This is a genomic window from Flavobacterium terrisoli, assembly GCF_030167905.1.
Taxonomy (GTDB): Bacteria; Bacteroidota; Bacteroidia; order Flavobacteriales; family Flavobacteriaceae; genus Flavobacterium; species Flavobacterium terrisoli.
Genome location: NZ_JARGNA010000007.1, coordinates 20,859 through 136,201, shown reverse-complemented (window position 1 = coordinate 136,201; position 115,343 = coordinate 20,859). Strand labels below are relative to the sequence as shown.

Annotated in this window: 110 protein-coding genes, 5 tRNA genes and 1 other RNA gene (1 of these 116 only partly in view); 39 read left to right on the top strand and 77 right to left on the bottom strand. The window is 38.2% G+C overall.

Annotated features, from left to right (window positions below):
- Positions 1 to 868, bottom strand: the 5' portion of a protein-coding gene (locus tag P1K33_RS11085; RefSeq protein ID WP_284653036.1) for a hypothetical protein. 431 nt of this gene lie to the left of the window's left edge; the window shows 868 of its 1,299 coding nt (coding positions 1–868); it begins with the start codon at positions 866 to 868; its stop codon lies off the left edge, out of view.
- 324 nt (positions 869 to 1,192) lie between these two features.
- Here P1K33_RS11085 and P1K33_RS11080 point away from each other — a divergent pair, with 324 nt between their 5' ends.
- Positions 1,193 to 3,754: a RemA C-terminal-like gliding motility protein gene (locus P1K33_RS11080; protein WP_284653035.1), complete on the top strand. Its 2,562-nt coding sequence runs from the start codon at positions 1,193 to 1,195 to the stop codon at positions 3,752 to 3,754.
- Here P1K33_RS11080 and P1K33_RS11075 read toward each other — a convergent pair.
- The 6 genes from P1K33_RS11075 to P1K33_RS11050 form a co-directional block, all read right to left on the bottom strand.
- Positions 3,751 to 4,110, bottom strand: a complete 360-nt coding sequence (locus P1K33_RS11075; RefSeq protein ID WP_284653034.1) for a DUF1304 domain-containing protein — start codon at positions 4,108 to 4,110, stop codon at positions 3,751 to 3,753. The two genes, P1K33_RS11080 and P1K33_RS11075, sit on opposite strands and share 4 nt — an antisense overlap.
- A gap of 2 nt (positions 4,111 to 4,112) precedes the next feature.
- Positions 4,113 to 4,694, bottom strand: coding sequence for a TMEM175 family protein (locus P1K33_RS11070; RefSeq protein WP_284653033.1), 582 nt, complete (start codon positions 4,692 to 4,694; stop codon positions 4,113 to 4,115).
- Positions 4,695 to 4,697: 3 nt separating this feature from the next.
- Entirely contained in the window at positions 4,698 to 5,213 is a 516-nt protein-coding gene (locus P1K33_RS11065) for a DUF421 domain-containing protein (RefSeq protein WP_284653032.1), read from the bottom strand.
- Between the two features lie 2 nt (positions 5,214 to 5,215).
- Complete coding sequence (locus P1K33_RS11060; protein ID WP_284653031.1) at positions 5,216 to 5,398, bottom strand: GldL-related protein; 183 nt, start codon at positions 5,396 to 5,398, stop codon at positions 5,216 to 5,218.
- Positions 5,399 to 5,410: 12 nt separating this feature from the next.
- A complete protein-coding gene (gene rimK, locus P1K33_RS11055) occupies positions 5,411 to 6,787 on the bottom strand; it encodes a 30S ribosomal protein S6--L-glutamate ligase (RefSeq protein WP_284653030.1) in 1,377 nt (458 codons plus the stop codon).
- 85 nt (positions 6,788 to 6,872) lie between these two features.
- Positions 6,873 to 9,416, bottom strand: coding sequence for an ATP-dependent Clp protease ATP-binding subunit (locus P1K33_RS11050; RefSeq protein ID WP_284653029.1), 2,544 nt, complete (start codon positions 9,414 to 9,416; stop codon positions 6,873 to 6,875).
- Between the two features lie 265 nt (positions 9,417 to 9,681).
- On the opposite strand from P1K33_RS11050, the gene gyrA reads away from it, so the two are divergent.
- Positions 9,682 to 12,249: a DNA gyrase subunit A gene (gene gyrA / locus P1K33_RS11045; RefSeq protein WP_284653028.1), complete on the top strand. Its 2,568-nt coding sequence runs from the start codon at positions 9,682 to 9,684 to the stop codon at positions 12,247 to 12,249.
- Between the two features lie 15 nt (positions 12,250 to 12,264).
- Positions 12,265 to 13,575 carry a tetratricopeptide repeat protein gene (locus P1K33_RS11040; RefSeq protein WP_284653027.1) on the top strand — a complete coding sequence of 437 codons (1,311 nt, stop codon included), beginning with the start codon at positions 12,265 to 12,267 and terminating at the stop codon, positions 13,573 to 13,575.
- Positions 13,576 to 13,646: 71 nt separating this feature from the next.
- Here P1K33_RS11040 and lpdA read toward each other — a convergent pair whose 3' ends face one another.
- From lpdA to truA, 9 genes are all read right to left on the bottom strand, one after another.
- Positions 13,647 to 15,035, bottom strand: a complete 1,389-nt coding sequence (gene lpdA, locus P1K33_RS11035) for a dihydrolipoyl dehydrogenase (protein WP_284653026.1) — start codon at positions 15,033 to 15,035, stop codon at positions 13,647 to 13,649.
- Positions 15,036 to 15,185: 150 nt separating this feature from the next.
- Positions 15,186 to 16,127, bottom strand: a complete 942-nt coding sequence (locus P1K33_RS11030) for an SGNH/GDSL hydrolase family protein (protein WP_284653025.1) — start codon at positions 16,125 to 16,127, stop codon at positions 15,186 to 15,188.
- Positions 16,127 to 17,578 carry an MBOAT family O-acyltransferase gene (locus tag P1K33_RS11025; RefSeq protein ID WP_284653024.1) on the bottom strand — a complete coding sequence of 484 codons (1,452 nt, stop codon included), beginning with the start codon at positions 17,576 to 17,578 and terminating at the stop codon, positions 16,127 to 16,129. Before P1K33_RS11025 ends, P1K33_RS11030 begins: the two co-directional genes overlap by 1 nt.
- Before the next feature lie 11 nt (positions 17,579 to 17,589).
- Positions 17,590 to 18,306, bottom strand: coding sequence for an SDR family NAD(P)-dependent oxidoreductase (locus P1K33_RS11020; RefSeq protein WP_284653023.1), 717 nt, complete (start codon positions 18,304 to 18,306; stop codon positions 17,590 to 17,592).
- The gene (locus P1K33_RS11015) at positions 18,303 to 18,695 is read right to left on the bottom strand and encodes a MaoC/PaaZ C-terminal domain-containing protein (protein ID WP_284653022.1); all 393 of its coding nucleotides are present in this window, start codon (positions 18,693 to 18,695) and stop codon (positions 18,303 to 18,305) included. Before P1K33_RS11015 ends, P1K33_RS11020 begins: the two co-directional genes overlap by 4 nt.
- Positions 18,695 to 18,937, bottom strand: a complete 243-nt coding sequence (locus tag P1K33_RS11010; RefSeq protein WP_284653021.1) for an acyl carrier protein — start codon at positions 18,935 to 18,937, stop codon at positions 18,695 to 18,697. The genes P1K33_RS11015 and P1K33_RS11010 overlap by 1 nt, the downstream gene beginning before the upstream one ends.
- A 4-nt stretch (positions 18,938 to 18,941) precedes the next feature.
- Positions 18,942 to 20,663: an HAD-IIIC family phosphatase gene (locus tag P1K33_RS11005; RefSeq protein WP_284653020.1), complete on the bottom strand. Its 1,722-nt coding sequence runs from the start codon at positions 20,661 to 20,663 to the stop codon at positions 18,942 to 18,944.
- 14 nt (positions 20,664 to 20,677) lie between these two features.
- Positions 20,678 to 22,435, bottom strand: a complete 1,758-nt coding sequence (locus tag P1K33_RS11000) for an ABC transporter ATP-binding protein (protein ID WP_284653019.1) — start codon at positions 22,433 to 22,435, stop codon at positions 20,678 to 20,680.
- 3 nt (positions 22,436 to 22,438) lie between these two features.
- Entirely contained in the window at positions 22,439 to 23,176 is a 738-nt protein-coding gene (gene truA / locus P1K33_RS10995; RefSeq protein WP_284653193.1) for a tRNA pseudouridine(38-40) synthase TruA, read from the bottom strand.
- A 133-nt stretch (positions 23,177 to 23,309) separates the two neighbouring features.
- Between truA and P1K33_RS10990 the strand changes: the two genes are divergently transcribed.
- Positions 23,310 to 23,804 (top strand): metallophosphoesterase family protein, encoded by a 495-nt coding sequence (locus P1K33_RS10990; RefSeq protein WP_284653018.1) that lies wholly within the window; start codon positions 23,310 to 23,312, stop codon positions 23,802 to 23,804.
- 158 nt (positions 23,805 to 23,962) lie between these two features.
- Here the strand turns inward: P1K33_RS10990 and P1K33_RS10985 are convergent, their stop codons facing one another.
- A complete protein-coding gene (locus tag P1K33_RS10985; RefSeq protein WP_284653017.1) occupies positions 23,963 to 24,373 on the bottom strand; it encodes a DUF4293 family protein in 411 nt (136 codons plus the stop codon).
- Between the two features lie 187 nt (positions 24,374 to 24,560).
- Here P1K33_RS10985 and rho point away from each other — a divergent pair, with 187 nt between their 5' ends.
- The 3 genes from rho to P1K33_RS10970 all read left to right on the top strand — a co-directional run bounded on the left by rho (position 24,561) and on the right by P1K33_RS10970 (position 29,021).
- Positions 24,561 to 26,231, top strand: a complete 1,671-nt coding sequence (rho, locus tag P1K33_RS10980) for a transcription termination factor Rho (protein WP_284653016.1) — start codon at positions 24,561 to 24,563, stop codon at positions 26,229 to 26,231.
- Between the two features lie 199 nt (positions 26,232 to 26,430).
- Positions 26,431 to 28,317, top strand: coding sequence for a molecular chaperone DnaK (gene dnaK, locus P1K33_RS10975; RefSeq protein ID WP_284653015.1), 1,887 nt, complete (start codon positions 26,431 to 26,433; stop codon positions 28,315 to 28,317).
- 119 nt (positions 28,318 to 28,436) lie between these two features.
- On the top strand, positions 28,437 to 29,021 hold the full coding sequence (locus P1K33_RS10970; RefSeq protein ID WP_284653014.1) for a hypothetical protein: 585 nt from the start codon (positions 28,437 to 28,439) through the stop codon (positions 29,019 to 29,021).
- 35 nt (positions 29,022 to 29,056) lie between these two features.
- Here the strand turns inward: P1K33_RS10970 and P1K33_RS10965 are convergent, their stop codons facing one another.
- Entirely contained in the window at positions 29,057 to 29,749 is a 693-nt protein-coding gene (locus P1K33_RS10965) for a carboxypeptidase-like regulatory domain-containing protein (RefSeq protein WP_284653013.1), read from the bottom strand.
- A gap of 61 nt (positions 29,750 to 29,810) precedes the next feature.
- Positions 29,811 to 30,872, bottom strand: coding sequence for a glutaminyl-peptide cyclotransferase (locus tag P1K33_RS10960; RefSeq protein ID WP_284653012.1), 1,062 nt, complete (start codon positions 30,870 to 30,872; stop codon positions 29,811 to 29,813).
- Between the two features lie 85 nt (positions 30,873 to 30,957).
- On the opposite strand from P1K33_RS10960, the gene ffs reads away from it, so the two are divergent.
- The 4 genes from ffs to fsa all read left to right on the top strand — a co-directional run bounded on the left by ffs (position 30,958) and on the right by fsa (position 33,752).
- Positions 30,958 to 31,055, top strand: an RNA gene (ffs, locus tag P1K33_RS10955) — signal recognition particle sRNA small type.
- A gap of 50 nt (positions 31,056 to 31,105) precedes the next feature.
- A complete protein-coding gene (locus tag P1K33_RS10950; RefSeq protein WP_284653011.1) occupies positions 31,106 to 32,104 on the top strand; it encodes an enolase C-terminal domain-like protein in 999 nt (332 codons plus the stop codon).
- A gap of 108 nt (positions 32,105 to 32,212) precedes the next feature.
- On the top strand, positions 32,213 to 33,016 hold the full coding sequence (locus P1K33_RS10945) for an SDR family oxidoreductase (protein ID WP_284653010.1): 804 nt from the start codon (positions 32,213 to 32,215) through the stop codon (positions 33,014 to 33,016).
- Positions 33,017 to 33,095: 79 nt separating this feature from the next.
- Complete coding sequence (gene fsa, locus P1K33_RS10940; protein WP_284653009.1) at positions 33,096 to 33,752, top strand: fructose-6-phosphate aldolase; 657 nt, start codon at positions 33,096 to 33,098, stop codon at positions 33,750 to 33,752.
- 135 nt (positions 33,753 to 33,887) lie between these two features.
- Here fsa and P1K33_RS10935 read toward each other — a convergent pair whose 3' ends face one another.
- Both P1K33_RS10935 and P1K33_RS10930 read right to left on the bottom strand, forming a co-directional pair.
- On the bottom strand, positions 33,888 to 35,297 hold the full coding sequence (locus tag P1K33_RS10935) for a TlpA family protein disulfide reductase (protein WP_284653008.1): 1,410 nt from the start codon (positions 35,295 to 35,297) through the stop codon (positions 33,888 to 33,890).
- A 205-nt stretch (positions 35,298 to 35,502) separates the two neighbouring features.
- Positions 35,503 to 38,703, bottom strand: coding sequence for a reprolysin-like metallopeptidase (locus P1K33_RS10930; protein ID WP_284653007.1), 3,201 nt, complete (start codon positions 38,701 to 38,703; stop codon positions 35,503 to 35,505).
- Between the two features lie 626 nt (positions 38,704 to 39,329).
- On the opposite strand from P1K33_RS10930, the gene P1K33_RS10925 reads away from it, so the two are divergent.
- Positions 39,330 to 40,949, top strand: coding sequence for an ABC-F family ATP-binding cassette domain-containing protein (locus P1K33_RS10925; protein ID WP_284653006.1), 1,620 nt, complete (start codon positions 39,330 to 39,332; stop codon positions 40,947 to 40,949).
- 35 nt (positions 40,950 to 40,984) lie between these two features.
- Here P1K33_RS10925 and P1K33_RS10920 read toward each other — a convergent pair whose 3' ends face one another.
- Positions 40,985 to 43,030 (bottom strand): M48 family metallopeptidase, encoded by a 2,046-nt coding sequence (locus tag P1K33_RS10920; RefSeq protein WP_284653005.1) that lies wholly within the window; start codon positions 43,028 to 43,030, stop codon positions 40,985 to 40,987.
- A 74-nt stretch (positions 43,031 to 43,104) separates the two neighbouring features.
- Here P1K33_RS10920 and P1K33_RS15360 point away from each other — a divergent pair, with 74 nt between their 5' ends.
- A complete protein-coding gene (locus P1K33_RS15360) occupies positions 43,105 to 43,389 on the top strand; it encodes a hypothetical protein (RefSeq protein WP_350028975.1) in 285 nt (94 codons plus the stop codon).
- Positions 43,390 to 43,395: 6 nt separating this feature from the next.
- On the opposite strand, the gene P1K33_RS10915 is transcribed toward P1K33_RS15360, so the two are convergent.
- A complete protein-coding gene (locus P1K33_RS10915) occupies positions 43,396 to 43,800 on the bottom strand; it encodes a hypothetical protein (protein WP_284653004.1) in 405 nt (134 codons plus the stop codon).
- Positions 43,801 to 43,961: 161 nt separating this feature from the next.
- Positions 43,962 to 44,498, bottom strand: a complete 537-nt coding sequence (locus tag P1K33_RS10910; RefSeq protein WP_284653003.1) for a hypothetical protein — start codon at positions 44,496 to 44,498, stop codon at positions 43,962 to 43,964.
- A gap of 594 nt (positions 44,499 to 45,092) precedes the next feature.
- On the opposite strand from P1K33_RS10910, the gene pyrR reads away from it, so the two are divergent.
- Together pyrR and P1K33_RS10900 are read left to right on the top strand one after the other, a co-directional pair.
- Positions 45,093 to 45,626: a bifunctional pyr operon transcriptional regulator/uracil phosphoribosyltransferase PyrR gene (gene pyrR / locus P1K33_RS10905; protein WP_284653002.1), complete on the top strand. Its 534-nt coding sequence runs from the start codon at positions 45,093 to 45,095 to the stop codon at positions 45,624 to 45,626.
- A 30-nt stretch (positions 45,627 to 45,656) separates the two neighbouring features.
- Positions 45,657 to 46,586 (top strand): aspartate carbamoyltransferase catalytic subunit, encoded by a 930-nt coding sequence (locus tag P1K33_RS10900; RefSeq protein ID WP_284653001.1) that lies wholly within the window; start codon positions 45,657 to 45,659, stop codon positions 46,584 to 46,586.
- Between the two features lie 30 nt (positions 46,587 to 46,616).
- On the opposite strand, the gene P1K33_RS10895 is transcribed toward P1K33_RS10900, so the two are convergent.
- The 5 genes from P1K33_RS10895 to P1K33_RS10875 all read right to left on the bottom strand — a co-directional run bounded on the left by P1K33_RS10895 (position 46,617) and on the right by P1K33_RS10875 (position 54,917).
- Positions 46,617 to 48,836: a DUF349 domain-containing protein gene (locus P1K33_RS10895; protein ID WP_284653000.1), complete on the bottom strand. Its 2,220-nt coding sequence runs from the start codon at positions 48,834 to 48,836 to the stop codon at positions 46,617 to 46,619.
- 183 nt (positions 48,837 to 49,019) lie between these two features.
- Positions 49,020 to 50,120 (bottom strand): endonuclease, encoded by a 1,101-nt coding sequence (locus P1K33_RS10890; RefSeq protein ID WP_284652999.1) that lies wholly within the window; start codon positions 50,118 to 50,120, stop codon positions 49,020 to 49,022.
- A 7-nt stretch (positions 50,121 to 50,127) separates the two neighbouring features.
- Positions 50,128 to 51,348: an RsmB/NOP family class I SAM-dependent RNA methyltransferase gene (locus P1K33_RS10885; RefSeq protein WP_284652998.1), complete on the bottom strand. Its 1,221-nt coding sequence runs from the start codon at positions 51,346 to 51,348 to the stop codon at positions 50,128 to 50,130.
- A gap of 134 nt (positions 51,349 to 51,482) precedes the next feature.
- On the bottom strand, positions 51,483 to 53,468 hold the full coding sequence (locus P1K33_RS10880) for a KUP/HAK/KT family potassium transporter (RefSeq protein ID WP_284652997.1): 1,986 nt from the start codon (positions 53,466 to 53,468) through the stop codon (positions 51,483 to 51,485).
- Between the two features lie 132 nt (positions 53,469 to 53,600).
- Positions 53,601 to 54,917: a hypothetical protein gene (locus P1K33_RS10875; RefSeq protein WP_284652996.1), complete on the bottom strand. Its 1,317-nt coding sequence runs from the start codon at positions 54,915 to 54,917 to the stop codon at positions 53,601 to 53,603.
- A 135-nt stretch (positions 54,918 to 55,052) separates the two neighbouring features.
- On the opposite strand from P1K33_RS10875, the gene P1K33_RS10870 reads away from it, so the two are divergent.
- Entirely contained in the window at positions 55,053 to 56,087 is a 1,035-nt protein-coding gene (locus P1K33_RS10870; protein WP_284652995.1) for a WD40/YVTN/BNR-like repeat-containing protein, read from the top strand.
- A 24-nt stretch (positions 56,088 to 56,111) separates the two neighbouring features.
- Here P1K33_RS10870 and P1K33_RS10865 read toward each other — a convergent pair whose 3' ends face one another.
- From P1K33_RS10865 to P1K33_RS10850, 4 genes are read right to left on the bottom strand one after another with little or no spacing between them, the layout of a single operon-like run.
- The gene (locus tag P1K33_RS10865; protein WP_284652994.1) at positions 56,112 to 56,573 is read right to left on the bottom strand and encodes a sensor of ECF-type sigma factor; all 462 of its coding nucleotides are present in this window, start codon (positions 56,571 to 56,573) and stop codon (positions 56,112 to 56,114) included.
- A 4-nt stretch (positions 56,574 to 56,577) separates the two neighbouring features.
- The gene (locus tag P1K33_RS10860) at positions 56,578 to 56,991 is read right to left on the bottom strand and encodes a hypothetical protein (RefSeq protein WP_284652993.1); all 414 of its coding nucleotides are present in this window, start codon (positions 56,989 to 56,991) and stop codon (positions 56,578 to 56,580) included.
- Positions 56,992 to 57,021: 30 nt separating this feature from the next.
- Entirely contained in the window at positions 57,022 to 57,564 is a 543-nt protein-coding gene (locus P1K33_RS10855) for an RNA polymerase sigma factor (RefSeq protein WP_284652992.1), read from the bottom strand.
- Between the two features lie 58 nt (positions 57,565 to 57,622).
- Positions 57,623 to 58,729, bottom strand: coding sequence for a GyrI-like domain-containing protein (locus P1K33_RS10850; RefSeq protein WP_284652991.1), 1,107 nt, complete (start codon positions 58,727 to 58,729; stop codon positions 57,623 to 57,625).
- A 94-nt stretch (positions 58,730 to 58,823) separates the two neighbouring features.
- Between P1K33_RS10850 and P1K33_RS10845 the strand changes: the two genes are divergently transcribed.
- Positions 58,824 to 60,434 carry a class I SAM-dependent methyltransferase gene (locus P1K33_RS10845; RefSeq protein WP_284652990.1) on the top strand — a complete coding sequence of 537 codons (1,611 nt, stop codon included), beginning with the start codon at positions 58,824 to 58,826 and terminating at the stop codon, positions 60,432 to 60,434.
- A 57-nt stretch (positions 60,435 to 60,491) separates the two neighbouring features.
- Entirely contained in the window at positions 60,492 to 60,803 is a 312-nt protein-coding gene (locus tag P1K33_RS10840; protein WP_284652989.1) for a GIY-YIG nuclease family protein, read from the top strand.
- A 57-nt stretch (positions 60,804 to 60,860) separates the two neighbouring features.
- On the opposite strand, the gene P1K33_RS10835 is transcribed toward P1K33_RS10840, so the two are convergent.
- Complete coding sequence (locus P1K33_RS10835) at positions 60,861 to 61,049, bottom strand: hypothetical protein (protein WP_284652988.1); 189 nt, start codon at positions 61,047 to 61,049, stop codon at positions 60,861 to 60,863.
- Between the two features lie 77 nt (positions 61,050 to 61,126).
- Between P1K33_RS10835 and P1K33_RS10830 the strand changes: the two genes are divergently transcribed.
- Positions 61,127 to 61,510, top strand: a complete 384-nt coding sequence (locus P1K33_RS10830) for a pyrophosphohydrolase domain-containing protein (protein ID WP_284652987.1) — start codon at positions 61,127 to 61,129, stop codon at positions 61,508 to 61,510.
- A 5-nt stretch (positions 61,511 to 61,515) separates the two neighbouring features.
- On the opposite strand, the gene P1K33_RS10825 is transcribed toward P1K33_RS10830, so the two are convergent.
- On the bottom strand, positions 61,516 to 61,890 hold the full coding sequence (locus P1K33_RS10825) for a hypothetical protein (protein ID WP_284652986.1): 375 nt from the start codon (positions 61,888 to 61,890) through the stop codon (positions 61,516 to 61,518).
- Positions 61,891 to 62,043: 153 nt separating this feature from the next.
- Positions 62,044 to 63,111 carry a branched-chain amino acid aminotransferase gene (locus tag P1K33_RS10820; protein WP_284652985.1) on the bottom strand — a complete coding sequence of 356 codons (1,068 nt, stop codon included), beginning with the start codon at positions 63,109 to 63,111 and terminating at the stop codon, positions 62,044 to 62,046.
- Between the two features lie 281 nt (positions 63,112 to 63,392).
- Here P1K33_RS10820 and P1K33_RS10815 point away from each other — a divergent pair, with 281 nt between their 5' ends.
- The 6 genes from P1K33_RS10815 to P1K33_RS10790 all read left to right on the top strand — a co-directional run bounded on the left by P1K33_RS10815 (position 63,393) and on the right by P1K33_RS10790 (position 66,025).
- Positions 63,393 to 63,887 carry a DUF4920 domain-containing protein gene (locus tag P1K33_RS10815; protein ID WP_284652984.1) on the top strand — a complete coding sequence of 165 codons (495 nt, stop codon included), beginning with the start codon at positions 63,393 to 63,395 and terminating at the stop codon, positions 63,885 to 63,887.
- Positions 63,888 to 63,891: 4 nt separating this feature from the next.
- Positions 63,892 to 64,350, top strand: coding sequence for a hypothetical protein (locus P1K33_RS10810; protein WP_284652983.1), 459 nt, complete (start codon positions 63,892 to 63,894; stop codon positions 64,348 to 64,350).
- A gap of 2 nt (positions 64,351 to 64,352) precedes the next feature.
- Positions 64,353 to 65,045: a tRNA (5-methylaminomethyl-2-thiouridine)(34)-methyltransferase MnmC2 gene (gene mnmC2 / locus P1K33_RS10805; protein WP_284652982.1), complete on the top strand. Its 693-nt coding sequence runs from the start codon at positions 64,353 to 64,355 to the stop codon at positions 65,043 to 65,045.
- A 118-nt stretch (positions 65,046 to 65,163) separates the two neighbouring features.
- On the top strand, positions 65,164 to 65,358 hold the full coding sequence (locus P1K33_RS10800) for a hypothetical protein (RefSeq protein ID WP_284652981.1): 195 nt from the start codon (positions 65,164 to 65,166) through the stop codon (positions 65,356 to 65,358).
- 108 nt (positions 65,359 to 65,466) lie between these two features.
- A complete protein-coding gene (locus P1K33_RS10795) occupies positions 65,467 to 65,682 on the top strand; it encodes a hypothetical protein (RefSeq protein WP_284652980.1) in 216 nt (71 codons plus the stop codon).
- Positions 65,683 to 65,830: 148 nt separating this feature from the next.
- Positions 65,831 to 66,025: a hypothetical protein gene (locus tag P1K33_RS10790; RefSeq protein WP_284652979.1), complete on the top strand. Its 195-nt coding sequence runs from the start codon at positions 65,831 to 65,833 to the stop codon at positions 66,023 to 66,025.
- 33 nt (positions 66,026 to 66,058) lie between these two features.
- Here the strand turns inward: P1K33_RS10790 and P1K33_RS10785 are convergent, their stop codons facing one another.
- Complete coding sequence (locus tag P1K33_RS10785) at positions 66,059 to 67,000, bottom strand: LysR substrate-binding domain-containing protein (RefSeq protein WP_284652978.1); 942 nt, start codon at positions 66,998 to 67,000, stop codon at positions 66,059 to 66,061.
- 146 nt (positions 67,001 to 67,146) lie between these two features.
- On the opposite strand from P1K33_RS10785, the gene P1K33_RS10780 reads away from it, so the two are divergent.
- The 4 genes from P1K33_RS10780 to can all read left to right on the top strand — a co-directional run bounded on the left by P1K33_RS10780 (position 67,147) and on the right by can (position 70,527).
- Positions 67,147 to 67,431, top strand: a complete 285-nt coding sequence (locus P1K33_RS10780) for a hypothetical protein (RefSeq protein ID WP_284652977.1) — start codon at positions 67,147 to 67,149, stop codon at positions 67,429 to 67,431.
- A gap of 59 nt (positions 67,432 to 67,490) precedes the next feature.
- Complete coding sequence (locus P1K33_RS10775) at positions 67,491 to 69,128, top strand: SulP family inorganic anion transporter (RefSeq protein WP_284652976.1); 1,638 nt, start codon at positions 67,491 to 67,493, stop codon at positions 69,126 to 69,128.
- A gap of 11 nt (positions 69,129 to 69,139) precedes the next feature.
- Positions 69,140 to 69,823: a carbonic anhydrase family protein gene (locus tag P1K33_RS10770; RefSeq protein WP_284652975.1), complete on the top strand. Its 684-nt coding sequence runs from the start codon at positions 69,140 to 69,142 to the stop codon at positions 69,821 to 69,823.
- 62 nt (positions 69,824 to 69,885) lie between these two features.
- On the top strand, positions 69,886 to 70,527 hold the full coding sequence (gene can, locus P1K33_RS10765; protein ID WP_284652974.1) for a carbonate dehydratase: 642 nt from the start codon (positions 69,886 to 69,888) through the stop codon (positions 70,525 to 70,527).
- Between the two features lie 53 nt (positions 70,528 to 70,580).
- Here the strand turns inward: can and P1K33_RS10760 are convergent, their stop codons facing one another.
- From P1K33_RS10760 to P1K33_RS10680, 17 genes are all read right to left on the bottom strand, one after another.
- Positions 70,581 to 71,777 (bottom strand): LETM1-related biofilm-associated protein, encoded by a 1,197-nt coding sequence (locus tag P1K33_RS10760; protein ID WP_284652973.1) that lies wholly within the window; start codon positions 71,775 to 71,777, stop codon positions 70,581 to 70,583.
- Positions 71,778 to 71,850: 73 nt separating this feature from the next.
- The gene (locus P1K33_RS10755) at positions 71,851 to 72,426 is read right to left on the bottom strand and encodes a YdeI/OmpD-associated family protein (RefSeq protein WP_284652972.1); all 576 of its coding nucleotides are present in this window, start codon (positions 72,424 to 72,426) and stop codon (positions 71,851 to 71,853) included.
- A gap of 6 nt (positions 72,427 to 72,432) precedes the next feature.
- Positions 72,433 to 72,960 (bottom strand): superoxide dismutase family protein, encoded by a 528-nt coding sequence (locus P1K33_RS10750; protein ID WP_284652971.1) that lies wholly within the window; start codon positions 72,958 to 72,960, stop codon positions 72,433 to 72,435.
- A 70-nt stretch (positions 72,961 to 73,030) separates the two neighbouring features.
- Complete coding sequence (locus P1K33_RS10745; protein WP_284652970.1) at positions 73,031 to 73,555, bottom strand: DUF8685 domain-containing protein; 525 nt, start codon at positions 73,553 to 73,555, stop codon at positions 73,031 to 73,033.
- Positions 73,556 to 73,649: 94 nt separating this feature from the next.
- Entirely contained in the window at positions 73,650 to 75,440 is a 1,791-nt protein-coding gene (locus P1K33_RS10740; protein WP_284652969.1) for an acyl-CoA dehydrogenase FadE, read from the bottom strand.
- A gap of 38 nt (positions 75,441 to 75,478) precedes the next feature.
- Positions 75,479 to 75,826 carry a four helix bundle protein gene (locus tag P1K33_RS10735; protein WP_284652968.1) on the bottom strand — a complete coding sequence of 116 codons (348 nt, stop codon included), beginning with the start codon at positions 75,824 to 75,826 and terminating at the stop codon, positions 75,479 to 75,481.
- Positions 75,827 to 75,859: 33 nt separating this feature from the next.
- The gene (locus P1K33_RS10730; RefSeq protein ID WP_284652967.1) at positions 75,860 to 77,041 is read right to left on the bottom strand and encodes an acetyl-CoA C-acyltransferase; all 1,182 of its coding nucleotides are present in this window, start codon (positions 77,039 to 77,041) and stop codon (positions 75,860 to 75,862) included.
- A 92-nt stretch (positions 77,042 to 77,133) separates the two neighbouring features.
- Complete coding sequence (locus tag P1K33_RS10725) at positions 77,134 to 79,524, bottom strand: 3-hydroxyacyl-CoA dehydrogenase/enoyl-CoA hydratase family protein (RefSeq protein ID WP_284652966.1); 2,391 nt, start codon at positions 79,522 to 79,524, stop codon at positions 77,134 to 77,136.
- 45 nt (positions 79,525 to 79,569) lie between these two features.
- Complete coding sequence (locus P1K33_RS10720; RefSeq protein ID WP_284652965.1) at positions 79,570 to 79,920, bottom strand: four helix bundle protein; 351 nt, start codon at positions 79,918 to 79,920, stop codon at positions 79,570 to 79,572.
- A gap of 54 nt (positions 79,921 to 79,974) precedes the next feature.
- The gene (locus tag P1K33_RS10715) at positions 79,975 to 80,406 is read right to left on the bottom strand and encodes a MarR family winged helix-turn-helix transcriptional regulator (protein WP_284652964.1); all 432 of its coding nucleotides are present in this window, start codon (positions 80,404 to 80,406) and stop codon (positions 79,975 to 79,977) included.
- Positions 80,407 to 80,532: 126 nt separating this feature from the next.
- The gene (locus tag P1K33_RS10710) at positions 80,533 to 81,858 is read right to left on the bottom strand and encodes an SWIM zinc finger family protein (RefSeq protein ID WP_284652963.1); all 1,326 of its coding nucleotides are present in this window, start codon (positions 81,856 to 81,858) and stop codon (positions 80,533 to 80,535) included.
- A 2-nt stretch (positions 81,859 to 81,860) separates the two neighbouring features.
- Positions 81,861 to 84,956, bottom strand: coding sequence for a DUF6493 family protein (locus P1K33_RS10705; RefSeq protein WP_284652962.1), 3,096 nt, complete (start codon positions 84,954 to 84,956; stop codon positions 81,861 to 81,863).
- 249 nt (positions 84,957 to 85,205) lie between these two features.
- The gene (locus tag P1K33_RS10700; protein ID WP_284652961.1) at positions 85,206 to 85,556 is read right to left on the bottom strand and encodes a heavy-metal-associated domain-containing protein; all 351 of its coding nucleotides are present in this window, start codon (positions 85,554 to 85,556) and stop codon (positions 85,206 to 85,208) included.
- Between the two features lie 72 nt (positions 85,557 to 85,628).
- Positions 85,629 to 86,426 (bottom strand): NYN domain-containing protein, encoded by a 798-nt coding sequence (locus P1K33_RS10695; RefSeq protein ID WP_284652960.1) that lies wholly within the window; start codon positions 86,424 to 86,426, stop codon positions 85,629 to 85,631.
- Positions 86,427 to 86,550: 124 nt separating this feature from the next.
- Positions 86,551 to 87,045, bottom strand: a complete 495-nt coding sequence (locus P1K33_RS10690) for an SRPBCC family protein (protein ID WP_284652959.1) — start codon at positions 87,043 to 87,045, stop codon at positions 86,551 to 86,553.
- 11 nt (positions 87,046 to 87,056) lie between these two features.
- On the bottom strand, positions 87,057 to 87,518 hold the full coding sequence (locus P1K33_RS10685; protein ID WP_284652958.1) for an SRPBCC family protein: 462 nt from the start codon (positions 87,516 to 87,518) through the stop codon (positions 87,057 to 87,059).
- Positions 87,519 to 87,525: 7 nt separating this feature from the next.
- Complete coding sequence (locus tag P1K33_RS10680; RefSeq protein ID WP_284652957.1) at positions 87,526 to 88,005, bottom strand: DinB family protein; 480 nt, start codon at positions 88,003 to 88,005, stop codon at positions 87,526 to 87,528.
- A gap of 223 nt (positions 88,006 to 88,228) precedes the next feature.
- Here P1K33_RS10680 and P1K33_RS10675 point away from each other — a divergent pair, with 223 nt between their 5' ends.
- Positions 88,229 to 89,212, top strand: coding sequence for a GlxA family transcriptional regulator (locus P1K33_RS10675; protein ID WP_284652956.1), 984 nt, complete (start codon positions 88,229 to 88,231; stop codon positions 89,210 to 89,212).
- 76 nt (positions 89,213 to 89,288) lie between these two features.
- On the opposite strand, the gene P1K33_RS10670 is transcribed toward P1K33_RS10675, so the two are convergent.
- On the bottom strand, positions 89,289 to 89,912 hold the full coding sequence (locus P1K33_RS10670) for a peptidylprolyl isomerase (RefSeq protein ID WP_284652955.1): 624 nt from the start codon (positions 89,910 to 89,912) through the stop codon (positions 89,289 to 89,291).
- A gap of 102 nt (positions 89,913 to 90,014) precedes the next feature.
- On the opposite strand from P1K33_RS10670, the gene P1K33_RS10665 reads away from it, so the two are divergent.
- The 8 genes from P1K33_RS10665 to P1K33_RS10630 all read left to right on the top strand — a co-directional run bounded on the left by P1K33_RS10665 (position 90,015) and on the right by P1K33_RS10630 (position 94,534).
- On the top strand, positions 90,015 to 90,827 hold the full coding sequence (locus P1K33_RS10665; protein WP_284652954.1) for a hypothetical protein: 813 nt from the start codon (positions 90,015 to 90,017) through the stop codon (positions 90,825 to 90,827).
- A gap of 801 nt (positions 90,828 to 91,628) precedes the next feature.
- Positions 91,629 to 91,701, top strand: a tRNA-Arg gene (locus P1K33_RS10660).
- 5 nt (positions 91,702 to 91,706) lie between these two features.
- Positions 91,707 to 91,778, top strand: a tRNA-Asn gene (locus tag P1K33_RS10655).
- Positions 91,779 to 91,786: 8 nt separating this feature from the next.
- Positions 91,787 to 91,860, top strand: a tRNA-Lys gene (locus P1K33_RS10650).
- Between the two features lie 207 nt (positions 91,861 to 92,067).
- A tRNA-Asp gene (locus P1K33_RS10645) sits at positions 92,068 to 92,140 on the top strand.
- A gap of 98 nt (positions 92,141 to 92,238) precedes the next feature.
- Positions 92,239 to 92,311: transfer RNA gene (locus tag P1K33_RS10640), tRNA-Phe, on the top strand.
- A gap of 113 nt (positions 92,312 to 92,424) precedes the next feature.
- Positions 92,425 to 92,745 carry a hypothetical protein gene (locus P1K33_RS10635; RefSeq protein WP_284652953.1) on the top strand — a complete coding sequence of 107 codons (321 nt, stop codon included), beginning with the start codon at positions 92,425 to 92,427 and terminating at the stop codon, positions 92,743 to 92,745.
- A gap of 691 nt (positions 92,746 to 93,436) precedes the next feature.
- Positions 93,437 to 94,534, top strand: a complete 1,098-nt coding sequence (locus tag P1K33_RS10630; protein WP_284652952.1) for a slipin family protein — start codon at positions 93,437 to 93,439, stop codon at positions 94,532 to 94,534.
- Between the two features lie 49 nt (positions 94,535 to 94,583).
- Here the strand turns inward: P1K33_RS10630 and P1K33_RS10625 are convergent, their stop codons facing one another.
- The 22 genes from P1K33_RS10625 to P1K33_RS10520 all read right to left on the bottom strand — a co-directional run bounded on the left by P1K33_RS10625 (position 94,584) and on the right by P1K33_RS10520 (position 111,580).
- Positions 94,584 to 94,736, bottom strand: a complete 153-nt coding sequence (locus tag P1K33_RS10625; protein ID WP_284652951.1) for a lmo0937 family membrane protein — start codon at positions 94,734 to 94,736, stop codon at positions 94,584 to 94,586.
- A gap of 71 nt (positions 94,737 to 94,807) precedes the next feature.
- Positions 94,808 to 95,257: a low affinity iron permease family protein gene (locus P1K33_RS10620; RefSeq protein WP_284652950.1), complete on the bottom strand. Its 450-nt coding sequence runs from the start codon at positions 95,255 to 95,257 to the stop codon at positions 94,808 to 94,810.
- Complete coding sequence (locus tag P1K33_RS10615) at positions 95,254 to 95,622, bottom strand: hypothetical protein (protein ID WP_284652948.1); 369 nt, start codon at positions 95,620 to 95,622, stop codon at positions 95,254 to 95,256. Before P1K33_RS10615 ends, P1K33_RS10620 begins: the two co-directional genes overlap by 4 nt.
- A 15-nt stretch (positions 95,623 to 95,637) precedes the next feature.
- Entirely contained in the window at positions 95,638 to 95,844 is a 207-nt protein-coding gene (locus tag P1K33_RS10610; protein WP_284652946.1) for a hypothetical protein, read from the bottom strand.
- Positions 95,845 to 96,117: 273 nt separating this feature from the next.
- The gene (locus tag P1K33_RS10605; protein WP_284652945.1) at positions 96,118 to 96,888 is read right to left on the bottom strand and encodes a DUF4382 domain-containing protein; all 771 of its coding nucleotides are present in this window, start codon (positions 96,886 to 96,888) and stop codon (positions 96,118 to 96,120) included.
- Positions 96,889 to 96,999: 111 nt separating this feature from the next.
- Positions 97,000 to 97,779 carry an MlaD family protein gene (locus P1K33_RS10600; RefSeq protein ID WP_284652944.1) on the bottom strand — a complete coding sequence of 260 codons (780 nt, stop codon included), beginning with the start codon at positions 97,777 to 97,779 and terminating at the stop codon, positions 97,000 to 97,002.
- A 16-nt stretch (positions 97,780 to 97,795) separates the two neighbouring features.
- On the bottom strand, positions 97,796 to 98,533 hold the full coding sequence (locus P1K33_RS10595; RefSeq protein WP_284652943.1) for an ABC transporter ATP-binding protein: 738 nt from the start codon (positions 98,531 to 98,533) through the stop codon (positions 97,796 to 97,798).
- Between the two features lie 2 nt (positions 98,534 to 98,535).
- Positions 98,536 to 99,294: an MlaE family ABC transporter permease gene (locus tag P1K33_RS10590; RefSeq protein ID WP_284652942.1), complete on the bottom strand. Its 759-nt coding sequence runs from the start codon at positions 99,292 to 99,294 to the stop codon at positions 98,536 to 98,538.
- Positions 99,295 to 99,307: 13 nt separating this feature from the next.
- Positions 99,308 to 99,787: a Dps family protein gene (locus P1K33_RS10585; RefSeq protein ID WP_284652941.1), complete on the bottom strand. Its 480-nt coding sequence runs from the start codon at positions 99,785 to 99,787 to the stop codon at positions 99,308 to 99,310.
- Positions 99,788 to 99,805: 18 nt separating this feature from the next.
- Positions 99,806 to 99,955: a hypothetical protein gene (locus P1K33_RS10580; protein WP_284652940.1), complete on the bottom strand. Its 150-nt coding sequence runs from the start codon at positions 99,953 to 99,955 to the stop codon at positions 99,806 to 99,808.
- Between the two features lie 10 nt (positions 99,956 to 99,965).
- On the bottom strand, positions 99,966 to 102,287 hold the full coding sequence (locus tag P1K33_RS10575; protein WP_284652939.1) for a glycosyltransferase: 2,322 nt from the start codon (positions 102,285 to 102,287) through the stop codon (positions 99,966 to 99,968).
- The gene (locus P1K33_RS10570) at positions 102,277 to 103,320 is read right to left on the bottom strand and encodes a glycoside hydrolase family 130 protein (RefSeq protein ID WP_284652938.1); all 1,044 of its coding nucleotides are present in this window, start codon (positions 103,318 to 103,320) and stop codon (positions 102,277 to 102,279) included. Before P1K33_RS10570 ends, P1K33_RS10575 begins: the two co-directional genes overlap by 11 nt.
- 15 nt (positions 103,321 to 103,335) lie before the next feature.
- Complete coding sequence (locus tag P1K33_RS10565) at positions 103,336 to 103,659, bottom strand: hypothetical protein (RefSeq protein ID WP_284652937.1); 324 nt, start codon at positions 103,657 to 103,659, stop codon at positions 103,336 to 103,338.
- A 226-nt stretch (positions 103,660 to 103,885) separates the two neighbouring features.
- Positions 103,886 to 105,340 (bottom strand): OmpA family protein, encoded by a 1,455-nt coding sequence (locus tag P1K33_RS10560; RefSeq protein ID WP_284652936.1) that lies wholly within the window; start codon positions 105,338 to 105,340, stop codon positions 103,886 to 103,888.
- A 257-nt stretch (positions 105,341 to 105,597) separates the two neighbouring features.
- Positions 105,598 to 105,897 carry a ferritin family protein gene (locus P1K33_RS10555; protein ID WP_284652935.1) on the bottom strand — a complete coding sequence of 100 codons (300 nt, stop codon included), beginning with the start codon at positions 105,895 to 105,897 and terminating at the stop codon, positions 105,598 to 105,600.
- Between the two features lie 18 nt (positions 105,898 to 105,915).
- Positions 105,916 to 106,302 carry a hypothetical protein gene (locus tag P1K33_RS10550; protein ID WP_284652933.1) on the bottom strand — a complete coding sequence of 129 codons (387 nt, stop codon included), beginning with the start codon at positions 106,300 to 106,302 and terminating at the stop codon, positions 105,916 to 105,918.
- A gap of 139 nt (positions 106,303 to 106,441) precedes the next feature.
- Complete coding sequence (locus tag P1K33_RS10545) at positions 106,442 to 106,876, bottom strand: response regulator (RefSeq protein ID WP_284652932.1); 435 nt, start codon at positions 106,874 to 106,876, stop codon at positions 106,442 to 106,444.
- A gap of 3 nt (positions 106,877 to 106,879) precedes the next feature.
- Positions 106,880 to 109,540 (bottom strand): PAS domain-containing hybrid sensor histidine kinase/response regulator, encoded by a 2,661-nt coding sequence (locus tag P1K33_RS10540; RefSeq protein WP_284652931.1) that lies wholly within the window; start codon positions 109,538 to 109,540, stop codon positions 106,880 to 106,882.
- Between the two features lie 16 nt (positions 109,541 to 109,556).
- A complete protein-coding gene (locus P1K33_RS10535) occupies positions 109,557 to 110,129 on the bottom strand; it encodes a helix-turn-helix domain-containing protein (protein WP_372508226.1) in 573 nt (190 codons plus the stop codon).
- An 82-nt stretch (positions 110,130 to 110,211) separates the two neighbouring features.
- On the bottom strand, positions 110,212 to 110,772 hold the full coding sequence (locus P1K33_RS10530) for a helix-turn-helix domain-containing protein (RefSeq protein WP_284652930.1): 561 nt from the start codon (positions 110,770 to 110,772) through the stop codon (positions 110,212 to 110,214).
- A 102-nt stretch (positions 110,773 to 110,874) separates the two neighbouring features.
- Complete coding sequence (locus tag P1K33_RS10525; RefSeq protein ID WP_284652929.1) at positions 110,875 to 111,216, bottom strand: cupin domain-containing protein; 342 nt, start codon at positions 111,214 to 111,216, stop codon at positions 110,875 to 110,877.
- 169 nt (positions 111,217 to 111,385) lie between these two features.
- On the bottom strand, positions 111,386 to 111,580 hold the full coding sequence (locus P1K33_RS10520; RefSeq protein WP_284652928.1) for a hypothetical protein: 195 nt from the start codon (positions 111,578 to 111,580) through the stop codon (positions 111,386 to 111,388).
- 387 nt (positions 111,581 to 111,967) lie between these two features.
- On the opposite strand from P1K33_RS10520, the gene P1K33_RS10515 reads away from it, so the two are divergent.
- Positions 111,968 to 115,343 (top strand): beta strand repeat-containing protein (locus P1K33_RS10515; RefSeq protein ID WP_284652927.1); only part of this gene is annotated, 3,376 nt, incomplete at its 3' end.

The following is a 115,343-nucleotide window of genomic DNA, read 5'->3' as shown; positions in this document are numbered from 1 at the left end:
CATTTTGATTTAAAGTATATACATTTTTATGCAGCAATCCCCTGAAATATTTGTCGCGGTAGCTTCGAGTCATATTGGTGCCTTTCCATTTGGTTTTCTGTTTGTAATTTGGGAACTTATTGATGGTATCATATAAACTATACGCTATGTGCTTCGGAATATAGTTGGGCTTACCGTCAGTGGTAAAAAACTCAGTAGTGTTTTTTGTATATGGGTTTATGACTTTAGTTTTTAACAACAGCGCATCAATAGAGTAAATGTTTTTATCATTTGATAGTTTGTACAATAAAGGATCATTAAATCGTTTAAAATCTTTTCCATTTTTTTTAGTGACATAGCAAAACCGTCTGAAATTTAAATCATAGTTGTGTTTTTGTTTTAGAATTAGCTCAGGATAGTGTTTGTTGAAATAGGTTTTTAAACTTAGTGTATCTGAACTTGTTTTCCAAAGGATGGAATCCTCAAATTTTTGAGTGAACTGAATCACCTTTTTGTTTTTGTCTTCTTTATAGTGGTTCAAAGTATCACCGGCAATTCTGACACGGTATGGCTTATACATTTTGAATTTAATTTCTTTTGGCAATCCACCTGGGTTTTGATATCCTTTTTCATTGTAGTTTTTATGATAAACCATAATGGTAGTATAATCTTTTGGGATTTCAGTAAAATAATAGTATTTGCCCTGCTCGTTGTATTTGCCTTTGATAGCTTTTATTTCAAAGCCTTCAAGAGTCACTCTAGCTTTGCTGATATTCTGACCGGTTTCGGCATCAGCAAGATGTACTTTAAGACTTGGTACAATGGCATTTTGTCCCAATGCAAATTGGGTTAAAAGCAGGAGGAAAGTATAGAGTATGATTTTTTTCATTTGCACTCTTTAAAGAGTAGGGTACAATTTAAACAAAAAGGTTGGGATGAATCGTTGGATTTATGAGAATTAATGAAATTTTAATGGTTAAAAAGGCAATTATAACAAAGGTGTTCTTCTTTGTAAGAGCATTGATTTCTAGTTGTTTATATGGTTTTAATGGTTCGTATTTTAACTTTTGTTTAATTTCAGAATAAGTTGTGTAGTTAAAAGGCGTTTTTGGTAGTTCACCGACTATTATTTCCAACATTTACCAAAATAGCTTAAATTTATGGTACCGCAATTTCTACTCGGTACTCGGCACCTGCTCAAAAAAGAAATATTATGAAACCAATTTTACTAACCTTAGTAGCGGTTTCCGTATTCTCATTAGACTTAAATGCCCAATGCACTATTACCGGAACAACCGTAAATGCCAGTTCACTCACTTGTAGTTCGTTCACTGGCTGTTCAACGATTTATGTTGGGGACGGAACCTCAGCAACAAGCCTTTATATGGATGCCGATTTAAACCTGAGTTGCTTGGGAGTCATTCAGCTTATCATCAGGAACAACGCATCGATTGACTTTACACCGGGAAATAATAGATTGACTCTTGGTGAAGGATCATCGTTGACCATCAATCCGGGAGGTTCACTCGTTGGAGGTTCCTGTAATGCATCGGAACGCATTTATATCGGCACCAATTTACTGGCAAGCTGTAACGGTGGAGCAGGAGCAGATTTTAGTTTTTATGACCTTATGAACTTTGGCGGAACAGGAAGTTTAACTTCCAATTCACCGGTTTGTACCTCTAATACTTTAAATCTTTTGGCCACACCACCGCCTAACGGAACTTATACTTATTCGTTTTTAGGAGGCGGATTGCCTGGTGGTGGGACAACGTATTCAACCAGTCCCAGCTATAGTTTAACGGCACCGGCAAGTGCGGGTTCGTATTTGTATCAGGTGAAAATGAAATCTTCACTTCCCGGAAATCCGATTATCATTGCTGAAATAACTGTAGTGGTCAATACGGGTTTGGCTACTGCCACACCAGTGACTACACTTACTCAGCCTACCTGTACATTGGCCACGGGAACCATTACCATTACTTCGCCAACAGGCAGCGGCATGACCTACAGTATCAATGGATTGACTTATACCAATACAACAGGTGTTTTCACTGGTGTTGCGACAGGCACTTATAGTGTAACCGCTAAAAATTCTTCAGGTTGTATTTCGCCTGCAGCGAGTGCCACCATTAATGGCCAGCCAACCAATACCTGGAACGGAACGTCATGGTCAACCGGTTTTCCTCCAACAACCAGTGAAATTGCAGTTTTTGCTGGAAATTATTCTTCATCAGGAGACATCACCGCTTGTTCCCTTCAAATTAATACAGGAATTGCAGTTACAATGAATACAGGACATACTATAACAATACAAAATAGTGTTACCGTAAACGGCAGTGGATCTTTAACTTTAGAAGATGGCGCCAGTCTGCTACAGACCAATGATGCGGCAGTAAATACCGGAAATATTACCTATAAAAGAAAAACGACACCATTGACTGAGTTTGACTATACTTATTGGTCGTCTCCTGTCGCAGCAGCTACTCTGAGCCAAGTGGCAACCAACTCATTATTTTACAGCTATGATGCCTCAGGAAAAATCTGGGTAGGTGAAACCGGAGCAACTGTTATGACTCCGGGGATTGGTTACATCGGAAGAGCTCCGGATACTTTAACTTATAGCCCAACCCAAATCGTGGAAACTACTTTTGTAGGTGTGCCCAATAATGGTGTCATTAATGTACCGGTTATTAAAAATGGAATACCAAGTTACAATCTGATAGGGAATCCTTATCCATCAGCGATAGACATTGATGTGTTTATTACGGCAAATATCGCTGTGATGACCGGAACGGTTTATTTTTGGACGCATACAACTCCAATCACAAGTAATCAGTACACCATAAATGATTATGCCAAATACAATCTTACCGGTATGGTAGGAACGGGGACAGCAGCACCTTCCGGAGGGCCAGTTCCCACAGGTAAAGTAGCTGCAGCCCAGGGATTTTTTATTGAGGCAGATACAAGTTTAGCCAACGGAACTTATTCGGCAACATTTACTAACGCAGCCCGTATCGCAGGAAACAATAGCCAGTTTTTTAAAACCGGAAATGCTTCGGCTAATGCAGCCACTATTTCAGAAGGTTTGGAAAAACACCGTATTTGGTTATCATTGCGTCATACTGACGGTGGATACAATCAAATGCTGGTAGGTTATGTGCAGGGAGCTACCAATGATTTTGATCCCGTATTCGACAGTAAAACGGTGCCGGTTGGTAATTCAGTATCTATTTATACTAAAGTTGGTACTCGTGATTTATCGATTCAAGGGAAAAGTTTGCCTTTTTCAGTTACCGATATCATTCCAATTGCATACACTACGGCAGTTAATGGGCAATTGAGTATTAACTTGGATAATTTTGATGGCGCATTTGATCATCAGGATATATACTTATGGGATAAGCTTACAAATACCTTGCATGATTTAAGAAAGGCAGCCTATACTTTTGTAACAACAGCAGGAGCTTTTGAAAATCGTTTTGAATTGCGGTTTACCAATGAGTTGTTTGGCACAACAAATCAAGCGCTTACCGAAAATGATATAAAAATCATAAGCAATTCAGACCATCAATTGCAGATAATCTCTGCAAACACACCAATCGTACAAGTAGAAGTGCTTGATGTTTTGGGGAAACTGTTATTTAGTGAAAAAGGCTTAAAAACCAATCTGTTCCAAACCACTTCATTAAATACCACAACTCAGGTTGTTTTAGTCAAAGTAAGCCTTGAGAATCAGGATAGCATTACGAAAAAAAGTGTCATTCATTAAAGAAGAAAACTCAGCAATCCCAAAATTGCCGGTACTGCCTGTACAAAGAAGATTCTTTTGGAAGCCGTCATTGCGCCGTAAATTCCGGCTACAAGAACACAAGACAGGAAAAACAGGGCCACATTTTTACTCCAGTCAGTATCGCAAATGATGAGCGACCAAATCAATCCTGCAGCGAGAAAGCCGTTGTACAAACCTTGATTGGCCGCCATGACTTTGGTCTTTTCAAACTGGTCTTCCGGTATGGTTTTAAACACTTTGCGTCCGCGGGTGGTCCAGGCAAACATTTCCAGCCACAAAATATAAATATGCAGCAACGCAATAAATCCAACGATAATCTGAGAGAGTAAATTCATGGTTATTGTTTTTCGTTAAAAATACGTTCGATTCTTTTATCGGGAATCAACCACATCAACGCTACAAAAATATAGATGGCGCCGGCGATTACCGGATAGAAATTGGCAAAGGCAATTGAAACAGCGTATAAGAACACTGAGGCTTTTTCCTTGGTACCATTTCCAATGGCTTTGGATAAAGAAGAATCTTTCCCATGAATTTTGATGATTTGTATTTGCAATAAAAAATATGCAAAACCATTCATGAACAAAATGATTCCATAAAACATCATCGGAAAGGGAGCAAAGTGATGCTCACCAATCCAGGCCGTAGCAAACGGAATCATCGACAGCCAGAACAACAAATGCAAATTGGCCCAAAGAATCTTGCCATTAACTTGTTTTACGGTATGCATCATGTGATGGTGATTGTTCCAATAAATCCCGACATAAATAAAACTCAGGATATAACTCAAAAACTTATGAAGCAACGGGCGAAGCGCTTCTTCACTAACATTTTCAGGAACTTTAAATTCCAAAACCATGATGGTGATGATAATGGCTAAGACACCATCGCTAAAGGCTTCAAGTCTGTTTTTATTCATGAGTTAAGTATTTAGGTTTCCTAATGTTTTATGAATCCTTCTTTTGTGTCTGGTTTGTTTCAAATGGGTGTCACCCGTAATGATGCTGATGTTACCGTCAATTTCAAACATCGCCAGTTTGACGGCTGCATAATGTTCGACTCCATGTTCACGCATGGCTTCCTTTAATTCTTCATCGGTAATGCCTAATTTTGTCAGCGCTTTGAAATCGATTTTGCCATCGTGTATCAAAATCTCTGGTTTATCCTGAACCAAATCTTTAATGAAATTGGATTTGGACATGGCTTTCTTGAATATAAAATTAATGATAAACAAGGCAACAGCCGCAATGATTCCGCCCCAAAGCGATGTATTGTCTCCAACCATTGCATTCTGCACTGAATTGCTAATGAGCAAAATCAGAATAACATCGGCAGTGTTGAGTTGGGACAATTCCTTCTTGCCAAAAATGCGCAACGCAATGACCATGAATAAATACACGGAAACACTTCTGATTACGATTTCCAGATAAGGGTTCATTGTTATTTAGTGTTTTTGGTCAGGGTTATGATTAAAATGGCAATGGCAATTACTTCTGATAGCATGCCAATAGTCAGCATCACGTTGGCACCGGTCCAATGCATTATTTTGAACAACGCACCGATTATAGTGATAATCATTCCAATCAGAAAAATAATAGCAGAAGGCAGATAGATTTTATTCATAGTTGGTGTTTGTTAATTTTGTCCAATTTTAAAATTTTTCTCAATCGCCTTAATCATTTCTCCGGCAATGTCTTTGTTGGTGGCACCTTCAATGCCTTCCAATCCGGGAGACGAATTAACTTCTAATAATAACGGGCCTTTTGAGGAACGGATGATATCAACACCCGCGACTTTCAAGTCCATCGCTTTGGCTGCTTTAATCGCAATTTTCTTTTCGTCAGCCGTTGGTTTGATAACCGAAGCTGTGCCACCCATATGGATATTGGCTCTGAATTCACCCGCTGCGGCTTCGCGTTGAATGGCCGCGACTACTTTGCCGTCAACGACAAACAAACGCAAATCTTTACCATTAGCTTCCTTGATGAATTCCTGTACTAAAATATTCGCATTCAAACTCTTGAACGCATTGATTACCGATTCGGCTGCTTTTTTGGTTTCGGCCAAAACAACGCCTTTTCCCTGTGTGCCTTCGAGCAGTTTTACAATCAGCGGTGAACCGCCAACCATTTTAATCAAATCGTCGGTGTCCAAAGGTGAATTGGCAAATCCGGTGGTTGGAATATCCACGCCGTGATGCAACAATAATTGTAGTGAAAACAGTTTGTCTCTTGATTGGGTTATCGCTGCCGCCGAATTTAGGCAAAAGACTTTCATCGCTTCAAACTGACGCGTTAAAGCACAACCATAAAAGGTAATGCTTGGGCGGATTCTCGGTATCACCGCGTCGAAATTATCCAACACTTTACCGCCGCGATAATGGATCTCCGGATTGTGTGCATCAAGTTTCATATAACATTCCTTGATGTTCAGGAAGTGCATTTCGTGTCCGCGCATTTCGCCGGCTTCCATGATGCGTTTGTTGCTGTACAATTCGGGGTTACTGGCTAAAACACCAATGCGCAAACCGGTTTTTGTGGCAATGGCATTTTGGTATAAATCTTTGAGGCTTTCGGTGGAAGTTTGTCCCAATAAATATTTTTGTTCAGGATCAACCAATATTCTGCCGCTCATGGCTTCGCGTCCAAGAAGCATTCGGAAACCCATGGAATCCCGATTGGTCAACGTCATTTCAATTTCCCAGGTATCGCTGCCGATGCACAAATTGGTTTTAATCACATAGCGCTGTTCGCGAAAACCACTCGAACTTTTGACAATTCTTTTGTCGACTAATTTGGCCTCACAATGGATAACGGTTTTGAGGTTATTCTGAATCGGGTTGATGTCAAATTTGACCCAGTTCTCGGTATCTTTTAAAAAAGGGGCAATGTTAATGGCGTGTAAAGCCGAAGTTTTGGCACCTGAATCTACACGTGCTTTAATGGCAGGAATTCCGAGTTCGGGAAACGAACACCATTCTTCGGAACCTAAAATGATTTTGTTTGCTGGCATTGATATAAAATTAAAAAGCCACGAAACACGAACAATTTAAACTAAATTTCATTCGGGATTCGCGGCTTTTAGAAGTTAAACTATCTTACTTTGTCGGCTTTTCAGCTTTTTGAATGGTAACGGTCAACTCTTGGGTTGTTTCATCTAAATCCATAAATATTTCGTCACCGGAAGCAATTTTCGAAGTAATGATTTCTTCGGCTAAAGCATCTTCAACATATTTCTGAATCGCTCTTTTTAACGGTCGGGCACCAAATTGCTTGTCAAAACCTTTCTCGGCGATAAAGGCTTTGGCCTTATCAGAAAGATTTAATTTATAACCCAATTCAGATACTCTCGCGTATAATTTTTTCAATTCGATTTCGATAATCAAATCGATATGCTCTTTTTCCAATGGATTGAAGACAATTACGTCGTCAATTCTGTTCAAGAATTCCGGTGCAAAGGTTTTCTTCAATGCATTTTCGATAACGCTTTTCGAGTTGTCATCGGCTTGTGCAATTTTGGCAGCTGTACCAAAACCAACACCCTGACCGAAGTCTTTCAATTGACGTGCTCCAACATTCGAAGTCATGATGATAATCGTATTTTTGAAATCGATTTTTCGACCCAAACTATCGGTCAGATAACCGTCATCCAAAACCTGTAACATCATATTAAACACATCAGGATGCGCTTTTTCAATCTCATCCAAAAGTACCACGCAATACGGTTTTCTACGTACTTTTTCGGTTAATTGTCCGCCTTCTTCGTAACCAACGTAGCCCGGAGGCGCACCGATTAATCTGGAGATGGCGAATTTTTCCATGTATTCACTCATATCGATACGGATTAACGCATCTTCTGAGTCGAATAATTCTTTGGCTAACACTTTTGCCAATTGGGTTTTACCAACACCGGTTTGACCTAAGAAAATGAACGAACCAATCGGACGATTAGGATCTTTCAATCCGGCTCGGTTACGTTGGATAGAACGGGCAATTTTCAAAACTGCTTCGTCCTGACCGATTACTTTTCCTTTGATTAAATCGGGTAAGTGAGCCAATTTGTTGCTTTCTGTTTGGGCAATACGATTCACCGGAATTCCTGTCATCATCGAAACCACATCGGCTACATTGTCTTCAGTCACACGGATTCGATTGCTTTTGGAATCTTCTTCCCATTGTTCCTGAGCGATGCCTAAGTCTTTTTCCAAGCGTTTTTCATCATCACGCAACTTGGCTGCTTCTTCGTATTTTTGTTTCTTAACGACAGAGTTTTTCAATTCGCGTACTTCTTCCAATTGGCGTTCCAAATCCAAGATTTGTTTTGGTACATCAATATTGGTAATGTGAACACGCGAACCTGCTTCGTCTAAAGCGTCAATCGCTTTGTCCGGAAGGAAACGCTCCGACATGTATCTGTTGGTTAATTTCACACACGCTTCAATTGCTTCATCAGTGTAAATAACATTGTGGTGGTCTTCGTATTTGTTTTTGATGTTGTTCAAAATCGTGATTGTTTCTTCAACTGAAGTTGGTTCCACAATTACTTTTTGGAAACGTCTTTCTAACGCGCCATCTTTCTCAATATATTGTCTGTATTCGTCAAGCGTTGTGGCACCAATACATTGTATTTCGCCACGCGCTAACGCTGGTTTAAACATATTTGACGCATCCAAAGAACCTGTAGCGCCACCGGCACCAACAATGGTATGGATTTCGTCAATGAATAAAATGATGTCGTCATTTTTCTCCAATTCGTTCATAACGGCTTTCATTCTTTCTTCAAATTGTCCGCGGTATTTTGTACCGGCAACTAGCGAAGCCAAATCAAGGGTTACGACTCTTTTGTTGAAAAGAATACGCGACACTTTCTTTTGAATGATGCGCAAGGCCAAGCCTTCGGCGATGGCAGATTTACCAACACCAGGTTCACCGATTAACAACGGATTGTTTTTCTTTCTGCGGCTCAGAATTTGAGACACACGCTCAATTTCTTTTTCACGACCCACAACAGGGTCGAGTTTACCTTCTTCGGCTAATTCGGTTAAGTCGCGACCAAAATTATCCAAAACCGGAGTTTTCGATTTCTTATTAGTCTTGTTTGCCGGATTATTAAAGCTGCCTTCTTTCAAACTGTCATCTTGACCTGAATCATCATTGTATGACTCATTTCTAGGCAGGTTATCTGTAAAATCTTCTTCGTTTGGTGTCATATTCAAATACTGTTCTTTAACTACATTATAGTCTATTTTCAGACGATGCAATAGTTTGGTTGTAGGATCATTTTCATTTCTTAGGATACACAAAAGCAAATGGGCGGTACTTATAGAAGTTGCCTGAAATACTTTGGCTTCTAAGAATGTTGTCTTTAAGGCACGTTCTGCTTGACGAGTCAAGTGCAGGTTTTTCTTTTCGTTACTTATTTCAACGTTCGGGTTTGCCGGACTTAAGATTTCGACCTTCTTGCGTAAATGTTCTAAATCTATAGACAGGTTATTTAAAATGGCAATTGCTTTACCATTTCCATCTCTGAGGATACCAAGCATCAAATGTTCAGTGCCAATAAAATCATGGCCCAAACGCAATGCTTCTTCCTTACTGTAGGTTATAACATCTTTGACTCTTGGTGAAAAATTATCATCCATAAAATAATATTGTTGGTAATGTAAATTTAGTTATTATGAATGGTTCTAACAAAAATCATTCCGCCTAAATGTACTGTCAGCTAATTGACAAAAAAAAAGCCAATAATAAAAGCGGTAACCTCACTATTTTATTAACCAAAAAAAGAGCCTATTTTGTTAATAAATCATTGAAATTTGTGGACTAAAAATAGCTCCAAAAGCTATAATTATCCTATATTAGCACGTTTTGAATTTAAACTAATTTTTTATTAATAATTTATAAAATATGTCTGACGGAGAAAAGTTAATTCCTATTAACATCGAAGATGAAATGAAATCAGCTTACATCGATTATTCGATGTCTGTAATTGTCTCAAGAGCGCTACCTGACGTGCGTGACGGTTTGAAACCGGTACACCGAAGAGTGTTATATGGAATGTATGATTTAGGCGTTTTTTCAAATAGAGCTCACAAAAAATCCGCGAGAATTGTTGGAGAAGTACTGGGTAAATATCACCCACACGGCGATACTTCAGTTTATGATGCCATGGTTCGTATGGCCCAGGAATGGAGTTTACGTTATTTATTAATTGATGGCCAGGGTAACTTTGGTTCGGTTGATGGCGATAGTCCGGCAGCGATGCGTTATACTGAGGCCAGAATGAAGAAGATGTCAGAAGACATTATGGCAGATATCGACAAAGAGACAGTGGATTTCCAATTGAACTTTGACGATACCTTGTATGAGCCAAAAGTAATGCCAACGAGAGTTCCGAATCTATTGATCAACGGAGCGTCAGGGATTGCCGTTGGTATGGCAACCAATATGCCGCCACACAACTTGACAGAAGTGGTTGATGGTACGTTAGCGTACATCGACAATAATGATATAGAAATTGACGAATTAATCACACACATCAAAGCACCCGATTTTCCAACCGGTGGTGTGATTTATGGTTACGAAGGTGTTCGTGAAGCATTCAAAACTGGACGTGGCCGTATTGTGATTCGTGCCAAAGTGGCTTTTGAAGAATCCAACGGAAGAGAAGCGATTATCGTTTCCGAAATTCCATACCAGGTGAACAAGGCAGAAATGATCAAAAAAACTGCCGATTTGATTAATGAGAAAAAAATCGAAGGCATTTCGAATATCCGTGACGAATCGGATAGAACCGGTATGCGTATCGTGTATGAATTGAAACGCGACGCGGTGCCGAATGTGGTTTTGAATACACTTTATAAATATACACAGTTGCAGTCTTCTTTTAGTGTAAACAACATTGCGTTGGTAAACGGAAGACCGCAAATGTTGAACGTTAAAGATTTGATTCACTATTTCGTAGAACACCGTCATGATGTTGTCGTAAGAAGAACCCAATTCGAATTGCGCAAAGCGGAAGAAAGAGCACACATCTTAGAAGGTTTGATCATTGCTTCGGATAACATTGACGAAGTAATTGCATTGATCCGTGCATCGAAAGATGGTGATGAAGCAAGAGCCAAATTGATTGAAAGATTCAGTTTGTCAGACATTCAGGCGCGTGCGATTGTTGAAATGCGTTTGCGTCAGTTAACCGGTCTGGAACAAGACAAGTTAAGAGCGGAATACGAAGAGATCATGAAATTAATTCAACACTTGAAAGATTTATTGGCAAGCAAAGAATTAAGAATGCAATTGATTAAAGATGAGTTAATCGAAATCAGAGACAGATATGGTGATGCACGTCGTTCAACTATTGAATACTCTGGCGGAGATGTAAGCATCGAAGATTTGATTGCCGATGAAAATGTGGTGATTACCATTTCTCACGCCGGTTATATCAAGCGTACCAACTTATCAGAATACAAAACACAAAACCGCGGTGGCGTTGGACAAAAAAGTGCCGGAACCAGAGATCAGGATTTCTTAGAGCATTTATTTGTGGCAACCAATCACCAATATTTATTGTTCTTTACCCAAAAAGGAAAATGTTTCTGGATGCGCGTTTACGAAATTCCTGAAGGAAGCAAAACGAGCAAAGGCCGTGCGATTCAAAACTTAATCAACATTGAAAGTGATGATAAGGTAAAAGCATTTATTTGTACGCAAGACTTAAAAGACGAAGAATACATCAACAGCCATTATGTAATCATGGCGACCAAACAAGGTCAGGTGAAGAAAACACCGTTGGAGCAATATTCCCGTCCACGTCAAAATGGTATCAACGCGATTACCATCAGAGAAGACGACGAATTATTAGAAGCAAAATTAACCAATGGCGACAGCCAGGTTTTGGTTGCGGTGAAATCAGGAAAATTGGTTCGTTTCGAAGAAGAAAAAACCCGTCCGATGGGAAGAACAGCTTCAGGAGTACGCGGAATTACCTTGGCCGATGACAAAGATGAAGTAATTGGTATGGTTTCTGTTAATAAGGATGATGTCAATGAAACACAATTGTTGGTCGTTACCGAAAACGGTTATGGAAAAAGAACCAAATTGGTAGATGAAGATGGAGAGGATGTTTACCGTATCACCAACAGAGGTGGAAAAGGAGTAAAGACCTTAAACATTACAGAAAAAACCGGAGCGTTGATTTCGATTAATGCCGTAACGGATGAAGACGATTTGATGATTATCAACAAATCGGGATTAACCATTCGTATGGAAGTGTCTGATTTGAGAGTGATGGGAAGAGCCACACAAGGCGTTCGTTTGATTAACATCAAAGGAAATGACTCGATTGCAGCGGTAACCAAAGTAATGAAAGAAGACGAAGTGGAAGAAGTTGAAGGTGAATTCGCAGAAGGTATTGATACCGACGAAGTAAATGATACCAAAACTTCAGAAGATGCCACTGAAGAAACACAAGAATAATTAAAATAAAATACCATGAAAATTAAACACATTGTATTGGCTTCAACAATACTAGTTTCTGTTTCAGCTTTTGCTCAAAAAGACGAGTTAAAAGCTTTGAAGAAAATCTATGCCAAAGAGATTCCTTCGGCAAACGATATTGTAGAGTATAAAGCTAATTTGGCAAAATTAGAACCACTTGCGACTGAAGAAGGTGATAAGATTTATGCTAATTTTTATAAATGTATGTTGCCAATATTACAAGTCACTTCTTATGGGCCAACAGTAACACCGGTTCAGATTGCATCGGCATATTCTCCAAAAGCAGTAACTGATTTGGCTTCAGGATTGAATGCTACTTTGGATTATGAGAAAAAGACAGGCAAAAAAGTATATACTGATGATATCAATGAAACGATAACGTCATTCAAACCGGACATTCTTACCATGGCAATTGCTTTAGGTCAAAAAGAAAGATTTAAGGAAGCTTCTGAAGTATTGTATGCGCTTTATCTTTTGGACAAAAAGAATCTGGACAACCTTTATTATGCGGCCAGTTATGCGGTTAATGCTAAAGACTATGATAAAGCTTTAGAGTATTATAATACTTTAAAAACAGCCAATTATACCGGCGATGCCGTGGTTTATTGGGCTATGAACAAAGCGGAAAAAAGAGAAGAAACCTTTCCTTCTAAGGACAACAGGGATTTGTTTCTGAAAGCCGGTACACACGAAAAGCCAAGAGATGAAAAACCTGAATCTAAGCGTGGTGAGATTTATAAAAACATTGCTTTGATTTTAGTTGAAAAAGGAAAAATAGATGAGGCAAAGGCTGCTGTAGCAGATGCCCGTAAAGCCAATCCTGAAGATACTTCATTGATTTTGACAGAAGCCGATTTGTATCTGAAAATGAATGATTTTCCGACTTATACCAGATTGGTAAATGAAGCCTTAGAGAAAAACCCGAACAATGCAGATTTGGTTTATAATTTAGGTGTAATCAGTGCCAATGGTGACAAATTAGCGGAAGCTGAAAAATATTATAAAAGAGCTTTGGAAATCGACAAGAATTATTTCAATGCCTATTTAAACCTGGCAGAATTAAAACTTAGGGAAGATCAAAAATTGGTTGACCAAATGAGTAAATTGGGAACTTCAGAAAAGGACAACAAGAAATATGACCAATTGAAAGCTGCCCAGAATAAAATTTACCAGGAAGTTTTACCATATCTTGAAAAAGCAGTTGAGTTGCAACCAACCAACGAACCGGCGAAAAAGACATTGTTAAGTGTTTATGGTGCTTTGGAAATGACAGATAAAGCTAAAGCGTTGAAAGCAAAAATGTAATTATCTATTTACTTCAAATAAAAAACCATCCTGAAAAGGATGGTTTTTTTATGACTTTATTTTTCCGAATATTATAAGTGAATCACTTCTCCGTAAGCATCAGCCACAGCTTCCATTACCGCTTCACTCATTGTTGGATGCGGGTGTACAGCTTTGAGGATTTCGTGTCCTGTTGTTTCCAGTTTACGGGCTACAACTGCTTCCGCAATCATATCGGTTACACCGGCACCAATCATATGGCAGCCTAACCATTCACCGTATTTGGCATCAAAAATTACTTTTACAAAACCATCCGGAGTTCCGGCTGCTTTTGCTTTTCCGGAAGCCGTGAACGGGAATTTCCCGATTTTTAATTCGTATCCTTTTTCTTTGGCTTGTTTTTCGGTCATACCCACAGAAGCGATTTCCGGAGTTGCATAAGTACAGCCCGGAATGTTTCCATAGTCTAAGGCTTCAACGTGCAAACCTTTGATTTTTTCCACACAAAGAATTCCTTCAGCCGAAGCCACGTGAGCCAAAGCCTGACCCGGAGTTACATCACCAATGGCGTAATAACCCGGAACATTGGTTTGGTAAAAATTGTTTACCAAAATTTTATCTTTATCCGTTTTGATTCCGGTTTCTTCCAATCCGATGTTTTCAATGTTGGTTTTAATACCAACCGCAGAAAGCAAAATATCGGCTTCTAGAACTTCTTCGCCTTTGGCTGTTTTTACAAAAGCTTTTACGCCTTTTCCGCTGGTGTCTATTTTCTCTACAGAAGAATTCAACATTACGGTGATGCCTGATTTTTTTAACGAACGCTCAAATTGTTTTGAGATATCTTCATCTTCCACCGGAACAACGTTTGGCATGAATTCTACGATAGTTACTTCGGTTCCCATTGAATTATAGAAATGAGCAAACTCAACGCCAATTGCACCAGAACCAACCACAATCATTTTCTTTGGTTGTGTTGGCAAAGTCATTGCCTGACGGTAACCAATTACTTTTACGCCATCTTGCGGTAAGTTTGGCAATTCCCTTGAACGGGCACCGGTTGCAATGATGATATGGTCAGCACTGTATTCTGTTACTTTTCCGTCAGCTGCCGTTACATCTACTTTTTTACCCGGTTTTACTTTACCAAAACCATCAATAACGTCTATTTTATTTTTCTTCATCAGGAATTGAACACCTTTGCTCATACCATCAGCAACGCCACGGGAACGGGCGATAACAGCATTGAAATCCTTGTCAAATTCCTTTACGGTCAAACCATAATCAGATGCATGTTTTAGGTAATCAAAAACCTGAGCCGATTTTAAAAGTGCTTTTGTTGGAATGCAACCCCAATTTAAACAAATTCCACCAAGGTTTTCTTTTTCGATTACGGCTACTTTAAAGCCTAATTGTGACGCGCGGATTGCCGTAACATAACCGCCCGGACCACTTCCTAAAACAATAATATCGTATTTCATTTTCTTGTAATTATTTTGTTATTGGTGAAAATGCAGTCGCCTTAAGGCTCGTGTCATTTTGTGTGTTTTTTATTTTTTTGATACAAAAATGCAGTCGCTAGCGCTCGTGCCATAAGTGTAAATTTTCTTTGATTATTTGTGACTGCGAATTTATGGATTTATTTTGAAAATTGTATCCAATTCTTTTTCATTCTTGAGCAGTTTATTCATTTCATAAACTCCCTCTTTATTGAGGTGAATCGCGTTATAAAAATAGTCGGTTTTATTTCTGATATATTCTTCATTGACATCAATATAAGGAATGCCCAAATTGGTGCAAATGGCTTTCGGCATTTCAAATGCGGTTGCCTCATAAGTCGATTTATAAACAGGAGTTTCAATACAAATCAGCTTAATGTTGTTAGCACTGCATAAATCATTTAAGTCCTTTAAAGCCTTGGTTATACTTGGAATGTCTTTTGACTTGAAGAAATACTTTTTATTGACATCAGAGATAGGATACTTAATAGTGTCCCATTTTTCATCATTCAATTCAAAACCTTTCGGAAACAAATTTGATTTTTTTAACGAAACACAATCCATAATGAGTTGGTACTTAAACAAAGCATACAACGGAACATAGCGTTCAGCAGTATCAAACCCAAAATAATCCATAAACGGTTCGTCTTCCTTTTTTAGAAAAAAGGCAAATCTTGAATAATCATTTTTGTTGACCAATTTGGTATTGTGTTCTAAAGTCCCGGCGCTAATAAACGGATCAATGTTGAGCAAAACAAACTTTGGCGCTTTGTTTTTGGCCAAATAATTTTCAAGCCTTAAGGTAGAAGCCATCAAATCGGAATGCCCGTTCATCCCGATGTTAACGGATTTCAATTTATAATTGTCTTCAAAGAATTTAGGGTCAAAATGCGCCCAGCATCTCGAACTTCCCATGAAAACCAAATCGGCGTTGAGGTCTGAAGTTTGTTCCAAAGTATCATAACCCGTTACGGTTTTGCCTTTGATTCTATAAGAAACGGCTATTTGGATAAGAAAAATGATTCCTATCAATAGCAATGCAAATAATATGATATTTTTAAAAAACTGTTTCATTAAAATTGCAGATAAATAAAATCCTGATTGGAAACGGCACTCGAAAAATAATAGACAATCAAAAGCAACAAACAATAGAAAAGCCAACGGACTATCTTAGGCAGTTTTAACCCAAAATGTTCCAAAGCGTGTTCATTGGTTTTGGCGCTCCATTCCATAACAAACAGGAATAGGATATAGGCCAAAATCGAAGCAAAATAAATTATGGAAACCCCTTCCAAAACAGGCGTTTGCAACAACGATTTAGCAACCAGATGTTTGTAAAAATCAAACGCTTCAGTAATACTTGTTGCCCTAAAAATCACAAAAGTTAACATGACCAGCGTAAAAGTCTTCAGCATATTGAAGTATTCCTTAACGCCGGTATTGGCCAGTTTCTTCTTTTTGTTCATCGTTCCTTTCAGAATCAACGGAATGTAATATATGCCGTGTAAAAACCCGAAAAGGATATAAGTCCAATTGGCACCATGCCAAATTCCGATGATGGTAAAATTGATGACAATGGCGAGTATCAAACCGTTATTGGCATAATCCCTGAAATAAATGCTCAACGGTGTGAAGACATATTCGGTGAGCCAACCCGTTAAGGAAATATGCCATCTTCGCCAGAAATCTGCGATGTTTTGCGCAAAGAAAGGAAAGTCGAAGTTTTTGGTGATGTTAAACCCAAGTAATCGCGCGATACCAATAGCCATGTCTGAATAACCGGAGAAGTCAGCATAAATTTGGATGGTATACAGAAACATACCAATAACCAGTGAACTCGCGGGCAGGTTCTGATAGTTGGCAAAAACTTCATTGGTAATCACCGCACAATTATTGGCAATCACCACTTTTTTAAACAAACCCCAAAGGATTTGGCGCAAGCCATCAGTCGCATTTTGATAGTTGAAACTTCTTTGGGTTTCCAATTGTGGAATAAAGGTTTTGGCCTTGTCTATCGGTCCGGATAAGATAGAAGGAAAGAAAGCAACATAATTAAAGAAAACTGTCCAATCTTTAGAAGCTTCTGCTTTTCCTTTGTCAATATCTAATAAATAACTAATGGTTCGAAAGGTAAAAAAACTGATGCCCAAAGGAACAATCAATTTCAAAGTGCTCAAACCAAGCGAAATACCAATGGAATGAAAAGCTTCATTAAACGAAGTGACAAAAAAGTTATAGTATTTGAAAAACAATAATCCGCCAACGCCTTGCATTAAACCGATGTAAAGGAACAAGCGTTTTGTTTTTTCATTGGAAGCCAATTCAATTTTGAGTCCCAAAAAGTAATTCAAAGCCGAAACAGCAATTAAAAACGACAACAACCGCCAATCGGTCCAAGCGTAGAAAAAGTAGCTTCCAATCAGCAGTAATAGGTTTTGCGCTTTGAGATTTTTATTGATCACAAGCCAATAAAACAGGAAGAATAAGGTGAAAAATAAAACGAATGGAATAGAATTGAAAACCATAAGCACTTATTTTAAAATAAAAGGTCTCCGGCCTTAAGGACAAAATCCATTCCGCTAAACTCAGTATTTTTCATGGCCAAAAACCGAATGGTTTGAGCAACTTCATCGGTGGTCAGCAATCTTTTTAGCGGACTGTTTTCAATGATTTGTTCTTTGACTCTTTCGTCTATGGAAGCTGTCATGGCCGTATCCATAAATGTTGGGGAAACTGAATTGGAAGTAATATTGAACCTGGCATTTTCATTGGCCCAAACCTGTGTCAGTTTTTGTAGATAGGCTTTGTTTGCAGTATAAACTGCCGAACCAACCGGAGGTTCAAGCAAAGCTGAACTCAAAACTGTAATGATTTTGCCGCTTTTCTTTTTTCGGAAAGTATTGATGGCTGCTTGTGTAAGCGTTACAACCGGCATGACATTGACTTTGAAATCAGTCAGGAAATCAGCCGCTTCTATTTTGTGAAAATGTGTTTTTAAATAATCGCCCGAATATGCATTGTGAATGATGATATCCAAATCGAGTTCGGTAATTTTTGCTGCCAAAGTTTTCACGGCGGTTTCATTGCTGAAATCACAATGGATTGCGGTAGTGTTTTTGAATTCAGATTCCAATTGTCGCGCTTTCGCCGATGACTTGCTGTAGGTAAAGTAAACCGTATTGTCTTCTTTGGCTAAAGTTCGGGTAATGGATTCGCCCAAACCGGAAGCGCCGCCTGTGATGAGTATTTTCATAGCAAACCGATTTGAATTTTACCTTTGGCAACCACTTTGGTTTCCGGATTTTTGAAATCAAATTTGAATTCAACAGCATTTACCGATTCATAAAAACCGATTACTGTCGCTTTAAAATCCAGTGTTTCATTGAGATAAACCGGATTTTTATATTGTATTTCCTGGGAATGGATGATTACATTTTTGGTTGGTAAACCTTCGCCGATAAAATAAGAGAGAAAACCGTTTAGGATATTGCCATGCATGACTTCGGCTTTGAAACCTTTTTCAGTGGCAAATAAAGCATCGGTATGCAATGGGTTTTGGTCTTTGAACAACGTGATGAACCCATGATAAATTTCATTGGAAACGGTAAATTTTTCGGTAAAGGTGTCATCAACTTTAAACATCAGATTCCTTTTTCTTGGATACAAGTAATCATTTCGCCTACATTTTTCCAGCTTTGTATTTCTTTGGAAGTAAACCTGATTTTGAAGTATTTTTCGATACCAACGACCAACTGTATGTGATTCAATGAATCCCAGTCGTCCACATCTGTGGCTTGGGTTTCATCAGTCAACACAATGTCCTCGTTGTCTAAAACATCAATAAATACGTCGGTTACTTCTTTTAAAATGGTCAGTCTGTCCATATTTTTATTTTTTCGAAATATAAGTTTTTTTAGGAATATAATCGGCCACTTTTAATGTCCAAAAATTATCAGTCTTACCAAAGCCTAAATGGTCATAATGATTGGCTACCATTTCGTTCTTTGCCGTTGGAATGTATTCGCCTTTGAGCGCAGTAAATCCGCTTTGGCTGCAAAAATCAACGATTGTGTTCAAAACAAAATTCTCCATACTGCGCTTCAAAACACGGCAGCTCATAAACCAGGTATCAATAAAAGCTGTTTGTTCGTTTTCCTTTTTCAAAATGATGACACAGATTAAACCATTATCACCAAATTTATCTTCCAGCGTAAAGGTAAAAGTAAAATGGTTATCCGAAGCGGCCATTTTTTCAATATCTGCATCGGTATAACGAACCGTTCTCAGGTTGAATTGATTAGAGCGTTGCGACAATTGTGCGACTCTGGGTTGGTTGAATTTATTAAACGGTTCTACCAGCGAAACCATATTTAAGCTACTTAGAAAATCTTCTTCGTTGGTGAATTTTTGCTGAACACTGGCGCGTTGCGCTTCAATTTGATACATCTTCGTACGTTCGGCATCTTCTCCGGAAAAGGAAACGGTTTCGAAGAGATTCAAAGTGTATAAATATTCGAGATATTCCGCAGGATCTTCTGGTAATTCGGGCACAGTGACTTCGGGTAAATTTTCACGAACGATATTGCGTTCAAACGGATTGTCATCCAAAAAAACCATACTGTCAAAACCGATATTCAAGATGCTTTGAATATGGCGAATGTTATCGGCTTTGTTTTCCCAATTGGCTACAAAAACTGAAATGTCATCCAATCTCAACACCATATCGGGATGTTTTTCAAAAGGTTCTTTGGCTACCGATTCGGTATTCTTACTACAAACGGCGACAATGATACCGCGGTTTTTGAGTTTTTTTATCCAATACTGGAATTCAGAAAACGCTTTGCCAATGCCCAGACTTCCGATTTGGATGTTTTCGATGCCGTCATCGCCAATGATTCCGCCCCAAGTGGTATTGTCTAAATCCAAAATCACACATTTCTTAAACTTGCCGTTGAGTGATTCAACGATGTTTAAAGTTCTCGAAGCTATTATTGGCAAGGCGTCCAAGCTCAACACCATTTCAGTATTGACATAAATGGAGCTTTGGAAGAAATTGGCTTTTCCGATTTGATTTTGAATCGAAGACAAATCACACAAGTAAAAGTTCGGATTGCTTGCGGCAAACGTCATTAGTTCAAAGTTCAGTTTTCGCAATTGAAACAGGAATGAAGATTCAGTTTTTAAGGCATAGTTGCCAAAAACAGCATCGTCAATTTCGGTGTAATTGTAATAAATGATTTTGGCATCCAACTGCGAGGTTAGGGTTGCAACCATAAATTCGATTGATGCTAATTCCTGCGAAGCCAATGACGAATATGCTTCGGATTTTAATTTGTTGTATTTGGATAATAATTTATGAGAAGATTGAAAGATCAAAACCAATTCGGGTCTGAATTCATATAATTCCGATTCTGAGTCGCTGATTTGAAGTTCAATCTGATCAAAATCGGCTTCCCAAATTTGGATATCAAAGCCTTTGTCATAACCCAAACCTCTTATGGCTTGTGTTAAAAATTGTGTGGCTGTATCACCTAAAACTGCCAGTTTTAAGGGCTTTAGTGAAGAGAAATCATTCTTCAGGTTTTTTTTCAGTTGGGAAAAACTTTTCATGGCACTAAAATAAGTTATTCCACTTCGGTAGCAAACTGTGAATCGTATAAATTTTTATAATAACCCTGGGCTTTATTGACCAATTCCTGATGCGTTCCTTCTTCCACGATTTGGCCTTTGTCCATCACGATGATTTTATCAGCATTGACGATGGTTGCCAATCGGTGTGCGATGATAATGGAAGTTCTGCCCTTGGTGATTCTTTCTGTCGCTTTTTGGATTAATTCTTCGCTGTAAGTATCAATGGATGAAGTAGCTTCGTCCAAAATCAGAATACTCGGGTTGCTTACATACGCCCTAAGAAAAGCAATCAATTGGCGTTGGCCCGAAGACAGCATCACACCACGTTCTTTGACGTCGTAATCATAACCGCCGGGAAGGCTTTTGATGAATTTGTGTACGCCAATTTTTTTGGCTGCTTCAATCACTTCTTCACGGCTTATCTCAGGATTGTTCAGCGTAATGTTATTATGAATCGTATCGGCAAAAAGAAAAACATCCTGCAATACGATGGCAATTTGTTGGCGCAGGCTTTCCAATTGGAAGTCATTGATGTTTTGATTGTCTATATAAATCGTGCCCGAATTGATTTCGTAAAAGCGATTCAACAGGTTGATAATCGTTGATTTTCCGGCGCCGGTTGCACCTACAATGGCAATGGTTTCGCCTTCTCTTACATGTAGTGTAATGCCTTTCAAAACTTCTTCCTTGTCGTTATAACTAAAGCGAACATCTTCAAAACGGATATTGCCTTTGAAATGATTGGCGACAACAGTTCCGTCTTCCTGAACATCCTTATCGGTATCCAAAATATCAAATACACGATTGGCCGCAATCATTCCCATTTGCATCTCATTGAATTTATCTGCAATCTGACGCAAAGGGTTGAACAACATTCCTATAAACATTGTATAGGAAATCATTTGGCCTGTAGTTGTAAATGGGTTCCCATTAATAATTTGCATTCCGCCATATAAAATCACAGCACCAAGAGTTATCGAAGAAATGATATCGGCAATAGGGAAGAAGATCGAGTTGTATAAAATATTCTTAATCCAGGCTTGATTGTGTTTTTGGTTGATTTCTTTGAACTTTTCAAACTCAATGTTTTCCCGGGTAAACAATTGTACAATTTTCATTCCCGTAACGCGTTCCTGTACAAAAACATTCATATTGTTGACTTGTGTTCTCACTTCTTCAAAAGCCACCTGCATTTTTCTTTGGAAGATTCGTGTGAAATAAACCAAAACCGGCATCGCTACTACCACTATCATAGATAACTGCCAGTTCATCCAAAACATTACTATCAGACAGACCACCATTTTTAATAAATCACTAAAAATCATGAAAAGTCCCTGGCTAAAAATACGGGCAATCTGTTCGATATCAGAAACCGAACGGGTTACCATTTGGCCTACCGGCGCATGGTCAAAGTAGCGCATCCTGAAAGTGAGCAGGTGTTTGAATAATTTGGTTCGAATGTCTTTGATAATATCCTGTCCTAACCAATTGGCCCAATACACAAAATAAAACTGGGATAGCGTTTCCAGTATAAGAGCAACTCCCATGATAACAACATAGGTCAAAAGCCCTGATTTGCTGGCTGTTTTGATGTATTGGTCCACTGTTATTTCCAATAAGAAAGGTCGTGATGAAGCAAATATGGCAAGCAAAACTGCAAACAAAATCACACCATAATACCTAGCTTTATAAGGTTTGGTGTATTTTAAAATACGTTTGAACAAGTTGGTGTCAAATGCTTTTGCTGCCATGAATTATTTTAGGTATTCGTATTCAATTCGGGTTAGGTACAAACCGTGCGCCGGTACTGAAAATCCAGCCTGGCCGCGGTCTTTGCTTTCAATTATCTTTTCAAAATCGACTAAGGTTATTTTGCCCAAACCAACATTAATGATCGTTCCTACGATGGCGCGAACCATATTGCGTAAAAATCGGTCTGCAGAAATGGTAAAAACCAAATTATTTCCACTTCTAGTCCAATGTGCTTCAAAAATAACACAATTAAAGGTTCTCACATCGGAATGGGTTTTTGAAAAACATTCAAAATCCCGGTGTTTGAAAAGTATCTGGCAGGCTTCGTTCATTTTATCCAAATCCAATGGCAATTGGTGCAGCCAACTGCCTTCATTTTCAAAAGCATCCTTAAAAGTATGGATGTGGTATTCATAGGTTCGTTTCGTTGCATCAAAACGGGCATGCGCTTCGTCGTGAACTTTCAGAATATCAAAAATGACAATGTCTTTGGGTAAAAACGAATTGAGTTTATGTACCAGGATTTTGCCGTCAATTTCGGTTTCGCAATCGAAATGGGCATACATTTTTTTGGCATGAACACCGGTATCGGTTCGGCCGGCACCTACAATATCAATTTCTTTTTTTAATAATAAGGATAAAGCTTTATTTAGTGTTTCCTGTACGGAACTAGCGTCGGGTTGGTATTGCCAACCATGATAGTTCGTTCCTTTATAAGCTAATTCGATAAAATATCTCAATGTTGAAGTGCCTAAATTTATGAGCGTAAAGGTACAAAGGTTTTTAAATTTGATGTTTAAAGTTTTCATAATTTCATTGATTATATTTGTAACCTCAGAACCTTAGTATCTCAGAACCTTAGTACCTTTTGTCTTGAAAAAAATCCTTTTGCTTTCCGATACCCACAGTCATATTGATGATACTATTTTAAAATATGTTCATCAGGCAGATGAAGTGTGGCATGCCGGCGATATTGGTGATTTGAAAGTGACAGACACAATTAAAGCAATCAAACCATTGCGTGCTGTTTATGGCAATATCGATGATGACAAAGCCCGAATGGAATTCCCGTTGAACAATCGATTTTTTTGTGAAAGTGTAGATGTTTGGATTACACATATTGGCGGTTACCCCGGAAAATACAATCAGGCGATTCGAGCGGAAATCCAAACACATCCGCCCAAACTTTTTATCTGCGGGCATTCGCATATACTGAAAGTACAGTTTGATAAGAAACTCAATTTATTGCACATGAATCCCGGTGCTTGCGGGATTTACGGATTCCATCAGGTGCGAACGATGTTAAGATTCGAGATTGATGGAGATAGAATCCAAAATTTGGAGATTATAGAATTGGGCAAGAAATAAAAAACCTTTGATATTAAGAGGAGAATGTCCAGTGGACATTCGGTTTAAGTTTTCTAGTTTGTTTAAGCAAACTTCAAATTATAAAAAAAATAAAATAAAAAACCCGTCTGTTTGATGAGACGGGTTTTTCGCAGCACTAAAAAACTAAGTTTATAGGTTTATCGCAAACGATCCACAGATTTTACGAGATCTTCATCCTTTTTGATGGCTTTGTTGGCCAAAACCAAAAGTACGATAGAAAAAATAGGTAGGAACATCCCAATACCCTTCTCTGAAACGGTAGCCGTCTCTCCGGATAGATTTAGTGTTCGATACACAAATAATCCTAATAAAATTAAATTCAATATCATATTCAATCTGCCCATGACAAATTGTTGTTGTCTTTTTGCGTGTGATAAAATGCTCAATAATGTCAGTGTACTGCTCAACCCGAATAGCGCGATATAAACAATATCCATCATAAAATAGAATGATTTACCGGCTGCATCTTTCCATAATGGAAATACAAATGGCAAAACACCTGTTACGATAAGAGAAGCTATCAAATAATAAGTCTGTATTCTAAACATGGTTTTTGAGAAAATGTTGGACAAAAATATAGTTTCTTTTTAAAAAATACTATTGCGTGGTAAAATTTTATTTGTATTATTGCATAACAAATCCGCAAGTACTTCATCTTCGGACTTTTCTATACCAATATTTTCTACCCACATTTGTAGTATTTTCCAAATCAAAAATTAAATCAAAACAATATCCATGTTTGATATTTCTGCCTTAAAAGAAATGAAGCTTTCTGAGCTTCAAGAAATTGCGAAATTAGCAAAAACCATAAAAGTTACCGGTGCCAAAAAAGACGCTCTAATTGAGCAAATTTTGGAACACCAGAATAAAGCCGTTGCCGAAGAGAAACCAAAAGTCACCGAGAAAGCAGCAGACAATAAAACCAAAAGAGCCCGAATTGTTCCTGAAACCAAGAAAGCTCCTGAAACCAATCAAAGTGATTTATTTACCGGCGAACCTCAGGAAACAGCTGTAGTTGAAGATAAGCCGGCTTTTCAGAATAAAAATCCAAAGTTCAAGAAACCTTTCGATAAAAAAAAGAATCCCAATACAGATATAACTTTCGAAGAACCAATCGATACTGAAGTTGAAGTTATAGAAAAACAGCCAACGGTTGAAGAACCGGAAACTCCACCAACACAAAACACCGACGGTAACCGCGAGCCAAGGCACAAGAACCAAAATCAAAACGGTAACAACAATCCAAATTTTAAAGGTAAAAAGAATAATTTCCGCGATTCAGATTATGAATTTGACGGAATCATTGAAAGTGAAGGTGTTTTAGAAATGATGCCCGATGGTTATGGTTTCCTGCGCTCTTCCGATTATAATTATTTGGCTTCTCCTGATGACATTTATTTGTCGACTTCACAAATCAGATTGTTTGGTCTGAAAACCGGAGATACAGTGAAAGGAGTTGTGCGACCGCCAAAAGAAGGAGAGAAATTCTTTCCATTGGTAAAAGTATTGAAAATCAACGGTCATGACCCACAAGTAGTACGTGACAGGGTTTCATTTGAACACTTAACGCCATTATTCCCGGAAGAAAAATTCAACTTGGCCGGAAGACAAGCCACCATTTCAACCCGTATTATCGATTTGTTTTCTCCTATCGGAAAAGGACAACGTGGTATGATTGTGGCCCAACCCAAAACCGGTAAAACGATGTTGTTAAAAGACATTGCCAATACCATTGCGGCCAATCATCCTGAAGTTTATTTAATTGTATTGCTCATTGACGAAAGACCTGAAGAGGTAACCGATATGCAACGCAGCGTTAGGGGAGAAGTGATTGCTTCCACTTTTGACGAACCGGCAGACCGTCACGTAAAAGTGGCCAATATCGTTTTGGAAAAAGCAAAACGTTTGGTAGAATGTGGTCACGATGTCGTAATTCTATTGGATTCGATTACGCGTTTGGCGAGAGCTTACAATACAGTACAACCGGCATCCGGAAAAGTATTATCGGGTGGTGTTGATGCCAATGCTTTGCAAAAACCAAAACGTTTCTTTGGTGCGGCACGTAATATAGAAAACGGAGGATCCTTGAGTATTATTGCAACCGCCTTAACCGAAACCGGTTCTAAAATGGACGAAGTAATCTTCGAAGAATTCAAAGGAACGGGTAACATGGAGTTGCAGTTGGATAGAAAAATTGCCAACAAACGTATTTTCCCGGCTATCGATTTGACATCGTCAAGTACGCGTCGTGATGATTTGTTATTGGACGAAAAAACCATCCAACGCATGTGGATTATGCGCAAATACTTAGCCGATATGAATCCGGTGGAAGCAATGGATTTTATCAACGACCGCTTCAAGAAAACCAGAAACAACGAAGAGTTCCTCATTTCGATGAACGACTAAATAGAGAATCCCAACTTTTAAGGTTGGGATTTTTTTTGGCACAAAATGTCATCTTGTCAGCAAAATTATTTCAAAACTGACAATTTTAAATTATTTGCCGCTTGGCATAATCCTTGTCATTCTCGAAACCGTACAACACAAAGTACTATTCACTCGTAGAGGAATAATCAAAAGAATAAATTAAAAGGAGAAAATAAAAATGGGAAAAATTATTGGTATCGACTTAGGTACAACCAACTCTTGTGTGGCCGTTATGGAAGGTGGAGAACCAGTTGTAATTGCTAACGCAGAGGGTAAGAGAACAACGCCATCTGTTATTGCATTTGTAGATGGTGGAGAAATTAAAGTAGGTGATCCTGCGAAAAGACAAGCGGTGACTAACCCAACAAAAACCATAGCGTCTATCAAACGTTTTATGGGGAACAAGTACACAGAAAGTGCTAAAGAAGCATCGACTGTAGCTTACAAAGTGGTAAAAGGTGACAATGACACACCACGTGTTGACATTGACGGAAGACTGTACACGCCACAGGAATTGTCAGCCATGACACTTCAAAAAATGAAAAAAACAGCCGAAGACTATTTAGGTCACGCGGTTACCGAAGCTGTAATTACAGTACCGGCTTATTTTAACGATGCACAACGTCAGGCTACAAAAGAAGCCGGAGAAATTGCAGGGCTTAAAGTAATGCGTATCATCAACGAACCAACCGCTGCGGCTTTGGCTTACGGATTGGATAAAGCGGCACATGACAAAAAAATTGCAGTGTACGATTTAGGTGGAGGTACTTTTGATATCTCTGTCCTTGAATTGGGTGATGGTGTTTTCGAAGTATTGTCAACAAATGGTGACACTCACTTAGGTGGTGACGATTTTGATCAGGTAATCATTGATTGGATGGCTAACGAATTCAATAGCGAAGAAGGTGTTGATTTGCGTAAAGATCCAATGGCATTACAACGTTTAAAAGAAGCGGCTGAAAAAGCAAAAATCGAGTTGTCTTCTTCGACACAAACCGAAATCAACCTGCCATATGTTACGGCTACCGCTTCAGGACCAAAACACTTAGTGAAAACTTTGACTCGTGCAAAATTCGAGCAATTGGCTGAAACTTTAGTAAAACGTTCAATGGAACCGGTTGCTAAAGCCTTAAAAGATGCAGGTTTATCAACATCAGATATCGACGAAGTAATCTTGGTTGGTGGTTCTACAAGAATCCCGGTAATCCAGGAACAAGTGGAGAAATTCTTTGGTAAAAAACCATCAAAAGGAGTTAATCCGGATGAAGTAGTAGCGATTGGAGCTGCTATCCAAGGTGGTGTTTTAACCGGTGATGTAAAAGATGTATTGTTGTTAGACGTTACGCCTTTATCATTAGGAATTGAAACTATGGGGAATGTAATGACCAAATTGATCGAGTCAAATACAACCATTCCAACCAAAAAATCACAAGTATTCTCAACGGCTGCTGACAATCAGCCAAGTGTTGAAATCCACGTGATTCAAGGGGAAAGAACTATGGCGGCAGATAACAAAACCATCGGTCGTTTCCACTTAGACGGCATTCCGCCAGCGCCAAGAGGCGTTCCTCAGATTGAAGTAACTTTTGATATTGATGCCAATGGTATCATCAAAGTTTCGGCTACTGACAAAGGAACAGGCAAATCTCATGACATTCGTATCGAAGCGTCTTCAGGATTGACTCCGGAAGAAATCGAAAGAATGAAAAAAGATGCCGAAATGAACGCTGAAACGGATAGATTGGCTAAAGAAAAAGTAGACAAGCTAAATGAAGCTGACGGTATGATTTTCCAAACGGAAAAACAATTGAGCGAGTTTGGTGATAAACTTTCAGAAGGTAACAAAGCAGCCATTCAAACGGCTTTAGACGAATTGAAAGTAGCTTACGAGACTAAAGATATCGCGACAATCCAACCGGCTTTAGACAAAATCAATGAAGCCTGGAAAAATGCTTCTGAGGAAATGTACAAAGCACAAGGCGAAGGTCAGGCTCACGAAGCACAACCACAAGCCGACGCGAGTGGAGATCAAACACAAGATGTAGATTTCGAAGAGGTTAAGTAATTCGAAAAGGTTAATAAGAAGATGAACCGGACAAGCAATTGTCCGGTTTTTTTATTTAACACTCATCGAATTGATTATTTTGTATATTCGATTCCTGTTTAAACCAAAAATTGTAACCCATGAAAAGAATTGTTTTACTGGCGTTAATCGCTATGTTGAGTGTCAATGCTTACAGTCAGAAGAAAAAATCTGCCGCAAAGAAATCAACAACCACTGCTGCTTCGGGTTTTGCCAAAGTGGATAACCTGGTAGCTGAAGTTAAAAAAGGAAATTTCCAGGTGACCATCAATGAAAATGGCAAAGAAAAAGATGCCATGATTATCAAAGCAGCCGATGCCAAATTTGCACCAACCAATTGTAAGTTGAGTTCATTTACAGCCGCTGGAACCAAATTGTATTTGCTGACCTGGACGGAAACCAATCAAATCAAAACCAATAAGAAAACCGAAGATATTACCACTGTTTACAGTGTAATCTACGAGATTGCTGCTAAGAAGCAAGTTTTTTCCAATACCCAAATGACCAATCATATCACCGAGATAGTTTCTTTGGGCGGAACCGGTGCTACCGAAACCCAGGAAAAAATGCGCAGAGACGGTTTTGAGTTTATCCTGAATCCGGATGGTTCGGTTACCCAAAAAGGGAAAAACCAACAAAACAAGTTGGTTTATGATGTTGCCAAAATGGAATATGTAAAGAAATAAGAAATAAAAAATCCCGAGTAATCGGGATTTTTTATTTATCTGAACCAATTACCAATAGAGTGGAAGATACGTCCGAAGAAGGTGCGTTTTCTAACAAGTCCGCCAACTACCATTTCTCCCATAATGATGTCATCCATCTTCATTTCCAAATTTAATGGACTATTATTGGTTATTTTAATTTCTTTTGTTTCCATACCAGTAAATTGAAAAACCAAAACATCACCGGCTTTAGCTTTCAGTTTAAAGTTTCCATCAAAATCAGTTGCTGTGTAAACAGTAGTTCCTTTAATAACGATATTGACACCAGGCAATGGTCCTGTAGCATCTTTTACAATTCCTGAAACTTCAATTTCTTGTGATTTTGGAGGTGCCGATTTTCCTAACAAAACTCTTCTGTCCGTTTGCTCGGTTTTAACCGGTTCTCCCTGAGCAATGGCTTCATTGGTTCCAAGGCCAATCATACTCACTATAGTCGCAGTTGTCGCTAACCAAACAGAACTCTTTTCATTAGGTTTCACCAAATCGCGGTCGAGTTGCGTAGTCAAAAAACGTCCGCAAAGATTTTGATTTTGCTGAAAAGCCGTTACGATTTCACGGTCGCTGGCTTTGGTAAAATCGTACACTTTCTTTTGGCAGGAAGCACAAAATTTGCCTTTGTCAACTGCCGTCATTGCTTCCCAGTTTTCATGGCAAGGTTGTGGAATGGATATGTTGATTTTGTTTGTCATAATCGTGGTCTTTTTATCATAGAGACACTTTTTGACAAAAAGGTTGGGAGCGTATAAAAAATTATTCGCTTACCTTAATTTCAAAAGTCTTGTTCCAGTTTTTTCCGGTAACGAAAATCGTGTTGGTTTTTTTATTGAAAGCGATTCCGTTTAAAACTTCGGCTTCTTTGTTGGTTACTTTCGCTCTCAACGCCGATAAATCCAATACGGCTTCCACAGTTCCGGTTTTTGGGTCAATCACGGCAATCGCATCTTTTTGCCAAATGTTACCATAGATTTTACCATTGATCCATTCCAATTCGTTAACGCTTTTGATTTTGCTGTCATTGGTATACACATTTACAAAATCTGTAAGTTTCATGGTTTCCGGATCCATCGTCCAGATTTTTTCTGTTCCGTCAGAATGGTAAATGTTTTTACCGTCATTGGTCATTCCCCAACCTTCAATTGGCTTGTCGTATTGAAAAGTCTTGATTTTCTTTAGCGTATTGGCATCATAAACAAAACCTTCGCGGTTTTCCCAGGTTAACTGATAAATTTTACCATTGAGAACCGTAATGCCTTCTCCAAAATACTGTTGGTCAAGCCCCACTTTCTTATAAGCCTTTCCGGTTTTGTAATCGGTTTTGGCAAAATAGGATTTGCCTTTTAGTCCGGTGCTTTCGATTAGTGTATCCCTGAAAAACTCATAGCCTTCGGTAAAAGCTTCCACATCGTGAGGATACGTATTGACAACGGTATATTTCAATAGTTTTGGTGCAACGGCCGCCGCAACTTCCACACGGGTTTGCGTTGAAATGGTATCGCCTTCAAAATAAACTACGGCTTTGATGTTTTGGTAGCCTAATTTTTTCCCAGTCAGATCCAAAGTGAATTTGCCATTGCCTTTTACAGAGGAAACTCTTTCGTTATTGGCAAAATAGACCACACTGTCGATGGTTTTGTTTTCATTGTTTAATAAAGCGAAATCAACTTTCTCATTGGCTTTATACATCGATTTCAAGGCATTGTCATCAAAGCTGAAATAGTTTTCTTTGTCTTTGTCTCCACAACTTGCAAAGGTCAGTAATAATAAAGTTGTGATGGCTAATGAAATGGTAATTAATGGTTTATAAACTTTCATTTTTTGTATTTAATTTTTCACTCACAAATATATTTATATTGCTCTTAAATTCTTGCAAAAAAATAAAAAGATTGTATATTTGCACCGGCAAGTCCTACACGACCAGCTCCTGCAAAATCCTCCAGGATGGGAACATAGCAAAGGTATGTGGTTGAGCGGTGCGATGTAGGTCGCTTGCCATTTTTTTTAAAAACTGTCCCGAATTGTATCGGGATTTTTTATTTTTACACGATATGGTTTTATCATGGCAAATAGTAAAGTTCAACCTCAAAGAAATCTTTGCCATTGCCTATGGAAATTACATTTTTAGGGAAGCCTTAATCGTAACTCTTCAAAGTCATGGTGAAAAAGGTTATGGCGAATGTACTTCGATAGATTATTACGATATCAATTTGGCCGAATTTGAAATTATTTTAGCCAAAGTAAAAGCCCAAATTGAAAGCCAAAAAATAGTTCACCCAACTGAGTTTTATACTTTTCTATTGTCTCTGAATCTTCCAAGTTTTTTGCGTTCGGCGTTGGATTGTGCCTATTGGGATTTGTTTGGGAAATTAGAGCAAAAAAACTTTTTGGAACTCAGCCAAATCAATTACAACCAACTCCCCGAATCATCGATTACCATTAGTGTGGATTCAGTCGAAAATCAGGTTAAGAAAATTGAACAATCGGCTTGGTCAAAATTCAAAGTCAAGTGCAATCATTTTAGCGAAAGCGATATTATCAAACTACTTCAATTGAATAAAAGCCTGGCGTTGGATTCCAATGGAAGTTTCACCGCTGAAGAATGTCTTTGGTTGGAGCAAAACGAATTGGTTTCCAAATTCACTTATTTGGAACAACCGATGAAAACAGGAGCGGAGCATTATTCCGTTTTGCATGCTGTTCGGTTTGCCAATTGGATGGCCGATGAAGATTGTCAGGATGCAACGGTTTTGAAAAGTTTGGTGCCGCATTACAAAAGTATCAATATCAAACTGGTCAAATGCGGCGGATTGACACCGGCTTTGGAAATGATTGCGGAAGCGACAAAGTTAGGCTTCAACATCATGATTGGCTGTATGACCGAATCTACGATTGGGATTTCAGCCGGAGCCGTTTTAGCGCCCTTATGTGACTATGCCGATTTGGATGGCGCCAATTTAATTGCCAACGATATCGCCAAAGGAAGCCAGATTGTCAATGGTAAAATTCACTTGAGTGAAAATCACGGATTGGGTATCAAATTAATTTAAAAGCATTTATCTTTATCGATTGAAAAGAATGTAGAATATAGAATATAGAATATAGAGCAAAGATTTTAGTCTATTCTCTATAATCTATTCTCTTTTATCTTTTAAAACATGAGTAAAGTAGTTCTAATCACTGGCGGTTCTTCAGGTATAGGTAAAGCGATCGGTGAGTTTTTATTTCATAAAGGTTTTACCGTTTACGGTACGAGCCGAAACCCTGAGAAAATCACCAATTCGGTATTTCCGTTAATCGCTTTGGATGTTCGCAATGCCGAAAGCATTCAACATGCAGTAGAGAAAGTAATTTCGATTTCCAAGCGTATTGATGTGGTCATCAATAATGCCGGCGTTGGGATTACTGGGCCATTAGAAGAAATTCCGACTGCAGAAATCAAGAATAATTTTGAAACCAATTTCTTTGGTCCGCTTGAAGTCATCAAAGCGGTGTTGCCACAAATGCGCGAGCAAAAATCGGGTTTGATTATCAATATCACTTCTATTGCCGGTTATATGGGATTGCCTTATCGCGGCGTATATTCGGCTTCTAAAGGTGCTTTGGAGATTATTACTGAAGCCATTAGCATGGAAGTGAAATCATTCGGGATTAACGTTGTCAATGTCGCTCCTGGTGATTTTGCCACCAATATTGCCTCGGGAAGATACCACGCGCCGGTGATTTCGGGTTCTGCTTATGAAACACCTTATGGTAATACCTTAAAACAGATGGACGAACATGTGGACAGCGGCAGCAATCCCGATGAAATGGCAATGGCAATTTATCAGATCATCAATGATAAAAATCCAAAACTGCATTATAAAGTCGGCGCGTTTATGCAGAAGTTTTCCATTGTTTTGAAACGAATTTTGCCGGATAGAATTTATGAAAGCATGCTGATGAATCATTATAAACTTTAGTTGTTTAAATTGAATTTGAATATGTAACTTTGCACAAAAATTCAGAAACACAACTTTTTACACATATAAACATTACACTATGAAATTTTTTATTGACACTGCCAACTTAAACGAGATTAGAGAAGCACAATCATTAGGTGTTCTTGATGGCGTTACAACCAATCCGTCGTTGATGGCAAAAGAAGGAATTACAGGAAAAAACAACATCTTAAAACACTACGTTGACATTTGCAACATCGTTGACGGTGACGTGAGTGCGGAAGTAATCGCTGTTGATTATGACGGTATGATTAAAGAAGGTGAAGAATTGGCTGAATTGCACGAGCAAATCGTGGTAAAATTGCCAATGACCAAAGATGGTGTGAGAGCTTGTAAATATTTCTCTGATAAAGGCGTTAAAACCAATGTTACTTTAGTATTCTCTGCAGGTCAGGCAATTTTGGCTGCGAAAGCCGGAGCGACTTATGTATCTCCATTCTTAGGAAGATTGGATGATATTTCTACTGACGGTTTGGCGTTGATTCAGGAGATTCGCGATATTTATGACAACTACGCCTTTGAAACCCAAATCTTAGCGGCTTCGATTCGTCACACGATGCACGTGGTGAACTGTGCTAAAATTGGTGCTGACGTCATGACCGGACCATTGTCATCCATCACAGGATTGTTAAAACATCCTTTGACCGATTTAGGTTTGGCTCAGTTCTTAGCCGATTATGCTAAAGGAAATCAATAATTGAAGAGGCAATTAGCCTTCAGCTATTAGCTTTTAGTAAAATAGTTGAAACATATAAATAAGAATCCCGATTCATTTGAATCGGGATTTTTTAATTTCTTGCTGATAGCTAGTGGCTGTATGTTTTCTTTTTAGCTATTTCAGTTCCTCTTCAAAGTTGGATTCAAAGATGTTGGTAAATGCATTTTTAATCAAACCGTTATTGTCCAGGATTATGGTTCTGTGGATTTTGGTGATTACCCATTTGGCCTTAATGTCTTCAAAATCGGCACAACGCAATTCGGTGATGCTGTCAAATTTATATTTCCTCAGCAATGATTTCCATTCTTCCTGTGTATCATTGATGTTGATGCCTACAAATTGATAATCCGGATGTGCTTTTTGGAAGGCCAATATCTTTTTATGTGCTGCTTCCAAATGGGAAACGGCATTGGCGGTCCAAAAGAAAATGACCGTTTTTTTGTTGGTGAACGATGAAGAGTTTATTTTATTTCCACTTCGGTCTAAAAGGGTTACCTCAGGAAGTTTGTTGCCTGCTTTTAGCAATTGTATGGCATTCCCGATTTTGGTGATTTCGTTTTTCTGACTCTTGTCGGTTGAAAATTTATGGTAAGTAGCCAAAAAGGTTTGGTTGTTTACCATATTTTGATCTTCCAGTAAATAGGTGAAGGCAATGTTGTTGAGTATGGTGTTTTTTACCTTTTCATTTTTGATTAAGGTATCGGCAATATTCATTTTGTTGATGTTGGTTTTCAAAGCCAAATCCACTTCTGAAAAATGATTGTGGTAATTGATGGAACCCATGTTGTTCAGCATGTGTGACAGATACATCACAAAAGGCGAATACGTTGAAAGTGCCACATTATTACAGTCTACATTCTTTCTGAAATTGTAATAATCCGTTGGGATTTTTTCATAGACATCATTTCCGGTTCTGATTTTATGAACCATTGGATACAATTCCCTTCTGGAATAATAAGGAAAATCCAAAGCTGCTTTCGCATAATTATCAAATTCATCGCTCCATTTGAGTTCCTCTTTTTTGGCAGTGTAAAACTTAGTGGCTACCTGATAGGAAGAGTCAATGGTTTTGGTAAACTTATCAATATCAGAATCGTAGGCAGAAAATAAATTGTTTTTGTCTTTCTCATTTTTCAGGTATTGTTCCATCAGAAAGTTGTTTTTCTGATCACCACGTCCACAGAAAACAACAGAATTATCAAAATCCCGGGTATTCACACGCACCATCAGGCTGTCATTCTTATCAAAATAAACATATTGGTATTCCGGTTCGTGTTTGAAAGTATATAAACCGGGCGGCAAAGAATCAAACTGCATAAAGAAGCGGTTGTTTTTGTCCAGCTTGATGGAATCTATTACTTCATTGTCTTTGCAGAAAAGCACATACTGGCTGTTTGGATTGACAATCTCTCCGCCAAAATAAGCGACATAATCACTTCCTTTAAATTCGTTTTTACACGAGCTTAAAAGCGTAATAAAAGGGATAAGTAAAGCAAAAACTTTTAAATTTCTGTAATTGTGCATTGAATAGAAACTAGTAAACAAAAATATTCAGATGATTTGGATTTTACTGTTAACCATTAGTTAAATAAACGATTAGTCAATTGGTTGGCAACTCCTGCTTTTACAGTCGCAAAGCCAATATTAATCAGTGTGGATTTCAGAATAAAATTATTCTTAATAGAAAACCTCACAGTGATGTGAGGTTTTTGCAATCAAGCGGTTTCAACTATTGTTTAATAAATTGTTTGGTTGTTCTGCTGTCACCATCCATGATTTCTATTATATAATTACCGGGTTTCAGGGAACTTACATTGACAGCATCATTTTCAATTTTGTTGTTGGCTATTTCTTGTCCTAACAGATTGTAAATTCTGAAGGTCGCCGGATTTTCAAGATTGGATATGTTTAATACTTCTCCTTTAACCGGATTTGGATATATTTTTACAGCCGGTTTGCTGACGATGGTTTCCTCTTCAAATCTTCCGGTGGCTGTTATAATCACGGTATAATCTTCAACTTCTCCATAAGTGAAAATTTCACAGGCTGTTGCCAATGCATTGTTTTTCATCGAAACTCTCATTCGGGTTGCTCCTTGAAGCGCATTTGAAGGAACGCTTATGCTTCCGCTGAAAGGGGTTGTTTTTGTTTTCGACTGATTGATTACCAGTTCGCCGGCATCTGAAAAATCATTATCCTGATTAAAATCAATCCATACACTGTAAGCTTCGGCATAAGATGGACTTGATTTAGTTGCCGTTATGGTAATGTTATTGTTGGAATTCAAAGCTAAATTGGTGGTTAAAGCCGTAAAATTTCCATAGCCGTTATTGTTGCCCGAAAGATTATTGATTGTACCAATTTGCACTCGATTTATATATTCTTTGGCAGTACTATTACCTCTTGAAGCACAATAAGAAATCACATTTGAAAGCGTTGTGATACTAACCAAATTACTCGAAGACGAATTTCCAACAGCATCTTTAGCTCTGACATAATAACTATAGTTAGTGGCCGGATTTAGACCGCTAACAGCATAAGAAGTTGCTGTGCTAGAACCGATAAACTGACTGTTTTTATAAATATCATAACCCGTAACCCCAATATTATCTGTAGCTGTTGTCCAAGAAAGATTGGTCGATGTGGCAGTTGTTCCGTAAGCAGTAAGTGTTGGCGATGTTGGCGAACTAGTGTCGGCTGCTGAAAGTGTCATTATATTGACAGTATTGCTCGCAACAGATCTATTTCCGGCGGCATCTTTAGCGATTACATAAAAGCTGTAATTTGTTGCCGATGATAAACCACTTATGGTATAGGCCGTATTAGTTGTCGAAGCTTTTAATACGCCATTTTGATAGAGGTCATAACCGGTTACACCTACATTATCTGAAGCCGACCAATAAAGATTGGTTGATGAAACCGTAGTTCCGGATGCCGAAAGTGTCGCCATAATCGGTAGTGTAATATCCGCTACCGTAGTTCCGGCAGCAATAATAAAATTAGTATTGGATACATCAAAGAAAATATGGTTGTTTCCTTTAATCATGATTCTGTTGGTATTTCCTGCGATATTCGGAATCACAACATTTTGTGTTCCATCATTTGGCGTTGCTGACAATAGGGTAGCAGCAAAAGTTTGTCCTCCGTCTGTTGATAATAGGATATCGACATTGGCACAATTTACGCCGTTAGTTGTAGTTCCTGCAACATTCCAAGTGATGGTTTGTGTACTTCCTCCGGAATAAGTCACTGCCGAATTAGGAGAGTTCACGGTAAATGGCCCGGCAGTTCCGTTTACCGTAACGATAACATCATCACTGTTGTTGGATGGTCCGCCGGCTCTGTTATCGCGAACCGTCAAACGGAAGTTCAAAGTTCGGGCTACATTGGGCAATACTTCCCATGGAATTTCAGTTCCTGCCGTAGTGTTTAATCCACTTAAAACAGTTGCCATTCTTGGGAAATATCTCGTTGGCGAAGTGGTTGAAACATAAGATCTAAAAATCGGGCCTGAAGTAGCTGTTGTACTAGGTATGGTCGTAATCGAAGTACCTAAATCCATTTCTTCCCAGTTGTAAGTCAGCATATCTCCGTTGGCATCACTAGCATTTCCGTTAAGCATAAATGGCGTTCCTTTTGGAATCGTATAATCCAATCCTGCGTTAACTATCGGCACATTATTTCCGGTGGATGTTAAAATGTAAGCCACTTTATTTTTAACATTATTGGTCACTTGCTGAATGCTTATCGCATGAAAATAAGGATCAGAATGACGCTGAACGTCTTTGGTGGTAATACCGGCATAACTCATAATGGTAGAACCGCTTCCGGGTTCCATTTGAGTTCCGGTTCCCGATTCGGTAACGTGTGAATAGGTATGATTAGCGCCCAATTGATGACCAATTTCATGAGCCACATAATCGATATCAAAATTATCTCCTGCTGGAATACCGCTCGAAGGCGAAGTATACCCTTTTCCTTTGGAACCATTCACACAAATGCAACCGATACAGCCTGCATTTCCACCACCACCGGTTCCGCCCAATAAATGACCAATGTCATAATTGGCTTCGCCAATAACCGAAGTTAAAGTAGATTGCAGTTGAGAATTCCAACTCGACATACCGGTATAATCAGCATAAGGATCAGTAGTAGGCGATGTATAAATTACATTAGCATTGTTGGCAATAAGCACCAAACGCAAACCAAAATCAGTTTCAAAGATGGCGTTAACTCTTGTTAAAGTATTGTTCATTCCGGCTAAAGCTAATGCTTTGGTTCCGCCAAAATAAGCCGCATATTCTCCGGTACAAGACAAAGCCAATCTGAAAGTTCTCAATTTAGCATCATCAGCATTTGGTCTTGCCATTAGTTCTGAATCTCCAATATCACTGACTGCTTCATTGATAATTTTGCATTCTATTCTACTCAATGAATTGGTGTAATCTGATTTTTGGTAAACGGTATAAGTAGATAAATCGGTAGTTAAAGGTTCGATAAAAACAACCGGTTTTCCAGGATGTAAGCTCATCGATTTGAACCCTAAAGGCGAAAAACTGAAATACACTCGAGCAGTCGGATTGTCAACACCAATCGCTACATAGGATTTGATTTCAGGATAATTGGCGGCTAATTCGGCATCCATAACCGGATTTTCATACACCCTGAAGTTTTCAAAAACACCATCTGCATTGGGTAATGAAATTAAAGTGTTTGAGTTACCGGCATTTGCCAATCTCTTTGGCGAGGTAACCAAGAGTTCTTGTAATGCCGTTAAGTCTAAATCGTATAGTTTTTTTTCGGGTAAGTTTGCATTGTTGGACTTTTGTTTTGTTTGCATTCCTGCATTTACTTTCCACATTGTTTTGCTTTTTTGAGCAAGTGCAAAACAACTGAATGTCAACAAGATAATTGAGAGCCATCTTTTCATAATAACAAGTGTTTAGTGTGTTTGATAAAATCGAAAGCGTATGCGATAATGTGCTTGGTAAACCGTCAAAATGCATCTTTTAACATCTATACTAGATAAAAGACTACATAATAATTTTTGCAAATAAAAGGTAATAGGCAGTTTTAGAAAAAAACTACAGTGTTGGATTGGGTAAACAATGCGGTAAAAGGCGTGGAAAAATGATTTGGGTAATCTTACGGTGGCGAAAGTACCATATGCATTCAAACAGACCTTGTTTTCGGGCTTTTATTTTTCAACAAAGGGTGTTAAAGTTTTTTCAAATTTTTAAATGTAACACTTTACGCACCAAATGATTAAATGCTCATCCCAATGGTGACTTGAGTTTCAAAAGTATGGTATAGGAAAAGTAATATTAACTTGTAAATTGTCAATTTCATCGACTAATTGCATTCTTTTTAAAATGATGTAGTGTATTTAGTACGCTTTCTAAATTTGCCGCTATTTTCTATAATTTGTTCAATCCCATTGCGTTTTGGAAACTAACTTGCTAAAAAAAAAAGCGAAAGCTAAAATTGTCATTCCCAACTTGATTGGGAAGTGAACACTATTCACTACTTTTGCACAAAATTTTATAAAACTACAATATGCTTACAGTTTCTAATTTATCGGTTCAATTTGGTAAAAGAATTTTATTCGACGAAGTAAATACCACGTTCACCCAAGGCAATTGCTATGGTGTGATTGGTGCCAATGGTGCCGGAAAATCTACTTTCCTTAAAATTTTAGCCGGTGATATCGACCCAACTTCAGGAAGAGTTTTTCTTGAGCCGGGCAAACGTATGTCGGTTTTGAACCAAAATCACAACATGTTCGATGAGCATACCGTGTTGGAAACCGTGATGATGGGGAACAAAGTATTGTTTGCCGTAAAATCAGAAATGGATGCTTTGTATGCTGATTATGATGATAAAAATGCGGATAGAATAGGCGAGTTGCAAGTGCAGTTTGAAGAAATGAACGGTTGGAATGCAGAATCTGATGCCGGTGCCATGTTGTCGAATTTAGGAATTACTGCCGATCAACATTATACTTTGATGAGTGAAATGGAAGGAAAGATGAAAGTTCGTGTGCTTTTGGCACAGGCGCTTTTCGGAAACCCTGATGTGTTGGTCATGGATGAGCCTACGAATGACCTGGATTTTGAAACAATTTCCTGGTTGGAGAATTTCCTGGCCAATTATGACAATACCGTAATTGTGGTGTCTCACGACCGTCACTTTTTAGACGCAGTTTGTACACATATTTCGGATATCGATTTCTCTAAAATCAACCACTATTCCGGAAACTATACTTTCTGGTATGAGTCAAGTCAGTTAGCGGCACGTCAAAAAGCGCAGCAAAATAAGAAAGCGGAAGAGAAGAAAGCCGAGTTGGAAGAATTCATCCGTCGTTTTAGTGCGAACGTGGCGAAGTCTAAACAAGCGACTTCCCGTAAAAAGATGATTGAAAAATTAAACCTTGACGAAATCAAACCGTCAAGCCGTAGATATCCAGCGATTATATTTGATGTAGAAAGAGAAGCCGGAGACCAAATCCTTCACGTTCAAAACTTAGCCGCTTCAGTAGATGGCGAAGTATTGTTTAAGAACGTCGATTTGAACATGGCCAAAGGCGATAAAGTAGTCGTGTTCTCGAAAGATTCACGTGCGACAACCGCTTTCTATGAAATCCTGAACGGTAACCAAAAAGCCGATGCCGGAACTTTTGACTGGGGAATTACCACGACGCAATCGTATTTGCCTAATGACAACAGTTCGTTCTTTACCGATGGCAGTTTGAATTTAGTAGATTGGTTACGCCAATTTGTAAAAACCGAAGAAGAGCGCGATGAAGTATATGTTCGTGGATTCTTAGGGAAAATGATTTTCTCTGGTGAAGAAGCCTTGAAAAAATGTACGGTATTATCCGGAGGTGAAAAAGTGCGTTGTATGTTATCGCGCATGATGATGATTCGTGCCAATGTATTGATGCTCGACGAACCAACGAATCACTTGGATTTGGAATCGATTACGGCATTCAACAACTCCTTGAAAAACTTTAAAGGTTCTGTATTGTTCACTACGCATGACCACGAGTTTGCACAAACTGTGGCCAACAGAGTGTTAGAAATTACACCAAACGGCGTTATCGACCGTTATATGACATTCGATGAATACCTGGATGACGAAAAGATTCAGGAAATGAGAAAGAAGATGTATTCTTAAATATATAAAAACTCCCGCCTTAAGCGGGAGTTTTTTTATACCAATGTGGCTTGGAAATCCAATATTTCCTTATGGTTTAAAAAGTAACTTCTTTGCAGGATAAAGAGATAGAGATGGATGATGTTATTTTTGATGCCAATGGCTTCATCGTCATATTTCCTGCCATCAAAATAAACCAAATCCTTTTCCAGATATGCATCACATTCTTTCTTCATATCGGGTGTTATCGCTTTCTGATAGCGTTCATCTTCCTGAATCGCTTTCAGCTGTTCTTTGAATCTTGATTCGAGTACAGCATAATTTTTCATTCGGTTATTGATGTCCTCAATCTGATGCTGTTCATAAGCAAAAGAAAATTTCTCAAACATGTCTACATAAAGTTGGGCCTTTGTCTCGTGTTCGCTGTCTACGCTAAAAAAGTCCTTATAGCGTTTCACCAGTTTTTCAGCAACACCTTTCTGCTGCGCTTTGCCATAAAAATATTTGAATATCTCAATGTCATTCAGATGCAGTTTCTCTTTGTTCTCGGCGATGTCTTTATCCAGATTGTCTGCCAATGATTTAGCTGCAGACGATTTGTATTTATTGCCGTCATAGTCAAATGTTTTGATCTTAAATTCTTTTCCGGCAATTTGTTTCAATACTGCTAAATCGTTGTTCTGCGCCGTTTTGCTATGCGCCAATTCAACAATATCATTGTTGTACAACTCGTCAAAAGTCAATGCTGTATTTGGGTTTTCCAAAATTTTATCCAAATCCATCGCGTCCATAGTGTGGTTGTCATAATAGCCATTGTATAAATCGGGATATTTATTTTCCTGGTATTCCTTTTGGATTGACGTTTCAAACTGATTGATTTCTTCGTCTAAAGGCGTTTCCGGATAGACTACGGTTTCAAACATCTTTTTGGTGATTTTCTGTTGAATCTCACTGATGTTTTTGAATAGCGTATTGGCCGGTCGGTTGTCTATGTTACTCAGGTTGATGCTCAGGGTTTTAAACGCATTGACCCTTTCCTCTGTCGACGGATGCGAAGCCCATTGGTTTTTGATGACCAACTTTGATTTGTTGAATCTTTCATAATAGCCGCTTTCAACCCGTGGTAAATTATCAACGATATCGATTTTGCTATTGCCGGCAAAGAAATTAGTCGCCAAAAGATGCTGTGGATATATGTTGGATGTCGTGATGGATTCGTTGATTTTACCATTGTAATAATTAATCACCCGGTCAAAGGAATTGGACGTCAAATCCATTCTGAGCATCGAATTGATCATCGGTTCAGAGCCTACGACATTAGCCGCAATTTCATCGGCATGGAACTCCATTTCACGGGATAATCCCATATAACTCAGGTTCACGACTTTATACATCATTTGCAACAAAGACTGTATCAATCTGTTGAATCCGACAGCGACATACAATAAGATAGCAAAATAACCGCTTTTGCTCGCCCAGGATGAAATGGCGTTGTGGTAATCGTCATTTTCATAAAGCAGGTTGTAAATGACCCTGTTTACGTTATAAACATAGCTGCCGACTTTCATTGTCTTTTGTGAAAAGTGGCCAAACTCATGGGCCAAAATGCCTCTGAGTTCTGTTACGGTAGTTGTGTTGACCAAACCCATACCGATGTGCAGGTTTTTTTTGATTGGGAAAAACATGCTCCAAAAACTGGAATCATAGAATACGGAAGCATTGACATCAGGTGATAAGTATATTTTTTTAGGGAAATCGGTGCCAATTTCATCCACAAGATCCTGAATCATTTTATACAATTCGGGTTCGTCATGAATATTGATTTCGGTCAGATGGGAATAATCGCTTTTGTTTTTGGTAAATAAAAATTTGACCATAAAATAAAAGATAAAGAAGCCAACGCCAACAAGACCAATCCCGAGCATTAAGGTGACAAAAGAAGGCGCAGCCGTGACCATTATAAAAGCCAAATAAGCACAACCCGCGAAAATCCCAATGGCTAAGCCAAACAGCAGCAGATAAACAATGATAAACAGAACAATAGAAAATATGGCCCTATAGGTTTGTGACTTGAATTCGGGAGAGATTTTAACGGCTGACATAAATAGTATTTTGGTCTTCCAAAAATATCAGAATTATGTTAATCTAAAAATTTATTTTGAAATAATTCCTACTTGTGGTTTTGTCATGCTCCAAAACTCTTGGCAGGTGCTCCAAAACTCTTAGCGGGTGCTCCAACGCTCTTAGCGGGTGCTTCAACACTCTTAGCGGGTGCTCCAACACTCTTAGCGGGTCCTCTAACGCTCTTAGCGGGTGCTTCAACACTCTTTGCGGGTGCTTGAACACTCTTGGCGGGTACTCCAACACTCTTGGCGGGTGCTCCAAAACTCTTAGCGGGTCCTCTAACGCTCTTAGCGGGTGCTTCAACACTCTTAGCAGGTGCTCCAAACCGCTGTTGTAAGCAGTTTTAATCTGCTCTAATAATCATTGGTTCAGATTCCGCTATCACGCTCACGCAATCATTGATTCCACTCACTAAATATTCATTATGATTATCTCCATGGTGTTGGGCTAAGAAACCAGCGCGTAATTTTTCCAATTCAAACCAGCCACCACTTTCAACTCTCCAAATCCAACGTGGAACTCTGACATCTTTATCCCAGAACTCCAAAAGATTTCCTTCGTCCAATACTCTAAATCCAATCACATTTTTAAAAATAACATAGATTGGGCTTTCAATATCATCAAAACCTAAAGTTATTTTCAAAGTCCATAAATCATAGGTTATATTATAGATTTCAGGATTAGCACCCGGAATTTCATTTTGTAATTCGACGACTTTTGGCTTTAATAATTTCTGAATGTCTTTCATTTAAGTATATGTTATCAAGATTGCTTATAACGTTCCGCGGCTTGGGCTGTTGTGGTCAAAGCGAGCGGAGTTTATTCCGGTTAAGCTTTGTGCCGCAACGTGATGGAAAGATATGAAATTTATGCAAACTAACAATGGCGCCAAACCGCTGTTAGCGGTAGTTATTTTGAACTATTTTTCTCTTCAAACGAATTGAAAAACTTTTCTATTTCTGAATTGTTATCATTCTGTTTTATAGTATATACTATTAAGCCATAATATTTGTTACTAACAATATAACTTCTCATGTTAGCTATAATTTTATCGTCGTTGATTGACATTTTCACTGCTCGTCCAGAATGTGAACTATAATTTATTGTTTTTTCTGAAATAAGCGTTGCTTTATGATTTCTGACAGAACCATTTATTGCAGCGTCGAGTGCAGTTTTTTGCTCTTCTGTGGTTAAGTTTCCTTTGGAATTAGGTAAATCATTTATCGACATGAAATATCTTAAATTCTTTTCATCAACACTTTGCGCTTTATAAATTAATGTTTTTACTTTAATTTCTCCAGCTAATGTTTGCATTGTTTTATCTTCTTCGGTTGGTTTTTCAGGAAAAGAAATTTTGAAATTCTCTGAATTATAAATATACCAATCAGTTATAGAATTAAAACTTAGTAATGATAGTGTGAGTAATAATAAAAATGTCTTTTTCATTGATTGTTTCTGTATGTTCTGAATAATTATTGCCAACTTAAAAATAGAAGCAAGTCATCCACTCACAACTATTTACTATCATAAAAATAACAAAAATATTTAATCAGAAACACTTTACTTTTCAACATAAAACCGCCCTCATAGAATTGGCGTAGCAAAACAACGAAAAATCGAGCGGCAGTAATCCACGAGATGAGCAAAGCGAACGGCTTGGGTTACGGAGCGAGATTTGAGGTAGTTTTCAAGCTAAGACTATACAGGCTTGATTTTTTTGGTTACTTTTTTCATCAAGGAAAAAAGTAATGAGAATTTAATTGTTCATTTTCTTTAGCTTCGCTCCGTTCGCCCTTCGGACTCGGGTGCTTGTCCAAAGAAAACGAACCAAAAGAAAGGACACTTTTACGAGGTGTTTCCGATAAATCGGAACCGATTTTAAAATCCTAAAATTGCTACAAGGATTCGCAATTTCTTAACGAATTTTAAAATCTACACTGCGTAAAAGGAGCTTTCTAACGATATCATCTAAATATCGACGTAAAATTTTCCTAAATAATCCACTACGATTCTTATCTTTGTATCCCAAACAACACTACCATGAGTCAAAAAGTATTGCTCACTTCCAAAGAAGTCAATATCATACTCCATCGTTTGGCTTGTCAGTTAATCGAAAACCACCTCGATTTTTCCAACACCGTTTTAATAGGTATACAACCACGCGGCAGCTATCTCGCCAGTCGTATCAAGGCTATTTTGGAAAACGATTACCAAATCGCAGCCGTGCAGCTAGGTTTCTTAGACATCACTTTTTTTCGTGATGATTTCCGCCGCGGCGAAAAACAGTTGGAAGCCAACAAAACGCAAATCGATTTTTTGGTAGAAGACAAAAAAGTGGTTTTTATTGACGATGTGCTATTCACCGGAAGAAGTATCAATGCGGCCTTAACCGCCGTTCAATCCTTTGGAAGACCATCAGAAGTGGAACTTTTGGTACTCATCGACCGAAGATTCAGCCGTCATTTGCCGATACAACCCGATTACCGCGGTCGTCAGGTAGATGTGATTAATGATGAAAAAGTAATCGTATCCTGGAAAGAAAAGGATGGAGAAGATGCGGTTTATTTAGTATAACATAACAACACAATACACAACAACATAAAAATGTCCGAACTGTCAGTCAATCATTTACTAGGGATTAAATACCTGCAAAAGCAAGACATCGACTTGATTTTTGAGACGGCAGATCATTTCAAGGAAGTGATTAACCGCCCGATTAAGAAAGTGCCTTCGCTGCGCGACATTACCATTGCCAACATCTTTTTTGAAAACAGTACGCGTACGAAACTCTCTTTTGAGTTGGCCCAAAAAAGACTGTCAGCCGATGTAATCAGTTTTTCGGCAGCACAATCTTCGGTCAAAAAAGGAGAAACGCTGATTGATACCGTAAACAATATCCTGTCGATGAAAGTGGATATGGTGGTGATGCGTCACGCCAATCCGGGTGCGGCTTACTTCCTGTCACAAAATGTAAAAGCCAGCATCATCAACGCCGGTGACGGCGCACACGAGCACCCAACACAAGGTTTGCTCGACAGTTATTCCATCAGGGAAAGACTGGGCGGAGTAGGCGGCAAGAAAGTGGTCATCGTAGGTGATATTCTGCACTCAAGAGTGGCGCTGTCTAACATTTACGCTTTGCAAATGCAGGGCGCCGAAGTCAAAGTGTGCGGACCAAAAACCTTAATTCCAAAATACATCGAAAGTTTGGGTGTAACAGTAGAACCTAATCTGAAAAAAGCACTGGAATGGTGCGATGTAGCCAATATGCTTCGCGTGCAGAATGAAAGAATGGATGTGAATTATTTCCCGTCAACACGGGAATATGCCCAGCAATATGGAGTAGACAAAGCCTTGCTGAATTCGCTCAACAAAGAAATCATCATCATGCATCCCGGGCCAATCAACCGCGGTGTCGAAATCACTTCGGATGTTGCCGACTCACAACAATCAGTCATCTTAGACCAAGTTGAAAACGGAGTAGCCATCAGAATGGCGGTGATTTATCTCTTAGCTTCTAAAATACAGCAATAAAAAAAGCCTCGATATTTCGAGGCTTTTTTGTTATTCCGTTTTGATACTTCTGAGTTGTTTCAGCTTGTCTTTTAAGGTCGCTAATTCTTCTTTTTTGAAGTCGATGTTTTTCTTTACTTCTTTTACCATCGGGTTGTCGGCTTTCGCATTGGCAAAGAACTGGATGTTGTTCTCCAATTGGAAAATTTCGCCCTGTACTTCATCAATCTTACGCATGATGAATATTTTTTCGTTGTCCAATTTACGGGTATCTGAATTCGCCAAATGGTCTAACTTATTGGCATAACGCGCCATTTCGTTGTCTTTTTTGCTCAGGCTTAATTTCTCGAATAAGGCATCCAGGATTTTGTTGAATTTCCCTTCGATATGACGACGCGCAAATGGCACTTTGCCAAAGCTTTTCCACGTTTCGATATGGGCTTTGATGGCATCCAAATCGGTTTTGTGGTCACCAATCAATTCAAAAGCCCTCAAGGTTTCCAAGTATGCTTTTTTCTTTTCAAAAGCTTCTACTTCTTCGCTATTGGCTTCGTTCTTTTGCTCTTTTAATTTCTCAAAATACGCATTACAAGCGGCTCTGAAATCGGCCCAAAGTTTATCTGAGAATTTTCTCGGTACGTGGCCGATGGTTTTCCACTCTTCCTGAATTTGTTTCATCAATGGCGTAGTGGCAGCAAAATCGGTACTTTCCTTAAGTTCATTGGCTTTAGCCACCAAGGCTTGCTTTTTGGAAAGGTTATCGTTTTGGTCTTTTTTAATGTCTTTGTAAAAAGAATTTTTCAGCACATTGAAGCTTCTTACCGCGTTTTTAAACTGTGTCCAGATATCTTCGTTTACTTCTGAAGGCACTTTTCCGGCAGCAAAGAATTGACTTCTCAACGCTTCTACTTTCTCGATTTGGCCTAGCCAGGCAGCATGAGAGTTCACTTTCTCCTGTGCTAAAACTTCAATCTGTGCAATGATTTCTTTTTTCTTCTCTAAATTGGCCGTTTCCACTTCGCGAAGTTGTTCGTATAAACTTTCGCGTTTGTCGTGCATTTGTTTGGTCAATTCACTGAAACGGTTCCAGATTTCCTCACGTTGGTCACGGGAAACCGGGCCGATATCTTCTTTCCAGATGCGGTGTAAATCCTGTAATTCACGGAAAGCCTTGTTGATGTCTTCTTCGTGAACCAATTCTTCTACACGGGCAATGATTTTTTGTTTTTGTTCTAGATTGTGTTTGAAATCCAAATCACGCGCTTCTCTGTCTAAGTGTAAAAAGTCGTAGAAGTTTTCTACGTGGAAATGGTAATTGTTCCAAACGTGGTTGTATTTGTCTTTTGGAATCGGACCTGCATTTTTCCAGCGCTCTCTGATATCGTTGAATTGTTTTAACGAAGTGGAGATGCTTTCCTGAGAATTGATCAACTGTTTTAACTCTTCAACAATGGCCAGGCGATTGTCTAAATTGGCTTTCAGATTGTTCTGTAAGCTTTTGAAGTGTACGTTTTTCTTATCCCGGTATTGGGTGTATAATTGGTCAAATTTTACCTTAAGTGGAAAATGATAATGGAAATCTTCTGTAGTATCCGGATTTTCAGCGTGGAATTCGTCTTTTTTCTCATCGATAAAATGATGGTATTTAGACAGGAAAGCTTTTTTCAGTTCTTCAACATGGTCTTTAACCGACATCACTTTTTCCACCACAACCAAATCACTCAATTCATCAACCAATTGTTCCATGGTCAAGGTATCGTAATCCAACATTGGGATGTCGTGACGCTCTTTTAAGGATTCGTCTTCACCTTCTTCGGCATTGACTTCCTGAATCGCATTCATTACAGAATCGTGTGCAGTTTCTTCCACAATAGGCGTGTCATCGGCTACTTCTTCTGCAGTCAGTTCTACCAAATCGTCAGGAGCTTCTTCTTCAGCAACTTCTTCTACAATTGCATCTTCTACCGTTTCTTCCACCAATGCTTCTCTTTCAGCCGCCAGTTCGATTTCGTCTTCTGTAAGTTCTTCCGTTAAAACGGCAACTTCTACTACAGGTTCATGAGTTGGTTCTTCGGTTTCAGCAACTTCTTCAGTGGCCTCAACTTCTTCATCTTCAGTTACAGGAGCTTCAATTTCAACAACTTCAACTTCCTCCTGAACTTCTTCAGAGGCTTCGATAGTTTCCTGATTTTCAGTAGTAGTTACTTCCGGTGATTCGTTTACTACATTTCCATCTGCATCCTGCAGGTTATCATTCTTTTCTTCTAACATTTTTATAAATGTTTTAAGGGTTACACATTAAGAAGGCGAAAGATAGTAAAGATGCTTTAAAGTTCAAAGAAATTCAGCCTTTTCTATGCTTTTTTATCTTAATTAGATTCATTTGGCTTAGCCAAAAACAAAAAAAACGCCGTTGGATTCCAACAGCGTTTCTTATATTTTTAGAACTAAATTTTAGTTTATCAGAACTTTTTTAGTCACCGAATTGTTATTGCTTGACAATTTTATAAAGTAAAAACCTTTTGGTAAATTACTTAGGGTATAAGTATTGTTTTCCAATGTTGGTCTTTTAATTTGTTGCAAAACCTGACCGTTGATAGTCATGATTTCTATTTCGTCCAAAGCCACTGGCGATTCAATATTAACAACGTCATTGGAAGGGTTTGGATAAATGGAAACCGTGTTTAAGGTTTCAAATCCTTCATTAGCCAACAAACTTCCCCAAATCTGCATCGCATATTCCGGATGGTCAATGTATGGATTTCTATTGTTTTGACGTGCATAAATAGCATTGTTACGATCTATTTCCCTTTGGCTTACAGGGTCATTATTGTTCCAGGTTAAAAGTACATTGATGGCCTGAGAAGTAAACACCTGATTGCTGGTTCCGTTGAACATAGGATAACTCCATCCGGCTACTAAATCTTCATATCGGGTAGCGAAATAAAGTAACATACGGGCAATATCACCTTTGAATTCATTGATGGGTTCGAATACTGTTCCGGTATATCCGGCAGAATAACCCGAATTTAAATTAGAACCTCTTTTGGAACCATTGGAATAAGTATTGTTGGCGACATTAACCCTGCTAAAAGGAAAATCACCGCGTTGTGCATTTACATATTTGTCTGAAGGCACTACAAAATGCGCGTCAGAATACATAGGCGTTGCCGAACCAAAAACCGATTGCGGTACCAAATGTTCTCTGTTGTATCTTTCACATTCCGCATTTCCTAAGGTTCCGTCGTCTTGTAAGCCACCGCCGTAAACATATTCACATTCTGAACTGGTTGGGTTTTCAGTATACATGTCCAACATGGTTCCATTATTTTCATAATAGCTGTCAATATCAGAAGTTTGATAAGTGACATACAAGCCCGAATACGTTCTATCCGTATGGTCATTGATGATGTTGAACAACTGTGTTTTTAAGGTATAACCTGTTCCCGTAGCGGTGTTATAATATCCGGGTGGAATAGTAGTCACCGATTCGGTTTGTTGAGCAAAACCAACAAGCGCAATACTTAAAAATAAAAAGGTAAAGATTTTCTTCATTTTGTTTTTATATTTCTTTTTTTCGTTCTAATAAGGCCATGTAAAATCCGTCAAATCCGCTGTCTTGTGCCAAAATTTTAGAATCTTTTACAAAGGTAAATGATTTCCCGATTTCGGTCGTTAAGAAATGCTTAATTTGTTCCTGATTCTCAGAGGGTAAGACCGAGCAAGTGGCATAAACCAGTTTGCCTCCGGGCTTTACAATTTTGGAATAATTTTCCAAAACTTCGGCTTGTACTTTTCTGATATTGTCTATGAATTCAGGTTGCAGTTTCCATTTTGCATCAGGGTTTCTTTTTAAAACGCCTAATCCGCTGCATGGTGCATCAATCAAAACCCTGTCGGCTTTTTCATGAAGTTTTTTGATCACTTTGGTTGTGTCAATAATGCGGTATTCTATATTGAAAGCGCCGTTTCTTTTGGCTCTTAATTTTAATTGTTTGAGTTTGCTCTCATACAAATCCATGGCAATCAATTGCCCTTTGTTTTGCATCAACGAAGCCATGTGCAATGTTTTGCCACCGGCACCGGCGCAAGTGTCTACGACTCTCATTCCAGGTTGTACATCAAGGAAGGCGGCTACCAACTGAGAAGAAGCATCCTGTACTTCAAACAAACCTTCTTTGAAGGCATCGGTTAAGAATACATTGGCTCTTTCCTTCAAAACCAAAGCATCGGGCTGGTCTTTTAAAAATTCCGTTTCGATGTTTAAGTCCATTAAGATGGCACGTAATTGTTCTTTGGTTGTTTTCAAAGTGTTTACGCGAAGAATCACCTGTGCTTGTTTGTTTTGCGCAGCAATTTCTTTGGTCCAAATGTCTTCTCCCAATTCTTTTACGCCCAGTTCGTCCATCCAATCGGGAATAGACTCACGCATTTTTCTGATTTTGGATAACTCATCAAAACGGCCTTTGATTTTGCGTTCCGGTGTTCCTTCCAATTGTCTCCAATCGGGAATTGGATAACCACGTAATACGGCCCAAACGGCAAACATGCGCCATAACTGGTCACGGTCAAAAGGTTCTTTTACGCCCGCAATTTCCATATATAGTCTTTTCCAACGGACAATTTCGTAGATGGTTTCGGCCACAAATTTACGGTCGGAACTTCCCCAACGTTTGTCTTTTTTTAAGGCACGAGCCACAACTTTATCGGCATATTCACCTTCGTTAAAGATGGCGTTTAAGGAGTCAATGGTGGTATAAACTAAATTTCTGTGTAATCGCATGTTGTAAAAAAATAAGCGTGCAAAGATATTCCTTTTTTGTTATTTAAGCTTAAAATTAACAAGCTAAATACAAAAGGGTTATAAAGTCAAATAAATGATAGGAGTGAAGCCTCAGATTTGATTTGAGGAATCAATTACAACAGCGTTCTGTCGCCTTCAATTCTGCGCATTTCGATTTTTTCCGGTGCGTGTAGAACCAATGGGAATTGCTCAATTTTCACTGAACTGCTATCCAAACCAAACCCTTTTTCTTCAGACAAACTCCATTTTTTCATCATGAAATAGGTGTTCATTACAATTTTCTCAAAGAAGGTCAAATCACTGTCATTGGACAGGAATTTTTCGGAAAGCACAAATTTGAAGTCACCAATAATGTGGTTTTTACTCAATGATTCATATCGGCTGGTAATATCCACTTCGCCGCGTTCCACCATTTCCTTAATAACTTGTTTGAACATCAGGTTAATTTTGGTAGGTTCACGGAAACCAAGATAGAAATCGATACGATAGATGTCATCCTTAATGATTTCGGTTACGCGGTATTCTTTTTTGTATGGTTCACTCAAAACATTTACGTGGATGAACCAATACAAGTCGGCACGTTTCGGACGTTTTTGAAGAATGGAGTACATTACTTTTTCTTCAATTTCGTCGCTGCGGTTGGAGTTGGTCATATATACCAAATGCGTAGCGTATTTTGGAATCGAAAGGTCAACGCTCAATTCGGCCAATACCTTTTTATAATCGTCAATTTTGACAATTTTGGTGTAATTTTTACTAATCTGTTTGGCCAAATACCAGGTCGCCATCACGCCAATTAATGCCGAAGCAATTAACAATGTTACAAATCCGCCGTGAATGAATTTTGGTAAAATGGCTGCCAGGAAGCTAAATTCAATGACTAAGTAAGCTGTAATGATTGCACCGATGATATACCATTTTACTCTTTTCATGATTAAATAAAAATTCAATAAAATGGTGGTCATAATCATGCAAAGTACAATGGCCAAACCATAGGCATGCTCCATCGCGCTTGATTTTTCAAAATACCAAACGATACCGATACAGCCCAAAAGCAAGAGCCAGTTGATTGATGGAATATACAATTGTCCTTTTAATTCCGTTGGATATTTGATTTTTACTTTTGGCCAAAAATTCAGCCTCATGGCTTCGTTAATCAAAGTAAATGATCCACTGATTAAGGCTTGTGATGCAATTACTGCGGCAAGTGTTGCAATTACTACTCCAATAGGCTGGAACCAATCTGACATGATTAAATAGAAAGGATTCCCATCTTTTCCTCCCAATTGTTCCAAAGTCTGGCCTTCATGGCCTATTAAATAAGCACCTTGGCCAAAGTAGTTGAGTAAAAGCATGGATTTTACAAAAATCCAACTGATTCTGATGTTTTTTCGGCCACAGTGTCCCATGTCTGAATACAAAGCTTCTGCTCCGGTAGTACAAAGAAAAACAGCACCTAACACAAAGAAACCTTCCGGATGAATCAGTAATAATTCGTAAGCATAATAAGGATTAATAGCATTGAAAACCGATAGGTCATCCATGATTTGGATGGTTCCTAAAATACCCAACATGGAGAACCAAATCAGCATCATAGGGGCAAAAAATTTCCCAACCAATTTGGAACCAAATTGTTGAATGGTAAAAAGGATTATCAAAATACCAATCACTATCAATTGAATGGTTCGGGTTTCCATCGCATAGAAAGTATTGATACCTTCAACCGCCGCCGAAACGGAAATAGGAGGTGTAATAATTCCATCAGCCAATAAAGCACTACCACCGATAATAGCCGGAACGATGAGCCATTTTATTTTGGTTCGTTTAACCAGGGCAAACAATGCAAAAATTCCACCTTCACCATGATTATCGGCACTTAAGGTTATAAGTACATACTTGAAAGTGGTTTGCATGGTCAACGTCCAGAAAACACAAGAAATTCCGCCGAGCACAATATCTCTCGAAATCTCGTGAGTGCCAAGTATGGCTTTCATTACATAGAGTGGTGAAGTACCGATATCTCCATAAATTATTCCTAATGCTACTAACAATCCGCCTACGGATAATTTGCTATGGAGATTACTGTTATGCGAACTCATAATGAAAAATTAAAGACTGCAAATTTATATCTTTTTGAATTATATGATTATGTAATAGCCAATTATTTTTAAAAACAAAAGACATCGCCATGGCGATGTCTTTTTCCAAACAACAAAACTATATATACAAACTTAACTTCTTCTGTTTCCTGAATTACCTCTTTGGTTTGATCCTTGTCCACCGCCTGAGTTACCTCTTGGGCTCGACATTTCTCTTTGTCCGCCTGAGTTTCCTCTCGGACTTGTCATGGCTCTTTGCCCACCGGAATTGCCTCTTGGGCTTGACATTTCTCTTTGTCCTCCGGCATTTCCTCTTGGTTCAGCCGCACGTGGAGATTGTCCTTGATTGGCGTAACTTCTGCTATTGCCTCTTGGTTCTACCGAACGCGGTGATTCACTTCTTTGATTAGAATTTCCTCTTGGCGCTTCATAACTTCTGGTGTTACCGTTTGAAGTTGCAGCTCTTGGTGATTCATTTCTATTGTTTCCGTTTCCTCTTGGAGACTCATAACTTCTGGTGTTGCCGTTTGAAGTTGCAGCTCTTGGTGATTCATTTCTATTGTTTCCGTTTCCTCTTGGAGACTCATAACTTCTAGTGTTACCGTTTCCTCTTGGAGATTCACTTCTCGTATTAGCATTTGCTCTTGTATTACTTCTAGGGCTGTTGCTGGCCAATTCACGAGTACCAACAGTTCTGATATTTCTGTTTTGGTCTAACTCACGACGGTTGGCATAACCTGTATTTCTAACTTGGAAAGAACGATTCGGGTAACGAACTTCATATGCATTTCCTCTTCTTCCACCTCTGTAATATCCATTATAAGCCACTTCACATCTTCTGTAGTTTACGTAGTTGTAGTGGTGGTTAAAGTTGATGGTGATACCAATATGGTTTCTGTATCGGAATATTGGACATGGTGACCAAGCGTAGTAATAACTTGGGTAGTATCCCCAATACCATGAAGAATAATAAGGTCTGTAACTACCAACCCAAAAAGAAGCATAAATTACAGGTGTATAAGAATAAACCGGCTCGTAAATGTAATTCGGGCCATACATATAAACGTCACCAACTACTTGAACCTGAACTTTGTTATATCGGTCACGTTCTACTTCCACAGTGGCAACGTCCTGAAATGTATCACGACCTAAAACCGATTGGATGACAATCAAGTGCGCATTTCCTTCAACGGTTTCAATCACACGTAAATAATCCACTTGATTGTCTTCATTTAAATCCAAATTGGAAATTTGAGCTTGTGGATCATTTAACCTTCTTTCAAAATCGGCCAAATCTCTGGAATCTCCAAAAATAGAAGCAACGGCTCTTAAATCAAGGTTATCACTGATTTCAGAATTATAGGCTGAAACCGTAGTCCTGTCTTGGGCAAAAAGGGTAGTAATGCTCATTAAGGACAAAACTGATAATGTTATAATTTTAGTTTTCATAATATAATTTTTTAATGTGGAATAGTTTTGATAGTCAATAACCAATTACTGTGCCACAGGATTTTTTTAATTGTTTTTAACTAAATCTTAACTGACTTAAAATTTGTATATTCGCTTAAAATCCCAGTGTTTACAATGAAAAAGCCATTTTTATTTTTTGTCATTTTTTTTCTTGGTTTGGTTGCCCAATCCAATTCACAATCTTTTCAATCGATAAAAATTGATACTGTTTTTAACGATGAAATCAGCATCAGGGCATTGACTATTTTTGGGGACAAAGTTTATTTCGCAGGAAATAAAAAAAAGGTAGGTTATATATCCATTTCCGATAAGCAAAAAACTGAAATAGTCAATAATTCATTATCTGATGAATGCAGAAGTCTGGCTGTGAATGGTGAAAATGTTTTTGTCTTGTCTATCAATAATCCGGCGAGATTATACAAGTTTTCCAAAAGTTTAGAGGATTTAACGTTGGTTTACCAAGAAAGCCACGAAAAAGTATTCTATGACAGCATGCAGTTTTGGAATGAAAAGGAAGGCATCGCCATTGGAGATCCAACAAATGATTGTTTGTCTATTATTATTACCCGTGATGGTGGCAATATCTGGAGAAAAACCGACTGCGATAATTTACCCGAAATAGCAGATGGTGAAGCGGCCTTTGCCGCGAGTAATACCAATATTGTCCTCAAGGGAAATCACGTTTGGATTGTTTCCGGTGGTAAAAGAGCCAGGGTTTTTCATTCACCCAACAAAGGTAAAACCTGGGAAGTTTTTGAAACACCTATCGTTCAGGGCGAAGCGATGACCGGTATTTTTAGTGCCGATTTTTATGATGAAAAGATTGGATTTATTGTAGGCGGTAATTATGAAAAACCAGCGTTAAACTCCCAAAACAAAGCCATCACCACCGATGGAGGCAAAACCTGGAACTTGATAGCAGATAACTCAGGATTCGGGTATGCTTCCTGTGTGCAGTTTGTGCCCAAGTCAAACGGAAAAGGAATTGTTTCAGTAGGCGCGAGCGGTTTGCAGTATTCTGCTGATGGCGGAAATACCTGGAAGCAACTCTCAACCGATGCCACATTATATACGATAAGATTTCTAGACGAAGACACGGCTTTTGCTGCCGGGAGAAATAAGATTGTCAAAATTGAATTCAAAAAATAAGAGAGCCATTCGACTCTATTTATTTTATTTTCTCAGTTTTTTATCACGGTATTGTTGCAACAACTTTCGATTGAATCCTTCTTCGGCTTTTTTGAGTTTCAGGATTTTGAGTGGCGAAATTACCCCTTTTAAACTGGCTACAAACTTTTTCTTGGCCTGATACAATTCATCTTCGCTGCTTTCCATTTGGGCCAATAGGGTTGATGCTTCTTTTTCGGATAGATTGTCAAATGATTCATCATCGATTCGGTCGAGATAGCCTTTGAGTTTTTGCTTTCTGATTTCTTGTTGCTTTTCTTCAAAAGCGTTATACAATGGCCAGAATTTTGCCGCTTCATCTGAAGTCAGGGACAATTCATTGGTGATATAAGCCACTTTCATAGCCTTAATTTGCTCTTTCTTTTCTCTCAATAAACGTCCGCCTTGCGCAAAGGTATTTATGGAAACGAGCATGATGATTGCGATAAGTATTTTATTGTTTCTCATATCATTAGTCTGTAATGTATTGTTCTAAATCGAAGTTGTTGATCAATATGTCTTCCACTTCTTCGTCCTGAAGGTTTAATTCCAACTTCATTTTTTCCAAGTCTTCTGTTTCCAATAAAGAAGCTATTTCTTCGTTGGAAATCGTCGCATTATTATTTATATAATCTTCTAAGGCTATGGCATCAACTTCTTCCGAATTACCATAAAGGTTATTGTAAACCGGAATCGATAACAGCATAACAGCTACAGCAGCTGCGGCGTAATACCAAGTTCTATTTCTACTGAAAATAGAAATCACTTTCGGCGCTGAATTTGGAAGTTGGTTCAGAACCTGGTCTGCAAACGTATCAAAGTAGCCTTCAGGCATTGTAAATCCTGAGGTAACCTTGGGTTCGTTATCTAATTTAAATGGTTTCATAATCTTTTGACAAATTTAAGGCTATAAGGTTTAATTGGCATTCATAAATTCTTCAATTTTTTTTACGGCATGATGGTAAGATGCTTTTAGCGCACCAACCGACGTTCCTAAAATCTCCGACATGTCTTCGTATTTTATTTCTTCAAAATATTTCATTTTAAAAACCAATTGTTGCTTCTCGGGCAGAAGTGTTATCGCCTTTTGAAGCTTTAACTGAATTTCGTCTCCGTCAAAATAAGTATCGGCTTTTAAATTGTCCACGATTTTGGTTTGCAATGCTTCGCTTGTGGTACCGTTTCGTTTGGCTTTCTGGTTGATAAACGTAATGGCTTCATTGGTCGCGATGCGATACATCCAGGAAAACAACTTGCTGTCACCCTTAAAATCCTTTAAATACTGAAAGACTTTGACAAAAGTGTTTTGCAGCACATCATCGGCATCATCGTGATTGAGTACAATGTTGCGAATGTGATTGTATAAAGGCCTTTGGTAATCCCGCAAGAGCTTTTGAAACGCCATATTCTGCGTTTTCGGATCTAATAGTTCCCGAATGAAATCCTTTTCTTCTTGCAAAGCGACAATTTAACTGTTGGAATAAAGATAACCCAAAAGGTTTAATCCAATCAAAAAATTAAGGTGTTTCTGTTGGTGTAGTAGTTGTTCCTGCTGGTTCAGCTGCCGGAGTTGTTGGCAAAGTAAATGTTGGTTGCGCTACCGGAGCTTTCGGGAAAACCGGAATGTGAATTTCGGTTACCCATTTTGATGGTTGCTTGATATGATCGATGGTTTTGATATAGACTTCCGTATATTTTCCGGCTAAATTTTCCTTGTACCCATTATCGGTAATGTACTTTCTGGCTTTTGCCCAGGCTTCTTGCGTATGCGAATAATCACCGGTCAAGGTAGTTTTCAGACAAGTAAAAGGGACAATTTCTCCCGACGTAACATCGCTGCCTGAAGCCACAAAAACCTGTTTGGTTGTTGGCACACAAACCGAGAAAGTCACAATATCATTGGCCGCATCATAACGTTCATATTGTACAAACGGTTTTCCGGCCATGGTCAATTGGTTTTTTTTAAAGAAATGAACCATACGCGGCATAATGATTTTGATGTTTTTGGACAGGCTTTTAATTTTACAGGAAACAGTTTGCTTTAGGCAAAATCCGGAACTGCGCTGTACTATGCCATTGACTTTTATCGAATAGGTCTTCATCTCATAATCCAAGGTCTTATCAAGATTTCTCAAACTTTTTTCAAAAGCATCAGACAAAATTCCGGTAATGCCACCGCTGAAGAAAGTATTTATTTTGGTGAACACATCCATTTTTCCTTTGCTGTGTATGGTCACTTTGGTTCCGCCGGTAGTGTCTTTGAAAGTCAGATGGAAAGTTGCCGTGGTTCCGTTGAAATTTCCTTTTTGGACCAAACTGTCATTTTCTTTGACAAAATAGGTTTTGATATAACCTTCATCATCTGCTGCCTTCCAGGAGAAATTGGCACCCGAGCCCATGGTTTTTCCGGGATAATTAAAGGTAATTCCGTGGTCTTTGGTCATCCACGAACCAAAAGTTTCCCAGTTTCTGTAATCATTAACATAGTCAAAAACGATACTTTTCGGACTATGGATGACCATGCTTTTGGAAACTTCAAAATCGCCTTTCTGAGTGGCAACATAAACCGTTACACCTATAAAAGCCAATAATATTAGTAGGAATATATATTTAAGAATTCTCATTCGTCGATTTTTTGGTGACACAAAGTTAACATAAAACATTTAACTTTTGATATATACAGATTGAGTATATTTGTTAGAATTCAAAGCACAATTTATGAAAACCAAAAGTGAACTACGAGGGATACTGTTTAGGCATTTAGACGGCATAACGACTGCTCCGGCTGCTTATGCGATTTATAAAAAAGGTGTTTTGGATTATATCCAGCAAAAGAGGGAAGTGACGCTTTCAGAATTGCTTACTGAATTCAAGGCTAATGATGGTTATCTCAATGTTGCGCTTCGCGTGTTGGCTTCCCAGGGTTGGCTGAATCAAAAAGTCGACAACCAAAATGATGAAGTAACTTTTAGCATTAATGATAAAAGCGAATTGGCTTTTTCATTGATTCCGCTTTATGAAGATGTCTTTAAGCTGATGCAGTTTACGGAGCATTTCCATCCGCGCAAGTTTGAAGTGGAACCTTTTGAAATGCTCAATGATTTGTTCCGAAAATACAAATCCAACTATGGCATTCAATTTTCAGATGACATCAAAGTGCGTTCCGTTCAGGAACAGGTTTTATATCATATCGAAGGAAATTTGGTCGGGCCAACCATTGTAATGCTCGGAATGACTGGTATGTTTCATAAGTACTTTATGGAAACGTCTTTCCGTCCGGAAGAGTTTCACAAGAAGCCAGAATGTTTCGCAGCAATTTTAGATTTCCTGACGCATTTGGATTGGTTTACCAAAAAAGGCGAGCATTATCAATTTACGGAAACCGGTTTGTTTTATGCCAAAAGAGCTGCGGCTTATGGCGTGACAGTTTCTTATATTCCAACATTGCGCAAACTCGACGAACTCATTTTTGGCGATGCTTCGATACTGAGAAATGTGGGCGAACACGAAACCGAATTGCATGTCGACAGGGAAATGAACGTTTGGGGAAGCGGTGGCGCCCATGCCGAATATTTTAAGATCGTTGATGAAATCATCATCGAATTGTTCAACCGACCAATAGCTGAACAACCCAATGGAATCTTAGATATGGGTTGTGGCAACGGCGCTTTTTTGGAACATATTTTTGATGTGATTGAACGCCAAACCAAACGTGGCAGAATGCTCGATGAACATCCGCTGTTTATGGTAGGCGTAGATTATAACGAAGCCGCATTGAAAGTCACGCGTGCCAACTTGATCAAAGCCGATATTTGGGCGAAAGTGATTTGGGGCGATATTGGCCGACCACAATTGTTGGCCGATACTTTAAAGGAAGATTACAACATCGATTTGAAGGAATTGCTCAATGTGAGAACCTTTCTCGATCACAACCGCATTTGGTCAGAGCCAAAGGCTAAAACGCCCAACCGAATCAGCACTTCAACCGGTGCGTTTGCCCATCGCGGGAAAAAGATTTCGAATAATGAGGTCGAAGACAATCTGTTGGAACACTTGTTGAAATGGTCACCGTTTGTCAATAAATTTGGCTTGCTGATTATAGAACTGCACACAATTGCACCCGAACTCACCGCCAAGAATATCGGAAGAACAGCTGCTACCGCTTATGATGCCACGCATGGCTTTTCAGACCAGTATATTGTTGAGATTGAAGTATTACACAAAATTGCTGCCGAAGCCGGTTTGTTTTCAGATGACAAAGTCTTTACCCGATTCCCAGACTCGGAATTGGCGACGGTAAGTGTGAATCTTTTTACAGGGAAAGCTTAGTGAATAGTATTGTCATGCTGACGAAGGAAGCATCTCAAACTTGTAATTATCCTAAATATGATAGAATTTCAGGAAGGTTATCATACTTATTACATTTATATATTAACTAATAAAACTAAAACAGTTTTATATACCGGAGTGACTAATCATTTAAGAATCAGATTAGAACAGCACAAGGAATCTTTAAATACTAATTCGTTCACGGCAAAATACAACGTACATTTTTTATTGTACTATGAAAAATTCACTTGGATACAATCAGCCATTGCTCGTGAAAGTGAAATCAAAGGTTGGAAAAGAGAAAGGAAAATGGAACTCATCAAAACGATGAATCCGGAGTTAAATTTCTTAAACCATTTGTTTGAATAAGGATAAGATGAGATGCTTCCTGCGTCAGCATGACAAAGTAACGCAATGAAAATTTGCCTAATGCTTCATCGTCACTTTTATCACAAATAACAGCGCGATAAAAAGAATGAACGCAATGAGGATTTTATAACTTCCTTTATAAACCTTATTGTGTAAGGCTTTGTCTTTGCCATAAGCAAAATATGTAGCGATTACAAAAGTGACAAAAAACAACGCCGCGAAAATCCATTGACCAGTTGTGAACATTTATTCCAAATTTTCAACAAATTTACTCAAATGTATTGTAAAGTTATAACTTGCATCATCAATTAATTTCAACTACAATGCAAAAACAAATCAACGCAGTAAAAGAGTTTCACACCGCATTCGGATTGGGCGTAAGCCATGACATGAAAGGTGATTTAGGCGAACAAAAAAATATGCTTCGCTTTAATCTGATGAAAGAGGAAAACGAAGAATACCTCGAAGCGGTTCAGCAAAATGATTTAACCGAAATAGCCGATGCGCTGGGAGATATGCTGTATATTCTTTGTGGAACCATATTGGAACACGGCCTGCAACACAAAATCGAAGAAGTCTTTGACGAAATCCAACGCAGCAATATGAGCAAACTGGGTGAAGACGGCAAACCGATTTACCGCGAAGACGGCAAAGTGATGAAAGGGCCAAATTATTTCAAGCCAAGTTTTGAGGAGATTTTGAGGTAAATGGTTCAATAGCCACCGCGCCATCTTCTTCTTTCCATTTTAATGATATAAAAAAGTACTGATAAGCACAAGATTAAATAAATAGGCATCCCTAATAAAAAAACCAAATCCTGAGCCGGCATTGAAGCAGCCAAAAATGTTCCGATTAAATTTAAGACGCTAAAAATAAGTAGTGATATTCTAAGAAATTTATTTCGCTTCAGTAAATTCAGAAACCAAGCTAAAGTAAAAAAGAGGTAAGATGCGAAAGCCAAAAAATCTTCCCAGATATAGGCAATTTCCCAACATTCTTTTTCAGGTTTGTTTTCATAGGGAATATAAACTTCATAAATAGGAATAAACAGCATTGACAGGAACAAAAGGGAAATTATATATTTCATCTCTTCTTAGATTTAAGAATGTTATTACTATCACTGCTAACTAATTTACGGGGAAACCATTATTTACTCTAGTAAAAATAAGAAAAATTTTCATAAAAAAACTCCGGGTTTCCCCAGAGTTCTATTACTGTAAACTGTGACTGAATACTGAGACTAAATCTTCACCGTCCAACCAAAAGTATCTTCAGCCAGTTTGTATTGAATTTTAGTCAGTTTGTCTTTTAATTCCAAAGCGATGGAGTTTTCCAGTTTTGGCAACTCATAATAAACGTCCTTGTATTGGAATCCAACGATAGGATTTACTACCGCAGCAGTTCCGGCACCAAAGATTTCCTTCAGGCTTCCGTCTTTTGCGGCATTAACCAATTCTTCTACCAATACCGAACGCACTTCAACCTTAATGCCTTCGCGTTTCGCCAGGTCGATTAAGCTTTTACGTGTTACACCATCCAGAATTCTTTCGCTGGTTGGCGCCGTATATAAAGTGTCGTTGATTCTGAAGAATACATTCATTGTTCCTGCTTCTTCCAGTTTGGTATGCGTGGCATCGTCAGTCCAAATGATTTGCTGGAATCCTTTTTCCTGAGCCAGTTTTTGTGGGTAGAATTGCGCCGAATAATTTCCGGCTGCTTTTGCCGCTCCGATTCCGCCATTGGCCGCACGGCTGAAATGTTCCGCGATGATTACTTTTACTTCACCTGAATAATAGGCACGGGCAGGAGAAAGGATAATCATAAAACGGTATTGTGTTGATGGTTGTGCGATAACGCCCGAACCAATCGCAATCATAAACGGTCTGATGTATAAAGTATTCCCCAAACCTTTTTTTACCCAGTCTTTTTCTAAGTCTACGATGGCTTTTAAGCCGCCGATAAAGATTTCTTCCGGAACTTCAGGCATCGCCATTCTCTTGGCTGATTTGTTGAAACGGATTAAATTTTCATCCGGTCTGAACAACCAAACATCATCATTTTCGTCTTTATAAGCTTTCATTCCTTCAAAGATGGCCTGGCCATAATGAAAGACTTTGGCAGACGGATCAATCAGGAATGGTTCGTAAGGTTTGATAACGGGTTTTTGCCATTTTCCTTCTCTGAAATCACAGACTAACATGTGGTCGGTGAAGGTGTTTCCAAAGGCAAGGTTTTCGAAATCGACGGCATCAATTTTAGTAGAAGAAGCTCTAACTATATCGATTTCGGAAGGAGTTTTTAACATCATTTAATATCAAGTTTAACAAAGAATCAACGTGTAATAAATTGATTTTCAATTAATTGTGTTAATTTCTTTAAAATTATAAGTTGTGTTGTTAGTTTTTTGTAAAACTATATAAAAATATGATTGGTTTTAACACTCTTAAAAATTATTGATTGCTTTTTTTGAAATTCTCCTTTCACAGGTATTTTTAGTCTTAAATTTTCATTAAATCGCGAAATTAATTGCCATAATATTATGTGAAATTGTTAATCTGATTACTTTTGTAATTCTAAAAATAATTAAACATGAAAAAAATAAATTTACTTCTTATTGCTATCGTATTATTTGTGGGTAGCAACGTAATGGCGCAATCAAAAGCAAAAGCATTTGACGCTAAGGATTATGCCTTGTTTGGTGAAAAGTTCAAAGTGTCGAAAATTTTGACCAAAGACCAAATGCTTAAGAAATATAAAAACCTTAAAAAAGGAGATACCATCAACGTACAGTTTGTATCAAACATCAAATCGGTTTGTAAAAAGAAAGGTTGTTGGATGAAAATGGAATTGGCCGGCGATGACAATTCATTTGTGAAATTTAAGGATTACAGTTTCTTTGTGCCTTTGAATGCCGATAACAGTCAGGCGATTGTTAACGGGAAAGCATTTGTAGATGTGGTTTCTGTTGACGAATTAAAGCATTATGCGAAAGACGGCGGAAAGTCGGCAGCAGAGATTGCCAAAATCACTAAACCTGAAGTGACTTATTCCTTCATGGCTGATGGTGTTTACATCAAAAAGTAAGGGAATGAAAAAAGTAATCGTAATCATTCTGGTTGTTATTTTTCTGGTGCTGAGTATTATCTCCTGTCAAAAGAAGGAAGCCAAAGCCGCGGAAGAAAAATGTGACCCCAAAAAAGAAAAGAAACTGGAAATGTACCAGATGTCGGAAATGGCCGCGTTGATGGAACAAATGTATGTGGACAATAAGCGATTGAAAGAACGCATTCAAAATGGCGATACGATTGGTCAGTTTCCGCAACATTTCTTAAAGATCCACAAAGCCGTAATGACCGATGAATCGGAAAACGATGCTTTTTTCAAGGAACAGGCTGCGAAATTTATCAAAGCCCAGGAAATGATTTATAAAGATCCAAAGAACGCTAAGGAACATTTTAATACCGGTGTGGATGCTTGCATCCAATGTCACCAGCAAAAATGCGGTGGACCGATTCCGAGGATTAAAAAGTTATACATTAAAGAGTAATTTTGAAACGCGAAATTATTCAGACACAAGATGGTTCCACCACGATTCATTTACCGGAATGGAATGAAAGTTATCATTCCAAACACGGTGCGATTCAGGAAGCCTATCACGTATTTATAAAGAATGGATTTTCTCTCTTTGTGGGGCACGACCCTCAGCGAATTGGCGAAGCAAAATCCATTTCCATTTTGGAGATTGGTTTTGGCACCGGATTGAATGCTTTTATCACCTATCTGGAAGCCAAAAATCAGACGGTGGATTATGTTGGAGTAGAAGCCTATCCCGTTGCTTTGGAAGAAGCTTTGCAGATGAATTATGCCAAGGAAATTAACCCGGCCGAAAGTGCAGTTTTTGAACTTTTGCACCAATCCAATTGGGAAGAAAAACAGCCGATTTCTGAAAATTTCACGTTAACCAAATGCAAGCAGTTCTTTCAGGATATCAATGACAGCGGTGCTTACGACCTAATTTACTTTGATGCTTTTGGCTTTAGGGTGCAACCCGAGTTGTGGTCAGAAGCGATATTCGAAGCGATGTATAAGGCATTAAAACCCAATGGCGTTCTGGTGACTTATGCCTGCCGGACATCCATCAAAAATGCAATGTTATCCGCAGGATTTTCTGTAGAAAAACTACCTGGCGCTCCGGGCAAAAGAGAGATGTTGCGCGCCATTAAAGGAGTCATTAAAAATTAACTTTTTTTGTAGTTATTTTTAACTACATTTTCTATCGACGAGATTATTTTTTATATAAATTTGATGAAATAATTATTCGTTCTTATCTAATTCCAACCCAAAAAATTAAATACTGTCTATGTCTAAAACAATGTTAGACCACACTAAGTCAGTGTTAAAAAGAGTAAGTTTTGATGTTGAGCTTTTTGGTAAAGAGCTTGCTAAAGCCTATCGGTTCTTATTGCCGTATGAACTTGAAGAGTTGACCAGTTGGTTGCTGAAATTTACAGAAGAAAAACCAGAACTTAGACAATGTATCTTAAATGTTAATTAATAAAAACTAAAGGAGCTTAAACGGCTCCTTTTTTTATTATAAGTAGGGAAACTAATGATGAGATTGTTTCGTAAATAGTATATAAAAAGTTTTTTAAATTTCACTATTATGGGGCGAATGAATTTTGATTATACAAAATCTTCCATTGTAAAGATTTGTAACAACAAGGAGCTTTTTCGAAAAGAACTAATAAAAGCGTCCAAAACGCTATTACCTCACGAAAAAGAAAATCTGATTAACTGGTTATTTTTCTTTACGGCAGACAAACCTGAACTGCAAAAATGGTTTTGGGAATTATTAGAGAAAGATGTATTGGTAAGTTAAAACTGAATAAAAATTATAAAAAATGCATTTCATCGATTATTATAGTACTTTAACGATAAGTTTTAACATAATTTGTTGTTGATAAACATTTTTTATTTTACTTTTACTCAACGTTCTTACAATAAGATAACCCCAAATCTTAACAGTTATGCCTAGAATGATCTACGATTACACTAAATCCGTACTCGAAAGAGTAAGTTTTGACCCGATCCTTTTTGCGAAGGAATTAAAAAAAGCCGTAAAAAATTTACTGCCTTATGAAATTGAACAGTTGAAAAAATGGCTTAATTTTTTTACCAATGAACATCCGGAACTAAAAGATTGTTTATCTGTAGTTAGTTAACAGAAGAAAATAAGGAGTTGGTGCAACAGCTCCTTATTTTTTTTGCAGTGGACTGATAATTTCCACATTCTGAAAAGTGATTGCGCCTTTGATTACCCCTGAAATAGTGCTTCTCAAGGCATCAATGATATGAATTTTCAATTCGTTCTTTGGAAAAATCAAACTCACTTCTCTTGCCGGTTTTGGCTCCACAAAATGTTTGAGTTTTAAAACATCTTTGGCAGGTAAATCCAAAGTATGCAGATAAGGAAGCAATGTTGTTCCCAATCCTTCATCGGCAAGTTTTATCAATGTTTCAAAGCTTCCGCTTTCTATCTGGAAACTGGTTCTTTCTTCATTATGTAAGCTCTTGCACAAATTCAAAATACCATCTCTAAAACAATGTCCGTCCTGCAATAAAAGGATTTCGTTGATGTTTAGATCACTGATTTCAATTTCTTTTTTGTGAAACGACTGGTGATTTTCCGGTATGTAAGCTACGAATGGTTCGTAATACAACACAATCTCTTTGATTTTCTCGTCTTCCAATGGCGTTACCGCAATCGCCGCATCCAGATGTCCATTCTTTAGTTTGGTAATGATTTCTGCCGTATTCAGCTCTTCGATGACCAATTTTACTTTTGGATATTTTTTGATGAAATTATTCAGGAACATAGGCAATAACGTCGGCATCACAGTTGGAATGATTGCCAAACGGAATTCACCGCCGATAAACCCTTTTTGCTGATCAACAATATCCTGAATCCTGTCGGCTTCATTGACAATATTTTTCGACTGATTGACAATTTTCTGGCCAATCTCCGTCAGTTGAATCGGTTTCTTGGTCCGGTCAAAAATCTGAATCTCCAGTTCTTCTTCAATTTTCTGAATCTGCATGCTCAGCGTAGGTTGCGTCACAAAACATTTTTCTGCAGCCAGCGTGAAATTTTTGTGTTCGGCTACCGCCAAAACGTATTTAAGTTGTGTAATAGTCATTTATAGTAAAATTTGATACAAATATAAAAACTATAAATTAAACCTATAGTCCTGAGGCATTGATATTTCCATTTTTAAGATTTAAATTTCTGTTAAATTTTTTGCTCTGTCTTTTTAAAAATCCAATGAATGCCTATTTTTGCGGTATGAGAATCATTGCAAGCTTCATATTGATTATGTTTGTTGCTTTTCTTTCAACGCCAACTGTGGTGACCTTGATAAAGAAAAGTACTGACATTTCTATGTTTTATAGTTTCGCTGAAGAAGAAATTCACAAAGACTTAAAAGAGGTAAAAGCGGTAAAGCAATGTTTTGATTATCCTTTTACAGAGTTAGAATTAAATACTGATTCCAAAATTATTTCAGAGAATTTATCACGACACGATAATGCTGCTGAAGAAATCTTCTCACCACCGCCTGAATTGGTTTAATGCATCCGTTATGGTTTCGCCTGCGCGAAGCTCTTTATGTATTAAATTAATTTATAGGTATGACAAAAAAAATCAATCTTTTTGCAAACCTTAAATCTGATTTTGCATCAGGTTTAGTGGTTTTCTTAGTGGCATTGCCATTGTGTTTAGGTATTGCATTGGCTTCCGGTGCGCCACTATTTTCAGGTATTATCGCCGGAGTTATCGGCGGAATTGTAGTAGGTTATCTCAGTAAATCCCACGTGAGTGTTTCCGGACCTGCAGCGGGTTTGACGGCTATAGTTTTAACGGCCATAACCGATTTAGGAGCATTCAATATATTCCTGACCGCTGTTTTGTTAGCGGGTATTATCCAATTGACCTTAGGCTTTTTAAAGGCCGGAAGTATCTCTAATTTTTTCCCGAATAATGTTATCGAAGGAATGTTGGCCGGTATCGGTGTGATTATTATTTTAAAGCAAATACCCCATGTTTTTGGTTTGGATAAAGATTATTTTGGAGATTTTAATTTCTTTCAAAGTGATGGTAAGAATACGATTTCTGAGATTATCGATATTCCAAACAACCTGATGATAGGATCCCTTTTTATTGCGGCTGTTTCCTTGTTGGTCTTGATTGTTTGGCCTAAAATAGGTTTTTTGAAGAAGTTGAAAATTTTCCCTCCGGCATTGGGAGCAGTGGTGATTAGTGTGGTTTTAAATGAGATTTTCATCAGTATGGGAAGCTCTTTGGCTGTAGCCAAAATCCACTTGGTAAGCCTTCCGATTCCTGAGAATTGGGAAGATTTCAAAAATATTATCATAACACCTGATTTCTCGGCTGTTTTAAATGGTAAAGTTTGGATTGTAGCGGTGACCATTGCGGTCGTAGCTTCCATAGAAACCTTATTGTGTATTGAGGCTGCCGATAGAATGGATGTTCAAAAAAGATATACGGATACCAATGTCGAATTGAAGGCTCAGGGAATTGGAAATATTATCAGTTCATTGCTTGGCGGATTGCCAATGACTTCGGTTGTAGTAAGAACTTCAGCCAATAATGACGCAGGAGCCAAGTCAAAGATGTCGGCAATTATTCACGGCTTGCTTTTGCTGATTAGTGTGTTGACCATTCCGGCTTTGTTGAATAAAATTCCATTGGCAACACTTGCTGCAGTATTGTTGATGGTTGGGTATAAACTGGCCAATCCAAAAACCATTACCCATTTTTGGAAAAAAGATAAAGTTTACCAATTCATCCCTTTCATACTGACATTTGTGGCCGTTGTATTTACCGATTTGCTCAAAGGAGTTGCACTAGGTATGATAGTTAATATTATTTTTGTATTGATTGGAAATTCAAAAAGAGCTTACAAATTCAGTAAAGAGCAGTACCATGAAGGCGATGTTATCCACCTTGAATTGGCACAGGAAGTTTCCTTTTTGAACAAATCGGCTATTAAAAAGATATTGAATGAACTGCCGGAGAATTCAAAGATTATTATCAATGCTACCGATACGGTCTACATTGCCCATGATATTATAGATTTGATTCGTGAATTCAAAGCGACTCGGGCAGTTGATGAAAACATTAAGGTTAAATTGAAAGGTTTCAAAAAAGCATACCAACTTGAAAACACGGATAATTTTAAAAATCCGGTAACTGTCGAACTAAAGTATGATATCATGAAACGTAAAATGATAAGTATAGAAAAATAAAAATTCAAATTATGAAGACACTAAATAAAGAATTACAGGCATCAATCACACCCAGAAAAGCGCTGGAAATATTAAAAAATGGAAATAATCGTTTTGTAACCAACTTGCAGGAACACCGCAATCTGCTCGAACAGGTCAATGACACCCGAGATGGACAATGGCCATTTGCCACTATCCTGAGTTGTATTGACAGCAGAACTTCGGCCGAACTTATTTTTGACCAAGGATTGGGCGATATTTTTTCGGTGCGCATTGCCGGTAATATCGTGAATACAGACATATTAGGCAGTATGGAGTTTGCGTGTAAGGTGGCAGGTTCCAAATTAATCGTGGTGTTAGGTCACTCCAAGTGTGGCGCTGTAAAAGGCGCTTGCGATCACGTTGAAATGGGTAACCTTACCGAATTGCTGTCCAAAATACAACCGGCAGTTTATCAGGAAAAGGAAACCGCTGATAACCGCAATGCTTCAAACCCTATATTTGTTGAGAATGTAGCCGAAATTAATGTAAAACGCAATGTAAAAAATATCATCGAGCGTAGTTTTATTTTGGAACAAATGATTGAAAATGGGGAAATTGGTATAGTAGGAGGGATGCACAATATTGAAACCGGTGAAGTGACCTTTTATGAAGACAGCCAATACATCAAGGATGAATTGAATCCCGATTTTTCAGTAACAGAATTGAGACATTGATTGCATTTAGCATAAACCTTAACTGCTTTTTTTATTTACTATATTTGACGTAAATTTTTACTATGGACAATTTTTATAAAAAAATACTCGATAACAACAAAAAATGGGTAGAGTCACAATTGGCTCTCGACAAAGATTACTTCAAAGATTTAGCTAAAGGACAAAATCCGCCGTTATTGTGGATTGGCTGCTCCGATAGCCGAGTACCCGCGAATGAAATTATCGGCGCCAAACCCGGAGAAGTTTTTGTACACAGAAACATCGCCAATATGGTGATTCATAGTGATATGAATATGTTGAGCGTTCTGGATTATGCTGTCAATGTTTTGAAAGTAAGACACGTCATTGTATGTGGTCATTATGGCTGCGGAGGTGTAAAAGCAGCGATGGGCAATCAATCCATCGGGTTGATTGACAACTGGATTCGCCATATTAAAGATATTTACCGTCTGCATGAAGACTATTTGAACTCTTTTGAGAACGAAGACGAACGTTTCAACAAGTTTGTTGAAATCAATGCCCAGGAGCAAGTTTTTGATTTGGCTAAAACTTCTATCGTTCAAGCGGCCTGGAGAAGCGGACAAGAGCTAACATTGCACGGTTGGACCTACGGTCTGAATTCAGGTTATGTAACGGATTTAGGTGTAAATATGAGTTCGAATCACGATTTGGATGAAGTATACCGATTGAAGTTTACGAATTAGAATACCGATTTAATACATAAAGAAAAAGCAACCGATTCAGGTTGCTTTTTTTATTAGTCTTCTATGTTTTCATTAAATGCCGAAGGCAGCATTTTTGGAATAAACTTAATCAGTATAGGTAGGAGCAAACCACCGCCGGGCAATAGGAATATCGTTAAAGACGGAATGGTTTTGCAGATGTCGAGCATTTGCCTTTTCATTTTTTTCTTTTCTTCCTTGTCTAAATCTTTATGGGTTGATTTCGCCAAAAGCTGCATCAGTTCCTTGCTTTGCGAAATCTCCTTGAGCAATCTTGATTTGTTTCGATTGATTAATACAACTACGCTTTCGGTCGTTTGATCGTAGAAATGTTTCACCGGATTGGTGAAGTTGAAATACGGAATTTCCTTTTTGTATTTTACGATAAAGCTGTTGATGAAATCAATGCTTTCCAAAATGAAAATATCAGAAATGCTAATGATTTCACCCAATTTGTAAAGGAAATAACGCTCTTCATTTTCTACTTTTTCATCACTCCATAAACTAATACCTGCCAAATCAATAACATAGTATTTTTCAAGGTCATTGCGAAGGTAACTTAAATCTAAACTCTCAATGGAAGTAGAGGTTGTTATTGAAAATTTATTGTAACGAACAGACGATTCAAAAAGCTTCAATAACAAATCATCGTGTTGAGAAATTCCGGTTTTGGCTTTTAGCGAAAGCGAAATAATGCTGATAACAATGTCTTCAATTTTATTGGAATATTTTTCGGGAACACTTCCTTTTTCCAAATGTTGCTTGAATGCTAAAACATCAATAAACAAAAGGGCATTGGTGATGACATGGGAAAAGTTTTTACTAAACATATCCTCATTGGTCTGCACACGGTCATGAATGATTTTCTCCAGTTTGCTCGAAGGCGAACTTGATTCCAACATCTTTTTCAAAGGATTAAAACCTTTCGGAATCATCGAGTTGTAAAAGGAAACTGCTTCGGCTATAAAATCCCCAAAATCATCATTCTGTCTGCTCAAGCGATACATTTGGTACAGTGTGTTGAGCATTCCGATTTTTGATATTTCCTGAGGAAGCCGGTCTGTGGTTTCTATCGCAATAGAAGTATCAAAGCTTACGATATGGCCAAAAATAAATCCTGTCTTTCTGGTTCGGATGTAGAAATCAGTTTCGTTTTCAGGAAACGAATGCTTCGACAGGCTTTGCTCTGCAAAAAACTTGTCTATCCAACCGTGAATTGAAGGGTTAATCATTTTGACCTGCTTTTGGGTAGCACAAAACTAAAGCATTTTTTGCAAGCGGCAAGTAATGATTTTGTTATGAATTTTAAAAATTTCCCCGCGTTTTGATATTTTGTTCGCAAAGCTTAACGATTTCAGCGATTCTGGATTTGCGGGTTTCTTCTCTTTTGGCTTGGTTCAACCAGTACAGATAGCTTTTCCGATAGGACGGACTGAACTTGTTGTAGTTTTCAAAAGCGGTTTTATTCTGTTCAAAAGCCAGCGTCAAGTCTTCGGGCATAATATGATTTTCCACATGGTCCAAGGATTCCCAGGAGCCATTTTGTTTGGCAATTTCAATCTTGCGCAAACCGCTTTCATGCATTAAGTTTTCTGCGATGAGTTTTTCGATATAGGTTTTGTTGAGTTTGCTCCAGACACTTTTGTCCTTTCGTGGCGTAAACATTTGACGTCGGCGTTCGTCGTCCAATCGTTTTACCGTAGAATCAATCCAGCCATAGCAAATCGCCACTTGAACGGCTTCTTCCCACCGCATACTTTCCTTGTCACTGTCGACCCTGTAAAAAATGAGATAAACGCCTGTTGACGAATTGTGGTTGTCATGCAGCCATTCTCGCCATTCCTGAGCATTCTTAAAGTATAAATGTTCTTTCTCTTCCAAAGATGATTATTTTATTAAAGCGGTACAGGCAACACGCGCACCGGCATTTCCGGTGGGTTGAGTCACAAAATCATCCGGTTTGTCGTGTACGATTAAACCTTTTCCTAAAATATCTTTGGTTTGATCGCCACAGCCAATGCACCATTCATCGGTTTTGAACAATACGGTGGCATTGCCATCTACATCAGCGGTAAAGTTTCCAATATCACCTTTATGGTATTCCGCATCGCCCCATTTTCCGTGTTTTTTGAAGGTTGGGTTCCAATGTCCGCCGGTTGATGTAGCATCAGCAGCGGAACAGTCTGATTTCTCATGAATGTGAATGGCATGAACACCCGGTTTCAATCCGGATAGTTTAGCGGTTAGCGTCACTTCTCCGTTTTTTTCAGTGAATGCCGCTGTTCCTTTTACATTGCTACCACTTTTGGATTCAAAAGTTACGTTCAGAGTTTTGTTTTTGTCATTGGAAGACGAACTTTTACAACCGAATATCAGCAAACCAACGGCTAAAATCCCTAAGACTATTTTTTTCATCAGCAGTTTTTTTTAGAATGATAAAATTACACAATTCGTCAGAGGTATTTCTTTAAAATTAGGTTAAAGTTTATTTGGTTTTTTCGCCCACGAAATAATCATTCTGCGACTTGAACAATACGTTGAAAGTGGTCAAACTACCATAAATACGGGTGATGTATTGTTGCAATTCTACTTTTTCAATTTCTTCTAAATTGCTGGCATTGATTTTTTGTTCCATCACGCGCAAACGGTCACGAAGCATCACGATTTTGTGAAAGAAAGTATCGATGGGCACATCCTTGGCAGCCAATCCGGCTTGTCCAGGTTCGAGTTTCATATTGCCGCCTTTCCATTTGTCGCCAATGGCCACCGGTTCGCCTAGGCCGTTCCATTTCTTTAATATGGAAAGTAAACTTTGTTCGACGTCGTAAAAACTAACTGTGTCTACTTCATTTTCGGCGTGTTCAATGACTTCAAATTCGCTGTCGATGTCGATGGTTTCCAAACCGTTTTCTATAAACGTTACCCAGTAGTCTTTGGATGATACATTGGTTACTACGCCTTTGCCATATTCGGCGTGATTGATTCTTGAGCCTATTCCTAAAAGTTTCATAAGTGATTTTTTAAAGGACTAAAATAGTAATTTGAGTCGAATAAAAAAACCACCTGAAAAAGGTGGTTCTCAAAACAATTAACTTAACTAAAATTTAGAAACAATAACTATTTTCCGCCACTAACTTAGAGGTAATAGTTTCTCTTAACCCAACGATGTTTGGCATGTTGGTATATTTTGTAAATCGGCGTAATCCCATGAGCATCATGCGTTGTTCATCGCCTTCGGCAAAAGAGATAATGCTTTCTTTTCCTTTTTGAGTCACAACATCTACTGCTTTGTATAAGTATAACTTAGCCATGGCAATCTGTTCTTTTACTTTATCTTCACCTTCCTTTTTAGCCAACTTTTCTGTTCTCAAAATTGTGCTTTCTGCAAAGTAGATTTCGATTAGCATATCGGCAGCAGCCATCAATAATTGTTGGTGTGCATCCAAGTCCATTCCGTATTTTTGAACCGCAGCTCCGGCCACCATTAAAAAGGCTTTCTTAAGCTTGGCTATCATTTCTTTTTCCTCTGAAAACAATTCCGAATAATCAGGCGTGTCGAATGAAGGAATGCCCATCAGTTCTTCCTGAACTTTCATCGCCGGGCCTAATAAATCCACATGGCCTTTCATTGCTTTTTTGATTAGCATTCCTACCGAAAGCATGCGATTGATTTCGTTTGTTCCTTCATAGATTCGGGCAATTCGGGCATCACGCCAGGCGCTTTCCATTGGGGTGTCTTCTGAGAATCCCATACCGCCATAGATTTGGATTCCTTCGTCAGCACAATTTTGTACGTCTTCAGAAACGGCTACTTTTAGAATCGAACATTCGATAGCAAATTCTTCTACGCCTTTTAATTCGGCTTCCTGATGGCTTGCGCCTTCGGCTTCGCGTAATTTGATTCGGGTTTCAATGTCTTTGGCAGCGCGATATGTAGCACTTTCTCCGGCATAAGCGGATGTCGCCATTTCGGCCAATTTATAGCGGATAGCGCCGAAACTTGAAATTGGGGTGTCAAACTGGATTCTTTCATTGGCATAATTTACCGCATTGGAAGTTACGCGGCGTTGGGCATCCAAACAAGCAGCAGCCAATTTGATACGACCCACATTCAGGGCATTCATCGCAATTTTAAAACCTTCGCCACGACCGGCCAACATATTTTCTACCGGTACTTTGGTATCAGCAAAGAAAACCTGACGGGTAGAAGAAGCGCGAATGCCCAGTTTGTGTTCTTCCTCATTCATCGTGATTCCGTTGCTTGGATCATTTTCTACAATGAAACCGGTGATGTTTTTGTCATCTTCAATACGGGCAAACACGATGAATACCGAGCAGAAACCTGCATTGGAAATCCACATTTTTTGTCCGGTGATGTTGTAATGTTTCCCATCTGCAGATAAAACCGCTTTGGTTTTTCCGGAGTTGGCATCAGAACCTGCGCCTGGTTCAGTTAAACAATAAGCACCAAACCATTCGCCTGAAGCGAGTTTAGGAACATATTTTTGTTTTTGTTCTTCGGTTCCGTATAAGGTAATCGGCATCGTCCCAATTCCGGTGTGCGCACCAAAAGCGGTTGAAAACGAACCGGTAGCGCCCGAAATATAATCACAAACCAAACAAGTATCTACGAATCCCATTCCCATTCCGCCATAAGCTTCAGGAACAGCAACGCTCAGGAAGCCCATTTCTCCGGCTTTGCGCATTACCTCTTCAGTAAACTTATAGTCTTTATTTTCGAATCTGTCTTTGTTTGGCCATATTTCTTTATCGACAAATTCCTTAACAGAATCGCGCATCATGATTTGTTCTTCCGAGAAATCTTCCGGGGTGAAGATGTCTTCGCACTTGGTTTCTTTTACGAGGAATTGACCTCCTCTTGTTATATCGCTCATGGCTTTATTATTTTAAATTTTGATTTATAAATTTTAAATTATTTATTCTCTTGTGTTGTCTTGATAATCTTGGTTAAAATATTGATGATATGCTCTACTTCAGTTAAATAAATACTCATATCTATTTTAATTAGTTCAGACTTGTCTAACAGTCTTAACCAATATTTTGTTTCTCGGGCCTCTTTAGATGCTATTGAGAGTTTGCTTATGAAATCTTTTTTTGATTGACCAGCTATCGCTTCTTCAACATTAGCTCCGATACTGGTTCCTGATCTCACAATTTGTTTTGAAATTATAAATTCGTTTTCTTTTTTTAGTTTGATATATAAGTCAATAATTGATAATGCAAAATCAAATGTTTTGTTAGCAATTAAATTATCTTTCATAAACTGAAGAATTTAAAATTTATAAATCAAAATTTATAATAGTTCATATACTCCGGCCGCGCCTTGTCCGGTTCCTACACACATCGACACGATGCCATATTTGTCACCACGGCGTTTCATTTCGTCAAACAGTTGCACCGATAACTTAGCTCCGGTACAGCCCAGTGGATGTCCTAAGGCAATCGCACCACCATTCACATTGACAATATCCGGATTGATCCCTAATTCTCTGGTTACGGCTAAAGCTTGCGATGCAAAAGCTTCGTTTAATTCGATTAGGTTAATATCGTTTAAAGTTAAACCCGCTTGTTTAAGTGCTTTCGGAATGGCTTTCACCGGACCTATACCCATGATTCTTGGTTCAACACCTGCAGCGGCATAACTCACCATTCGGGCAATAGGTGTAAGGTTTAATTCTTTAACCATTTCTTCACTCATGATTAAGACAAATGCGGCGCCGTCGCTCATTTGCGAAGCATTACCGGCAGTCACGCTACCATCAGCAGCAAAAACCGGTCTCAGTTTGCCTAAAGCAGCCGCATTGGTATCGGCTCTTGGCCCTTCGTCTTTGGTTACGGTATATGATTTGGTTTCCTTTTTACCATTTTCATTGATAAAAGTTTGTTCGATAGTAATCGGAACAATCTGTTTATCAAACTTGCCTTCGGCTTGTGCTTTGATGGCTTTTAAATGCGAGTTCAAGGCAAATTGATCCTGGTCTTCACGAGAAACATTGTATTGTTTGGCTACAGCTTCTGCAGTCAATCCCATTCCCCAGTAGTAATCTTCATGGCCTTCAGCGGCGACACCATAATCAGGTGTTGGTTTGTAACCACCCATTGGTATGAAAGACATGCTTTCGGCACCGCCGGCAATGATGCAATCTGCCATACCGCTTTGAATTTTGGAAGTAGCCATGGCAATGGTTTCCAATCCGGAAGCGCAATAACGGTTTACCGTTACGCCCGGAACATCGGTTACTTTTAATCCCATTAGCGAAATCAAACGGGCGACGTTTAATCCTTGTTCGGCTTCCGGCATGGCGTTTCCTACCATAACATCATCTATTCTGGTTTTGTCGAAATCGGGCAGTTCATTCATCATGTACTGAATGGTTTCTGCCGCCAGCTCGTCGGGTCTTTTAAAACGGAAAACGCCTTTTGGGGCTTTGCCGACAGCTGTTCTGTATGCTTTTACTATATATGCTGTTTTCATGTTTTTTATTTTTAAGATGAAAGAAAATAGAGTATAGAGAATAGACTATTTTGTAGTTCAGGGTCTATATTCTTTTTTCTATGTTCTATTTTCTAATTTCTCAACGGTTTTCCTTTGGTTAACATGAATTGGATTCTTTCTAAGGTTTTGCGTTCTGTGCATAAGCTCAAGAAAGCTTCTCTTTCTATGTCTAAAAGATATTGTTCAGAGACCAAAGTTGGTTCCGATAAATCTCCACCGGCCATTACATAAGCCAGTTTGTTGGCAATCTTTTGATCGTGTTCCGAGATGTATTTTCCGGCTACCATTTGGTCTGTCCCAACTAAGAACATCCCTAAGGCTTGCTTTCCTAAAACTTTTACATCGGTTCTTCTGATAGGTTGTGTATATCCGGCTTCTGCCATTAACAGTGCGTGTTTCTTGGCTTCAGCAATCTGACGGTCTTTATTCACTACCACGATGTCTTTGCCTTTTTGCAATACGCCCATATCAAACGCTTCGTAAGCCGAAGTCGCTACTTTGGCCATCGCAACCGTTAAGAAGTATTCCTGAAGTGTATTTAATTCTACGTCGTTTTTACGGTACAAATCGGCAGCGCGTAAAGTCATTTCTTTTGAACCGCCTCCACCGGGAATAACCCCGACACCAAATTCCACCAAACCGATATAGGTCTCTGCCGCAGCAACAACTTTATCCGCATGCATCGTCATTTCGCAGCCACCTCCAAGCGTCATGCCATGTGGCGCAACGATTACCGGAATAGAAGAGTAGCGGCAACGCATCATGGTATCCTGGAACATTTTGATGGCCATGTTTAGTTCGTCATATTCCTGCTCGACGGCCATCATAAAGATCATTCCGATATTGGCACCAACAGAAAAATTAGCCCCTTGGTTACCAATGACCAATCCATTGTATGAGGTTTCCGCTAAGTCAATCGCTTTGTTGATTCCGGTTAGAACATCACCACCAATTGTATTCATTTTAGACTGAAATTCAAGGTTTAAGATGCCGTCACCTAAATCATGGATTACAGCACCGCTGTTGCTCCAGACTTTCTTGCTTTCGCGGATATTGTTTAGGATAATGAAACTGTCCTGACCCGGAACTTTGGTTTGTGATTTGCTTTTTATATCATAGTAATAGGTCGCGCCTTCTTTTACAGTGTAGAAACTTGTACTGCCCGAAGCAAACATTTCGTTTACCCAAGCGGCCGGCTGATAGCCTTCTGCCTGCATTAGTTCGATTCCTTTGGCGACACCGATTGCATCCCATATTTCGAATGGTCCGTTTTCCCAGCCGAATCCCGCTTTCATCGCATCGTCAATTTTGTAGAAGTCGTCTGTGATTTCGGGAACGCGATTGGATACATAAGCAAACATGGCCGAAAAATTCTTTCTGTAGAATTCGCCTGCTTTATCTTTTCCTTTGACTAAAACTTTGAATCTGTCGATTGGTTTGTCAATGGTTTTGGTCAATTCCAATGTACCGAAAGACGCCTTTTTAGCCGCTCTGTATTCGAGTGTATTTAAATCCAAAGACAAGATGTTTTTGTCTACTTTTTTATAGAAACCCTGACCGGTTTTGCTGCCGAGCCATTTATTCTCCATCATCTTGTTGATAAACTCCGGAAGTTTGAACAATTCGTGTGCTTCGTCGTTTGGGCAGTTTTCATAGATTCCGTTGGCTACGTGTACCAAAGTATCCAAACCAACGACATCAACCGTTCTGAAGGTAGCCGACTTAGGTCGTCCGATTACCGGACCGGTTAATTTATCGACTTCTTCGATGGTTAAACCCATTTCCTTTACCAGGTGAAACAAACTCTGTATTCCAAAAATACCAATGCGGTTCCCAATGAACGCCGGAGTGTCTTTGGCTACGACCGAAGTTTTACCTAAATATTTGGAACCATAATCAAACAGGAAGTCTAATACTTCGCTTGATGTTTTTGGCCCCGGAATAATCTCGAACAATTTTAAATATCTTGCCGGATTGAAGAAATGCGTTCCGCAAAAATGCGCCTGGAAATCATCGCTTCGGCCTTCGCTCATGAATTTGATTGGAATACCCGAAGTGTTTGAGGTCACTAAGGTTCCCGGTTTACGGTATTGGTCGATTTGTTCGAATACCAGTTTCTTGATGTCTAAACGCTCTACGACTACTTCGATGATCCAATCATAGTTAGCTATTTTGGCCATATCATCTGTTGTGTTCCCGGTTGTGATTCGGGAAGCAAACTTCTGATTGTAAATAGGCGATGGGTTCGACTTCAAGGCATTCGCCAAATGCTCGTTGACCAAGCGGTTGCGAACGACTTTACTTTCGAGCGTCAATCCTTTCTTTTCTTCGGCTTCGGTTAATGCATTTGGAATAATATCCAAAAGCAAAACTTCTACACCAATGTTAGCAAAGTGACACGCAATTCCCGAACCCATGATTCCGGAACCTACGACTGCCACTTTTTTAATTGTTCGTTTCATTTGTTTGTTAATAGAATATAGAAAATAAAATATAGAGAATAGACTTTATTGCAGCCCGTTTTGAAATGACATTGTCATTCGTTGAAACTCTTCTATTTTACTTTCTAATTGGTTAAAAATTATTTCGTTTATATATTTTCTGTGTTTTGCAACTAATAGTTGAGTTATCAATTCAAAAGAAGAGCCTAGAGAAATGTCAATAAAATGGCTGAAAGATTTATCAGTTCTTGACGAACCTTCTGCAATATTACTGGGAATTGAAACAGAACATCTGCTTAATTGAGAACTCAAATCATATCGCTCATGCTTTGGAAACTCTTGTAGGATATCTGAAATGTCATTGGTAATTTCAATACCTAATTGCCAAATTTTTAAGTTTTTATAATTGTGTCTCATTTTCTTTAAACAGTAAAATCTATTTTCTATTCTCTATATTCTTTACTCTTTTATTTAAAATATTTTTTTCTCCGAAATCAGTTCATTGATGGTATCAGCCACTTCAATAAAGTGCTGTAGTTTTTCTTCGGTGATGTTCTTTCTGATGGTCTCATTGAACTTTAAAACCGTTTGCTTAGACTGTTCTCTCATTTCTTTTCCCAGCGGCGTAAGATAAATGAGAACACCGCGTCCGTCTTCCGGGTTTTTTTTGCGAACGATAAGTCCCTTTTCCTCTAAGGTTTTTAGTGTTCTGGTTAAGCTGGTAGCTTCCATTCCCATGCGGGAACTGATAAAGGTGGATGGTGTTCCTTCTTCTTTATCGATGCTCAATAAGGCAAAACCAATCGCCATAGAACCTTCAAACTTTGAAGCTTCTTCGTTGTACATACGGGCAACGGCTTGCCAGGTAGCGCGGAGTATATAATCTATCGTTTTATCTTTCATAGCTTTGTCATAAGAATAACAAAGATAATAAAAAATATTATGCGCGCATACTAAATTGTGTATTTTTTTTGTTAAAATTGAAAAGTGCGGTGTTTTAAGGTTTGCCAACCTATTTAGCCATTGAAACTAGCTGCTCATCTTAACCGCGAGGATGTGTTTGCAAATGCCTCGTTTTCCCTGATAGGCAGTAAACCAATCGCAGGTACAACGCTGACTTTCGCCGTCTATGGTGACTTTATGGGTTACACCGGTTCCTTTTACATTGGCTTCGATATAGTGAGCCGATTTTTTTATGATGCTGATGTCTTCGTTGTCAATGATTTTTTTGGCGTTTTTAAGTCTTGGATTCAAACTCAAAATACGTTCTGTCTTGAAAGGCAAACGTCGATAAAAATGGGTTCTTTCGGCAACATCGTAACCCAATAATCCCATTGAAGATAAATTAGCCGTCAGGTTTTCCATAGTGCCGAAATCAATATCATTTTCTATCGAAAGCATAGTAGGGTTAAAGGTTTCGTTTGATTTCAGCAAACTGTTTAAGCCATAAACCCATTCCACCGGTAAGTCTTCGGTCATGTTTTCGAGTGCTTTTCCTTCACCCGAAAATCCTCTGTAGGCATCGGGAGAAAAAGCCATGAGCAATTGCATTTTCCCAAATTCACAAACCACTGCACAGGTTTCCTTATCGGACGATTCATAAATAAAGATTTTATCGACTATAGCCAAAACACCTTCAAGCAATCGCAAACGGTGAATACCTCCAATCCTAACACTATCGACAGTAGCCAAAGTGGAAAACATGAACTTGCCGGCTCTTTTGGTGATAAAAAATTCTCCCTTTACATTGCCTTTGGGTAAGGTTTGAAAAAGCTGTATGGTTTGAATCTTATTGAGTTCAAACTGCATTTCCATATCGGCCAAATACAATTGCACACTGGTTAGTCCTTTTATCCAACGCATGGGCAGGGTTACCTTTTTTTCGACGACTTTGGTTTTTGAGGTTATGACCTGAACTTCCTGTTGTCCGACCGCTAAGGTTACTTTTTCATTTTTCTGAATCGCGTTTAAGGCATTCAGCATCGGGTCATTAAAATCTACATTGGTCGTTCCGTTCGCCAGGAATTCTCCATCAACCGCTTCGGGTTTCATATCCAATCGCACATAAACCCCATTACAGGAAGAGAAACCTTCAAAACGCATTCGCTCGGTACCGGCAGAAACTATAGGATCGCGAAGGCTTGGCGGCAAAGGTCCAAAACTGGAGCGCACTACTTTGGCAATGGTAGTCCAGCACTTGGCAGTGACATAAGGTTCTGTAAGGCTTCCCCAAAAGAAACATGGAATATTGTTTACTTCCTCAATTTCTGTTTGGTGTGCCAAAACCAGGTTGTTGATGCCTTTGGCTTTGGTATAGGTGGAAACGGCTTTATAATTGTATTGTAAATCGGTCATGATTACTTGATTATTTCTTTTAATAACGATTTTAGCGTAGCATTGTCTTTCCATTGCCTAAAGAATGTTAAGGCTTCCGGTGATGGCTTTTGATTGGTTTTGGACAATACATCGACATAGTTTTCTACTATCTTTTTGAAATTTGTCGGGAGCTTATCTTTTACATCGAGGTTTTTAAAGACAGTATCCATTAGCAAATATAAGGCATGATTGTGTAGGGCTGATACATCTTTTAAGGTTGCCAATCCTTCGGCTAAACGCTGGAATACGCCATATCTATTGGAAGCCAGGAAAGCCATTTTATTGGCCAGCGCCTCGATGTCGACAGTTCTGTTTTCAATTAAGTTGATTAACACTTCTGCGGCCAGTAATCGTACTTCCTTTTTTTCCTGGAAAAAGCAACAGGCAAACGTCATTAAGGTAGCGTTGGAAAACGTAAACCCGGGCTGGTTTACAATGTTCAGGTATCCTGTGAGTTCGGGATTGCTACCATCGGCTGTGCGGCAAACGGTTCTTAACAAAGTATAAGCCAGCGGATCATTATTTTGTGGCATCAGGCTGTGCCAATAGTAAGTATTGCCTGTAAAGTTAAGCATATGATACCAACCCCATTCTCTTTTATAAATGTCTAAACTGTAGAGCAGCGGATTATCGGGTGCTTTTACATCGGGCATTTTGAAACGGAGTTCGTACCATGACGGACTTCTTTCTTTTTTCTTGGTGAAATAGTTTACAGACTCATACCATTCTTCCTTAAAGAAAAACTCGGGCTCTAATGGTTTTGCCACAAACGGAATCCCTTTGAGATGTGTTTTTTCAAAGATTTCAAATGTTTCTTCGGGATAAAATGTTCTGGCGGCGACTGCCCAAAACGCTATGATTTCATTGTTTTTCCATGGTATGCCAATGGTTGAGATGAATCGGTTGAGCAGTGAACCGGTTTCTATTTTTATTTCTTTGGTCACACCCAAACAGAAAGCCATAATGTCTTTGATCTCACCATTTATTTCCTCTAGCAAAGGCAACGCTTCTTCTATATTCTCTCTCGGCATTCGGGCAATGGCCACTGCTAAATCGACTGCCATAATGCTTTCCTGCGATTTTTGATGTTCTATAATTCTTTCCAGTAAAACTTTTGGTGCTACCCAATGCGGTTTGTGTGTGGGAAATGACAACAAAGGTATGGTTGAACTGATGTCTATTTTATCCTGAACCTTATTGATAAAGAGATTGATTAATTTGAGTGTCTTTAATTCTGAATAAGAGTTATCGATTATTTTTATTCTGCCCACGATGGTTTTTACTTTGTGTTCAAAAAACACCGCCGCAAAACTTTTGTGAATTGCTTCAAAATATGACTTGTCTAATTGCTTTTCATAAGGCTGTAATTGTTTGGTAAAATCCCCTGGGAATAAATGTCTTTGTGTAATATAGGCATTCAACAGTATTTCGGTGTCCAATACTTCATCAGATGTGATAAAGCTTCCAAATTGGTATACAATATCATTCCAGTCTTTGGGCAGCGTTACTTCTTCGAGCAGTACTTTTGCTTTTTGAGAATTATAAGTATAGGCTTCCAATGTTGCTTCATCTACCGCCAATAGTTCTTCATCAAAAAATGTACTTAAAATGCCTTTTACCGGACTTTGTATTAACGCGGCATAGCTTGATAGTTTGTCACTGAGTTCTGTGTCTTTTTTAGACGCTGTCTTTACCAGAATTTTAGCGGCTCTCTCCTGCAAATTCAAATCTGCAATCATAAAGACATCAGCTATTATATTGGCCACTGTTTTACTAAGCTTCGGATTGGCCTTAACCAGTTTTTCCAATACAGGCAATGCGAGTTTGATAGCCGCTTTGCAATCGCTTCGCATCATCGTTGGTTCCAACCATTCGATAAAAGCCTTTGCTTTAAACTTTGGATGTTCCTGCATGACCTTAATCAATTCCATCCCGTAGGTTGTAATGGGCGGATAAGGATTATGTAGAAAAGGAAAGATATTATCCTGGAAAGGAATCAAATCCTCGGCCGTGAGGTTGAGTTCGTCAATTCTCTTTCGGTAAAAGGATTTCAGGTTGTTGTTCCATTCTTTGGTTTGGATCAACAGCGCATTTTCCACAAAAAACGGAATGGCCATTTTCTTTTCTGCCAACAAGGATTTGTATCCTAATTCCCAGGTACTGTTTTCATTGTATTTATCAGTATCATTAATTCTATAGAAGCTGTTCTGAAGATTGGTTTCATAATTAAACAATTCGGGCACATCTCTCTCGCAGGCTGTTTTATCGCCAACAATATATTTGATGTATTCGGGTGTCTTAATCGTTGCGTTCCAGTCATTAAAAGAAGCCAAACAGATGGCAAAGAGTTCCGGATTATAACTGATAATCTCCTTTGATTCTAAAAACCGAAGCTTCTGATAATCAAAAGTCATCCAGTCCTGTTTTTTGATTTTGTCAAGGATAAAAGCGGTTGTCCAGTTGGGTTTTGCCCATAACAGTATTTCGAGAATATGAGGTTTGTCTGCATTTCTTAAAATATCCACTACTTCATCCCATGCGGCAATATCCGTTTTATTGAAAAGAGCCACAGCGCTTAAACTGATAATTTCAATTTGAGTTTTATCGCCTCTGGTTCCCCAATGGTATTTTTCCCGGGTTTTATATTCAGGATCCTCGTTTAGGTCAATATAAGTCATCCAATAGCGCTTGCACTTTTTGATATGGTTTTTTAAGACTTCCACATTGCCTTTGGCATTTTCCTGTAGAAAGGGCAGAAGCTGCGCAATGTTTCTTGATTTTATGATTTGGTCATACTCCTTGAGAAAAACATTGGTGTCGTTTTTTTTTCCCTGCTTCACTGTAGTACTGGCTGTGGTTGCAATCACTTCGCCATTTTCTGAATAGCCTTTTTTGATTTTTTCCGCCAATAACTTTTCGGCAGTTTTAAGCGATTCGTCTTCGGTGGCAAAGCTTTTGGTTTGTGATACACCGCTGGTGCCGTTCTTGCCATAGGTAACGGTGAATTGCACACCGCTAACTTCTATCTGCCAAAATTTATCTGAGTTGCCGTCAATGTATTTGAGATGTCTTTTCATATCGGATTTAAAGAGAACATAAAAATAGCAGAATTAATTAAAAGCAGATAGAAAAGAGGAAAGAAAATAGAATAAAGAAAATAGAGAATAGATTTAGTCCTCTTTCTTCAAACCCTAGGCGTGAAGATGGACAATCTTCCATTGTTCTTTTCTTTTATGATTTATTCAAAGGAATTTACTACTGATGTCAAAAAAAAACAGCCCCTGAAAGGAGCTGCTTTATTTATGTTGTAATGAAATGATTCTATATTATTCTTTTTTACAGCAACCGTCCAATTGCTCATAGGCAGCTACATCAGCCTTTACCTCGTCGGCATCATAGCCCATTTTGGAAATGGCAACCTTAATGGTCTGCAAATCGGTTTTTTGGGCATTGTAATACACCGTGATGGTCATTTCCTTATCATCGTGTTCATACATTTTTACCCCTTTTATTTTCAACAGGTTGGTTTGAAAATTTTTACCACAGGTTTCACAGACTTTGCAATGGTTACAATATAAAGTTGTTTTGATCACTGCTTTTTGGTTTTTCTTTGCTTCCTGTGCCGAGAGGGAACAGGTGAACAGGGTAAAGAACAGGATTAAAAGTGCATTTCTCATTTTGATTTTTTTTTCAAATATAATATAATTTCATTCCCCAATAAAAAATGTAAAGTGTTTACTTAAAAACGATTAGCGGAGCTTTACAATAGGGTAATTAATACCATTAACCTCATTCTTGATGAGCTGGTATTTGTCCAGTTTTTCAAACAACTGCGTTAGGTTTTTATAGCCAAAAGTCCTTGAATCAAAACTAGGGTCTATCTGTCTGAGGGCCAAACCAATTTTTGAAATTAATATTGCATCATCCTCATTAAGGGCAATTTTAAAGGCTTTGTCAATCTTGGCCATGTCGTCTGGGGTTAGTTTGCTAATGATGATGGGCTTTACATCTTTTGAAACGTTGCTACTTTCTTTCTTTTTAACTGCAGCCTTTCTGGTTAAGGTTTTGGGAGCAGTGTCCATTACTTCTTTGGCGGTTGCCGGCTTTTCCTCATTTTCTTCTTCAATCTGTAAAATTTCGGTATAGGTAAATATCTCACAGGATGTCTGAAAGGCTATGGGTGTGGTTTTTCTTCCTATACCCATTACAAAAAGTCCTTCTTCTCTTATTCTTTTGGCCAAGCCCGTATAGTCGCTATCGCTGGATACGATACAAAAGCCATCCACATTTTTGTTGTGCAGTATGTCCATGGCATCAATAATCATCGCGCTGTCGGTGGAATTCTTGCCACTGCTGTAGGCAAATTTCTGAACCGGACTGATGGAAAACTCGTTCAACGGATTCTTCCAGCTGTTCATGGTATGTGTAGTCCAGTCTCCATAAATCCTGCGTATCGTGGCTTTACCGTGTTTACTCACCTCGGCAATGATTTCCTTCAACAGGGAGGCCTGAGCATTATCTCCATCAATCAAAATGGCAATTTTCATAGGGTGTTGTTTTGGTTATTATTTCAAATATACGATAATTTGAAAGAAGCAGCTGTGAGAGGCAAGAAGCAAGAAGCAAGAAGCAGGTTTATCTTTTCTCTTGCTTCTTGCTTCTTTTTTTCTCTTACTTCACAGGCAAGTTCCATTTCTCAATCAACTCCTGATTGAGGTCTTCTTCTTTAGAATTGGGGTTACCTTTTCCTTTGGTGATGAGGTTTTGCAGGCTGCCATGGATATAACTTGTCCAGGCATCGTTACACACATCAAAACATTCATATTCGGGTGTTAAACCCACGTGGGTAAACTGCAGTTGGGTTTTGCCGTTTACTTCTGAAATTTCAAATAGGATCTTGTCATCTTTCCATTCGGTCTTGTCGTTGGTAAAATTGAAATGGTTTTCCAATACATGCCACACTACTGTTTGGTTGGGGATGAATTCAATGATTTTCATCTTACAGATATGAACGTCTTTATAGTTATATAAAAACTCGGCATTGAGCATATCTGTGCTACCTTTGATGTTTTCGCTCCACCAACCTCTGACATTGTTGATGGCATTAAACACTTCTCCCGGAGACTGCTCTACCACAATGGTAGTGGTATAATTTTGATTTTTCATGGTTGTTTTTTTTAATGATTAGTTCCTGATTGTTTTTTACCGGTATTGATTAAGGGCAATAACTTCTCCTGTAAATACTGTGTCCATGCCGGCGCACAGGCGTTATAACATTCAATTTCGGGGGTTAAGCCTTCATGAGTAAAGGTCAATTGGGTTTTACCGTCTTTTTGGGATATGTCAAAGATTACTTTGGTGCCGGTCCATTCATCATTCTTTTTTACAAAATTGAAATCACTGTCGGTGACAAGCCAAACGATCTTTTGATTGGGAATGACTTCCACTAATTTATGTTTAGAATAGTGAACACCATCACCGGCACGAAAGCTAAACTCATCGTTGAGTTTTTCGGTGCCACCTTTTATAACTTCATCGTAAAGTCCGAACCACCAAGTTCGCACTTGGGTAATTGCCTGAAATACTTCTTCCGGGGTTTTGTCTGTAGTGAGCGTATAAGTGAAATCTGCTGCTTTCATGGTATGATTATTTAAGTAAAATAAACTGTCCTGTATGCCAAGCCAAATGACTTGTACGGGTAACCATAATGTTTAGTTTGTTGCGGTGTGGTTCATTGACAAATTCTTCTGCAGTTACCGCAGTATGTTTTTCAAACCACTGTTCGGGTTGCAGCTGGCTGAACTTTTGGTTTAACACCTGATTCATGCGGTTCCATTTCGCTCTTAAATCAACAGCAGTAGGCAATTCCACTACCGACTTATCAGATTCAGTGATAAACGGCTCATACAATTCGGGGTATAATTTGTTGCCAAAATCGAGCAATCGAATCATATCGTCATGCACAGCGATGAGATGTCCCAATAGGTAAATACCTCTGTTTTTACCGGGCGCAATTTCTTTTTGGAGTTGTTCATCAGTCAGGTTGTTTAGTGTATCATCAAATTGTTTTATTAGCGCATTCCATCTATCGAATGTCATTTTAACCATGGTTTGAGTTGGATTCATTGTTTTAGTTTTTAGTTATTTATTTTGTCTGATACAAATTTAGGGCTTAACTACCACGCTGATAGTGTGTGAAATAGACATTAAGACGGGTTGATTTGGACAACACAAATAATTATCTTTGTTAAAAGAAATATTATGAAATGAGCCTTAAGCAATTGTTTTATTTAAAATGAAGGTATTTAGGTGAATTGCACTTAACCATTAAAAAAAATAGAAACGACAAATGAAACACCTTAGTATATTGGTTCCTGTTGGACATAGTAAAATAAGCAGCATTGTCTGCACCTATAAAGTTTTTACGTATGCCAATGCCTATTGGAAAGGAATCCACGGAGAAGACTTACTCAAGATTCAATTGGTTGGGATTTCAGATGCGGTTGAATTTTATGAGGGAATATTCACGATCAAGCCACATACCAATATCGAACGGGTAACCAAAACTGACCTTATTATTATTGGAGCCTTGGACAATCGGGATTATCAGTATTCCATTCAGCAAAACCAACCCATTATTGACTGGATGGCTAAACAGTATAAAGAAGGAGCCGAAGTTGCATCCATGTGTACTGGTGCTTTTTTGTTGGCTTCTTCAGGTTTGTTGGATGGCAGACGTTGTTCGACACATTGGGCTGCTGATAATACATTTCGTGCGATGTTTCCGAAAGTCAATTTACAAACCGACAAACTCATTACTGATGAAAATGGCATCTATACCAATGGAGGTGCATTTTCGTTTCTGAATCTGATTGTTTATCTGATTGAGAAATATTTTGATCGACAAACCGCCATTTATTGTGCTAAACTTTGCCAGATTGAAATGGACAGAAATAGTCAATCGCCTTTTATCATATTCACCGGACAAAAACAGCACGGCGATGAAATGGTACAACAGGCACAGACGTTTATTGAAAATAACCTGCACGAAAAGATATCTGTAGAGCATTTAGCAGATAAATTCTCAGTAGGTAGAAGAAACTTTGACAGGCGATTTATAAAGGCCACGGGCAATACTCCAGTTGAATATTCACAACGCGTTAAAATTGAATCGGCCAAGAAAGCTTTTGAAACGACCCGCAAAACGATTAACGAAGTGATGTATGAAGTGGGTTATTCCGATATCAAAGCGTTTAGGGAAGTGTTTAGAAAGATAACAGGGATGTCGCCGGTGGAATATAGAGGTAAGTATAATAAAGAGGCGGTGGTGTAAATAAGAGTATAAAAATAGAACATTGAGAATAGATTGTGTAGATTAATAAAAGTCTAATTCTATTCTCTATTTTCTTCTAATCTTTTTCAATTAAATACGTCTTTTTAATCAAATCCAATTTTGGAAAGGTCTGATAAAAAAGGGAACGGTTTTTATATAAGTTGGAATCGGCCATCGGTTCTTCGGCATAGCCCGAATACAGCGCCTCAACGACTTCCATTCCTTTTTTTACATTGCCCAAAGGGGTAAATCCTTTTACACCTTCAAAATCAAGCGTATCCAAAACGGTATTGTCTTTCAGGTTGATAAACACCTCCAAATCACGGGAGTCTTTTCCAAAACGGGCAAAGCTCACAGTGCCTCTTGTATTGGAATGTAGTACCGGTTCGTCGGGAATGGCAACCGATCGCCAGTCTTCCATATTGTTTACATCGGTATTGCCAAATTGCGCTACAAAGTCGGGTACCACGCGATAAAAAATAGCATTCTCATAATAATTGTGTTTGATCAATTGGTACAACCTGTCGGCTGCGTGCGGTGACCAACTTCGGGTGACTTCAATTTCAAAGTCGCCTTTGGTGGTTTCAAACACAGCGGTGAAAGTTTCAGGCGCTTGTTCTTTGGTCCATTCTGTTTTGAATTCAGATTCTTTACAGCTGGTTGCAATAATAGTTAGAAGTAGTAGGAGTAGGGTTCTCATAAAAAAGTATTGGTGGTTGACCGCTTGTAATCTTTGCTGTAAATTTATTACTAACTATTCAAAGTGAGGAACTCTTTTTCTAAATTTACCAAAAAAAAAGAAATGAAGAAACTTTTCAACCGTTCCATCATCATAAAGTCCTTAATTGCCGCAGCAGTCATTCTGAGCTTAAAGAATTTTGTTTTTAAAAGCCTGTCTGTTTATGGTCAGGATTTCCATGATTTGATAGAGTTGTCTGATATTACCATCATTTTTACCGGTGCTTTTTTTGTTTTTGGATTGTTACTGGCAGCCACCATGTCTGATTTTAAGGAAAGCGAGCGCATACCCGGTGAAGTGGCATCCAATCTGGAGGCGATAAAAGACTGGATTTATTTGGCTTTCAAGGCACCACGAACCGGAACGACTGATTTGTGTAAGGAACCATTGAACAGTGTTTTTTTACGCAAAGAAATGCTAACGATTACCGATGGGATTATTGCCTGGATTTATTCCAATGAAAAGGATTCGAATGTCATTTTTCCATTGATTAGAAAATCAAATGAGATTGCCTACTATTTTGCCGAACGCGGCGTAGACAAGGAAGCCATCAAAGGCATACAGGAAAATACCAATGCCATGCGCAAGCAATTGACCAGAGCGTACTCTATATCGCGAAACAACTTTATCCAACCGGCTTATACCTTACTTAGGAGCATTTTGGTTATTGTAATGTCATTGTTGTTAATTACTAAGTTTAAATCGCCTGCCGCTGATTATCTCGTGACATCGGCCATCACTTTTTTGTTTTGTTATTTGTATCTGTTGATTCGTGGTTTGGATGATCCTTTTGACATTGATGATGAGGAAACCAATGTCGATTTGAAGCCGATAGACCGATTCAGACAACGTCTGGAATCTGACTTTTTGGTATAATCAAAATAAAAACAGTTATATTTGCCCAGAAATGAGAAACAGTATAGTACATATGAACCGCTCACAAAGAGCACTAATCAATGATTGTTTGAAAGGATTTTATCCTTTGGAACGATTGGGACGTAGTATGTATTATGGTTTGAAAAGCAATAATTAAGCAATTTAAATTGATCAATATAGCAGAAGCGTCCTTGAAAAAGGGCGCTTTTTTTGTGCCAATAAGTGACTAATAACAAAAAATGAAAAAAAGTTTAAAAAAAATGTTTGATGCGTAAACCAAATAGCGAAATATAGCCTTGAAGAGTAATCCAATGAGAGACAGTCAATTGGTAATTTTAAGACCCTGCCCAATGTGGCGGACAAGGATTTCTATGCTTTTAAACATATTCTAACTAATTGATAATCAATAAAATAAATTCAAAAAAGATTTGGTGGTTAGATTTTTTTGACATTATCTTTGCCGAAGAAATTTAGATATCAGGTTACAGACTGCAGAAGGCAGATCAAAAGAATTAAATTATGAGAACACTGGATTTACGATATAGCGATACGCAACAAAAAAAGAATGTTATGAAAGCAGCATTTATAAATAAAATACAATCAAGCCCGAATGAGGATTTTGGGTTTCAGGATAAGCAGGTGCATAAGCATAGGTCATAGGGTAGTAGTACCTTATGTCATGATATGAAGCACCTTTAACGAGGTGCTTTTTTTATGCTTTTTATTGATGGTTTTGGAGGTATTAATAAGCTTAAGCTGATGTACCTGAAGGCCGCCAGGCTTCCTCCTCTTAATATCAAAGGCTTTGTAGCTCAATTGGAAGAGCAGCTGAATACGACTCAGCAGGTTAGGGGTTCGAATCCTTTCAAGGTCACAAATGATTTTGTAGCTCAATGGCAGAGCGGTGGGTTGTTAACCCAAGGGTTGCAGGTTCAAGTCCTGCCAGAATCGCAAACAAAGATTTTGTAGCTTAAATGGTTAGAGCAGCTATCTTTTAAATAGTGGGTTGGAGGTTCGAGTCCTCCCGGAATCACAAGCTTCTCGATACATCTCCGTAAAAGGCGGAGCCACTCGAAGTGACGTAAATAGATGTTTTTAGAAAGGAACAAAGGCTTATTGGGGTTACTGGCTAACCTTCCCGACTGTCTCTCGATTTGAGATTAAGAGGAGGAAGCCTAGTGGGCTTCAGGTACTCAAACTTTAGTTTGTAAATAAAATAATGTTCTGTAGAAAGGAATCAGGCTTATTGGGGTTACTGGCTAACCTTCCCGACTGTCTCTCGGGAGAAACGGGTTCGATTCCCGTATAAGCCGCAAAATTGGAAACACGCCAAAGTGGGAGAGTTGGGGCAGACTGTAAATCTGTTGCTGTAAGGCTGAATAGGTTCGAATTCTATTGTTTCCACTGTAAAGGAATGGTGGTGTACTTGGTGTGCACGCCGGTCTGAAGAACCGGAGGTATTAGTTCAATTCTAATCTGTTCCACAGATTTTTAAAAAAATGTAAATTAGCTTTTCTTTTGAAACTAATAATTCCGTTACCATTATTAGCAGAAAAGGGTTTACAAAAAGTGAATGTATAATTTAAAAAATGTGATTATGAAACGAGACATTTTAAAACGATTTTTAACCAATACCGATGAAACGGGAAGGTTTATAATGAAATCGAGAATTACCGGCATTACCTATTTTGTAGAACCTATCTATAATGGTAAGCCACCGAAGTGGGGAGATTTAGATCCGGCGACCGGAAAACTGACAGGGGATTACGGTTCTAAGTATACCGGAGCGGTAACCAAGAAAGAATCGCTTATAACCGAAGAAAATGGCTTTGAGAATATCGGCTATTTTAAAGGAAGTCCATTTGGCGCGATTGACCAGCGTGACAAAGAGCATCAAAAAAGAATGGGCATAGAATAGGCTTTTCTAAATCATTTTAAACAAGTTTTCGTTATTGTACAGAGAATGCTAAATTCTTTGGGTGGATGACTATGGCTTATTTCGAATGTATAACAATACTAAGCGGGTCCTGTTGGGTGTTTCTGCATAGCACTATTGTGGTAAACGTTGCTGAGAAGCATGATGTTTTACTATGCAACTTGACTTGGAGGTTTTCAGGTAGTTTCCCAAAAAACTATCTACCATAAGGATCTATGGGTCGTGGGTTCGATTCCCACTTTCCTAACTGTCATTTAGGAAATAGTTCAGTTGGTTAGAACAATAGAATGGATACGGAGGTTCGAATCCTTCACCGAATTCGATCGGTTTGACAGCGGTTGTCACCAGCAGACTTGAAATCTGTTAGTCCGAGCTGCATTCGCTCATTAAAGAATGCTCCAAAGAAAACCATTTGGTCTTTGTCGGTAAAACAAGAATAAGTGTTCAAATTTTGCGCTCGCGACAAGACCAGAGAATAGAGTTGGTTATTTATGATTTGACTGGCTTTTGCATTTGATTGCAACTGAAAACGACCTAATGATTTCGGTTTGTGAAAAATAAGGCAAAACCTTTTCAAGGGATTATATAACGCTATGTTTTCCGTCATTGCCGGAGGATGAAGGCCAATGGTTTTCTTATTTAAAAAAATGTTGAATTAAAAAATTGAATAATTATGTTGAACAGAATTACAATCAATGCCTACCAAGTGGGTTTGGTATTTGAAAATAAAAAATTAATCAGGGTATTGCAAGATGGTACTTACTGGTTGTGGGGTAACAAAGAAGTCTTGATGTACGAGATGAAACAATCCTTTGTGGCTCCGGTGGAATTGACCATCTTGTTGCAAAATGCAGAATTGGCGGCTTTGTTGGAAGTGGTAGAAGTAGCCGATAACGAAATCGCGTTGTACTTTGTAAACGGTATCTTTAAGGAAGTATTGACTACCGGTCGTTACGCTTTCTGGAAAGGCTATGTAAAAAACGAGTTTGTAAAAGCCGATTTGTCTAAAGTGACCATCACGGAACAAATTCCGTTGACTTTGTTGGAAAACATCAAAGTAAGAGCATACACCAGACGTTTTAACGTGATGAACTATGAAAAAGGTTTGTTGTTTGTAAACGGTTTGTTTGTCAAAGAATTGACTGCGGGTGCTTACTACTTCTGGCAGAATGCCATTGCGGTAGAAGTAAAGAACGTCGATGTAAGACAACAACAAATGGAAATCTCCGGTCAGGAATTGTTGACCAAAGACAAAGCCGCATTGCGTATCAACTTCTTTGTAAAATACCAGGTAGTTGATGTGATGAAAGCTTTGGTAAACAACAAAGACTTCGACAAGCAATTGTATGTCACCATGCAGTTGGCTTTGAGAGCTTTTGTGGGTGCTTTTACTTTGGACGAATTGTTGGTCAGAAAAGATGCTATGGCAACAAGCATTTTGGAAGAATCTGCAGCCAAGATCAAGGATTTAGGTTTGGTCGTATCCGATGCGGGTATCAGAGATGTTATCTTACCGGGTGATATGAAAGAGATCATGAATCAGGTTTTGGTGGCTGAGAAAAAAGCTCAGGCCAACAGCATCATGAGACGTGAAGAAACTGCGACGGTAAGAAGCATGTTGAACACCGCCAAATTGATGGAAGAAAACGAAATGTTGTGGAAATTGAAAGAGATGGAATACGTAGAGAAAATCGCGGACAGAATTGGAGAAATCACCATTTCCGGTTCCGGTAACATCATCGGTCAGTTGAAAGAGATTTTCGTTAAATAAAAAAATGCCTCACATTGTGGGGCATTTTTGCATTGTGGTTATCTATAGTTTAAATTTTACGCCCTTGTATCAATCTCAGTACGATTGCGATTATGGCGATAATCAGTAAAATATGAATCAGTTGTCCTGCACTATAAGCAAAGTATCCTATAGCCCATAAAATGATTAATATAACTGCGACGGTATAAAGTAAGTTGCTCATGACAATGGTTTTTTAGTTGATTAATTCCTAATGGTTTAGGCTGACATAAAGGTAGTGTACACTAATGCAGTTTATCTTATATGTTTAGGGGTTATCCTTACATTATTCACACTTATTTTTTTACTTCTTTTATGATTAATCTTGGAATCAATGATTTCTTCCTCAGCTTCAATATATTCTTGAGCCAGTTTTCTGATTTCGTGTTCGGTTTTTTCACTGTCATTCATTACAGCATTATTAGCTGTTTCCGTAGAAGAAATCAATTCGTTTACCTTCAAATGGATCAATGCAGAATAACGGTTAAATGATTTTTGAATGATAAACAAGCTTAGGAAGGTTGTACCAAAAATGAAATCACCGATGTTATCATGAAGGTTATTGGATTTAAACAAACTAGTTGTCCACCAGAATAAAACCATAGCAAGAGCCAGAAGAAATGAAATAGAGTTTCCTAATATTTTTGTAGCAATTGAAGTTAGTTTTTCAAAGCTGCGTTCGATTTGCACATATACTTTTTTCATAATTGTTCCAATAGGAAGAAGTCAGACACAAAATCATTTTGCTCTTTGTATGTCATGTTATCGGTCTGTTTTAGAGCAATATTGATATTGTAAAATCGATTGTCATAGGAAATCATATCAAAAAGTTTGGTGATGGCATTTGATTTTCCAAAAAGCAAGACTTCATTATAGTAAAGTATGCATTCGCTCAATTTTTTGAAATAGTAATTTTGTAAATGGACTTCCTTGAATTCAATATGATTTTCATTTTTTCCTTCAAGTTGTTTTTCATCAAGAGAGTCAGCCGACTTCTTTTCTAGAATATCAACCGTCAGCTCAATTAAATTGGCAGACGATTGGTCGATGTAGATACCCAATTTTTTCATGATTACAATTTTGAGTTATTTATGATTGGGAACGTATTCTTTGAGCATTGTTTCTAAAGAATTATAATATTCCAATAGTACTTTGTTTGTCATTTTAGGAGTAGCTACAGAGGGTATAGTTACTTCCATTTCATTTAAATACTTTGATAATTCAGGATAATCATCTCTGATTGTCATTGTTAACTTAAGTATATCTGCGCTTATTTTTTCTTCTGTTTCCATGACTAATTTATTTTTAGAGTTAAAAAAAGCACCATAGTTTTGGTGCTTTTTATTGCTGTCGTTTTGAGGCAAACAGTTGTTGACTGAAATAATTTTTGTTTGAAAATTGAAAAGAGGTTGTTACATTAATTGCTGTATAACTAATTCAAATAAAATCATGTCGGCAATCAATTCTTGAGGACAATATTTAAGCCTCATGATTTTTAAGTAACAACCAGAAAGAACAACCTCTTTTCAGGATTCAAGAACAAAAATCATTTTCATAGAGTTCTTTTAAAAGGCTATGACGCCTATATCTGTGCTGGCTCCAACGGTAACTGCCACATCTGTTTGTACAACAGGCAACAGTGGTAAAACAGGCGTTATGGTTACAGTATATGTTCCGGCCGGTAATCCCGATACCTGGAAATTACCTTCTGCATCTGCATTACTGGTATATACCAACAAAGTGTCTGCTGAGGTAACCGTAATCATGGCTAAAGTACCGGCTGGTGAAACACTTCCTTTAATGCTTCCGGATATTGCGGCTATAACTGGTCTTAATACCGGTTTCAATTTATAAGTGCCGTTACCGGTTTGGATAATTGAAGCATTGGCATCGAAATCAAGTATAATGCTGTTGTCGATATCTGCCAACAAATCCTGGTGTATCTGAAGTTTTAATCCTGATTGTTCAGCACTTGGCGTACTCAACGGATAGGTTACGCCATCAAGTACAACTGTATTATTTGGTCCTAAAATCAAGCGTATTTGCTCAACTCTGGAATCAGTTAAGGTGCTTGTAGCAATAAGCGTATCGGCACCATTGGTGAAATCGAGAAGATTATAAATTCCCGCTTCGGTATTTAAAGTTACCGCTTCTCCGTTACTACCGGTTACTACAACAGACTGTATATCAACATTCACTTCGCTGAATGGCCCCGGCGCATCGGTTAAACGGACTTTGTAAGCATAACTTCCATCCGAACCTGAATTGTCGTCACTACATGCATAGAATGTGATTCCGATTGTAGCAATTGCCAACATTAAGATTATCTTTTTCATTTTTTTTGTATTTAGTTAATAAGTAGATTAATTACATTACAAATTTCAACATTTACAATACCGAAAGCGTTATATAATATTTCGATAATGTTTCATAATTTTCATTTGGGGCTATTTCTCTTCTTCAGAAAGCTTCTTTTTTTCTATCTCTTTTTTCTTTTTTTCCTCGAGTTCCTTTTTCTTTTTCTCTTTTTCTTCCAATTCTTTTTTCTTTTTCTCTTCCGCTTTTTTCTTTTTGTTGAAATAACCTTTTAGCAGAAAATTGTGTTTGGCCGCTTCCATATTTTCATTCAATCCTTTGGTAGCATTTTGCATATTGGCCAAAGTGGCATCAAGTGATTTACCCATTTTATCATCGTTGACCAATTTAGATAGCATACTGTTTTCATTATTCATTTTTGAAGTGAATTCCGCTAACTCATAGGTAATAACCTGCGCATTGTCAACACTTACTTTGACACTTTGCATAAGGTCTTCTATTTCGACAGCTTTGGTTGAAGCAATAATTCCATTGTTTTTTACAATAACTTTGGAGGCTGATCCGGGAGAAATGGTCAATACTTTATCACCCATTAATCCATCAGTACCAATGCTGGCCATAGCATCTGATTTGATATACTTATGAACGTCTTCTTCAATCACTACCGATACAACCACTGAGGTGTCTGAAAGAAATTCAATGGATTGAACCGTACCTACATTAATTCCGGAAAAGCGAACGCTGTTGCCCACTTTCAATCCACTAACATTGCTGAAATGAGATTTTAATTGGAAGGTCTCGCTAAACAAGTTTCTGTTTTGACCGATTACATAAATGGACACCACAAAGAGCACAGCTCCAATGATGACAAACATTCCTAGTTTCCATACATATTCAGTTTTTTTATTCATGGTTCTCTTTATTAAATTAAACAAAAAATGATTTTACCCAAGGATCTTTGCTTTTTTCCAATTCGGCATAAGTGCCTTCAGCATTAATCACACCGTCTTTCAGGATCATAATCCGATTGCCGGTGAGTTTGGCACAGGCCATATCATGGGTGATCACCAACGAAGTGGTTTTGTATTTTTTCTGTACTGAAATCATCAATTCACTGATTTCCCTGGCGGTAATGGTATCCAAACCCGAAGTTGGCTCATCATATAGGATGATTTCAGGTTTGATGATTAACGTTCGTGCCATGCCTATTCTTTTTCGCATACCGCCGGAAAGTTCCGAAGGCATTTTGTCAATGGCTTCAAGTAACCCTACATTGTCTAAAGCTTCCGTAATCCGCGTTTCAATATCTTCTTTGGTGATATCCTTTTCGTGATGTTTTAAGGTAAACGTTAGGTTTTGCCTTACCGACATGGAGTCATACAACGCACCGTTTTGGAACATAAAGCCAATTCGTGTTCTGATTTCATTCAGTTCACGGTCATTTACTTTTGTAATATCAGTGCCAAATACTTTTATTTCTCCTTCATCCGCTTTTTCTAATCCGACCAGGCATTTAATGGTCACTGATTTACCTGTGCCGGATCGACCGAGTATTACAACGTCTTCTCCTTTACTCACGGTAATATTGACACCGTTTAATACTTCGTTGTCTCCAAAGGCTTTGTGCAAATTAGTAATCGCGATGACTGGTGTGTTCTTTTCCATGGTTAGAAGAATAAATCAGTTATTTGTACGGCCAACATATCAATAATAAATATTGAAAGCGATGCAGTAACCACGGCAGAATTGGCCGCTACACCCACACTGGCTGTTCCACTGGAAGCATTAAAACCTTTATAGCACCCGATCAATCCAATGAAAAATCCGAAGAAGAAAGTCTTAATTGTAGCCGGTAGTACATCTAAAAATTCCAGATGTTCAAAAACCCCTACAAAATAACGGTACATTGTCATTTCTCCATGAACATTATACCCAATATAACCACCAATAATCCCAATGAAATCAGCATAAATAACCAAAATAGGAATCATCAGGGTAGTGGCTAAAATTCGGGTTACGACCAGATATTTATAAGGATTGACTGCTGATACTTCCATTGCATCGATTTGTTCGGTTACTTTCATGGATCCCAATTCGGCTCCAATCCCCGAAGCAATTTTCCCGGCACAGATAAGAGCGGTAATTACCGGAGCAATTTCCCTTATCAATGAAAGCGAAACCATACTGGGCAACCAGGACTCAGCGCCAAACTTAGCCATGGTCGGACGCGATTGTATAGTGAGTACTAAGCCCATGATAAACCCAGTGATGGTTATTAAGGGTAATGACTTGTAACCAACCACATAGCATTGTCTGATAAATTCGTTGATTTGAAAAGGAGGTGAAAATACCTCTTTGAAAAATCTCGTGGTGAACAAGGTCATATGGCCTATATCAGTAAAAATATTTTTTAGTGCTGCAAACATAAATTTATAGTGTCTAGCTTAAATAACGTCTTAAAACCCAAGCCATTGTTTCGTGTTGTTGGAGAATTTTGGTAAGTAAATCGGCAGAACCGGCGTCATGGCTTTCTTCCGAACAAGTATCGATATCTTTTCTGATTTCCATAATAAGTGTTTCATTGTCGGATAAAAGCTCCTGAATCATGTCTTTTTGCAATGGGTATTTGTTTTCGTGTTCAACCAATCGGGTGAGTTTTGAAAACTCTTTCATGGTACCAATGGTTTTGCTTCCCAACTTATTGATTCTTTCGGCTACTTCATCGATGATTTCTTCAAACTCCTTGTATTGAGATTCGAACAACTTGTGTAATTCCATAAAGCTATTGCCCACGATATTCCAATGGAATTTTCTGGTCTTGATATACAAAGTCATTTCATCAGCTAATACAGTCGATAGAAGCAAAGTACTTTTCTTTAAATTGGCTTCAGAGATTCCTATTTTGGGTGTCGTAATCATGGGTTTTATTTTAGTTTTTTATAATGAGTCATTGTCACCAAACTCATTGAATTTCTTTTTGAGATTCTGCTTTGAATAGGGCGATTTGTTACTGGTATCAGCAATAGTCGAATTTTTGACCATTACTGTTTTTTTGGGTGTTGGTTTGTGTTTTTTCGAGAAGGTCATTTTCTATGATTTAAAGTGATATATTATTCTTTTTTTTGTTGGCTTTGGGATAACGAATAGTTTTCAATTTGCTCGATTTGAGGTCTTTTTTTTCTTTGGTTTTCAAATACTGTTCAATGGTCAAACGCGCCATTAAATAACTTACTGTTGATTCTGCTCCTTGGTTTAAATTGATATAATTTTCTTCTAAGCCATCATAACAACCGCCGGTACAAGGATTGTAAATGATTTGGTTCAAATGATTTTTACCAAGAAACCAATTGAAAGCAATTCTCATTTTCAATACGTATTCTTCATCGTGGAAAGCATCATAGAATTTGCTTAATGCCATAATGGTATAAGCAACGTCAATAGGTTGTTCGCCACCGATTTTCTCTTCATGCGTTTCCTCATTGTTATTCAGCCAACCTTTGTTGGAAATGACTTTTATACTGTCTTCAGTAAAAATTTTAGACAATAAAAAATCAAAGGAGATGACGGCAATTTCTTTGTAAATAGTTGTGCCCAATGTCAAATAGGCACACAACATCGCTTCGGATAAAATACTGTTGCCATAGGTTAGATAACTTTCAAACCATTGCCATTTTTCTTTGGCTTCGTGCTTGTACATTTGCACCAACTTATCGGCTAAATGTTTAATCAGAAGCAAGTTAGATGGTTTGTTGTTCTTGGTATTGCTGTAAAAAATCCCTTTTATGATAAACGCCATAGCCCTGGGCGAATGAATATTTAAAACATTAGACAACGCCGACTTCATTATAACTTTTGCTTCTTGTACCAATTCGTTGGGCAATATATCGCTATGGGAAATCAGATAACCTAAAGCCCAAATGGCTCTTCCATTGGAATCGGATAAATTGGTTTCGCTGTTTTGTTTGGTGAATTTTTTATTTCTATCTATATAATTCAGAAAGTAATTCTCGTCTTGCAAACATTGTTTGATAAAGTTGAAATAAAGATGGATGTATTCTAAATCAGTTTCGTCTTGTTTTAAGGCATAATGTTGGCACATCGCTACTAAAGCCCGTGCATTGTCATCTAAAGTATATCCCGATTCGATATCCGGTTGGTTGATATTGGAAAACTGAATCATGCCAAAATCGGTTGTCATTTTCTTAATGTGATTCAGATTGATTTCAGGGATTTTGTATGTGAGTGATAGTTTGTTATCAGCTATATTTTGAAAAAGTAATGCATGGGCAATAGCAGAGTTTTCCCAAACGGTTGGGGCTATTTTGTGAATTCCATTGGCCGAAATACTTGAACACAATTCATTATCTTCAATCAAATTAATGACATTTCGTGCGAGTTGTTTTGGGTTTTCAAAATCTACTATAATCCCGGTTTCATCTTGCAATACTTCATTGGCATGAGGAATAGGTGTAGAGATGATGGGACAGCCACAGCTCAAAGCATAAGAAAAAGTGCCGCTGACAGCTTGATTTCGGTCTTTGGAAGTGAAGAGATAGATGTCGGTCAATTGTAAATATTCAAGTAAATCCGTAAGCGATAAATATCGGTTAATGAATTTGACATTGTATTGCAAATCAAGCGCTTCGGTTTTATCCTTTAGCATATCGCGGTAGCGTTCACCTTCTTCTTTGAGTACATTGGGATGTGTTTTCCCAATTACGAGAAACAATACATCAGGATATCTTTTAACAATAAGGCGCAAGGCACTAATACTGGTCTCAATGCATTTTCCGGCGCTCAGCAACCCGAAAGTGGCCAATACTGTTCTACCGCTCAAATGGTGTTTCTCTTTTAAGGTTTCTTTGTCCAAATGCTCAACCAAATGCGTTCCGTGTGGAATGATTTCAATTGGAGTATTTTCCATTCCGTAATCCTCGACCAGAATTTCAGCAGAGGTTTTGGTCATCACAATAATAGATTGTGCAATGGTTTCGATTGTTTTGACCAATTGTTTTAAGCTGTCATTTGGTTTTGGCAAAACCGTGTGAAAAGCAACTATGATGGGTTTGTTTAGTTCTTTTAAGAACTTCAGAAAATGGTCTTCATAGTTTTTGAATAACCCGAACTCATGTTGTACCAAGACCATTTGGATCATTTGATTTTCATTGATTTTTTTGGCAATTTCAGTATAAGATGCTGTATTGTCTGTTGCTAAAATGTATTTGACTTCCTTTGGATACAAAAGCTTATCACTTTGATGTTCCAAAGCACAGATGTTGATTTGGAATGATTTTCCAAATTTATTTTTTAACGCGCTAACCAAATCCTGAGAATAAGTAGCAATGCCACATTCTCTGGGCGGATAGGAGGTAACACATAGGATTCCCGGAAAGTTGGTATTGAGGCTTCTATTTTTCATTGGGAATACTGTTTAAGATTAATTCTTTTAATAGTTCAGATAAGCTCATCGAAGCACAGGCGATTCTTTTATCGGCGGCACCATAATAGACATATAAAGTGTCATTTTCAGTAACTGTACCGGTGGGAAAGCAAACATTATTGACTTCGCCTTTTAGTTCCCAATCATGTTCGGGTTTGAAAAGCGGATAAGGTAATCGGGCAATTTCTTTCTTTGGATTGCCTAGGTCTAACAGAGCTACGCAGGCACAATACACATATCCTTTTACGGTATCATAAACGCTGTGGTAAATGACCAGCCAGCCTTGTTCGGTTTCAATAGGAGGGCAGCCTCCGCCGAGGTAACTGATTTCGTGTTTGTGTTTGGAAGCCAAAACGATATTGTCATTAAATTGGAGAAAGTAATTCTGCCAAAATTCAACGGTAAGATTTTCCAACTCATCCACAATTACTATTTGGATATCGGGTTTGATTCGGTGCAGAAAATGTAATTTTCCATTGATTCTTCTCGGGAAAGGAATCACATTTTTGTCCCATACAAATACCAGTTTTCCTTTTTTCTCCCGGATACTCTCGTGTTCGTTATACCGATGGTATTTTTCATTGATTTTCCCTTTGGTTTGCGCCAGTCGGTAAAATTCTTTAAATGCAATTTGCGGCACAATAAGCCCTTTCTTTTCCCAATTAATCAAATCGGTTGAAACAGCCAGTGCCGCTAATGCATTTACACCATCAAAGGCGGTATAGGTTAAATAGAATAAATGGTCAATTTTTACGATGCGGGGATCTTCCAGACCATGACTTTCATAATCAAACTGAGGAAATAAAACAGGCACATCCAGGCGTTCTTCAACACTCATATGACTGTTTAATTTGCAATAGCCAATGGAGGAATAATTTCCTTTGGCAACAGCTCTGTAAAACATATGAATATGGTTGCCATCCCTGATAACCGCCGGGTTGAGTACTCCTTCTATTTCAAAACCTAATTCGGTTTTTTCTAAAACAATGCCTTCTTTGATTACGTTTATCATGCTGGAACAGTCAATTTATAAGATTAAAATCAATAATAAGATAATGATGATAATAGCGCCTACAGAAAGATAAACGCCACGATTGCCGCCGTCTTTAAGAACGGTTTTAATTTCTTTAACTTCTTTGCGAAGTGCTTTTCTTTCGGCTCTGGTGAGATCAGATTTATCCATATCCCTGATTTCTTTAATTCGTTTTACCATTGCGTCTACTTTAGCTTTTTCTTCTGCAGTATTGGTGATTGGTGCTTTTTCATTTGGGCCATTATTTGAAAAGACTGGAGCTGTTATCGCCAGTGTTACCAGTAATACAGCCATTCTAATTTTTGACATTGTTTTCATGATGTATGTTTTTAAGAATTAGTTAATTCCCTTTTCTATTTTGGTTAGCAAAAGGATTTTTTTTATAGTTATAAATTTCCTTCAATTAGACCGGAAGTTTGTTATATTAATCTTGCTATTAGTTATATTATTCACACTTTCATTGGTTTGTATTTCAACAGGTTATGTTTAAAAAAGGCCGCCCTGTTGGAGGCAGCCTTTAAAATAGTAGAACTAAAAAGTTTATTTAGTATGATGTTCTCAACTCAACTCTTCTGTTTTTGGCACGGCCTAAAGCGGTTTTGTTGTCGGCAATTGGTTTGGTTTCACCATATCCGGTAGCGGTCACTCTGCTATCAGAAATCCCTTTGCTGATTAAATACGCTCTTACCGAATTGGTACGTTTTTGTGACAATACCTGATTGAATTCTTCTGAACCATTGTAATCCGTGTGACCATCAATAAAAAGGTTGGCTGCTTCGTATTTGTTTAGAATTTTTACCAATTCATCTAATAAAGACAAAGAAGCTACTTTCAATTTATCACTGCCGTTTTCAAAGAAAATCTTGCTTCCGATATAAGTGATTCTTACCGCATCCTGTTTGGCTATTTCCGGGCAACCTTTGTTTTCAAAAGTACCTTTAGTATTCGGACAACGGTCATCTAAATCAGCGACACCATCACCATCAGTATCAGGACAGCCTTTTAAACTGGCCGGGCCAAAAGCATTTGGACAACGGTCAACGTCATTCATCACACCATCTTTATCATCATCCATCGGACAACCATTGGCATCTACTTTACTTCCTGCAGGAGAGTCAGGACATTTATCATCCAAATCGGCTACACCATCACCATCGGCATCAGGGCAACCTTTTAAGGCTACTGTTCCTTTAGTATCAGGGCAACGGTCACTTAAATCGGTTACACCATCATTGTCTTTATCCGGACAACCATTCAATAACACAATTCCGGCTACATCCGGACAAGTGTCTAAGTAATCGGCAACACCGTCACCGTCTTTATCCACAGGGCAACCTTTTTTATCAACGGTTACTCCAGCCGGTGTATCAGGACATTTGTCATTGCCATCAGAAACACCATCTTTGTCGGCGTCTTTTTTATCTCCAAAATTGAAAGTCAAACCAGCCATGTGCATTAAGAAATCATCTTTTTTACCGGCAACAGCTCCATCTCTACGGTCATTATTGGTAAACATAAAAGTTTCCTGAAGATTAAGTGAGATGACAGGAGTAAGCCTGAAGTTAATACCACCACCCGCTACCGGAAAAGTAGTATCGATTTTTTCTTTGTGGAAATTGAGCTGTCTGTCAAAAAGAATACCGCCCCAACCGCCAAATACATAAGGTCTAACGGCAAATTCAGGTCCGATAAGGTTTAATCTTAAATTAATCGAGGCAGAACTGTAATCGCTTTTAAAACCGGTCACGCCACTATCATAACCTAAGGTTCCTCGGGTATATAGAAAATTCAAATCCAAATATTTCCATAAATACCTGGATACTGTTATGCCGGCAAAACCATAAGCTGTTTTATCGGTTTTGTACCAATCTCTGCCCAGATCACCATGGTACTGGATTAATCCGCCATGAAGTCCGAAGTTCCATTTCTTGTCCTCGGTTTGTGCTTTTGTGGCAAATGTTGATGCCAGGCAAATGCATAATAGTAGTAATTTTTTCATATCTCTATTGTTTAAATTATTTGAAGCAAAGGTCAATCACAAAGTTGGCTAAGGAGTTATACAACTATTATTATAGTTTGTGTTATTCACAGATTTTGGATTAAAAAAATCCTGTTGCATGGCTGCAACAGGATTCTAAACAAATGATTTCGCATTCATTTAAACCAACCAAAACAAACTTTTTTGCGTCGATGCATAGTGGTATTTTTGAAATATTTTATGAAATCGCAAAGGTGTTTTTCTGATTATGTTTTATATTATCTTTCCGGATTATCCAATTCGCTGATGAAAGGAAATTTTCGCTCCAATTGTTGTATGTGTTTTCTGAGGTAAATGATATGAACGGTTAACATTTCAACTAATTCAAAAGTGGTTGCATTACTGATTAGCATTGGAATGGCAATCAAAAGTTCTTTTTCGTGCCAATAGATTTCTTTTAACTCAATCATTGATTTCTCACATAAGGCTACATTTTCAGCAAAATCCTTTCTGTCTGTGATACTTTTGATCTGGTTGTGGGAAACCTTGATTAAATAATTAGAAACTCTATTCTTCATCTTCCTTTCAGTTTTAGATTATTTATTAGCAAAAAAATCCTTGACAAAATCATGCTTTTGCTTGGCAGTCATTTTATCGGTTTGCTTTATCTGGATATTGATGTTTTCAAAACGATTGTCAGATGAAATCACGTTGTAGAGTCTTTCTTTAGCATCTGTTGGACCAAAAAGAATGACTTCGTTATATTTTTTTACTACAGCCATCAACTTTTTGTAGTACTTGGATTGAAGCTGTTGTTCTTTGGAGTGTAAATTAGCTTCGCCTTCTAACAGGCTGTTTATTTTTTCCTGTTGGGTGAAATCAGATTCAATGGTTTTAATTTCGAACGGATTGTTAGAGTGTTCCATCAGATACGCAATGGAATGATCCATCCAAATGCCGATTTTGTTTACTGTAGTTGCCATATTGCCTTTTATATTGGTTAACTATAATACAGCTTTAACACACTATATTATGAATACAAATTTGCAAGGAATTGGCTGTAAGCGTGTTATATTATTGTTTTGTTTTTTTTTATAATTCACACTTTATCAATGATATGATTTACATTCGGTCCATATACCAGCTGAGTTCTTTTTCCATTTTTTGGTATTTGAAAATAGTGGAGATAACTTTCTGCAAACGGATAAAAGCGGTTTCACTTTTCACGACATAATCAAAAGCCTTATGGTGCATGCAAGTGACGGCAACATCAATACGGTCCTGGCTCGAAAGCATGATGACCGGAATTCCGCCATTGCTCTCTTTAATTCTATCTAAAGTTTCCATCCCGTTGATGGCATTTTTAACCACGCCGTCAAGATGGTAATCCAGGACAATGACATCGGGTTTTTTTTCTAAACTCTCAAGGCATAATTCTCCTGTAGCGAATGTTTCAATGTCAAAATCCGCATGCTCCAGAAATTGAATTTCCATCGACTTTAAGAATACAGCATCATCATCTACTAAAAAGAGTTTGATTTTATTTTCAATTTTCATGGCTTATTTTTTTATGTTAATCAATTCAGTTTTTAATTCGACAAGCGACTGATTACAGACCTTTTCCAATTGTTCCACGAGATCATTCAGCTCTGCAGAAAGGTCTAATTTATCGGCATAGTCCTGAATTTTTTGTGCCAATTCGGTAAATTCCGGATGAATGCCCATGATGGCCAAAGACGGAATAATTTTATGGGCAGTTGCTTTTAGTAAGGACCAATCCTTGTCCCGAAAACTTTGTTTCATTAAGGCAATTAATGGTGGCGTTTGTTTGATATACACATTAATCATTTCGGTCATTAGGGTAGGATTGGCTTTGGTGAGTTTTGTCAAATAGCCCAAATCGACATATTTGACGGTTTGGGTTTGTTTGTTACCCACTGTTTTGTTTTCAATTATGGCCACCGGTTTTTGGATAAAGCTGATCAATTTACTGTACAATAAACGTTCGTCAACCGGTTTTGAAATATAGTCGTTCATTCCTACGGCTTTGCATTTGGCCACATCAACCGTGGTGACGTCGGCAGTCAGTGCTATAATCGGAAGTTTTAGTTTTAATGTTTTTCTGATGTATTCTGTAGTTTCAAAACCATTCATTTCGGGCATTTGCAAATCCATCAGAATGATATCATAGGTGTTTTTCTCGAGTTTCTCTATGGCGATTTTACCATTGGCTGCAATTTCACATTCAAAACCAAAGTCATCTAAAACTGTTTTCATCAACAGTTGGTTGAGTTCCATGTCTTCTACGACCAGAATTTTGGTGTCTTTCATTTCGGTACCTATTTCGGTAATTTCAGGTTCTAAAACGGCTTCGGCATTGGTTTTATCAAAATAGAGCACAAAACTAAAGGTAGAACCTTGGCCAAGAGTACTTTCCACATTAATAGTTCCATTTTGTGCTTCAACCAATTGTTTGACGATGGCCAATCCTAAACCGGTGCCGCCAAATATTCTAGAGGTGCCGCTGGTAGCCTGTTGGAAGTTTTCGAAGATGGTTTCGGTTTTGGTGTCATTGATACCGATTCCGGTATCGTTAATAGAAAATTCTATAGCTACATTATCGTCGGTTTCGGAAACCATTTTGACACTGACGGTGATTTTCCCAATGCTGGTAAACTTCACGGCATTGCTGACTAAATTAAGAATGATTTGGTGCAAACGCACCGGATCACCAACTAAAACTTCTGGAATGGTGGAATCATAATGCGTTACCAATTTTAAGTTTTTTTCCTGGATTTTGGTTTCAAACAGGTGCAGCATGGCTTTGATAGACAGTTTCAGTTTGAAAGGTGTTTTTTCAAAAGTCATTTTTCCGGCATCTACTTTGGCCAAATCAAGTATGTCATTGATGAGTACAATTAAGGCATCGCCACTCATTTTAATGGCTGTCAGGTATTCTTTTTGTTTTGCCGTTAGTTCGGTTTTGAGCACCACTTTGGTAAATCCGATGATGGCATTCATAGGTGTTCGGATTTCGTGACTCATATTGGACAAAAACTGCTGCTTTGATTTTACTGCTTCATTTGCTTTTATGGTTGCTGATTCCGCTATGATTTTGGCTTCCTCTGCAATAGATGAAGCGAGTTCAGCAAATATTTTGGCTTCGATTAAATCTTTCTCTGCCTTTCTTTGTTCGGTGATGTCTCTGGCTACTACAACCGCACCAATTACATTGTCGTTTTGGTCTTTATAGACAGAACCGTTGAACAGCACATGAACCAATTCGCCGTCGGTGATGACTAAAGGATAATCGATTACGAATCCTTTTTCAAAAACTTCCTCATAAATTTTCTTGGCTTGTTTTGGTTCTGTAAAATAATTAAAGAAGTCAGAACCAATCAATTCTTCTTTTGATACGCCGGTTACCCGAACTGAAGCCTGGTTGGTATCGGTGATTTTGCCTTGCGGACTAATGGTAAATAATGGATCGCGACTGGCTTCTATTAGGCTTAATGAATATTGAGAAGCTAATTTCAAGGAGTAGTTATAGGCTTCGAGTTCTTGGTTTTCAAAAACTCGCTTTTCTTTTTCTTTGTTCTGAAAATTTAATTCTATATCGGCGATGACCAACTCGTTTGCACGGTTTTGCTTTTCTCCGGTTTGAAACTCGAGTTCTTTATTGGCAATAACCAATTCGTCTGCGCGTTTTTCTTTGATTTTATTTTGGTGTTCAAGCTCAATATTGGCAATCAGCAATTCGGCAGCGCGTTTTTCTTTTTCTTCATTCTGAAAAGCCAGTTCTTTATTGGCTATAACCAATTCGGCTGTAGTTTTCTTTTGTTTGGTGATGTCGATAAACGATATGAGCGAACAATCATTTTCGTGATATTTCATGGCCTGAATGGAAACTAAAAACCAAAACGGTACGCCTTTCTTATTTTTCAGGATAATTTCTATCGTATTGATTGTTCCCTGATCTTTAATTTGCAAAGTCATTTTCTCCCGAAATTCAGGATTGATAATGCCTAATTCGGTGGTAGTTTTTCCAATGATTTCATTTTTGGCATAGCCAAAGCATTTCAGAAAAGTTTTATTGGCATACTGAAACATGGATGTTTTAGTATCGATGAAAACCATTCCGATAGCGCTGTTTTCAAACATGTCAAAAAATAAATCATTGGATTTATTTTTCGCATTTTCAGGGGTTTGGGGCTGGCTCATATACTCTATTTTGTAATTAAGATAAGTTTCCCAGTTCTTCAATCGGGTTACGTCTCTTATCTTTTAATGATTTGAAATGCGAAGGCGATAAGCCAGTCACTTTTTTGAATTGTGTTGACAAATGGGCTACACTGCTGTAATTCATTTTCCAGGCGATTTCAGTAATATTGAGTTCGTCGTAAATGATTAATTCCTTGATGCGTTCCACTTTGTGCAAAATCATAAATTGCTCTATGGTTGTGCCTTGCACTTCAGAAAACAAGTTGGCGAGATAGTTATAGTTTTGATTTAGTTTTTCACTCAGATACTCCGATAAGTTCACTTTAATGGGTTTTTCGGTGTAGTGAATCATTTGGATAATGATATTTTTTACTTTTTCAATAAGGATGGCTCTTTTGTCATCCATGAGTTCTAAACCTGATTCCAGCAAATTGGCTTTTAACAAGTTTCTTTTTTCCTCAGTAATGCTTTCCATAATGTCAACCACGCCCAAATCAACAATGATAAAATGCAGACCTAATTTTTTTAGTTCGTCTTTTACCACTATTTTACAGCGATTGCTGACCATGTATTTAATATAGAGTTTCAAAATGAGTTGTTTATACAGTTACGCAAAGATTTGTTTTTAAAACGAATCATAGTTGTATAATAATGGAATTAAATGGCATAATTCACAGATTGTCGAGCGAGTTGCGCTTTTTTGCTTGAAGGTTTTTAAAAAAGGTAGGAGTGAGTCCGGTTACTTTTTTAAACTGAGTAGATAAATGAGAAACACTGCTATAGTTCATTCTGTATGATATCTCGGTAAGATTGAGTTCGTCATAAAGAAGCAGTTCTTTTACTTTTTCTATTTTGTGGGCAATGATATAATGTTCGATGGTGACTCCTTTGACTTCAGAAAATATGTTGGCCAAATAAGTATAATCGTAACCCATTATTTTACTGATGTATTCGGAGTAATTTACTTTGGGTAATTCTTCATTGTAATGGATCATTTCGGTAATGACAATTTTTATCTTTTCGATAAGCATAGCTTTTTTGTCATCCATCAATTCAAGACCTGATTCTAATAGTGCTGCTTTTAGTTTTTCGCGTTTTTCGTTGGTAATGTCTTCCAGGATTTCAACCACACCAAGTTCAACGGTTGTATAATGCAATCCCAGACTTTTCAATTCTTCTTTGACTAGCATTTTGCAACGCAAACTGACCATATATTTGATGTATAGCTTCATTTTTGGCGGTCATTTTTTAAAGTACTTTACTGTACTGATACATTAACTGAGGTTATGCTTTAATAAAAAATGATGCTTTATCTGCTAAATAAAACTTATTCTCTAATCTTCATAACCACTTTTAATAATGGTTGAGATCATTTTGAATTGTTCGTTGGCGTTAAAACTATGTCGGGCATGCGCCGGAATAATGATTCCTTCTCCCAAGATAAGTCTGTGTTTAAGGTCTTTTATCGTAATTTCTGCAGCGCCGTCAATAATTTGAATATAATTATCATAGGGCGATGTTTTTTCCTGAAGTTCTTCTCCGGCATCAAAGGATGACGCGGTTATATTGCCTGTAGTTTTCCTGATGATGGTTTTACTAACCACCGCATTCGGTATATATTGAATGATTTCAACGATGATATGTGATTTCGATTTTTCGAGTTCTATGATGTCCATGATTTCTGTTTAAATAAATATTTGTTAAATAAGAATTTCACAAAATGATGTAATCATGAAATAATATTTGTTAAAGGTAGTCACTTTAAAATGGTTGTCATCATTTAATCGGATTATGTTTTTTTTTTTTTTGAGTTTACTTGCTTAAGACCAATAGAGTAGTGTTTTACTATGACTCGTCTTTAGTGGTCTTTACCAAGCTTATACCGGAAACAAAAAAGATTATCCCTAATACACCATATATAATAAGCGATTTGATATCTTTTTCAGTTCCACTGGCAGTCATAAACATTTGCGCGGCATAGATAAGACTCGCGATTCCAAGTACAGTGAGTATGGCTCCAAAAATTCGTTTAAGATTCATTTGTTTTTATTTAAGATTGTTTAGGCTATCGTTAAAATAGTCATTTGCAAAGGTGGTTTAATTTTATGTAACAACTATTACATAAAAAGACATTATAATTGCATAATTCACAGATTTTTATAAATGTAATTAATTGATATACAATATTTTATAAAGTGTGAATTATGATAAACTTTCCAATAATTCTAAAAGACTATCGCTATAATTTTGTCAAGTAATCCTCTTAAAAGCTTGTCCAAAGTGAACCGAATTACCGGTTTTTCCAAAACGTGTTGATTAACGAATTTATGATGTATTTGAACGAAGAAATATCATTTTTTCATTGAAAAAGAGCTTGCGAATAAAAATATTGATAGTCAATATTTTGCTAATATTAAATGTTTAATTATGAAAACAAAATTAATTTACTGCTTATTTATAAGTATGTTTTTTGGGGTTTTTCAAAATTCAGCTCAAGTTTGTCAGGGATTCACAACCTTTACACAGGGCGGATGGGGAACCCAATGCCATGGCGGCAATGCTGGCTGTTATCGAGATGCTAATTTCGATGCAGCCTTTCCTGATGGAATTAGAATTGGTAACGAAACCAATTCGATTACTTTAACTTCCTCAGAGGCGGTTAATAAATTTTTACCATCAGGCACTACTGCTAGGGCTTTAGACGCAGGAGCTTTAGTAGATCCGGGGCATACCTATAAAAATGTATTGGCCGGCCAGTTAGTTGCCCTGACATTGAATGTAGGTTTTGATGCCTATGATGCTAATTTTGGATCCAATACAATCTTATTAGGAGATTTATCAATTGTCAGTGGTCCTTTTCAGGGAATGACTGTCAGTGATTTTTTGGTTTTAGCTAATGCTATAATTGGAGGTACAGATACCAGTTACTCTTTTTCTCAAGTAAATGCTGCGGCAAGTGCTATCAATGAAAACTTTGATAATGGAACAATAGATAACGGTTTTTTAGACTGTCAAACTTGTCCAAATTGTATTCGATTTGATTTTGCTGCTACCTTTACTAATGTGTTATGCTTCGGTCAAAATACCGGAACAATAACATTGACTACTTCAGAAGGAACAGCTCCTTATTCTTATTTTTTGAATAATGTATTGGTATTAACAACAGACAGCCCGTCTTATACCTTTACCGGTTTGGCCGCAGGAAGTTATGTAGTGACTGTTAATGACAGTGCAGGAAATTCGGCTTCGAGCGACCCGGCGATTGTGATTACGCAATCTGATAGTGCTTTAACTTTGACTACTGTTAGTACAACTGTATCATGCGAAGGGACTACCGGAACGGCAACGGTTACCGCTGCTGGTGGGACTGCACCATATACCATTTTGTGGTCGAATGGCAGTACCGATTTTACACTGGCTAATTTAGCTGCCGGAAATTATACTGCAGTCGTTACAGATGCAAACGGTTGTCAGACTAATGCATCGGTTCTTATTAATACAGTGTCGACTTTGACAAGTACATTTGTGGAAACCGCTGCTAGTTGTGATGATAATGATGGTACTGTAACAGTAACAGCTACAGCTGGAACTTCTCCATATACTATTTTATGGTCTAACGGAAGTACAGCTTTTACCCTTGACGGTTTGGCTTCGGGAACGTATACTTATACTGTTACAGATGTGAATGGATGTCAAACCAACGGCTCGGTAATTATTACTGTTCCTGCTAATTGTGGGCGTGTTGATTTTGTTATCACTTCTACCAATGTGTTGTGTTTTGGCCAAAATACAGGAACAATAACCATGACTACTTCAGGAGCAACTGCTCCTTATTCTTATTTTTTAAATAACGTATTGGTTTTAACAACAGACAGCCCGTCTTATACCTTTACCGGTTTGGCCGCAGGAAGTTATATAGTGACAGTTAATGACAGTGCCGGAAATTCAGGTTCAACTGATCCATCGATTGTGATTACGCAATCAGATAGCGCTTTGACTTTGACAACTGTTAGTACAAATGTATCTTGCGAAGTTCCAACAGGAACAGCAACGGTTACAGCTGCTGGCGGAACTGCACCTTATACCATTTTATGGTCGAATGGCAGTACTGATTTTACGCTGGCTAATTTAGCTGCCGGAACCTATACTGCAGTAGTTACAGATGCCAATGGATGTCAGGCGACTACCTCAGTGACCATTGAAAATATAGGGCTTTTACAAGTTTCGACTGTTGTTACAAATGGTTCTTGTATAGGAGCTACCAATGGTTCAATTACAGTAACTGCCTCAAACGGAACGGCTCCTTACACTATTTTATGGGCTAATGCAAGTACTAGTTTTACGCTAAATAATTTGTTAGCAGGAACTTATACAGCTGTTGTAACTGACGCTACCGGATGTACTGTAAATATTTCTGAAACTATTACGGGACCAACATCATTATTGTCGAGTACTTATGTTCGTGCCAATGCTACCTGTTGTACCGGAGATAATGGTACTATTACGGTAACACCTGTTGGTGGAACAGCGCCTTATACTATTTTATGGGCTAATGGAAGTACTACTTTTTCTATTTTCGGTTTAACCGGTGGAACTTATTCCTACACGGTAACCGACTTTAACGGATGTACTACTACCGGATCAGTATTGATTCTTTCAGTACCTGTTTTGACAAGTACTTATGTTGTAACTCCTGCCACTTGTGCCGGAAATGATGCTCAAGTAACAGTAACAACTACTGGAGGAACGACTCCTTATACTATTTTGTGGTCTAATGGAGCAACTACTTTCACGCTAAACAATTTGTTGGCAGGAACTTATACCTATACAGTTACCGATGCGAATGGATGTCAAAATTTTGGCACAGTAACGATAGTTACAGCTCCAACTTTAGTAGCAACCACTACACAAACCAATGTATCTTGTTTTGCAGGAACCAACGGAAGTGTAACGGCTACAGTAACCGGAGGAACTTCGCCTTATACCATTTTATGGTCTAACGGAGCGACTACTTTCACGCTAAACAATTTGTTGGCAGGAATTTATACCGGAGTGATTACCAGTGCTAACGGATGTACTGCAAACGTATCAGCGACTGTTACTCAGCCAACGGCTTTAGTAGCAACCACTACACAAACCAACGTATCTTGTTTTGCAGGAAACAACGGAAGTGTAACGGCTACAGTAACCGGTGGAACTTCGCCTTATACCATTTTATGGTCTAACGGAGCGACTACTTTCACGCTAAACAATTTGTTGGCAGGAACGTATACAGGAGTGATTACAAGTGCTAACGGATGTACTGCAAACGTATCAGCGACTGTTACTCAGCCAACGGCTTTAGTAGCTTCAACTACACAAACCAATGTATCTTGTTTTGCAGGAACCAACGGAAGTGTAACGGCTACAGTAACCGGTGGAACTTCACCTTATACCATTTTATGGTCTAACGGAGCAACTACTTTCACGCTAAACAATTTGTTGGCAGGAATTTATACCGGAGTGATTACCAGTGCTAACGGATGTACAGCAAACGTATCAGCGACTGTTACTCAGCCAACGGCTTTAGTAGCAACCACTACACAAACCAACGTATCTTGTTTTGCGGGAACCAACGGAAGTGTAACGGCTACAGTAACCGGTGGAACTTCGCCTTATACCATTTTATGGTCTAATGGAGCAACTACTTTCACGCTAAACAATTTGTTGGCAGGAATTTATACCGGAGTGATTACCAGTGCTAACGGATGTACAGCAAACGTATCAGCGACTGTTACTCAGCCAACGGCTTTAGTAGCAACCA

Coding starts and splice junctions, on each gene's coding strand:
- P1K33_RS11080 (WP_284653035.1), top strand. CDS start 1,193: ATGAAACCAATTTTACTAACCTTAGTAGCGGTTTCCGTATTCTCATTA.
- P1K33_RS11075 (WP_284653034.1), bottom strand. CDS start 4,110: ATGAATTTACTCTCTCAGATTATCGTTGGATTTATTGCGTTGCTGCAT.
- P1K33_RS11070 (WP_284653033.1), bottom strand. CDS start 4,694: ATGAATAAAAACAGACTTGAAGCCTTTAGCGATGGTGTCTTAGCCATT.
- P1K33_RS11065 (WP_284653032.1), bottom strand. CDS start 5,213: ATGAACCCTTATCTGGAAATCGTAATCAGAAGTGTTTCCGTGTATTTA.
- P1K33_RS11060 (WP_284653031.1), bottom strand. CDS start 5,398: ATGAATAAAATCTATCTGCCTTCTGCTATTATTTTTCTGATTGGAATG.
- rimK (WP_284653030.1), bottom strand. CDS start 6,787: ATGCCAGCAAACAAAATCATTTTAGGTTCCGAAGAATGGTGTTCGTTT.
- P1K33_RS11050 (WP_284653029.1), bottom strand. CDS start 9,416: ATGGATGATAATTTTTCACCAAGAGTCAAAGATGTTATAACCTACAGT.
- gyrA (WP_284653028.1), top strand. CDS start 9,682: ATGTCTGACGGAGAAAAGTTAATTCCTATTAACATCGAAGATGAAATG.
- P1K33_RS11040 (WP_284653027.1), top strand. CDS start 12,265: ATGAAAATTAAACACATTGTATTGGCTTCAACAATACTAGTTTCTGTT.
- lpdA (WP_284653026.1), bottom strand. CDS start 15,035: ATGAAATACGATATTATTGTTTTAGGAAGTGGTCCGGGCGGTTATGTT.
- P1K33_RS11030 (WP_284653025.1), bottom strand. CDS start 16,127: ATGAAACAGTTTTTTAAAAATATCATATTATTTGCATTGCTATTGATA.
- P1K33_RS11025 (WP_284653024.1), bottom strand. CDS start 17,578: ATGGTTTTCAATTCTATTCCATTCGTTTTATTTTTCACCTTATTCTTC.
- P1K33_RS11020 (WP_284653023.1), bottom strand. CDS start 18,306: ATGAAAATACTCATCACAGGCGGCGCTTCCGGTTTGGGCGAATCCATT.
- P1K33_RS11015 (WP_284653022.1), bottom strand. CDS start 18,695: ATGTTTAAAGTTGATGACACCTTTACCGAAAAATTTACCGTTTCCAAT.
- P1K33_RS11010 (WP_284653021.1), bottom strand. CDS start 18,937: ATGGACAGACTGACCATTTTAAAAGAAGTAACCGACGTATTTATTGAT.
- P1K33_RS11005 (WP_284653020.1), bottom strand. CDS start 20,663: ATGAAAAGTTTTTCCCAACTGAAAAAAAACCTGAAGAATGATTTCTCT.
- P1K33_RS11000 (WP_284653019.1), bottom strand. CDS start 22,435: ATGGCAGCAAAAGCATTTGACACCAACTTGTTCAAACGTATTTTAAAA.
- P1K33_RS10985 (WP_284653017.1), bottom strand. CDS start 24,373: ATGTTTAGAATACAGACTTATTATTTGATAGCTTCTCTTATCGTAACA.
- rho (WP_284653016.1), top strand. CDS start 24,561: ATGTTTGATATTTCTGCCTTAAAAGAAATGAAGCTTTCTGAGCTTCAA.
- dnaK (WP_284653015.1), top strand. CDS start 26,431: ATGGGAAAAATTATTGGTATCGACTTAGGTACAACCAACTCTTGTGTG.
- P1K33_RS10970 (WP_284653014.1), top strand. CDS start 28,437: ATGAAAAGAATTGTTTTACTGGCGTTAATCGCTATGTTGAGTGTCAAT.
- P1K33_RS10965 (WP_284653013.1), bottom strand. CDS start 29,749: ATGACAAACAAAATCAACATATCCATTCCACAACCTTGCCATGAAAAC.
- P1K33_RS10960 (WP_284653012.1), bottom strand. CDS start 30,872: ATGAAAGTTTATAAACCATTAATTACCATTTCATTAGCCATCACAACT.
- P1K33_RS10950 (WP_284653011.1), top strand. CDS start 31,106: ATGGTTTTATCATGGCAAATAGTAAAGTTCAACCTCAAAGAAATCTTT.
- P1K33_RS10945 (WP_284653010.1), top strand. CDS start 32,213: ATGAGTAAAGTAGTTCTAATCACTGGCGGTTCTTCAGGTATAGGTAAA.
- fsa (WP_284653009.1), top strand. CDS start 33,096: ATGAAATTTTTTATTGACACTGCCAACTTAAACGAGATTAGAGAAGCA.
- P1K33_RS10935 (WP_284653008.1), bottom strand. CDS start 35,297: ATGCACAATTACAGAAATTTAAAAGTTTTTGCTTTACTTATCCCTTTT.
- P1K33_RS10930 (WP_284653007.1), bottom strand. CDS start 38,703: ATGAAAAGATGGCTCTCAATTATCTTGTTGACATTCAGTTGTTTTGCA.
- P1K33_RS10925 (WP_284653006.1), top strand. CDS start 39,330: ATGCTTACAGTTTCTAATTTATCGGTTCAATTTGGTAAAAGAATTTTA.
- P1K33_RS10920 (WP_284653005.1), bottom strand. CDS start 43,030: ATGTCAGCCGTTAAAATCTCTCCCGAATTCAAGTCACAAACCTATAGG.
- P1K33_RS10915 (WP_284653004.1), bottom strand. CDS start 43,800: ATGAAAGACATTCAGAAATTATTAAAGCCAAAAGTCGTCGAATTACAA.
- P1K33_RS10910 (WP_284653003.1), bottom strand. CDS start 44,498: ATGAAAAAGACATTTTTATTATTACTCACACTATCATTACTAAGTTTT.
- pyrR (WP_284653002.1), top strand. CDS start 45,093: ATGAGTCAAAAAGTATTGCTCACTTCCAAAGAAGTCAATATCATACTC.
- P1K33_RS10900 (WP_284653001.1), top strand. CDS start 45,657: ATGTCCGAACTGTCAGTCAATCATTTACTAGGGATTAAATACCTGCAA.
- P1K33_RS10895 (WP_284653000.1), bottom strand. CDS start 48,836: ATGTTAGAAGAAAAGAATGATAACCTGCAGGATGCAGATGGAAATGTA.
- P1K33_RS10890 (WP_284652999.1), bottom strand. CDS start 50,120: ATGAAGAAAATCTTTACCTTTTTATTTTTAAGTATTGCGCTTGTTGGT.
- P1K33_RS10885 (WP_284652998.1), bottom strand. CDS start 51,348: ATGCGATTACACAGAAATTTAGTTTATACCACCATTGACTCCTTAAAC.
- P1K33_RS10880 (WP_284652997.1), bottom strand. CDS start 53,468: ATGAGTTCGCATAACAGTAATCTCCATAGCAAATTATCCGTAGGCGGA.
- P1K33_RS10875 (WP_284652996.1), bottom strand. CDS start 54,917: ATGAAAACTAAAATTATAACATTATCAGTTTTGTCCTTAATGAGCATT.
- P1K33_RS10870 (WP_284652995.1), top strand. CDS start 55,053: ATGAAAAAGCCATTTTTATTTTTTGTCATTTTTTTTCTTGGTTTGGTT.
- P1K33_RS10865 (WP_284652994.1), bottom strand. CDS start 56,573: ATGAGAAACAATAAAATACTTATCGCAATCATCATGCTCGTTTCCATA.
- P1K33_RS10860 (WP_284652993.1), bottom strand. CDS start 56,991: ATGAAACCATTTAAATTAGATAACGAACCCAAGGTTACCTCAGGATTT.
- P1K33_RS10850 (WP_284652991.1), bottom strand. CDS start 58,729: ATGAGAATTCTTAAATATATATTCCTACTAATATTATTGGCTTTTATA.
- P1K33_RS10845 (WP_284652990.1), top strand. CDS start 58,824: ATGAAAACCAAAAGTGAACTACGAGGGATACTGTTTAGGCATTTAGAC.
- P1K33_RS10840 (WP_284652989.1), top strand. CDS start 60,492: ATGATAGAATTTCAGGAAGGTTATCATACTTATTACATTTATATATTA.
- P1K33_RS10835 (WP_284652988.1), bottom strand. CDS start 61,049: ATGTTCACAACTGGTCAATGGATTTTCGCGGCGTTGTTTTTTGTCACT.
- P1K33_RS10830 (WP_284652987.1), top strand. CDS start 61,127: ATGCAAAAACAAATCAACGCAGTAAAAGAGTTTCACACCGCATTCGGA.
- P1K33_RS10825 (WP_284652986.1), bottom strand. CDS start 61,890: ATGAAATATATAATTTCCCTTTTGTTCCTGTCAATGCTGTTTATTCCT.
- P1K33_RS10820 (WP_284652985.1), bottom strand. CDS start 63,111: ATGATGTTAAAAACTCCTTCCGAAATCGATATAGTTAGAGCTTCTTCT.
- P1K33_RS10815 (WP_284652984.1), top strand. CDS start 63,393: ATGAAAAAAATAAATTTACTTCTTATTGCTATCGTATTATTTGTGGGT.
- P1K33_RS10810 (WP_284652983.1), top strand. CDS start 63,892: ATGAAAAAAGTAATCGTAATCATTCTGGTTGTTATTTTTCTGGTGCTG.
- P1K33_RS10800 (WP_284652981.1), top strand. CDS start 65,164: ATGTCTAAAACAATGTTAGACCACACTAAGTCAGTGTTAAAAAGAGTA.
- P1K33_RS10795 (WP_284652980.1), top strand. CDS start 65,467: ATGGGGCGAATGAATTTTGATTATACAAAATCTTCCATTGTAAAGATT.
- P1K33_RS10790 (WP_284652979.1), top strand. CDS start 65,831: ATGCCTAGAATGATCTACGATTACACTAAATCCGTACTCGAAAGAGTA.
- P1K33_RS10785 (WP_284652978.1), bottom strand. CDS start 67,000: ATGACTATTACACAACTTAAATACGTTTTGGCGGTAGCCGAACACAAA.
- P1K33_RS10780 (WP_284652977.1), top strand. CDS start 67,147: ATGAGAATCATTGCAAGCTTCATATTGATTATGTTTGTTGCTTTTCTT.
- P1K33_RS10775 (WP_284652976.1), top strand. CDS start 67,491: ATGACAAAAAAAATCAATCTTTTTGCAAACCTTAAATCTGATTTTGCA.
- P1K33_RS10770 (WP_284652975.1), top strand. CDS start 69,140: ATGAAGACACTAAATAAAGAATTACAGGCATCAATCACACCCAGAAAA.
- can (WP_284652974.1), top strand. CDS start 69,886: ATGGACAATTTTTATAAAAAAATACTCGATAACAACAAAAAATGGGTA.
- P1K33_RS10760 (WP_284652973.1), bottom strand. CDS start 71,777: ATGATTAACCCTTCAATTCACGGTTGGATAGACAAGTTTTTTGCAGAG.
- P1K33_RS10750 (WP_284652971.1), bottom strand. CDS start 72,960: ATGAAAAAAATAGTCTTAGGGATTTTAGCCGTTGGTTTGCTGATATTC.
- P1K33_RS10745 (WP_284652970.1), bottom strand. CDS start 73,555: ATGAAACTTTTAGGAATAGGCTCAAGAATCAATCACGCCGAATATGGC.
- P1K33_RS10740 (WP_284652969.1), bottom strand. CDS start 75,440: ATGAGCGATATAACAAGAGGAGGTCAATTCCTCGTAAAAGAAACCAAG.
- P1K33_RS10735 (WP_284652968.1), bottom strand. CDS start 75,826: ATGAAAGATAATTTAATTGCTAACAAAACATTTGATTTTGCATTATCA.
- P1K33_RS10730 (WP_284652967.1), bottom strand. CDS start 77,041: ATGAAAACAGCATATATAGTAAAAGCATACAGAACAGCTGTCGGCAAA.
- P1K33_RS10725 (WP_284652966.1), bottom strand. CDS start 79,524: ATGAAACGAACAATTAAAAAAGTGGCAGTCGTAGGTTCCGGAATCATG.
- P1K33_RS10720 (WP_284652965.1), bottom strand. CDS start 79,920: ATGAGACACAATTATAAAAACTTAAAAATTTGGCAATTAGGTATTGAA.
- P1K33_RS10715 (WP_284652964.1), bottom strand. CDS start 80,406: ATGAAAGATAAAACGATAGATTATATACTCCGCGCTACCTGGCAAGCC.
- P1K33_RS10710 (WP_284652963.1), bottom strand. CDS start 81,858: ATGACCGATTTACAATACAATTATAAAGCCGTTTCCACCTATACCAAA.
- P1K33_RS10705 (WP_284652962.1), bottom strand. CDS start 84,956: ATGAAAAGACATCTCAAATACATTGACGGCAACTCAGATAAATTTTGG.
- P1K33_RS10700 (WP_284652961.1), bottom strand. CDS start 85,556: ATGAGAAATGCACTTTTAATCCTGTTCTTTACCCTGTTCACCTGTTCC.
- P1K33_RS10695 (WP_284652960.1), bottom strand. CDS start 86,426: ATGAAAATTGCCATTTTGATTGATGGAGATAATGCTCAGGCCTCCCTG.
- P1K33_RS10690 (WP_284652959.1), bottom strand. CDS start 87,045: ATGAAAAATCAAAATTATACCACTACCATTGTGGTAGAGCAGTCTCCG.
- P1K33_RS10685 (WP_284652958.1), bottom strand. CDS start 87,518: ATGAAAGCAGCAGATTTCACTTATACGCTCACTACAGACAAAACCCCG.
- P1K33_RS10680 (WP_284652957.1), bottom strand. CDS start 88,005: ATGAATCCAACTCAAACCATGGTTAAAATGACATTCGATAGATGGAAT.
- P1K33_RS10675 (WP_284652956.1), top strand. CDS start 88,229: ATGAAACACCTTAGTATATTGGTTCCTGTTGGACATAGTAAAATAAGC.
- P1K33_RS10670 (WP_284652955.1), bottom strand. CDS start 89,912: ATGAGAACCCTACTCCTACTACTTCTAACTATTATTGCAACCAGCTGT.
- P1K33_RS10665 (WP_284652954.1), top strand. CDS start 90,015: ATGAAGAAACTTTTCAACCGTTCCATCATCATAAAGTCCTTAATTGCC.
- P1K33_RS10635 (WP_284652953.1), top strand. CDS start 92,425: ATGAAACGAGACATTTTAAAACGATTTTTAACCAATACCGATGAAACG.
- P1K33_RS10630 (WP_284652952.1), top strand. CDS start 93,437: ATGTTGAACAGAATTACAATCAATGCCTACCAAGTGGGTTTGGTATTT.
- P1K33_RS10625 (WP_284652951.1), bottom strand. CDS start 94,736: ATGAGCAACTTACTTTATACCGTCGCAGTTATATTAATCATTTTATGG.
- P1K33_RS10620 (WP_284652950.1), bottom strand. CDS start 95,257: ATGAAAAAAGTATATGTGCAAATCGAACGCAGCTTTGAAAAACTAACT.
- P1K33_RS10615 (WP_284652948.1), bottom strand. CDS start 95,622: ATGAAAAAATTGGGTATCTACATCGACCAATCGTCTGCCAATTTAATT.
- P1K33_RS10610 (WP_284652946.1), bottom strand. CDS start 95,844: ATGGAAACAGAAGAAAAAATAAGCGCAGATATACTTAAGTTAACAATG.
- P1K33_RS10605 (WP_284652945.1), bottom strand. CDS start 96,888: ATGAAAAAGATAATCTTAATGTTGGCAATTGCTACAATCGGAATCACA.
- P1K33_RS10600 (WP_284652944.1), bottom strand. CDS start 97,779: ATGAATAAAAAAACTGAATATGTATGGAAACTAGGAATGTTTGTCATC.
- P1K33_RS10595 (WP_284652943.1), bottom strand. CDS start 98,533: ATGGAAAAGAACACACCAGTCATCGCGATTACTAATTTGCACAAAGCC.
- P1K33_RS10590 (WP_284652942.1), bottom strand. CDS start 99,294: ATGTTTGCAGCACTAAAAAATATTTTTACTGATATAGGCCATATGACC.
- P1K33_RS10585 (WP_284652941.1), bottom strand. CDS start 99,787: ATGATTACGACACCCAAAATAGGAATCTCTGAAGCCAATTTAAAGAAA.
- P1K33_RS10580 (WP_284652940.1), bottom strand. CDS start 99,955: ATGACCTTCTCGAAAAAACACAAACCAACACCCAAAAAAACAGTAATG.
- P1K33_RS10575 (WP_284652939.1), bottom strand. CDS start 102,287: ATGAAAAATAGAAGCCTCAATACCAACTTTCCGGGAATCCTATGTGTT.
- P1K33_RS10570 (WP_284652938.1), bottom strand. CDS start 103,320: ATGATAAACGTAATCAAAGAAGGCATTGTTTTAGAAAAAACCGAATTA.
- P1K33_RS10565 (WP_284652937.1), bottom strand. CDS start 103,659: ATGAAAACAATGTCAAAAATTAGAATGGCTGTATTACTGGTAACACTG.
- P1K33_RS10560 (WP_284652936.1), bottom strand. CDS start 105,340: ATGAAAAAATTACTACTATTATGCATTTGCCTGGCATCAACATTTGCC.
- P1K33_RS10555 (WP_284652935.1), bottom strand. CDS start 105,897: ATGAAGAATAGAGTTTCTAATTATTTAATCAAGGTTTCCCACAACCAG.
- P1K33_RS10550 (WP_284652933.1), bottom strand. CDS start 106,302: ATGGCAACTACAGTAAACAAAATCGGCATTTGGATGGATCATTCCATT.
- P1K33_RS10545 (WP_284652932.1), bottom strand. CDS start 106,876: ATGAAAATTGAAAATAAAATCAAACTCTTTTTAGTAGATGATGATGCT.
- P1K33_RS10540 (WP_284652931.1), bottom strand. CDS start 109,540: ATGAGCCAGCCCCAAACCCCTGAAAATGCGAAAAATAAATCCAATGAT.
- P1K33_RS10530 (WP_284652930.1), bottom strand. CDS start 110,772: ATGAAGCTATACATCAAATATATGGTCAGTTTGCGTTGCAAAATGCTA.
- P1K33_RS10525 (WP_284652929.1), bottom strand. CDS start 111,216: ATGGACATCATAGAACTCGAAAAATCGAAATCACATATCATCGTTGAA.
- P1K33_RS10520 (WP_284652928.1), bottom strand. CDS start 111,580: ATGAATCTTAAACGAATTTTTGGAGCCATACTCACTGTACTTGGAATC.